This is a genomic window from Pseudomonas putida W15Oct28 (genome assembly GCF_000708715.2).
In the GTDB taxonomy this organism is placed as follows: domain Bacteria; phylum Pseudomonadota; class Gammaproteobacteria; order Pseudomonadales; family Pseudomonadaceae; genus Aquipseudomonas; species Aquipseudomonas putida_R.
The window spans coordinates 56,138-168,275 of sequence record NZ_JENB01000002.1 but is presented as its reverse complement, the minus strand read 5'-3'; the positions used below and the strand labels follow the sequence as shown (position 1 = coordinate 168,275).

The following is a 112,138-nucleotide window of genomic DNA, read 5'->3' as shown; positions in this document are numbered from 1 at the left end:
TAAAAAAGGCCGCTTCATGCCGCGGGTTCCGCTGAAGAAGTGATCCCGCCCCAGTACATAACCCCGCCCAATGGCGGGGTTTTTATTGCGCTTTGTTGATCCGCCTCATGGCATTGCCGGGTAGCGCTCGCCGGCTGGCTGAGGTTGTGGTTTTCTGTCGTGGCATTCCAGCAACGGAGGATTGAATGCTCATGCGAGTCAGGGAACAGACTTATTGGCAGTGGGCCGACGCCCAGTTGCACAGCCGCAGCCACGACGAAGCCCTCAGTGACGGCACCACGCTGGATGTGCAGGTGCGCTTGTCGCGTTTGGGGGCGACCCAGCTGTTTTTGGGGTTGTATGCCGGGGATGGGCGGGCATTGCTGGAGGAGTACTACCCTGCGCGGCCAGGGGAGACCATGACCCGCGCCCTGGTGTGGGGTGTCGACCGTGCCCGCGCGATGGCTACCGGTGCCTTGCCATTGCCGCAAACCCGCCGCCAGCGGCGCCAGGCATGAAAAAGCCCGGCCTATGCGGGCCGGGCTTGGTTAAGGGTGAGAACCCTCAGTTGAGCGGTTCGATCACCATGACTGCCTGCCGCTCACGGGCGGCGGGCCATTCTTGTTGCAGGGTCTGCAGGACGCGGCCAACGAACTCGGTGTCGGCGGCGGCCTTCTTGCCGACGTAGCCTTGGCCACGGCGGTAGACCTTGAAGCGGGCACGCATGCTGGGCAGGTGCTCTTCAAATTCATCTTCGATCGTGTTCGGTGGCAGGCGGTCGAGCCGCACCTCACCGGTTTGGCTGACCCACAGCAAGTGGTCGTCAAGGCTGTCCTTGCGTACGGCGAACAGCTGCGCCAGTTGATCGATAGTCGGATTGTTGTTCAAGTTCATCATAAAGCCCCCATTACCCATTCGTAGGTGATTTTCACAGTTGGCGCTAACACGGTGTAGCGCACTACCAACGCTGCTACAGCAGCATCGCAACAGGGGCTTTCTCACGCTGCCTTTTGGACAGTTCCCTCTCCACGGACGGCCTGCGTTACCGCGCAAGCCGTCTGGAACACCCTTGCCACCGCTCCCGATCAGGGAGACGGCTTCATCATGCACAAGGGCGATGAGCGGCGTCAATGATTTTGTAGTGAATATTTTTACGCACTACATTTCTGTCGTTTTGTTCGACAATCGCTGCTCGGACTACAGCCCGGACAGGATCTCGAAGGCTGCACGAACCCGCTCTTCGTTCGGGTAATTTCGATTCGCCAGCAACACCACTGCCAGCTTTTCACTGGGCACAAATGCGGCGTATGCACCAAAACCGTTGGTTGCACCGGTCTTGTTGTACCAGGCTGCCGGCAGCGGCGGCAGGGCCGGTTGCAAGCGCGTGGTTGCGTGCGGTTCACGGATCAGCCGCGCGCTGTTGCCATCTACCAGGGTGCCCAGCGTGACTGGGTAGGGATAACGTTCCCAGCCCAGGCCCTGGGTCATGCTGCCGACCTGGAAGTAGCCCTGCTGGGTAATGGCGGTTGCTTTTGCAAGTGCCGGTGGCAGGCCCTGCGGCTGCATGTGCAGCCGCACGTACTGCAGCAGGTCGCTGGCGCTGGTCTTGATGCCGTAGGCCTCGTCGGCGTACGGGCCGGGGCCGACGCGCACCGGTCTGTCGGCGGCGTCGTAACCTTGGGCATAAAGCCCCTGAGCACTGGCCGGGACGTGCAGGTAGGTATTTTTCAGGCCCATTTTCGCCAGCAGGCCTTCGGTCATCAGCGTAGCAAACGGTTGATGCTGCGCGCGGGCGGCCAGGTCACCGAACAGGCCCAGGCTGGGGTTCGAATAGCAGCGCTGAGTGCCGGGTTTGGCACGGGGTTGCCAGTGGCGGAAGAAATCGACGACTTGCTGCGGTGTCTGCACCGTATCGGGGAACTGCAAGGGTAGGCAGTCGGCACTGTAGGCGCCCAGTTCCAACACCGTCGCGTCGCCTAGGGGCGCCCCGGCAAGTGCCGGGTGATAGCGCTTGGCCGGGGCTTCAAGGTCCAGCTTGCCCTCGGCGCTGGCCAGCGCGACCAGGGTGGCGGTGTAGGTCTTGCTCAGCGAACCGATCTCGAACAGCGTGTCTCGGCTGACGGGCACATTCTCGGCCTTGCTGGCCACGCCATAGCTGAAATAGTGCGCGTGGTCGCGTGCGTAGATCGCCACGGCCATCCCGCTGATACCTTGCTCCTGCATCAACGGGCGGATGATCTGGTCGACCTTGGCCTGCAATTGGTCGTCGGCCTGGGCAGCGGTGTGGCCCAGAATGAGTGTGATGACGGCCGCAAGCGCGACCGGGCGGGAGAGGGGCATGAGTGGGTCCTTTTCCGGAGCGTGTCCGTTGGGCGATACCAGTGGGGGTTCCGGCGTTAGCGCCGAAAAGCCAAAGACCTTATCGTTTGCCCTTGCACAATGACAAGACGGACACTGTGATGAAGTATTTGCGAATGTTATTCGACAATTTCACCCTGGCCTTGCTCGGGGTGGTCCTGATCGCCACCGTGCTGCCTTGCTCGGGCGATGGTGCGGTCTATTTCGGCTGGCTGACCAACCTGGCCATCGGCCTGCTGTTCTTCCTGCATGGCGCCAAGCTGTCGCGCGAGGCGATCATTGCGGGTGCCGGGCACTGGCGCCTGCACCTGCTGGTGTTCTCTTGCACGTTCGTGATGTTCCCGCTGCTTGGCCTGGCGTTCAAGCCGTTGTTCCTGCCGCTGGTGGGCAACGAGTTGTACCTGGGCGTGCTCTATCTGTGTGCCTTGCCGGCCACGGTGCAGTCGGCCATCGCCTTCACCTCGCTGGCCCGCGGTAACGTGCCAGCAGCCATTTGCAGCGCGGCAGCGTCCAGCCTGCTGGGCATCTTCCTGACCCCCTTGCTGGTGATGATGTTGCTGGGCGCCAGTGGTGATACCGGGTCGGGCCTGGATGCCGTGCTGAAAATCACCCTGCAACTGCTTGTGCCGTTCGTTGCCGGGCAGATTGCGCGGCGCTGGATCGGCGCCTGGGTCAAGCGCAATGCGCGCTGGCTCAAAGTGGTGGACCAGGGTTCGATCCTGCTGGTGGTGTATACCGCCTTCAGCGAAGCCGTGGTCACGGGGTTGTGGCACACGGTATCGCCGCAGCACCTGGCCGGGTTGTTCGCCGTGTGCGGGATTCTGCTGGCGGTGGTGCTGTTTGGCACCCGTGTGCTTGGCAAGGCATTGGGCTTCGACCTTGAGGACCGCATCACCATCCTGTTTGCCGGCTCCAAGAAAAGCCTGGCTACCGGGGTGCCGATGGCGCAGGTGTTGTTCGTGGGCAGTGGTATTGGTGCGATGATCCTGCCGCTGATGCTGTTCCACCAGATCCAGTTGATGGTCTGCGCGGTGCTGGCGCAGCGGTATGCCAGCCGTGAGCAGGCGGCTGAAGAGGCTTCGGCGGCGTCCTGACAAGGCCCTATCGCCGGCAAGCCAGCTCCCACAGGTTTTGCACAGGTCTCAGGCTCGGCGCCGTCCCTGTGGGAGCTGGCTTGCCGGCGATGGGCTGCAAAGCAGCCCCATTCCTACCTGGCCTGCCCCGAAGCGCGTTCGCGCAATGCCTTGCCCACCTCGGCCTCGATCTTGTAGGCCGGCCCCTCCAGTTCGTCATAGTTGCGCGTATAGCGTCGGGCGAACTCCTCTACGCCCAGCTCCTGATATTGCTGCACATGCTTGAGCTCGTGCGCCCACAAGGCCACGTTGTCCTCGGCATCGCCGGCCCGGCGGAAGATGATCGTGTCGATCAGCGTCACGGCGTTTACGTCGGGGTTCTGCAGCAACGCGTTGGCCGCGCTCATCTGCTGTTCGTCACCCACCCGGAAGCGCGCCGCATCGAGCACGGCAAAGTCGTACCAGGGTTCGAGCTGCGCACGGATATGCAGCGGGATCGGTTCGACGCCGCTGGCGGTGGCCTCGTCCCTGGCCTGGCGCAAGGCGAATGTCAGGCTGGACGAGGCCATGACCTCCATGTCCTTGAGAATCTGGCCGGCCTGCCCAGGGTCGATCGGCGCACAAAAACAGCCCATCAGGCACACTTGGTATTGCCCGGGTGGGCAGGCTTGTTCGGCAAGCGCGGGCAGCGCCAGCGTCAGGCCCAGCAGCAGGCTAATCCGCTTCATGCAGGGCCTTTTCGACAAACTGGCGGCTTGCGTCCAGCACTTGCGACTGCACATGTTCAGTGGCCAGCATGCGCCCGACCATCAAGGCACCTACGCACTGGCTGATCAGCACCCAGGCCAGTTGATCATCCTCCAGTGTTGCGCTCCAGGCTTGGTGCAGTTCGACCAGCCAGTGCTCGGCCTCTTCGCGCACCGGCGCTGCGGCCCGGGCGATTTCCACACCCAGCGGCGGCAGCGGGCAGCCGCTTTCGGCGTTGTGCAGATGGGCCAGGCTCAGGTACTGCTGCAGGCAGCGGCCCAGGCGTTCGCGGCTCGCGCCCTGGTTGGCCAGGCGGGCCAGCGGGCTGTTGTGCAGCTCCTGGCGCACCACCTCGGTAAACAGGTCGTCCTTGGAGGGGAAGTGGTTGTAAAAAGCGCCGCCGGTCAGGCCGATTGCCTTCATCAGCCCGGCCACGCCGGTGCTGGAAAAGCCCCCGCGCTTGGCCAGCGCGCCGCTGCTGGTCAGCAACCGTTCGCGGGTCTGCTGCTTGTGTTCGTTGGAATAACGCATTCACTTGCCTCTGCAGGCGGGCTTGACGATGACGGTGATCATAACATAGCGTTCGTTTACTAAACGATCATTCACCAATGGAGGCAGGCATGTCAGAACAACAAAAAGTAGTGCTGGTGATCGGTGCGGGCGACGCCACCGGTGGCGAGATTGCCAAGCGCTTTGCCCGTGAGGGCTACATTGCCTGCGTCACACGGCGGCAGGCAGAAAAGCTGCAACCGCTGCTGGAGGAAATCCGCGCCGCTGGCGGCCAGGCCCACGGTTTTGGCTCGGATGCGCGCAAGGAGGAGGAGGTGGCAGCGCTGGTTGAGGCTATCGAGCGCGATATCGGTCCCATCGAGGCGTTTGTTTTCAATATCGGCGCCAATGTGCCCTGCAGCATCCTTGAGGAAACCCCACGCAAGTACTTCAAGATCTGGGAAATGGCCTGCTTTGCCGGCTTTCTCACCGCTCAGGCGGTTGCCCGGCGCATGGTCCAGCGTGAGCGCGGCACGATCCTGTTCACCGGCGCCACCGCTGGCACCCGTGGTGCGGCAGGTTTCGCGGCGTTCGCCGGGGCCAAGCACGGCTTGCGCGCCCTGGCCCAGAGCATGGCGCGCGAACTGGGGCCGCGGAACATCCATGTCGCGCATGTGGTGGTGGACGGGGCCATCGACACCGCCTTCATCCGCGACAGCTTCCCCGAGCGCTATGCCCTCAAGGACCAGGACGGCATCCTCGCCCCGGCGCACATTGCCGACAGCTACTGGTTTCTGCATGCCCAGCCCCGAGACGCCTGGACGTTCGAACTGGACCTGCGCCCCTGGATGGAACGCTGGTAAGCCCCTCTCACCAAGCAAGGACCGTAACCATGCACAAGACTGTCGATTTCTTTTTTGACCTGGGCAGCCCGGCCAGCTACCTGGCCTGGACCCAACTGCCAGGCCTGTGTGCCCGCCAGGGTGCCACGCTGCATTATCGGCCAATGCTGCTGGGCGGGGTTTTCCAGGCTACCGGCAACGCTTCGCCGGCCATGGTCCCGGCCAAGGGGCGCTACATGTTCACCGACCTGGCACGCTTTGCTCTGCGCTATGGGGTGCCGTTCGGGCTGCCGCCGGGGTTTCCGGTCAATACCTTGGCCTTGATGCGCGGGGTAATGGGCACCCAGTTGCGCTCGCCAGAGCGGTTGGAGGCGTTGTTGTCGCTGCTGTTCAAAGGGCTGTGGGTGCAGCGTCGCAACCTGAGCGATAGCGCCGTTCTGGACGAAACACTGAGCCAGGCAGGGTTCGACCCGCAGGTGTTTCACGCGCTGGCAGCTGACCCTGAAGTGAAAGCAGCGCTCAAGCAGGCGACCGAGGTGGCAGTCGAACGCGGCGTGTTTGGTGCGCCGACCTGCTTCGTCGGTGAGGCCATGTTCTTTGGGCAGGACCGTCTGGACTTTGTCGAGGAGGCGTTAAGTCAGGGTGCCAGCAGCTTCTCGAGCTGAGTGCGTTCCCACAGGCTGAGCAGGTCGACGGGGTTGGTGCCGTACCGTTGCCAGTCCTCGGTCCCAGCCTGCTGGCCGTCAGGGGAATGGCAACTGATGCAATGGGCCAGGCCTTCGGCATCAAGGGCCAGCGTCAATTGCCAGCCCTGGATGTCGACATCGACCAAACCGCCATCGCGGCGTGCACTCACCTCAAGGTGATGCACGCCAAGGGCCGCGTTGCGCAGGCTCTGGTAGATGGCCCGGGTGTTCAGCGTACCGCTGCGGGTCAAGATCAGAAATTCGCCGGCGTGTTTGCGCTGATGATCTCGGCCTCGTCCGGGCCGATGTTCTTGAAACTGTGTGGCAGGGTAGTGGGGATGTAGTAGCCATCGCCCGAGCTCAGCACGCTGACCTGGCCATCGACCCACAGTTCCACGGTGCCGCGGGTGACCAGGCCACATTCTTCGCCTTCGGCATGCACGATAGGCTCACCCGAATCCGCACCCGGTGCATACAGTTCGCGCAGCATGCGCATCTGCCGGCCCTCGACACTGGCGCCGACCAGCAGCATGCGCAGGCCGTTACGGCCCAGATCGGGCTGCTCGCCGCCCCGGAACACAAAGCGCTCTTCTCGCACCGGCTCGTCGAAGCTGAAGAACTCCGCCAGGCTCATGGGAATGCCTTCGAGCAGCTTTTTAAGGGAGCTGACCGACGGGCTGACGCGATTCTGCTCGATCTGCGAGATCGTCGAATTGGTCAGCCCGCTGCGGCGGGCCAGTTCCCGTTGGGAGAGGTTGTTGCGTTCACGCACCAGTTTGAGTCGCGTCCCCGTGTCCATAGCCGCCTTGTAATCAGAGGTGTAAAAAATAATGAGCGACGCGCATTAAAACACACTCTGCACGCTTGCGCGCTGTGCTTCTCAGGCACGCTGTTCGCGCGGCATCGGCCATAGCCCGACCAGCAGCAACAGCGCGGCCACGGCCAGGAATGGCAGGCGTGGGTCGAGGGCATACACCAGGGTGCCGGCCAGTGGCCCGATCACCGCGCCCATGCCCTGGGCGGCACCAATGGAACCGGCTGTGGCACCTTGCTCGGAGGCGTGCATGGCGTTGGCCGCCAGCGCTGAAAACGACGGGAAGACAAAGCCCATGCCCGCTGCCGCGACGAAGTAGCAGCCCCATAGCCAGGGTGCGGTGGTCGCGAGCGAGCCGCAGGCAAAGCCCAGGGCCGAAACCGTGGCGCCTACCCGGATCATTTTAAGTGGCGGCCATTCCAGTTTGCGCAGCAGTACCTGTGACAGCATCAGTGCCACGCCCACCGTGGTCAAAGCGATGCCGGCGGCCTGGGCAGCTTCTGCAGGGCCCAGGTGCAGCCGGTCGAGGGCGAAGAAGCCGACAATGATCTGCGACACGGTGACACTGAGCATGGCGCTGAACGCTACCAGCAAGGGCCGGCGCAGGCGGGGGTCGTTCAAACGCACTGGGCTCGGGGCATAGTTGTGGGGCAGCGCCTGCGGTTTGAGGGTGAACAGCAGCACCAGAAAGGCACTGGCCGGCAGCAGCGACATGATATGGAAGGGCAGGCTCAGGCTATGCCGCGCCAGCAGCGCCGCCAGCGCCGGCCCCACTACCAGGCCGACAGCGTTGGCCGCCCCCAGCGAAGCCATGGCCCGGGCACGCCGCTGCGGCTCGACATGGTCGGCGATCAGCGCGTTGCAGCCTACCGGGATAGCAGCATAGAAGGCGCCGATGCAGCCGCGTGCGACCATCAGGCCGATGAACGCAGCGGTCGCGCCCGGCAGCCAGCGCAGCGCGCCTTCGACAAACAGGCATAACAGCCAGTAAGCCAGGGTGAAGCCGGCGGTCCCCAGCAACAGGATGCGCCGACGGCCCAGGCGGTCTGCCGCACGGCCCCAGGGCCGGGCCAGCAGCACCCAGACCACGCCGGCCACCGTCACGGCGGCGCCGGCCTGCCAGGTGGCCATGCCGAGCTGGCGGGCAATCGGGCCGATCAGGGCGACGAAGGCCATCATCGACATGGTACAGGCCATGTTGGCCAGCAGCAGCGGACGCAAGTCCAGGGTGCTGGCAGGTTTAAGGGTTGCAGGATCCTTTGCGACGTTCATAGGGCAGTCCAGGGCAGTACGGCAAAAAGAAAGCCGATCTTATTAAGAATCATTATTGATTGTCGAATGCCCTGTGCTGCTGCAGGTCATTCGCTGCGGCGCAGGGGGCCAGGCCACATGCTACGCAACACGCCGTCGCGGCGCACCCATGCGTGCATCAAGGCTGCACCCACATGCACCAGCACCGTGGCGAACAGCAGGTAACCGGCCCAGCCGTGCGCCAGGCGCAACACGGCATACAGTTGCAGGTTGTGCGGGGCGATGGCGGGCAAGCCCAGCGGGCGAGGGTAGTCGCCGGCCGATAGCATGGCCCAGCCCAGTAGCGGCATGGCCAGCATCAGGCCGTAGAGCAGCAAGTGCGAGGCCCCGGCGGCCCAGCGCTGCAGGGGTGGCAGGTCTCGCGGCAAGGGTGGGTGAGGTACGGCCAGGCGCACGCCGATGCGCAGCACTACCAGCACCAGCAGTGCCAGGCCTGTGGCCTTGTGCAGCCCGATCAGCACCGGGTGTCGTAGCGACAGGTCGGTAACCATGGTCACACCAATGAACAGCATGGCCAGGATCATCACGGCCATCAGCCAGTGCAGCAGGCGGGCGAAAGGGTGGAAGGCTTCGGGTTTCATGGGCGGGCTCCGGTGCTGAGCGATTCACGGCTGCGGCGGTTGAACGATTCCGAGTAGGCAGCCGAACGGGCGGCGAGGATTGGGTCGGCAGATGCCTCCATGCCTCGGGGCAGGATCAACGGGTCGAAGTTGAGGTCGCCGCATGCCCCCTGTTCAGGGGCGTCAACCTGTTCCAGCACCAGGGTGCCGGCATCTACGCTGCGCCGCTCGGCAGGCCAGGGCCGGGCAGGGTCGTCCACCGCATCCCCGGGCTCGGCCAGCACCAGGCGAAGGGTCCAGCGCAACGGGCCTTGGGCCAGGCGTTGTTGCAGGTCGTGTTGGAGAAACTGTTTGTCATCGATCTGGGTAGGCAGCGCGGCAAATGCGGTTTGTGGCTCAAGCTGCCAGCGCACCGGGTGGCGCGCGCCGCCTGCGTCGATCAGGTGAAAGGCATTGATGCTGTGGTATTGCGTGCTGGCGAAGCTGTTGCTGGGCTTGTAGCCCGCCGCCCATTGGCGAAACGCCGCACTTTCCGGGTGGGCTGCGAAGAACGCCTGCATGCTGGCAGGGTTCGGTTTGCCGGTGGCCGGGTCTGGCGTGTTCGCCAGTACTTGCTCGTAGAAGCCTTGCGGCGTGCTGATTGCCAGCACCGGTGGGTTGTTCATGCCGGTGCGCCAGACCTGCCCGTCGTCGGTGCTCAGCTGAATGGCCAGGCTGCGCACGGGTATGCCGGTGTCCGGGGCGAACGGGTTGGCGCCGCCGATGGCGAAGCGGCCGATCACCGGCACGCGCGTCTGGCTGAAGACGCGCGCCGTGGACAGGTTGGCGGCTTGCCCGCTGGCCTGGAAGTAGCCGCTGACGCACAGGCCCTTGGCGTGGTTCTTCCGGTAGCCTGGGTAATGCCCGGCCTGGGCCTCGAAGGTGTCAATGATGCGTTGTGGCGTCAGCCGGGTTTCGCCGAGCCAGCCGGCGGCATAGGCAAAGCCGGCGCCTGCGGCCAGCATCACGGCGCCGATGGCGGCCAGGCGCAAGGCTTTGGCCGGGCCGTGCAAAGGTGAGTTCATGGTCATCGTCCGGTTTGGTGAATGTGCCAGTACGACGGGGCAGGGATAAATTTATTCCATCGGCGGGAATAGAATTTCCTGGCAGGCGTCTGCCTTTACAATGACTACTTCAAAGGCCGGGACTTTGCCATGCACGATCTGGACGACCACCAGTGGCGCGAGCTGCTGGCCCGCCTGCGCCGCTTTGCCGTGTGGCTGACCCGCGAACCGGGCAGCGCCGATGACCTGGTGCAGGCCACGGTCGAGCGAGCCCTGAGCCGACGCGACCAGCAACGCGACGCCGAGGCGCTGCGGGCCTGGCTGTTTACCATCCTCTATCGGCTGTTCCTTGATGGTAAGCGCCGCGATCGCCTGCATGCGCGCTGGCTGTCCTGGTTCGGCCGTGCCGAGCGGGAGGAGGAGCCGATCGGGGCCAACCTTGAGGCCATTGTCCTGGCCCAGGCCGACTTGAAGGCATTTGCCCGGCTGACGGCCGAACAGCGCGCCTTGTTGCTGCTGATCAGCATCGAAGGCTTGAGTTACAAGGAAGCCGCCCAGGCCTTGGGCATCCCCATCGGCACTGTGATGTCGCGCCTTTCGCGCGCCCGCAGTGCCTTGCGCGAACTGACCGAGGGCAACCCCCAGCCCCCGGCCTTGCGGAGACTGAAATGACGCGTCTGATCCCCAGCGAAGACGAATTGCACGCTTACGTCGATGAGCGCCTGGAGCCTGTGCGCCGGGCCGAGGTGCAGGCCTGGCTGGCGGCTAACCCGCAAGCTGCGGAACGTGTGGAGGGCTGGCGCGCCGATGCCCGGCGGCTGCGTACGGCGCTGGCCGGATTGGGCGAACTGCCCGGGGCGGCGCAGTTGGACCTTGGGCGGTTGCGTCGGCAATTACGCCAGCGTCGGCAGCGGCGCTGGGCCGCGGCGGCGGTGGTGATGCTGGCATTGGGTGTGGGAGGGCTGGGCGGCTGGCAGGTACGCGATGCGACCCTGGCACGGGCCGACCTGCCCATGGCCGATGCCGTCCAGGCGCACCGTTTGTTTGCCGGCAGCGAGGCGCTGGATATCCAGGCCAGCGACCCAAGGCAGTTGCGCGACTGGCTGGGGCGGCATTTCAGCCGTGTGGGCCAATTGCCGGACCTGGCGGGCTATGGCTTCAAACCGGTGGGGGCGCGCTTGCTCAGCAACGAGCAGGGGCCGGCGGCACTGCTGGTGTTTGAAGATGGCAGGGGTCAGCGCATCAGCCTGTTCCTGCGCTCACCGGGCGACCTTTATCGGCGCATGCCAAACGGGCAGCGGGTCGATGGCCAGCTGGAGGCGCGGTACTGGTCGCATGGGGCTTACAACTTTGCCCTGGTCAGCGCGGCGGACGATGTGCGTGGGGCAGGGGTGGGGGAGGCGTTGCGGTTGGGGTTGTGAGTGCGGAGGTCGAAAGCGGCACACACAGTCTGTGGGAGCGGCCTTGTGTCGCGATAGGGCCGCGCAGCGGCCCCAGGATTTTTGCGTCAACGTCTAGATTGCTGGGGCTGCGATGCAGCCCTATCGCGACACAAGGCCGCTCCCACAGGGACGGAGGTGGCTGTTGATGGGGCTATAGGGCCCCGGCAATCAGCTCAGTTCGAGCCAGATCGGCGCATGGTCCGACGGCTTTTCCATCCCACGCAGTTCATAGTCCACGCCCGCTGCCTTGATCCGCGGCACCAGGTGCTGCGAGGCCATGATCAGGTCGATGCGCAAGCCACGTTTGGGATCGTCCTCGAAACCACGGCTGCGGTAGTCGAACCAGCTGAAACGGTCGCTCACGTCCGGGTACAGGTGGCGGAAGCTGTCAACCAGGCCCCAGCCTTTCAAACGCTCCATCCACTCGCGCTCTTCCGGCAGGAAGCTGCACTTGCCGGTCTTCAGCCAGCGCTTGGCGTTCTCTGGGCCGATGCCGATATCGCAGTCCTGCGGCGAGATGTTCATGTCGCCCATCACCAGCAGTGGCTGGTCGTTGCGGAACTGGCCTTCCAGCAGTGCCTGCAGGTCACTGTAGAAGCGCTGCTTGGCCGGGAACTTGGTGGGGTGGTCGCGGCTTTCGCCCTGGGGGAAGTAGCCGTTCATGATGGTGATGGGGTTGCCATCGGCATCGGCGAAGGTGCCCCAGATGAAGCGGCGCTGGGCGTCTTCTTCGTCGGTGGCAAAGCCTTTGTGCAGGCTCAGCGGTGCCTGGCGCGACAGCAGGGCCACGCCGTAGTGGCCTTTCTGGCCGTGGTAGTGCACGTGGTAACCCAGCGCCTGCACGTCGGCGAGCGGGAACTGATCGTCGCTGACCTTGGTTTCCTGCAGGCCGATCACGTCCGGCTGGTGCTTTTCGATCAGCGCTGCCAGCTGGTGCGGGCGGGCTCGCAGGCCGTTGATGTTGAAACAGACGATCTTCATGGAAAGACAATCCCGGTAAAAGGCGGGATGCTAGCCGACATCGCCCCACATCACCAGCGTGGCGGCTTATGCAGCCTGCTGCTAACGTGCTGTAGGGGGTGAACGAAGCGCGGTGGAGCACCTCCAAGGCACTGTACGCCCATTCCAGGAGGTTTTCCCGCAATGCCCGAAACCACTGCCGCTCCCGCCCATGTCTGCCTGCTCGATGATGGCTACAGCCGCGAGGCGCGTTCGCTGCTGTACAACGCCTACCGCCACGAACCCACCTTTGCCTATATTTTCGAAGCCCAGCGTCCGGGGTATGAGCGACGCTTGCGGGTGATGGTGCGCGAATGGGTGCGCCAGCACTTCTACCTGCAATTACCTGCCATCGGCCTGCTGGTCGACGACCGCCTGATTGCCCTGGCCCTGATCGTGCCGCCGATGCGCCGGCTGGGCGTGGCCGACAGCTGGGCCTGGCGCCTGCGCATGATCTTGGGCACTGGCCCGCGCTGCACGCGGCGCTACATGGACTACCAGGCCGCCCTGGCCACCTGCCTGCCAACCGATCAGGTGCATGTGTTGCCATTGCTGGGGGTACACCCGCAATTTCAGGGCAAGCATTACGGTGAGCAATTGCTACAGGCCGTGCACGACTGGTGCGCGGACGACCCCGGCACCCAGGGCGTGGTGCTGGACACCGGCAACGAGCATTACCTGGCCTTCTACCAGCGGCAGGGTTATGAAGAAATCGGCGAGGTCGCCGTAGGGCCGATCCGGGAGCGGGTGTTCTTCCATCCCAATCCCGTCGCTTCAAACTCCACTTTTGCCTGAACATCCCGCCAGGCGGCTCCCTTGAGCGCCTGGCTCTGGTAGCATTCGCCGCATGACGTATTCAGGAAGATTGACCTGGGGCCTGGTTTTCTGGGCCGCCAGTTTCGCAGCATGGGGCCAGAGCGAGTTGCTGGTGAAGGTAAAACCAGCCAACAAAGCGCTCAAGGCCAATGTCGAAGGCTATATAGGCACCCTTGGTGACCGCGATGAAGAAGCATTGTTACGCTTCAGTCGCGGGGCAGAGGAGCAGGCGCGCAAAGCCGCGCAGGCACTTGGCTACTACCAGGCGCAGATCGATTCCGAGGTCAAGCCCCCCAAAGATGCAGACCATTCCCCGCAACTGATCCTCAGCATCAACCCGGGCGAGCCGATTCGCCTGCGCAACGTGACCGTGCGCATCGAAGGCCCGGCCAGCGAAATGAAGGCCTTTCGCGTGCCCGACAGCAAAGCGCTGCGCCCAGGCGAACAACTCAACCACGGCCATTACGAAGATGCCAAGCGGCTGATCCAGAACCAGGCGTCGCGCTACGGTTTTTTCAGTGGCCGCTTCAACCGTCAGCGCCTGGCGGTCGATCCGCAGGCCGGTGTGGCCGATATTGAACTGGTCTACCAGAGTGGCCCGCGCTATCACCTGGGCGCCGTCACCTTCGGCGGCGACACGCCGCTGGACGACGACCTGCTGCAGCGCATGGTGTCGTTCAAGCCGGGCACCCCCTACGACTCGGAACTGATTGCCGAACTCAACAATGACCTGCAATCGAGCGGTTATTTCGAAGGCGTGCGGGTGGATGCTGCGCCCACCGCCGCCGTGGGTGAAGAAATCCCGGTGGATGTCCGCCTGGAAACCCGCAAGCCACGCACAATGGGCCTGGGCCTGGGCTTCTCGACCGACGTCGGTCCGCGTGGCAAGGCCAACTGGACCCGCCATTGGGTCAACCCGCAGGGCCACAGTTATGGTTGGGAAACCGAGCTGTCGGCACCCCGGCAGAACGTTGGCCTGTGGTACGACATCCCCCTCGACCCGCCACTGACCGACAAATTGCGCTTTGCCGGCGGCTACCAGAACGAGGAGCTTGCCGGTACCGATACCCTCAGCAAACTGCTGACAGTCGGCCCCGAGTGGCACAGCAAGCTGCCCAGCGGCTGGCAGCGGGTCATTTCGCTCAAGTACCAGCGCGAGGAGTATCGCCTGGGTGACGATTCCGGGCTGAGCAACCTGCTGATGCCTGGCGTGAGCTATTCCTTCCTGCGCAGTGACAACCGCATCGACCCGCACAACGGCTACCGCCTGCAGTTCGATGTACAGGGGGCCAAGGAAGGGCTGGTTTCCGACACCAACCTGTTGCACGGCAACGTACTGCTCAAGGGCCTGACCACACTGGGCCAGAACCACCGCTTGCTGGGTCGCGTACAGTTTGGCGGCAGCGCGACCAATGGCTTCAAGAACAACATTCCGCCGTCGCTGCGCTTCTTCGCCGGTGGCGACCAGAGCGTGCGTGGCTACGACTACCAGACCCTGTCGCCGAAGAACAGCGATGGCGACCGCATCGGCGGGCGCTACATGGTGGCCGGCAGTGTCGAGTACCAGTATTCGCTAACCGAAAAGTGGCGGATCGCGACGTTTGTCGACCAGGGTAACTCGTTCAACAACCTTGAGTTGCCTAGCCTCAAGACCGGTGTCGGTTTTGGTGTGCGCTGGGTCTCGCCGGTCGGGCCGTTGCGCCTGGACCTGGCCAAGGCGCTGGATGACGAAGGGGGCATTCGCCTGCACTTTTCCATGGGGCCTGAGCTGTGAAACGCGTGATCAAATACATTCTGCTGGGCCTGCTCGGGCTAGTCGCGAGCCTGGGCCTGGCGCTGGGCCTGCTGCTGGGTACCGAGGCTGGCAGCCGCTGGGCGCTGGGCAAGGTGCCTGGGCTTGATGTGGCCGATTTCCAGGGCCGCCTGGCGGGCAGCTGGCAGGCCAGCATGCTGCGCTGGGCCGACGGTGGCAGCACGGTAGAGGTGCAGGCACCGCTACTGGCCTGGTCGCCCGCCTGCCTGATGCGCGGCACGTTGTGCATCGACCGGTTGCAGGCACAACGCATCGACATGGCCTTTGCGCCAAGTGCCGAGCCGGCTGACAGCGGCCCGCTGCAGTTGCCAGCGCTGCGCTTGCCGCTGGCCATCGAGCTGGGCGAGGTCAAGGTCGGCCAACTGCGGCTGGATGGCAGCGACCTGCTGGGTCACTTGCAACTGGCGGCGCACTGGACCGGCACCGGGATGCGCATCGACAGCCTGCACCTGCAGCGCGATGACCTGCAACTGAACCTGCAGGGCGACCTGCAGCCCGAAGGTGACTGGCCAGTGCAACTCCAGGCGCAGCTGCAACTGCCCGCCGTAGACGGCAAACCCTGGCAGCTGGCGCTGACCGCCACCGGCGAATTGCAAAAGACCCTGAAGCTTGCCGGCACCAGCAGCGGTTACCTCGACGCCACGCTGAGCGGGCAGTTGCAGGCGTTGGCCGAGCACCTGCCAGCGACCCTGCAGATTCGTTCAGCGGCGTTCAAACCGGCGGGCTCGCTGCCCGATACCTTGCAGTTGAATCAGCTCAAGCTGGATGCCAAGGGCGATCTGCTCAAGGGTTATCAACTATCAGGAACGGCAAGCCTGCCGGCTGAGCAGTCGCCGATCGCGTTGGCGTTGTCCGGGCTGGTCGACAGCAAAGGGGCCAGGCTCGATGCCCTTGACCTGGCCGCCAGCGACACCCAGCGCGTCAAGCTGCAAGCCACGGCCGACTGGCAGCAAGGCCTGACCGCCGATGCGCAGCTGGACTGGCAGGACTTCCCGTGGTTGCGCCTGTACCCGCTGGAGACGCCGCCCGAGGTCACCCTCAAGCGTTTCAATACCCAAGTGCATTATCGCGATGGCAATTACCAGGGCACCTTCAAAGGCGACCTCGACGGCCCGGCGGGGGCGTTCAGCCTGGCCAGCCCGTTCGAAGGTGACCTGACCCAGGTGAAACTGCCGCAACTGGCGCTGACCGCCGGGCAGGGCAAGGCCGCCGGCAGTGTTGCCGTGCGTTTTGCCGACACCCTGGCCTGGGATGTCGACTTGCAGCTTTCGGCGCTCGACCCGGCCTATTGGCTGGCGGAGCTGCCGGGCACTTTGGCGGGGCCACTGCGCAGCAAAGGCGAGATGAAAGGCGAGGTGCTCACCCTTGATGCCCAGCTTGATCTCAAAGGCCGCCTGCGCGGCCAGCCGGCAGTGTTCAAGGCCGAGGCCCAGGGAGCGGGGCAGAGCTGGACACTCGGCGCCCTGGCGATCCAGCTGGGTGACAACCGTATCAACGGCAGTGGCAGTTTGCAGCAGCGCCTGGCCGGGCGAATCGACCTTGACTTGCCGCGCCTGGGCCAGCTGTGGCCAAGGCTGCAGGGCCAGGTCAAGGGCCGGCTGGATGTTGCCGGCACCTTGCAGGCTCCGCAAGGCACGCTGACCTTGCAGGGCCAGCGCTTGGCCCAGGCCGAAAACCGGCTGCAACAGCTGGACCTGGATGCCCGCCTGGACAACGCCCAGCGCGGCGTGATCGAGCTCAAGGCCACTGGCATCCACCTGGGCGACACGGCATTGGGCACGTTGCAGGCCAACGGCAAAGGCGATATCCGTCAGCAAGCCTTGACCCTGGCGCTAGATGGCCCGCAACTCAAGCTGGACCTCGGCCTGGACGGCCAGTTGAACAAGGGTGACTGGCGTGGGCGCCTGGCGAGTGGGCGTATCCAGGCCGGTGGCCAGGACTGGCAGTTGCAAGCGCCGGCACGCCTGCAGCGCTTGGCCAGCGGCCAGCTGGACTTCGGTGCCCATTGCTGGCGCTCTGGCCAGGCCAGCCTGTGTGGTGACGACCAGCGCCTGGCGCCCGAGCCGCGCTTGCGCTACCACCTCAAGCAGTTCCCGCTCGACAGCCTTGCCCAGTGGTTGCCTAAGGACTTCGCCTGGCAGGGCCTGCTCAACGCGGATATCAATCTGGACATCCCGGCCAGCGGCCCCAAAGGCAACATCGTCATTGATGCCAGTGGCGGCACGCTGCGCGTGCGCGACAAAGGCCGTTGGGTCGATTTCCCTTACCAGGCCCTGCGTGTCGACAGCACGTTGGCACCACGGCGTATCGATACCCGCCTGGCGTTCCGTGGCGAGCGCCTGGGCGAGCTGAACGTCAACACGCGCCTCGACCCGCTGGGCAAGAACAAGCCGTTGTCAGGTGATTTCCGCCTGGCCGGGCTGGACCTGTCGGTGGCCCGGCCGTTCGTGCCGATGGTCGAACGCCTGGCCGGGCAGCTCAACGGCAGTGGCCAGCTTTCAGGCACCTTGCTGGCACCACAGGTCAACGGCAACCTGATGCTCAGCGGTGGTGAAGTCAGTGGCGCCGAGTTGCCGGCCAGCCTTGAGGACCTGTCGTTGCAGGCGCTGATCGCTGGCGAGCAGGTGCAACTCAATGGCAACTGGCGCAGCGGCGATGCCGGGCGCGGCCAGTTGAGTGGCAACCTCACGTGGGGGCAGGCGCTGGGCATGGACCTGCGGCTGCAAGGCCAGCAACTGCCGGTCACGGTCGAGCCCTATGCAACGCTGGAGGTCGCCCCGGACCTGACCTTGCGCCTGATCGACGACAAGCTGGCGGTTACCGGCAAGGTGCAAGTACCCAAAGGCAAGATCACCGTGCGTGAACTGCCGCCGTCCACCGTGAAGGTATCGGATGACACGGTAATCGTCGGTCATCAAACCGAAGAGGGCAAGCCGCCCATGGCGATGGCCATGGACATTGATGTCGAGGTGGGCCGCGACAAGCTGTCGTTCAGTGGCTTTGGCCTGACCGCCAACCTGCTCGGCCACGTGCACATCGGCGACAACCTCGACACCCGTGGCGAATTGAGCCTGGCCGACGGCCGCTACCGTGCCTACGGCCAGCGCCTGACCATCCGCCGTGCGCGCTTGCTGTTCGCCGGCCCGATCGACCAGCCGTACCTGGACATCGAAGCCATCCGCACGGTCGATGACGTGATTGCCGGTATCCGCCTGAGCGGCAGTGCCGAGCAACCCACAACCAAAGTGTTTTCGGAACCGGCCATGAGCCAGGAGCAGGCGCTGTCGTACCTCGTGCTGGGGCGGCCACTGGGCAACTCTGGCGAGGACAACAACATGCTTGCCGAGGCAGCGTTGGGCCTGGGGCTGGCAGGCAGCGCCGGCATCACCGGCAGCCTGGCATCGAGCCTGGGGATCGACGACTTCCAGCTGGACACCGAAGGCTCGGGCAACAGCACCAGCGTGGTCGCCAGCGGCAATATCACCGAGAAGCTGAGCCTGCGTTACGGCGTGGGTGTGTTCGAGCCTGCCAACACCATCGCGTTGCGTTACAAACTGAGCAAGAAGGTGTACCTGGAAGCCGCCAGCGGGCTGGCCAGCTCACTGGACATCTTCTACAAGCGCGATTTCTGAAGCGGTGCCGGGGCGGCCGTCAACGGACGGTGGCCGCCTCGATGAATTCATTGGTGTCGGGCGAGGGCAGCGGGCTGGGGGCGCGTACCGGGGTAATCAGGCTGGTGTATTCCTCGATTAGCCGGTTCAGGGCTTCCGGTGGCTCGCTGGCCTGGAACTGCATGCGGATCTGCACTTCGTCAGGGTCACGGCTTTCACCCTGACGGCCTTGGCCACCGATGGTGACCTTGAAGCTCGCAGCCTTGTTCTCGCTCGCGGTCAGCAGTGCCTGTTGCGCTTCGGTCCCTTTGACCCGTACCGACAGGTCGACCTGCATGCGCTCCAGGGCCAGGCCTTTGGGCGACACCAGTGCAAACAGGGGGACGCGCATGATGTGCTGCCCATCCATGGCCACTTCGACCATCTTGGCTTTCATGGGGGCACCCAAGGCGTCGCTGTCGCACTCGAAGAATTGGTCGAACAGGTTGATGTACTGCTGTGCAATCAGGCTGTTGGTGGCGCTGGCGGCTTCTTGCAGGCCACGGGTGATCTCTCGCAGGTCGATGGAGGTCATCGGGGCAGGGGGCTTGTTCATGGGCTCGACTCCTCAGGCAAAATGTTGCCCCCCGGTGCTGGCCAGGGGGCTGTTTTGCGGCGTACGGGTCGTCTCACGGGTTGTTGTTGCCTGCATCGGCAGCGGGGTCTTTCAAGGTATCGGCCTGGGAGATTTCGTCGGGGCTTTGCAGTTCGGCGGTTCTGATAACGGTTGGCTTGGTCGCCGCATCGGTCAGGAACTCGATCACCCTCATCATTGCTTCAGGTGGCTCCTGGCGCTTCATCGTCGTATTGAAGGCGTAGCGGGCGCGGGTGTCGGTCTTGCGTGTTTGGGCGGACTTGTGGCTGACGCTGCCCTTCACGTTCAGCTTGAATGGACCCCAGCCCAGTGAGCCGGCCATGTCTGCACCCATTTCCGTGCTGGAGGTGTCTTCCGACATCTGATTGATGATCAGCTCGAATTCGACATTACCTTCATCGATGGAGATGTTCGGGTGTGTGATGGCCGCCAGCAGCGGCACCTTCATGGTCTTGCTGACCACACCCTTGTATTCACCCTGCTCGTCGACAATGGTCTCGTCGTAGTCGAACTGAATGGCCACGGCCTTGCCGTCCTGCACGCACACCTGCATCAGGAAGTCGGCGTACGACTTGCTGGCGGTAACCTGTGCCTGGACCATGGCCTGCAGGGGGCCTGCGATCATGCGATCCATGGGCAAGGCGTTGATCACGGATCCGATGAAGCTGTTATCTATCGACATGTTTTGTTGCTCGTTTTATGAAGGGAAAAGGTGGCCACCCCTGGCGGCCCAGGTGCTGGCCGTCAGCGAGCGCAAGTCTCCTGGCGACGGATGTTGCCGATCTGGCGCAGGCTCAGGCCGTACTTGTCGGCCAACAGGCTGCGGGAAAGGCCATTGGCGCTTTCTTTCTGGATCTGCTGATTGCGCAGCTGGCGCAGGAAGTGGTCAGCCTTGGGGATCTCCAGGGCTACCCCGGCAAAGCGCTTGATCAGTGCGTCCAGCGCTTCGGGCGGCAGTACGTCGGCGAGCTTGGTACGCTCGCGGTACTTGGGGATGTACTTGGGCCTGCCGCCGTAGGCGCAGGTCAGCTGGTAGGCGTTGTCGATGCCGATACAGTCGACCAGGGCCTGCAGCGAGTGGGGCAGTTGGCTGATATCGATGAGGCTCAAGTCTGGTAATTCCATATGGCACTCCTTCGGGATGGGGAATGTGCGACCCGATCACCAACGGCGTTATGTCGACGGTGTGAGCAAATTCTGTGGGACAGCCACAGCGCGTCGCTAGGCGACATATGGGTTGCGGTTTGTAGCCTCGGTGAACAGGGATTGCAGGCAGCGATATCCTGCGCTGTAGGACATGTCTTCAAGGCATGGCTGTGGCGGTTGATTTCCCATATGGGCGCTCCGCTCGTCGAGTGATGGGGCGGGGTACCCTCAGTTGCAGGGGTAGCTGCTCAGCAAGCTGGCGCTGCGCAGGTAGGCCTGGGGGGCGTCGAGCATGCCTTGTGGCAGCGTCCGCCAGTCGACCAGCAGGCACAAGGCATGCAATGGCTGCCCGCCGCGCTGACCGATGACCGTGCCGGAAAAGCTGCGGCGGTAAAGCGCCTGGGTCTGGTGCAGCGCCTGCACCTGATCGGCTTGGGCCAACGTCTGCCGGGCCAGTTCGGGTAACTGGGACATGGGTGCGGTGAAATGCACCGGCGCACCGTTTGCCTGCAGGTAGCCGGCCTGGCGCACGCGCTGCCACAGTTGTTGCCATTGGCTGGCGCCGGCATGGCGCTCCAGGTCGCGGCCAAGCTCAAGCAGTTGCGCCGCCGGTACTTGACGAGTGTCCAGCGCGTGAAGGGTAAGCGGGGTCAGAATCAGGGACGCGAACAGCAGGGGTTTGTACATGATGCCTCCGGCATGGGTGCTTGGAGCCCCATGCTTTCAGGCAGTCGCCACCCTACCCAGCAGGAAATGCAGCGCCGGGCCCTATGGGCGTTGTATCATTGCCACGGCTCGTTGCGAGCCATTTGCCCCTGATGTTGCAAGGAACTTTCGATGACACACGTGCAGCGCCTCAAATACTCCCTTCTGATCATCCTGGTGGTACTGGGCCTGATGCTGGGCCTGTCCCACCTGCAGAAGCAGGGCACGATCAGTGAGCAGACCTTCCAGATGGCGGCCATCGCCATCGCCGTGGTGGTCGTGGTGATCAACGGCATTCTGCGGCGCAAGGTCAAGCCCTGACCCGTGCGGGCCGGCCAGGTGTGGCCGGCCATGCGCTCAGCGTGAAGATGCCTGTTCCAGTACGGCGCGCGCCTGGGGGTTGAGGGTGTAGCACTTGTCGTTGCCCAGCTCGATGACACCTTCGGTGCACAGCCGCTTGAGCACTTCACGCACGCTGAGGAATGACAACGGAATATCCAGCTGCTCCAGCTGTGCGTGCACGCCGCGTACGCCAATGCTGCGGCCATTGCGGTCGGCGGCGTGCAGGGCATCGATCACCTTGAGCCGGATCAGGCTGGTACGCAGGCCGAAAGTGCGCAGCAGCTCGCGGATCTGTTCATTGCCGATGCGTTCTTCAGAAAAAACGTCCTGTCCGTTGGGCGCTTTGCCTGGGACGCGCCCGGCTTGGGTCGAGGGTTGCGGGTTGTACATGTGAATGCTCCTTTTCGTGGACGAACCCGAAATGTGGTTGCCTCACTTACTAGGACGAATGAGAACGCAAAAACTGCAACCCACTCGTAAAAAAAATGCCTGCTCCTCTTCAAGACGTTCCATCGCCTTGTAATACGTAAAATTTTCACCTGGCCGTTCGTCTGATCGGGATAAGCCCCGAACCCGAGGAGTGCCCGTGTTTCCACTTTCCCGTCCCATGACTTGCGCAGGCCTGGCCGCTGCACTGGTGGCCTTCAGCGTTGCCGTGCAGGCGCAGCCCGCCGCCGATGCCAGTGCGCAGATTCGTCGAACCAGTTACGGGGTGCCGCATATCGTGGCCAAGGATGAGCGCGGCCTGGGCTATGGTGTCGGCTATGCCTACGCCCAGGACAACCTGTGCCTGCTGGCCAACGAGGTCCTGACCGTGAGCGGTGAGCGCTCACGCCATTTCGGTGCCAAGGGCAAGACCCTTGAGCAGCGTGACAACCTGGCCAGCGACCTGTTCTTCACCTGGCTCAACAGCCCAGCGGCGGTCGATGCGTATCTGCAGGCGCAACCGGCGCAGGTTCAGGCACTGCTGGCGGGTTATGCCAGCGGCTACAACCGGGCGCTGGCCGAGCGCCGCCGCGAAGGCTTGCCCGCCGAATGTGGCAACGGCGAGTGGCTGCGGCCGATCACCAGCCAGGACTTGGTCAAGCTGACCCGCAGGCTATTGGCCGAAGGCGGTGTTGGGCAGTTCGTCGAAGCACTGGCGGGTGCGCAACCACCTGCACAGAGCCCCCAGCAGGCGTCGGCGGGTTTCGCCAGCGCACTGGCACGGCAGGAGCGTTTTGCCACGGAGCGCGGCAGCAATGCGGTGGCCGTGGGAGGGCAGCGTTCGGCCAATGGCCGCGGCCTGTTGCTGGCCAACCCGCACTTCCCGTGGATGGGCGGCATGCGCTTCTATCAGATGCAGCTGACCATTCCCGGCCAGCTCGATGTAATGGGTGCGGCATTGCCGGGCCTGCCGGTGGTCAATATCGGTTTCAACAAGCACCTGGCCTGGACGCACACCGTCGACACCTCCAACCACTTCACCCTGTACCGGCTGCAGCTCGACCCCAAGGACCCGACCCGTTACCTGCTTGACGGCAAGTCGCTGCCATTGGCCCGGCAAACCATCAGCGTTGCGGTCAAGGCCGAAGATGGCAGCCTGAGCCAGGTAGAGCGGCAGGTCTACAGTTCGCAATTCGGCCCGGTGGTGCAATGGCCCGGGCGCCTGGATTGGGATGCGCACGCGGCCTACAGCTTGCGTGACGCCAACCTGGACAACACCCGGGTGTTGCAGCAGTGGTACCAGATCAACCGTGCCGACAGCCTGGCAGCGTTGAAAGGCTCGGTCGAGCAGCTGCAGGGCATTCCGTGGGTCAACACCTTGGCCGTGGACCAGGGCGGTGGGGCGTTGTACCTGAACCAGTCGGTGGTGCCGTATGTCGACCAGCAACTGCTGGGCGCCTGCAGCAACCCGCAAGGGCAAGGGCGCATGGTGGTGCTCGATGGCTCGCGCAGCGCGTGTGAGTGGAAGGTCGACGCGCAGGCTGCGCAGCCGGGTATCTTCCCGGCGCGAATGCTGCCGAGCCTTGAACGCCAGGATTTCGTGCAGAACTCCAACGACCCGGCCTGGATGGCCAACCCAGCGCAGCCGCTGACCGGTTATTCACCCCTGGTCAGCCGCAGTGACCAGCCGCTGGGCATGCGCAGCCGCTTTGCCCTGCAGCGCCTGCAGGGCACGGCAAGGCTGGGCGTTGATGACCTGCAGCGCATGGTGACCGACGACGAGGTCTACCTGGCCAGCCTGGTGCTGCCAGACCTGCTGCAATGGTGCAAGGGCGCAGGCGCGGATGTGCAGGCCGTGTGCAGCAGCCTGGCGGCCTGGAATGGCAAGGCCGACATCGACAGTGGCATTGGCCTGGTGCATTTCCAGAACCTGTTCAATGCCCTGGCCGCGCACCCGGAAAGCTGGCGCGTGGCCTTTGACCCGGCTGACCCGCAGCACACGCCGCGTGGTTTGGCGGTGGAGCAGGCGGCCGTGCGCAAGCTGGTACATGAAGCGGCACTGGCGTCGCTCAAGCAGGTGAGCGACAGCGGTGTAGCGGGGGAGGCGCGTTGGGGGCAGGTGCAGCAGGCGCTTGATGGCACGCCGGTACCGGGTGGCCCGCAGGCGCTGGGCGTGTACAACGCGATGTACAGCGTGCCGCACGGGCAGGGCAAGCGGCTGGTGGTCAGCGGTACCAGCTACCTGCAACTGGTCAGCTTCACCGACAAGGGGCCAGAGGCTCGTGGGTTGCTGGCGTTCTCCCAGTCGAGCGAAGCGGCATCGGCGCATGCCAGTGACCAGACCAAGGCCTTTGCGGCCAAGCAGCTGGCGGTGATGCCGTTTACCGAGGCACAGATCAAGGCAGACCCGGCGTATCGGGAAGTGGTGATCAGTGAGCGGGACACAGGGGCGGTGGCCCAGCAGTAAGGCATTCTGGCCCTATCGCCGGCAAGCCAGCTCCCACAGATCACCCACAAGCTTTGAATCCTGTGGAGTACTTGTGGGAGCTGGCTTGCCGGCGATAGGGCCAGTGCAGCCAGAAACTGGCTGTCAGGAAAACTCGAACGGCGCCAGCTGAAACCCTTGCTCATCTACCTGCAAGGCCCAGCCCCGGCGGTCCCAGTCCCCCAGCACGATGCGCCGTGCCGGCTCCCCATCAACTACCAGCTTGTGAATCGCCGGCCGGTGGGTATGGCCATGCACCAGTGTGCGCACGCCATGCGCCGCCATCACCTTGGGTACTTCCTCAGGCGTGACGTCGACAATCTCGGTGGACTTCATCCGCGTTTGCGTGCGGCTTTCGCTGCGCAGCTTGCGCGCCAGCTTGTAGCGGGCTGACAGCGGCAGGTGCCGCAAGATCCACAAACTCAGCGGGTTGCGCAGCAAACGGCGCATCTTCATGTAACCCAGGTCGCGGGTGCACAAAGTGTCGCCATGCATCAGCAAAACCTGCTCACCGCCCAGTTCGATCACGCTGGGGTCGTTCAACAACGTGCAGCCCGCAGCGTCGCAGAAAGCCTGGCCAATCAGGAAGTCGCGGTTGCCATGCATCAGGAAGATGGCCGTGCCGCTGTCGCTCAGTCGGCGCATGGCCTGGCAGATCGACTGCTGGAAGGGGGTCATGGCATCGTCGCCGATCCAGGCTTCGAAAAAGTCGCCCAGGATATACAACGCCTTGGCGTGGCGGGCACGGCCGTCGAGCAGATCAAGAAACGCCCGGGAAATGTCCGGGCGCTCTTCTTGCAAATGCAGATCGGAGATCAGCAGTATCACTCAATGATCTCGGCTTTCTCGATGATCACGTCTTCTTTTGGCACGTCCTGGTGGCCGGACTTGGAACCGGTGGCGACTTTCTCGATGGCATCAACCACTTCACGGCCTTCGATCACTTCGCCGAATACCGCGTAGCCCCAGCCCTGTACGTTCTTGCCGCTGTGGTTGAGGAAGTCGTTGTCCGAGGCGTTGATGAAGAACTGCGCCGAAGCAGAGTGCGGCTCCATGGTGCGGGCCATGGCGATGCTGTACTTGGTGTTTTTCAGGCCGTTGTCAGCTTCGTTCTGGATGCTGGCACGCTTGTCACGCTTTTCATTCATGCCTGGCTCGAAACCGCCGCCCTGAATCATGAAGCCCTTGATCACACGGTGGAACACGGTGTTCGAGTAGTGGCCGGCTTCAACGTAGGCCAGGAAGTTGGCAACGGTCAGCGGGGCTTTTTCGGCGTTCAGTTGCAGAACGATGTCGCCGTGGTTGGTGCTCAGTTTGACTTTGGACATGCTGAAATTCGCTCTTTCAAGGCATTTTGGAATCGGGTGCGCAGATGCGCGTATTGTCACCTGACGCTGGATCGGGCGACCGCGACACACATGCGCGGCGGCCATTTTGCCAGGCTTGGGCAAAAAGCCGTGATAAATCACGCCAGTTTGTCCGGGCCCGACTGTCAGCAGCTTGACTGCTTCGGCTATGATAGGCCCTTTGATTCAATCGGCCTACCCAGGCCGGACACGTGCATTCAAGGATCCTATGAGCAAGCCCACTGCCGACAACGCGCCCAACGCCGCTGCCAAAGGCGCCCCCGCTGTCCCTGCGAACTTCCTGCGGCCGATCATCCAGGCCGACCTGGACTCGGGCAAGCACAGCAGCATCGTCACCCGCTTCCCGCCGGAGCCTAACGGCTACCTGCACATCGGCCACGCCAAGTCGATCTGCGTCAACTTCGGCCTGGCCAAGGAATTCGGGGGCGTCTGCCACCTGCGTTTCGATGACACCAACCCGGCCAAGGAAGACCAGGAGTACATCGACGCCATTCAAAGCGACGTCAAATGGCTGGGCTTCGACTGGGCCGGCGACGTGCGTTATGCGTCCAGCTACTTCGACCAGTTGCACGACTGGGCGGTAGAACTGATCAAGCGTGGCAAGGCCTACGTCTGCGACCTGACCCCTGATCAAGCGAAAGAATACCGTGGCAACCTCAAGGAGCCGGGCAAGAACAGCCCGTTCCGCGAGCGTAGCGTGGAAGAAAACCTCGAGCTGTTCGCCCGCATGAAGGCCGGCGAGTTCAAGGACGGTGAGTGCGTACTGCGGGCCAAGATCGACATGGCCTCGCCGAACATGAACCTGCGCGATCCGATCCTGTACCGCATCCGCCATGCCCACCATCACCAGACCGGTGACAAATGGTGCATCTACCCCAACTACGACTTTACCCACGGCCAGTCGGACGCTATCGAGGGCATCACCCACTCGATCTGCACCCTCGAGTTCGAAGGGCATCGTCCGCTGTACGAATGGTTCCTCGACAACCTGCCGGTGCCGGCACACCCGCGCCAGTACGAGTTCAGCCGCCTGAACCTGAACTACACCATCACGTCCAAGCGCAAGCTCAAGCAGCTGGTTGACGAAAAGCACGTCGACGCCTGGGACGACCCGCGTATGTCGACCCTGTCCGGCTTCCGTCGCCGCGGCTACACCCCGGCTTCGATCCGCAACTTCTGCGAAATGATCGGCACCAACCGCTCCGACGGCGTGGTCGACATGTCGATGCTCGAGTTCAGCATCCGTGACGACCTGGACCGCACTGCACCGCGCGCCATGTGCGTGCTGCGCCCGCTGAAAGTGGTCATCACCAACTATCCGGAAGGCCAGGTGGAGCAGCTTGAGCTGCCGCGCCACCCGAAGGAAGACATGGGCGTGCGTGTGCTGCCGTTTGCGCGCGAGCTGTACATCGACCGCGACGACTTCATGGAAGAGCCGCCGAAGGGCTACAAGCGCCTGGAACCAGCCGGTGAAGTGCGCCTGCGTGGCAGCTACGTGATTCGCGCCGACGAAGCCATCAAGGACGCTGACGGCAATATCGTCGAGCTGCGTTGCTCGTACGACCCTGACACCCTGGGCAAGAACCCTGAAGGCCGCAAGGTCAAAGGCGTGATCCACTGGGTGCCGGCCGAGGGCAGCGTCGAGTGCGAAGTGCGCCTGTACGACCGCCTGTTCCGTTCGCCGAACCCGGAAAAGACCGAGGACGGCGGCAGCTTCCTGGACAACATCAATCCGGACTCGCTGCAAGTGCTCAGCGGTTGCCGTGCCGAGCCGTCGCTGGCCCAGGCGCAACCCGAGGACCGCTTCCAGTTCGAGCGCGAAGGCTACTTCTGCGCCGACCTGAAAGACAGCCAGCCGGGCCGCCCGGTGTTCAACCGCACTGTCACCCTGCGTGACTCCTGGGGCAGCTGAGGAAACGCCGTGCTTACCATCTACAACACCCTGAGCAAAGCGAAGGAAACCTTCAAGCCGCTGGATGGCAACAAGGTGCGCATGTATGTGTGCGGCATGACCGTGTACGACTACTGCCACCTGGGCCATGGCCGCAGCATGGTGGCCTTCGACCTGGTCACCCGTTGGCTGCGCAAGAGCGGCTACGAGCTGACCTACGTGCGCAACATCACCGACATCGATGACAAGATCATCAACCGGGCCAACGAGAACGGCGAAAGCTTCGAAGCGTTGACCGCCCGCATGATCGATGCGATGCACGAAGACGAGCGCCGCCTGAACATCCTGCCGCCAGACCAGGAGCCGCGTGCCACCGACCATATCGCCGGCATGCACGCGATGATCCAGACCCTGATCGACAAGGGTTACGCCTACGCCCCGGGCAATGGCGACGTGTACTACCGCGTCGGCAAGTTCGTCGGCTACGGCAAGCTGTCGCGCAAGAAGATCGAAGACCTGCGCATCGGTGCACGCATCGAGGTCGACGAAGCCAAGCAGGACCCGCTGGACTTCGTGCTGTGGAAGGGCGTCAAGCCGGGCGAGCCGAGCTGGGAATCGCCATGGGGCCCGGGCCGTCCGGGCTGGCACATCGAGTGCTCGGTGATGTCCACCTGCTGCCTGGGTGAGAGCTTCGACATTCACGGCGGCGGCAGCGACCTGGAGTTCCCGCACCACGAGAACGAGATTGCCCAGAGCGAAGCGGCCACTGGCAAGCAGTACGCCAACGCCTGGATGCACTGCGGCATGATCCGGATCAACGGCGAGAAGATGTCGAAGTCGTTGAACAACTTCTTCACCATCCGCGACGTGCTCGAGAAGTACCACCCGGAAGTGGTGCGTTACCTGCTGGTGGCCAGCCACTACCGCAGCGCGATCAACTACTCCGAAGACAGCCTGCGCGACGCCAAGGGCGCGCTGGAGCGCTTCTACCACGCTCTGCGCGGCTTGCCACGGGTGGCGGCCAAGGGCGGCGAAGCGTTTGTCGAGCGTTTCAGCGTGGCGATGAACGACGACTTCGGCACCCCCGAAGCCTGCGCCGTACTGTTCGACCTGGTGCGCGAGATCAACCGCCTGCGCGAAAGCGACCCGCAGGCGGCTGCTGGCCTTGCTGGCCGCCTGCGCGAGTTGGGTGAGGTGCTGGGTGTGCTGCAACTGGAAGCCGATGACTTCCTGCGTGCGGGTGCCGAAGGCAAGGTCGATGCTGCCGAGGTGGAAGGCCTGATTCAGGCGCGTCTGCAGGCACGTACCGACAAGAACTGGGCCGAGTCGGACCGTATTCGCGACCAGCTGACCGCGATGGGCGTGGTGTTGGAAGACAGTAAGGGCGCCACTACCTGGCGCTTGGCTGACTGATCGATGTCGCGAAGGGGCTGCCATGCAGCCCTTTCGCTTCACGCTAGTGAACAGCAGCCACCGGTTTTCTGCCCAGTACCGCCCGCCCTGGCTTCATGCCGACCACCAGCGCCGATAAAATCAGGGCAATACACAGCCACTCCCACCCGCTAGGCACCTCGTCCACAATCAAGGCTGAGCTGGCGATGCCGAATACCGGAATCAGCAGCGACAGCGGCGCTACCCTGGACACCGGGTATTCGCGCAACAGGTAGTTCCATCCCCAATAGCAGAAGTGCGTCGCGGCATACACCTGGAATACCAGGCAAAAGACCACGACGGCATTCGCCTGCGTGGCCAGTGCCACGAACGCGGCAGTGCCATGCAGCCACCAGGTCAGCGACAGCAAAGGTATTGGCGCAAACAGGCTGGCCCATATGACGAAGGCAAAGATTTCCTTCACCTTTGACAGCTTGATGATGATGTTGCCGATGCTCCAGGCCAGCGCGCTGATCAAGACCAGCAGCAAACCTGTGGTCGTGGTTTTGCCGGGGCTCACTGCCAGAATGCCAACCAACCCTGTTGCCGCCAGCGCGATCCCGACCAATTGCGGGCCGGTCAGGGGCTCGCGAAACAGTAAACAGCCCCACGCCAGGGTAAAAAATGCACTGAACTGGATCAGTAGCGAGGCGCTGCCGGCTGGCACCCCCATGGCGATCCCGAGATTGATCAGTGCCCACATGGCTACGCCAAAGATCAGGCCATAGGCACCTAGCCAATGGACGGCGACCTTCGGGCGCTTCACAAAAAACACCCACGGCAATGCGCACAGTGCGAAGCGTAAGCCTGTGAGCAGGAGTGGGTCTATGTGGGCCAAACCCAGTTTCGTGAGCGGGAAGTTGAGGCCCCATAGGGCTGTAACCAGGACGGCAAGGATCGTGTGTTTTCTGTGCATGGTTGGGCAATCTTCTGATGTCGCGGCAGTGCGCCTTGACGCATCAGCAAATATGCCGGGCAGCGCTTTGGCCCGCTTTCAATTGAAGGTCAAATCTGATTAAAATCAGGCCATGACATACGCTGAAGATACGCTGTACACCGACACGCTGTGTGAAGTGGTGGTAACAAGGAAGGCTTTTGCCGACGGCGAATTTTTCCCCGAACACCATCACGATCGAGGGCAGTTTGCCTTTGCCGCCTGCGGCGTGATCACAGTGACAACCGAAGCAGGCAACTGGGCCGTGCCGCCATTGCGGGCCATCTGGGTGCCTGCGCGACTGGCCCATGCAATGCAGATGCGCGGCCCGGTGATCATGCTCAATGCCTACATTTGCCCGCAGGCTGCCGAGCGGGTCGGCCTGCCTCGGCATTGCCAGGTCTTCGCCGTTTCCCCGTTGGTGCAGCAGCTGCTAGAGAAGGCGATCGGAGTGCCTGCCCAGTACCCCTTACAGGGGCGTGATGCCTGCTTGATGGGCTTGCTGCTGCATGAGATTGGCGACATGCCGGCGCTTTCGCTGAATGCGCCGATCCCCGAGGAACCGCGCCTTGCCCAGGCCTGCAAGGCCTTTCTGGCGGCACCCTCGCTGCAAACAGGTATCGATGGAATGGCGCAGTGGGCCTGCATGAGTCGGCGCACGTTCACACGCCAGTTTCGCTTGTACACCGGGATCAGTTTTATCGAATGGCGCCAGCAGGCATGCTTGCTGGATGCCGTGGTTCGGCTTGGCAAGGGTGAGCCCGTCACGCGCGTCGCGATGGCGCTTGGCTACAGCAGCCCGAGCGCCTTTGCGACGGTGTTCAAGCGCTTGCTGGGCGAGGCGCCCAGCCGCTACTTTGCTACCCCTATCAATGGGCACTGCAGTACCAGCCTGGCGCCGCCCAGCTCGCTGGCGCCTATCTCCAGCCCAAACCCATGAAGGTCAACGATCGCGGCAACGATCGACAGACCCAGCCCGAAACCGGCGTGGCGGTGACCTTCCTCGCTGCGATAGAACCGCTTCAGTACTGCAGTACGCTCTTCCTCCGGAATGCCCGGCCCGCTGTCCTCGATGGCCAGATGCACGCCGGCCTCGTCCTGTGTCGCGCAAATCCGCACTTGCCCACCCTCGGGCGTGAACTTGATGGCGTTGCCCACCAGGTTGGCCAGTGCCTCGAACAGCAGTTCGCGGTCACCGTGCAGGGCTGGCAGCTGCGCGGGCTGGTGCAATTCCAGATGGATGCCGCCATCCTCGGCCAAAGGCAGGTAGAAGTCGTGCAGTTCGACCAGCAGTTCATGCGGGTCAAGCTGGACGAAACCGGCCCGGCGCTGGCGATCTTCCAGTTCGCTGATGCGTAGCAACCCGCGAAAACGCGCCATCAGGGTGTCGGTTTCGCCGATGGCCTGGTCCAGCGCCTCGGCTTGCGCAGAGTCCACGTCGCTCTGCTGGCGAATGCGGTACAGCTGGGCGCGCAGGCGTGTAAGCGGGGTACGCAGGTCATGGGCAATGTTGTCGCACACGCCCTTGACCTCATGCATCAGCCGCTCGATGCGGTCGAGCATGGCGTTGACGATGGCGGCCAGCATGTCCAGCTCGTCGCGCCGGGCCGACAACGGCAGGCGGTGGGTCAGGTCGCCGGCGACGATAAGCTCGGCCTGGGCCTGGATTGCGCGGATACGCTTCAGCGGCCGGCGGCGCAACAAATACCAGCCGGCAAAGCCTGGGATCAGCGTCAAGGAGATACCCCAGAGCAGGGCATCGAGAATGATCCGGGTAACCACGAACAGTGAGCCGTTATCGCGGAACAGTACCAGCCAGCGGCCATCTTGCACTTTGATCGCCACCGCATCGCAGCTGTCGCGGGGCAGGTGTGGGTCGTCGGCATCCAGGCAGCGTTTCAACTCATGGATCTTGCCGTCCAGCCTGAGCTCCGGGGGCAGGGTACGCACACTGCCGCCAATCGGGTTGAGCTGAGTGTCGAACAGGCCATAGGCGTCGAAGCTTCGCTCCTCGAAGGCCTGGCTGGCGATCAGGGCGTCGTCCAGCTGCTTGCCGCTCATGTGTGCAAACAGGTGCTGGCGCTGCAGCATCGAATGGCGGGTGAGCTTGTTCAGGTAGCTGGACACCTCGAAGTACAGCACGCCCATGAGGATGCTGCTCCAGGCCACGAACAGAAAGCTGTACAGCGCCAGCAGGCGGCTGGTGGAGGAGCTCCAGCCTTTAGACGGGTTCAGCAATGGCATAGCCGGAGCCCCGTACCGTACGGATCAGCGGCGACTGGCCGGGGGAGTCGATTTTCTTGCGCAGGCGGCCGATGTGCACGTCGATCAGGTTGGTGCCCGGGTCGAAGTGGTAGCCCCAGACTTCTTCGAAAATCATCATCCGCGTGATCACCTGGCCGCTGTGGCGCATCAGGTACTCCAGCAGTTTGTATTCGGTGGGCAGCAGGTTGAGCGTATTGTCACCGCGGCGCGCCTCGTGGCTGATCAGGTCCAGTTGCAGGTCGGCGACCTGCAGGCGTGTCTGGGTCATGGGCACGCTGTTGCGGCGCAGCAAAACCTCGACCCGTGCGGCCATTTCGTCGGAGGCAAACGGCTTGGTCAGGTAGTCGTCACCGCCGGCACGCAGGCCGCGTACCCGTTCATCGACGTCGGAGAGGGCGCTGATCATCAGGATCGGCGTGGCGATCTTGAGGCTGCGCAGGGTGGTGACGATGGTCAGGCCATCGACCTCGGGCAGCATGCGGTCCAGGGTGATCAGGTCGTAGCCACCGGCAATGGCCTTGGCCAGGCCTTCACGGCCATTATCGGCCCAATCCACCTCCAGGCCGTGGCTGGTAAGTTCGGCGACGATTTCCTGGCCGGTGACGGCGTCGTCTTCGATGGTCAGTACGCGAGGCATGCTGGTTCCTGGGCATCTAATAGAGATTTGATTGTGCCAAAGAATAGACAACCGGCGATTTAAGAAAAATTCATCTAGCAACCTGGTCGCTTTGACACGGTCCCCTGTGGGATCAACTGTCTTGCCAAAATTCAGAAGCTCACGCGGTCACTGTGGGAGCGGGCATGCCCGCGAAGCAGGCTGCGCAATGGATGGCACCAGCTGCGCCGGTGTTCGCGGGCATGCCCGCTCCCACAGAGTATCGTGCAGCCTTGGATTGATGGTTCAGCGTGCGCCGATACCTTCAGCATGCATGATCTGCGCAATGATCGGCACCGGGGTCATCAGGTGCGAGCGCATCATGGCGCTGGCGCGCTTGGCGTCACGGGCGAGAATCACCTCCACCAGCGCCGCATGCTCCTGGCGCTTGAGCTCCAAGGCCTGTTCGGAGAACACCGTCTGCGTCAGCCACAGGTGGCGGTAGCGCTCGGCCTGGTCGAACAGGTAGGTGCGCGCCTGTAGCAGGTGCTTGGAGCCGCAGCCCGTGGCAATGGCGGTATGAAACGCCTTGTGCCGCTCGTCCCACACATCCAGGCGCTGCTCGCGGGTTTTCACTTCCACCACCTTGGCCAGGGTATGCGAGTGGGCCAGCACTGACGCCTCCCAGGTGTCGTCACCGCGCTCGATGGCCAGGGCGATGATCATCGCCTCCAGGTTGGCGCGGGCATCGTAGATGTCGTTCATCTCGGCCAGCGACATAGGCGCCACCCGGTAGCCTTTCTGGCTGATCGCGTTGACCAGGTGCTCGGCCACCAGTTGCGACAGGGCTTCGCGCAGCGGGCCCACGCCCAGGTCGTAGCGTTCCTTCAAGGCGCTCATCAACAGTTTTTCACCGGGCTTGAACACGCCACGGATGATGTCCTTCTTGAGCCTCTCATACCCGCTGATAGCTGAGTTTTGTCGGGGGGCGAGCGCGTCCAAGATCCTGTTCCTCAAAACGTTTTGCCGATCATACCGAAACCGCCTGCTGACGAAAAACAATACAATTGTCGCCTAAATATAAAAATGTAGACATTCCTATTTAGTGGCGATATTTTTACCTCGCCCGCACTGATCCAGGTCACCACCGGACGGCGCTCTCCACTTTTTCTGCCAGGACACTGCCATGAACGCTTTTACGCAGATCGACGAACTTGTGATGCCACTGCCGCTCGAGCCGCGTGGTTACGCCATCGCCCCTTCGAAACAGTCGCCGCGCCTGCTTGAACTGACCTTCGCCCGTGAAACCGTCGAAGCGTTCGTCCAGGCTGTTGCCGAGTGGCCGGTGCAGGCGCTGGAGTACAAGTCGTTCCTGCGCTTCCGGCTGGGTGAAATCCTTGACGAGCTGTGCCAGGGCACCCTGCGCCCGGTGCTGCTCAACAGCATCCTCGATCGCGCCACCGGCGGCATGCTGATTACCCCGCTGGGCCTGGATGACGTGAGCCAGGCCGAAGACATGGTCAAGTTCACGACCGCCTGCGCCCACCTGATCGGCCGCTCCAACTACGACGCCATGAGCGGCCAGTTCTATGCGCGCTTCGTGGTGGTCAACTCCGACAACTCCGACAGCTACCTGCGTCAGCCCCACCGGGTGATGGAGCTGCACAACGACGGCACTTTCGTGAACCAGATCACCGATTACGTGCTGATGCTGAAGATCGACGAAAAGAACATGGAAGGCGGCAACTCGCTGCTGCTGCACCTTGACGACTGGGAGCAGTGCGAGGAATTCTTCCGCCACCCGATGGCCCGCCGCGAAATGCGCTGGACCGCACCGCCAAGCAAGAAGGTCGCCGAAGATGTGTTCCACTCCGTTTTCGACACCGATGGCGAAGGCCGCCCGACCATGCGCTACATTGACCAGTTCGTGCAGCCGGAAAACTACGAGGAAGGCATCTGGCTGAACGCCTTGTCCGATTCGCTGGAAGGCAGCGAGAAGAAGGTGTCGGTACCGGTGGGTGTGGGTAGCTTCCTGCTGATCAACAACCTGTTCTGGCTGCATGGTCGCGACCGCTTCACCCCGCACGAGGGCCTGCGCCGTGAACTGATGCGCCAGCGTGGTTACGTCGCTTTCCCCAAACCGCTGTACCAGCGCGGGCAATAATGACAGGGCGCAGGGCGGGCGCCCGCCCATGCGTCGTTGCACAACATGATGCCACCAGGGCCCGAGCGGGCCTTGGTGAGCGAGCCAGGCAATGCCTGCGTGTGAGGTAAGGCTGTGTACGATTTCATCATTATTGGCGGTGGCATTGTGGGCATGTCCACGGCCATGCACCTGATCAAGGTCTACCCGGACGCGAAGATTCTCCTGCTGGAGAAGGAATCCGGCCCGGCCCGCCACCAGACCGGTCACAACAGCGGCGTGATCCACGCTGGCGTGTACTACACCCCCGGCAGCCTCAAGGCGCGCTTCTGCCTGGAAGGCAACAAGGCCACCAAGGCCTTCTGCACCCAGCACGGCATCCCCTTCGATGAGTGCGGCAAGCTGCTGGTGGCCACCAACGAGCTGGAAATGCAGCGCATGAAGGCCCTGTGGGAGCGTACCGCGGCCAACGGCCTGGAGCGCCACTGGCTGTCGGCCGACGAACTGCGCGAACGCGAGCCCAATATCGTGGGGATGGGTGGCATCTTCGTGCCGTCCAGCGGCATCGTCAATTACGCCCAGGTGACCGCTGCGATGGGCGCTGAGTTCCAGCGTGCCGGCGGCGAAATCCGCTATGGGGCAGAGGTGGTCGGCCTGCAGGAGCAAGCCAGCGAAGTGATCGTGCGCACTCAGCGCGACGAGTTCCGTAGCCGTTTCCTGGTGACCTGCTCGGGCCTGATGGCCGACCGCGTGGTCAGCATGCTGGGCCTGCGCACCGAGTTTGTCATCTGCCCGTTCCGGGGCGAGTACTACTTGCTGCCCAAGCAGCACAACCAGATCGTCAACCACCTGATCTACCCGATTCCCGACCCGTCGATGCCGTTTTTGGGCGTGCACCTGACCCGCATGATCGACGGCACCGTCACGGTTGGCCCCAACGCCGTACTGGCGATGAAGCGCGAGGGCTACCGCAAGACCGACGTCAGCCCCGGCGACCTGTTCCAGACCCTGACCACGCCCGGCATTCTCAAGGTGCTGGCGAAGAACTTCCGCCCGGGCCTGATCGAGATGAAAAACTCGCTGTTCAAGGGCGGCTATCTCAAGCAGGTGCAGAAGTACTGCCCGAGCATCACCAAGGCGGACCTCACGCCTTACCCGGCCGGCGTGCGCGCCCAGGCGGTGTCGCGCGACGGCAAGCTGATCGACGACTTCCTGTTCGTCAACACCGCGCGCAGCGTCAACGTGTGCAACGCACCGTCGCCGGCCGCCACTTCGGCCATCCCGATTGGCGCCTACATCGTCGAGAAGGTGTGTGAGCAGGTCACCCTCGCAGGTGGCAAAGTCCCCAAGGCGAGGCTGCCGATCAACAGCGTAGAGCAGGGCGTCTGATCAGCCTGGGCTGAAGACAGACGAGCAAGTCGCCCCCGGCTGTGAGAGGATGTCGACCATCACAGCCAGGACCCCGAACACAGCCTGATGAAGACACCTAAAAGAATCGAACCCCTTATCGAAGACGGCCTGGTCGACGAAGTACTGCGGCCGTTGATGAGTGGCAAGGAGGCCGCCGTGTACGTGGTGCGCTGCGGTAGCCAGGTGCGCTGCGCCAAGGTCTATAAAGAAGCCAACAAGCGCAGTTTCCGCCAGGCCGCCGAATACCAGGAAGGCCGTAAGGTGCGCAACAGCCGCCAGGCCCGGGCCATGGCCAAGGGCAGCAAGTTCGGCCGTAAAGAAGCCGAAGATGCCTGGCAGAACGCCGAGGTTGCGGCATTGTTCCGCCTGGCCAGTGCAGGAGTGAGGGTGCCCAAGCCCTACGACTTCCAGGACGGCGTGCTGTTGATGGAACTGGTGACGGATGCCGATGGCGACGCTGCCCCACGCCTGAACGACGTGCACCTGGAAGCCGAGGATGCCCGCACGTTCCACGCCTTTGTCATTCGCCAGATCGTACTGATGCTATGTGCGGGGCTGGTGCATGGCGACCTGTCCGAGTTCAACGTGCTGCTCGGCCCGGATGGGCCGGTGATCATCGACTTGCCGCAGGCAGTGGATGCAGCGGCCAACAACCACGCCTTCAGCATGCTGCAGCGCGATGTGGACAACATGGCCCATTATTTCGGGCGCTTTGCCCCGGAGCTGAAAAGCACCCGGTATGCGCAGGAGATGTGGGCGCTGTTCGAGGCCGGTGACTTGCTGCCCGACAGCCCGTTGACCGGAGTGTTCGCGGATGACGAACATGAAGCTGACGTGTCCGGGGTGATGCGCGAGATCGACGCAGCCCGGATCGATGACGCCCGCCGTCGTGCAGCGCGTGACGAGGCCGAGCATGGGCCGGCGAAGGCAGAAGAGCCCACGCCGCCCTGGTTGCAGTGAGGCGTTGCAGGCGCTTTAGCCTGTGCCGGCTCCTTCGCGGGCTTGCCCGCTCCCACACAGATCGCGCAGCTCTCAAGGCAGGCGCGATACCTGTGGGAGCGGGCAAGCCCGCGAAGGGGCCAGCACAGGCAAAACCTGGCCATTGCCATTGACGCAAGACACAATCTCGTCATTTAGCCTTTTCACTGGCGCGCGACAGGCATAAGGTATACGCCGTTCAAAATGCCCTGGAGCTGTCATGTCCAACCAATTCCCGTCCGTTCGTCCACGCCGCCTGCGCCAGAACGAGTCCCTGCGCACGATCTTCCAGGAAACCGAATTCCGCCTGGAAGACCTGATCCTGCCGATCTTCGTCGAAGAGGGCATCGATGACTTCGTGCCGATCTCCAGCATGCCTGGGGTCAACCGCATCCCCGAGAAGCTGCTGGCCCAGGAAATCGAGCGTTATGCCCGTGCCGGTATCAAGTCGGTGATGACCTTTGGCGTATCGCACAACCTTGACGCCACCGGCAGCGACACCTGGAACGAAAACGGCCTGGTCGCGCGCATGTCGCGCATCTGCAAGGACACCGTGCCGGAAATGGTGGTGATGTCCGATACCTGCTTCTGCGAATACACCAGCCACGGCCACTGCGGCGTGCTGCATGACCATGGCGTGGACAACGACGCCACCCTGGCCAACCTGGGCAAGCAGGCTGTCATTGCCGCCGCTGCCGGTGCCGACTTCATCGCCCCGTCGGCGGCAATGGACGGCCAGGTACAGGCCATCCGTAGCGCGCTGGATGGTGCCGGTTTCCACGACACCGCGATCATGGCCTACTCCACCAAGTTCGCCTCGTCGCTGTATGGCCCGTTCCGTGAAGCCGGCGGCACCACGCTGAAAGGCGACCGCAAGAGCTACCAGATGAACCCGATGAACCGTCGCGAAGCCGTGCGCGAGTCGCTGCTGGACGAGCAGGAGGGGGCGGATGTGCTGATGGTCAAGCCGGCCGGCGCCTACCTTGACGTGATTGCCGACATCCGCGCCGCCTCGCGCCTGCCGTTGGCGGCGTACCAGGTGAGTGGCGAGTACGCGATGATCAAGTTCGGCGGCCTGGCCGGCGCAATCGATGAAGGCCGGGTGGTGCGTGAAAGCATTGGCGCAATCAAGCGCGCCGGTGCCGACCTGATCCTGACCTACTTCGCCATGGACCTGGCCCGCGAAGGTATCTGAGCCAAAGCCATCGGGTACATGAAAGCCGCTGCAATTGCAGCGGCTTTTTTTGTCCATCGCGAGAGCGCGGATTTCGGCTGGCCAGCCCGCCAGCAGCCTTGCCCACGCACAAAAAATCATTAAGCGCTGAATTATTTAGTGTCCCGTTGTATCTGAACCCTTAGAGCATTCATCGACAGGGACAACGGCATGAAACCTCGCAAGAAACGCGTCCAGCCAATCGGCCTGAAGGACATCACCATCGTCGACGACGCCAAGATGAAAAAGGCGATCACTGCCGCCGCGCTGGGCAATGCCATGGAGTGGTTCGACTTTGGCGTATACGGCTTTGTGGCTTATGCATTGGGCAAGGTGTTTTTCCCCAACGCCGACCCCAGCGTGCAGATGATCGCGGCGCTGGCCACTTTCTCGGTGCCGTTCCTGATTCGCCCACTGGGCGGGCTGTTTTTTGGCGCCTTGGGCGACAAGTTCGGGCGGCAAAAAATCCTCGCGGCGACCATCGTCATCATGTCGCTCAGCACCTTCGCCATCGGCCTGATTCCATCCTATGCCAGCATTGGCATCTGGGCACCGATCCTGTTGTTGCTGGCCAAGATGGCCCAGGGCTTTTCGGTGGGCGGCGAATACACCGGCGCCTCGATCTTCGTCGCCGAATACGCCCCCGACCGCAAACGCGGTTTTCTCGGTAGCTGGCTGGACTTCGGCTCGATTGCCGGCTTTGTGCTAGGCGCGGGGGTGGTGGTGCTGATTTCCACCATTCTGGGTGAAGAAAAGTTCCTTGAGTGGGGTTGGCGCCTGCCGTTCTTCCTGGCCCTGCCGCTGGGCATCATCGGCCTCTACCTGCGCCATGCGCTGGAAGAAACACCCGCGTTCCAGCAGCATGTCGACAAGCTGGAACAGGGCGACCGCGAGGGCCTGGCCTCCGGGCCCAAGGTGTCGTTCAAGGAAGTGGCCACCCAGCACTGGCGCAGCCTGGTGACTTGCGTTGGCGTAGTGATCGCCACTAACGTCACTTACTACATGCTGCTCACCTACATGCCCAGCTACCTTTCGCACAACCTGCATTACAGCGAAGACCATGGCGTGCTGATCATCATTGCGATCATGGTCGGCATGCTGTTCGTGCAGCCGGTGATCGGCCTGCTCAGCGACAAGTTTGGCCGCCGGCCGTTCATCATCGTCGGCAGTGTCGGCCTGTTCGCCCTGGCCATTCCGGCGTTCATGCTGATCACCAGCGGCGTACTGGGGCTGATTTTCGCAGGGCTGCTGATCATTGCCGTGCTGCTGAACTTCTTTATCGGTGTGATGGCCTCGACGCTGCCCGCGATGTTCCCTACGCACATCCGCTACAGCGCTTTGGCGGCCGCTTTCAACATTTCGGTGCTGATCGCCGGGCTTACCCCGACCCTCACTGCCTGGCTGGTCGAAACCACCGGCGACCTGTACATGCCGGCCTACTACCTGATGGTGATCGCCGCTGTTGGCCTGCTGACCGGGTTGACCATGAAGGAAACCGCCAACAAGCCGCTGCGCGGTGCGGCACCGGCGGCATCGGACATCGAGGAAGCGCGTGAGCTGTTGCAGGAGCACCACGACAACATCGAGCAGAAGATCGAGGACATCGATGCGCAGATCGCCGAGCTGGAAGCCAAGCGCGAGACACTGGCACAGCAGCACCCGCGCATCGATTGATCAGCGCGGCATGTAGCCACGCTGCCAGCCGCGCGGGATGAACCACGACACCAGGGCCAGCACACAGGCCAGCGCGCAGCTGCCAGCCAGTGCCTGCAGGCCCAGGTGCTGTTGCAGCCAGGCGCCCAACGCGGCCCCCAGCAGCATGCCGGCCCAGGGCACCAGCTGCACCCGCCAGCCGTTGCGCCGCTCGCCCATCAGCCAACGCCCCAGGCCACGGCCAAAGCGGGACAGGGCGCCGGTGACGTAAGTAAGGCCGATGGGCAGGCCGTTCACCTGTTCAACCACGGCATTGATCATGCCCATGGCCAGCGTGGCGGCTAACAATGCCGGGAAGGTGGCCGCCAACGGCCACGCTGCCGCGAACGCCAGCAGTACGGCGACCATCAGCAGCACGGGCCAGGCCTGGCGGCGCAAGCCACGCGCCAGCAGCACGCCCAGCGCATTGCCAGCGACGAAGCCCAGTATCGCGCCACTCAGGCGCAGCACCAGGGCAAGGTCTGCTTCACTGATGGCCACGGCCAGGCGTGTAGTGTTGCCACTCATGAACGACACGAAGTCGCCCAGCGCCAGCAGGCCGATGGCATCGGTCATGCCGGCCAGCACCGACAAGCCAGCGACCAGGCCAAGGCCGACACGCCCACGTAAAACTCGCAGGCGTAGACGCCTGGCCGTGCGCGCGGGGAGGGCGTTCGGCAGCATCGGCAGGCCTCAGGGCAGCAGTTTTTCGCGGGCCAGGGTGCCTTTGATGGTGCGCTCCACCACATCGACCAGCACCATGGTCTGGTGATCGACCTCGATATTCAGCCGTTCGCCGGCCTTGTAGTTGGCAAAAGTGGTCTGGCGCAGGGTTTCCGGGATCAGGTTGATGGTGATGACGTTGTCGTCGACATCGGCGACGGTCAGGCTGCAGCCATTGACCCCGATGAAACCGCGTGGGAACACGTACTTGCCCCATTCCGGCGGCATGCGGAACTTGATGAAGGCGCCGGTTTCCTTGATCGACAGTTCGACGATTTCGGCGGTGGTGGCGATGTGGCCGGCCATCAGGTGGCCACCGACTTCGGCGTTCATTTTCGCCGAACGCTCGATGTTGACCCCCTGGCCCGCCTTGAAGGCGCATAGGTTGGTGCGTTCGAGGGTGGCGGTCATGGCGTCGAACTTGACCTGGGTGCCGGCGATTTCGGTAACCGACAGGCAGGTGCCTTCGACACTGACGCTGGCGCCGATCTTCAGTTCGTCGAGCAGTTCCGGGGTGAGGTCGATAGTGAACTGGTTGTGGCCCGGGTAGGTGGTCACATCAAGCAGAGGGCGAACGGCCTGGACGATGCCGGTGTACATGGAGTTGCTCCTGGGCACGGAAAAGAAAACACCCGAACGCTATGCTTCTGAAGCCTCAAAAGCAAGGTGACAGTACCGGCCTCTTCGCGGCTAAAGCCGCTCCCACAGGTAATGCACAGTATTTGAAACCTGTGCAGTCCCTGTGGGAGCGGCTTTAGCCGCGAAGAGGCCGGTACAGGCAGCCAGGATTTAAAACTTCAACTGCCACTGCCCAACCACCGCATGGTTACGGCTGTTGCTACCCAGTTCCCCGCTGTACCCCAGGCCAATGCTCTGCCGCGCACTCAGCCCCAGATCCAGCCCGGCTTCGACCAGCAAGCTGTCCCGATCGATTGCGCTGCCCTCGACACTGAACGCATCACCGCCACCGATAAACGCCTGCCGCGTACGGGTATCGATGCTGCCGTAGGTGTGCCGCCAGCCCAGTGTTGCCCGGGGCGTCAGGCTCATACCGTTGTCCAGTTGCCCCAGGTGCGCCAGGCGCACGCCGAAGGTGCTGCTGAAGTTGTCCTGGGTATCGGCATCCACCGCCAGCGCCGCGTCGCCACCTTGTTCGCGGTAGCTGTCACGGTGATAGCGCTGGTAGCCGAGGTTGGCGAACGGTTCGGCGCTCAGGCGGCCGCGGCCCATGGCGTAGCCCAGTTCGACGAAGGCCTGCTGGCTGTCTGCATCGTAGTCACCCTTGAGGCGTTCGTTGAAGCCGGCGAAAGCCACCTCGCGCTTGCTGTCGCCATCATGGCCGCTGTAGGCCGCGCCCAGGCGCAGGGCCAGCGGGCCGCTCTGGTGCTGGGCATATACCCCGGCGTGCCAGCTGCGCACGGTGCCATCCAGGCCGCTGCTGTCCAGGCGCGTGCGCGAGTAGCCACCCAGCACGCCCAGGCGCCATTCACCGCCCACTGCCCAGTCAACGCCCAGCACGCCACCACCGGTGCGCTGCTCCAGCGCGCTGGCACCGTGGCTGCCCTCGACCTTGCCGTAGCTGCCCAGCGCCTGTGCCCAGACACGCCCCTGGGCGTTCGGGTCGTTGAGGTTGCGCGCTTCACGCGGCACGCCCGTGGCGGCCAGGGCAGGGCCGTCGCTGTCGTTCAGGCCCACTTGCAGGCTGCCTGCGCTGGTCATCGCCTGCATGGCACCGAGCATGGTGCTGCCGACCTGCGACGTGCCAGCCAGGGTGGCAGCCGCCAGGTTGGCGGTGTTGCTGGCCGACAGTTGCTCGATGGCATTGCCGGCGCCAGTCGTGGTGGTGCCGAGCACGGCGTTGTAAAGGTTGCTGTTCTGCCCCAGGCCGGCCAGGCTGCGCGCGGCACCCGCGGCGTTACCTGATTGTGCGTATTGCTCGAAGGCAACATCGTTGCGGTCGTAGGCCAGGCCCACCGAGTTGCGGGTGTAACTCAGGGTGGGGGTGAGGAAGGCATAGTCGCTGGTTACCTGGGCGAATGTGCCGTTGACTGCACCGGCCGTCAGCACGGTGTACTGGCTCTGCCACGGATACTCGCCGGGGGTAGGCTGCACGCGCAGGGTGGCGTTATTGAGGTTGGCCGTGCCATTGACGTTGATCGGTGCGCTGCTGCCATCGGCGTTCACGCCATACACCAGGCTTGAACCCTGGCTGAAGCTCAGGTCGCCAGCGACCGTAGCCACACCCAGGCCAGTGTTGGTCAGCAGGGTGCCTCCTACTTGCAGCCCGCCGACCGAGCCGCCACCGGCATAGGTGGCGCCTTGCTCGATCAGCATCTGGCCGAGAATGCTGCCCTGGTTGATCAACGTGGCACCCGAAGTCACCACGCCGCCCAGGCTGAAGTCGTCGATGCTGCTCAGGGTCCAGCTGCCGCCGCTGACCTTGAGGGTTTCAAAGTGGGTGCTGTTGCCGAAGCTGCCGGTGCCGTCCAGGGTGACGTTATCAGCGCCGTCACCGCCATCGACCAGGCCGTTGAATACGCCGCCGGTCAATACCGTCAGGTTGTCATTGCCGGCGCCCATGCTCAGTGCCTGGCCGTTGCCGCCACTGATGGTGCCACTGTTGACTAGCGTGTCGTCGTAGTCGCCGATCAGCTTGATGCCAAAGCCACCGTCGCCTTCGATGCGCCCGGCATTGCTGATGGTGGTGGCGGCCACTCCGGGTCCTTCTGCGCCGTCATCCACCAGAATGCCGTTGTCGACGCTGCGAATTACCCCGGTGGCAGTGTTGACGATGCTGCCGCCGCCCATGGCAATGCCTTCGCTGCCGTTCGGTCGGCCGCCACTGTCGACGCCCTTGGCGCCCAGGCCCTGGATGGTGCCGGCGTTGTACACATGGCCGATGTTGTCGATATCGACGCCGTCGCCATCGCCATTGATCTTGCCGTCGGCGATAGCACCGGTGATGGTGCCCCAGTTGTACACCGTGCCGCTGCCATCGGAACCGAAGCCCGAACCGTTGCGCCCGGTAACGCTGGCGCCTTCGTAGTTGTAGAGCGTGGCATCGGTCTTCAGGTCGACGCCATGGCGGTCGGCGCTGATGGTGCCGTGGTTGTACACGGTGACGCCGGTGGAGGTGCCGATCTTGATGCCGTCGTACTTCTGGTCCAGGCCGTTCTTGTCCTGCGGCGCGGTGTCGGTATGGATCAGCCCGTAGTTGGTGACCGTGGCGTTGGAGCCGGTCTTGATCGCGTCGTTGCCAACGGCATGGATCACCCCCGTGGCCTGGTTGACCAAGGTGGTAGTGAAGGCCGGGTTGTTCAGGGTTTCCAGGTCGATGGCCTGGCCTTCGACCGTGGACTCGATGGTGCCGGCGTTGACGATATTCAGGCTGCCGCCCGCCGTGGGGTTGGTCTGGAAGCGCAAGCCGTCGTTGGTGCCCTGAATCAGCGCCCCGGCCTGGTTGGTGATTACGTAGTGGCTGGGGTCTTCGCCACCGTCCTTGGTGTCGATGCCGCGGCCGTCGGTGGAGCGGATGATGCCGGCGTTATCGACGCTCACGGAAGCGCCGCTGGTGTGCTTGGGCAGAATCACGCCGTCGTCGTCACTGGCCACGATGCTACCGGTCGATGTCACCTTCAAGGTGTCGGATTTCTTCAGCTCCAGGGTATCGGTGCTGGCATTGTTGATCAGGTAATCCTTGGCGAAGGCAGCGGGGGCGAAGGCGGCGCCGGCCAGGGCGATGCACAGGGCCAGGCGGTTGGGCGTGAAAGGCATTGGGCGACCACGGGTTATTGTCCAGGGGCGCCCAATATGGCCATTCGATATTACGATTTGATTGATCGTGCAGGTGTTTTCATTGCCAATTACACGTGTGCACTGCTGTTGACGATCCGCAGGCACAGGGCCTCGTAAGGGTCCAGATTCACCAGCAATCGCCCATCCTCGGTCAGATCGCCTTCGACCGTTTCATTGATCATGTCCACGACCGTCCCGGGCGTGAACCCGGTCAGCTGCAGCTCCTCGGCAATCGCTGCCTGGCCAAAGTTCAGTGCGCTGATCTGGATACCGCGCCCGGCGGGCAGTTCGTGCACCATCACCAGCAAGCCTGGGCTGCTGACCTCAGGCACCAGCACCTGGCGGCTGGTAGCAATGCCGTAAGCCTGCCGCACGGCCAGCAGCTTCTTCACCTTGGAAGCAAATGAATCACCACTTTCCAGCTGGCTGTCGAGGCTGCCATACAGTGCTCGGGCCCGCGGCATGCCACGTACCGATACCTCGGCCTGTGGGTCGAGCCCGGCCAGGTCGTAACCGCCCCGGTGAATCCAGCGGGTATCGCCATCCAGCATCCGCTGCGCGACCGCTTCGGCGGGCAAGGGCAGGGCGCCGACGAGGTCCCAGCCAGACAACGCGACCACCCCTGGCTGCATGGCGTTGTACATGACCAGCAGCAGGTGCACTTTCTGGATCAGCTCGATGTCCGCTGCACCGATCTGCTCAAGGTCGCGGATGCCCAGCGCTGCGGTGATCAGGCTGGCCGTGGTACAGGCGATGCCGTTGGTCACGAAGCGCAGGTTGTAGGGCGCGTGCTCGCCCGAGAGCCGTTCGTAGATCTCTTCGCGGACATGTTCACGCAGGATGCTGCCGGGCAAGGTCTGGCCCTTGTACAGGTACATGTCGTGGGCGTGCAGGGTCCAGAAGTGCACCAGTTCCACGGTCAGCTCGTCGTGGTTTTGAAGGGCATGGATCAACGAGGCCGGGTCGATGCCGAAGGCGTGCATTTCCTTGAGCATCAGGCGCAGGAACTCGGTGTCACCGGTCAGCAGCGCATGCTGATAGGCCGGCCGGGTGATGAAGTCGTAGGACAGGTCGGCCCCGCCCTTGGACATCTGCGCGATGTCGTCCAGGGTCAGGTTCAGTTCCTGGAAGCTGAAGCCGCCCGCCTTGCGGATCATGCCGCCGATCAACTGGTTGCCGACGATCGACAGGGGGTGGCTTTCCGACCAGGCGGTGCCGCTGGCCCGTGTTTCCACGCCCAGGAAGCCGTTGGCGTCCAGGCGCAGGCCGCGTGCGCCCAGGCAGTCCAGAGCGTGCAGGGCATCGCCAATAATCATTTGCTGGGCGGCGAAGGTTGGGTCCAGCCAGTTCAGCGAGGGTTGGCCGTCCTTGAAGTAGTGCAGGTATACCCAGCGACGGGTTTTGCCATCGACACCGGTAACGGGCGGCGTGACGCTCCAGTCGGTTTCCTTTACACCGGGCTCGAAGAAGATCACCCGTTGCAACTGGCCGACGATGTAATGGCGGGCTTTGAGCTCGTCGCACTGGGCCGGCAGCAGGTTGACCGAATCGCGGCCGTTGGGCACCTCAGGCAGTACGGGCCAGTCTTCTTCGCGGATTTCCACCATGTGGTACAGCCCCGGGTAAGGCCCGTGGGCCATCTCGGCCAAGCGGAAGTCGGCGCCTTTGCCGGTGTGCGAGGGGATCAGGTCGTCAATGGTCACGGCATTGTGTGCGGCGGCCATGCGGCTCATCTGCACCAGCTCCTGTTCGCTGCCGTACAGCGGGTCGATGTCGAAGCTGATGCGGTCGAAGTTACCGTCCACGCTGGGGGTGAGCTCGCGGCCACGGATGCCGCCGGACAACTTGATCGGGCCAGTGTGCAGGCCCTGGATGCCGATCTCCGACAGGCGCTTCCACAGCGCTTCGTGGGCCAGCGCGCCGAGCACGGAGCAGTCTTGCGGTGCGATGATGGCGTCGGGGTAGACGGTCAACCAGACCGAGGCGATTTCGGTCGCGCGGCGGGGCTGGGCTTCGGCGTAGGGCTGCTGCCACAGGCGCGACTGGCCTGAATACAGGCTTGCGCGCTCCTGGGAAGCCTTGAGCATGGCGCGGTCTTCGAGCCATTTGACGTATGACGGGTCGGGCTGGGTCATTTCGCGTCCTCTTTGCGTGTCGGCACCGGCTCAGGTTATGACGGCATTGCAGCCTGATCGTTCGGCTTGGGCCTGTGATGGCCTCTTCGCGGGTAAACCCGCTCCCACAGGTACTGCACTGGCCAATGGTGCGGCGCGATCCCTGTGGGAGCAATTGTCTTGCCCAAACTTTGAAAACCTCTGCGGTTCACTGTGGGAGCGGGCGTGCCCGCGAACACCGGCGCAGCCGGTGCCATCCACCGCGCTGGATTCTTCGCGGGCATGCCCGCTCCCACAGGTACTGTGCAGGCTTCAGGCTTATGCGATACCTGTGGGAGCGGGTTCACCCGCGAAGGGGCCGGGCCTGCCAAGACACAATCAACGCCGGGCAGACAGCTGCTGCGGCGCCAGAAACGCATCATGGAAGTAATTACGCACGGCCTGCATCGCCGGGCTGAACGCCCGCTCACGGTGCCAGGCCAGCCCTACGCTCATGGGTGTCACCGGGTCGCTGATGGTCACCGTCTCGATGCGTTTGCCCTCCAGCGACCAGGGCCTGTGCACCAGGTCTGACAGGATCGCCACGCCACTGCCATTGGCGACCATGCTGCGCACGGCTTCCACCGAACTGGTCCGCACCCGCACGCTCGGGCGCTGCCTGGCCTGCTCCCAATAACGCATGGCGCTTTGCTCGGCCTCGTCTACGGTCAGCAGGATGAACGGTTCGCAGGCCACATCGGCCAGGCTCACTGCCGAACGCTCGCACAGCGGGTGGTGGCCGGGCAGCCACAGCCGGCGCTCGGAGTTGAACAGTGTTTCCGAGACGATGTCGGGGTGGGTGAGGTTGGCCGTAAGCACAACCGCCATGTCGAAACGCCCCTCCAGCAAGCCTTGCTCGATGGCGCTGCGCTCCTGCTCGTACAGCTCCAGGGTCACATCCGGGTGCCAGTGTTCCAGGCGTTGCAGGTGGTGTGGCAGGAAGTAGCCGATCACCGTATAGCTTGCCGCCAGGCGCAGCAGGCCGCTGGCGCGCACGTTCGGCAGCGGGCTGTTGAGCGCATCGTCGACACTGCGCAGGATCACGTAGGCGCGGTTGAGGAAGTGCCGGCCGGCCTCGGTCAGGCTCATGCCCTGGGCCGAGCGCTGGAACAGCAGCACGCCAAGCATGGCTTCCAGTTCCTTGATTGCCGTGGTCACCGCCGATTGGGAGATGTTCAGGTGGATGGCTGCCTGGGAAATCTGGCCGATCTCTGCGGTGGCAACGAAGTAGCGGACCTGGCGCAGGGTCAGTGACACGGTTGGCTCCTGGGGTATCTGATTTTCCGAAGACACCCTATCTGTTTATAGATCTTCCCAAGGGGTTAGGGAGAATCTAACGTGGCTGGCATGCAGTCACAAGCACCAGGAGAGACAGTCATGCAGGTGGTGGATTTCAATTCGGACATGGGTGAGGGCTTTGGTCCGTGGACCATTGGCGACGGCGTCGACAACGAGCTGATGGGCTACATAAGCACGGCCAACATCGCCACGGGCTTTCATGCCGGCGACCCCGGCACCATGCGCCGCACCGTCGAGCGGGCCAAGGCCCTGGGCGTAGCGGTGGGTGCGCACCCGGGTTTTCGTGACCTTGTCGGTTTTGGCCGCCGGCATATCAACGCACCAGCCCAGGAACTGGTCGACGACATGCTCTACCAGCTGGGTGCACTGCGTGAAATTGCCCGTGCCCAAGGGGTACGCTTGCAGCACATCAAGCCGCACGGTGCGCTGTACATGCACCTGGCGCGTGACGAAGAAGCTGCCCGCCTGCTGGTGGAAAACCTGCGGGTAATCGAGCCGGAGTTGCTGCTGTACTGCATGCCGGGCTCGGTGATCTGTCGTATTGCCCAGGACCTTGGCCAGCCGGTGGTTCGCGAGTTCTACGCCGACCGTGAGTACGACCTGAGCGGCTCGATCGTGTTCACCCGCAATGTGCGGGGCCATGAGCCCAACGCGGTCGCCGAGCGCGTGTTGCGGGCATGCCAGCAGGGCCTGGTGCGCACGGTCGAGGGGCAGGACCTGGCCATCGAATTCGATTCCATCTGCCTGCACAGTGACACCCCCGGCGCGCTTGACCTGGTCGAGGCCACGCGCAGGGCGCTGGACGCGGCCGGTATTGTGGTGCGTGCGCCACGCTGAGCCCGTGAGGCATCCGGCTGGCACAAGCCGGAGCCCGTGTATTTTGTTTTCGCCTGCCTTTCTATAAAGATTCCAAGAAAAGGAACAGTCATGGCCGAACCGCTTGCTATAACCCCGATCCGCTACAGCTTCGGCGCCGACGAGCACCTGTTTGCCGAAGTCAGCGACAGCATGTCGCTGGAAGCCTTCTTCAAGGGCATGGCCGTCACCCGTGCGGTGGAGCGGCTGGCGCTGGATGGCGTGCTGGACGTGTGCCTGGCCAATGCCTCGTTCCAGATCCGCTTTGACCCCGACCGCATCGCGCCGCAGGCGCTGCTTGAAGCGGTGCAAGGTGCCGAGGCCGAGGCTGTGGCCGAGCGCTCGTTGCAGACGCGGATCATCGAGATCCCGGTGCTGTACAACGACCCCTGGACCCATGAAACCCTGATGCGTTTCCGTGACCGCCACCAGGACCCGGCCAGCACCGACCTGGAATATGCGGCGCGCATCAACGGGCTGGCCGACGTCGACGCCTTCATCGCCGCCCACAGTGGTGCGCCCTGGTTCGTGTCGATGGTCGGTTTCGTGGCCGGCCTGCCGTTCATGTTCCAGATGGTCGAGCGCCAGCGACAGTTGCAGGTGCCTAAATACCTGCGACCGCGTACCGACACGCCCAAGCTCACCCTGGGTCATGGCGGTTGCTTCGGTTGCATCTACTCGGTGCGCGGGGCAGGGGGCTACCAGATGTTCGGCGTCACCCCGGCACCGATCTACGACCCTCAGCAAACGCTGAACTACCTGAAGGCGCACATGGTGTTCTTCCGCCCGGGTGACATCGTGCAGTTCAAGCCCATTGATCGCAGGGCTTACGACCAGGCAGTGGCAGATGTAGAGGAGGGCCGCTTCGACCTGCGTATTCGCCCGGTCGAGTTCTCCCTGGACGCCTTCCTTGCCGACCCGGTCGGTTACCCCAAGTCGCTGCAGGAGGTGCTGGCATGATCAAGGTACTCAAACCCGGCCTGGCCACCTCGGTGCAGGACCTGGGCCGTGAAGGCTACTACCACCTGGGCATTCCGCCGTCCGGTGCACTCGACCAGTACGCCCTGCGCGCGGCCAACCACCTGGTGGGCAACCCGGCCGGCGCAGCAGCCCTTGAGTGTGCGCTGGTGGGGCCGGAACTGGAGTTCCAGCAGGATGTGCTGGTGGCGGTCTGCGGTGCACAGATGCCCGCTTTGCTGGATGGCCGCGAGCAGCGCCCGGACACGGCATTTGCCGTGCGTGCCGGGCAGGTGTTGCGCTTCGGCTTCCCCACGGCGGGCGCCCGTGCGTACCTGGCCGTGGCCGGCGGCATTGATGTACCTGAGGTGCTCGGCAGCCGCTCCACCTACGCGCTGGGGGCATTGGGCGGGTTCCAGGGGCGCAAGTTGATGGCTGGCGACTTGCTGCCGGTCGGTGTACCCAGCGGCAAGACCCGCGCCGGCGCAAGCCTGCCCATGGCCCTGCGCCAGGCCTTGGGTGGCGAGGTGGTGGTGCGGGTGGTGCCGGGGCTGTACTTCCATCGCCTGACCGAAGCCGCAGCGCAAAGCTTCTTCACCCAGGCCTGGACAGTCGGCTCCGAAGCGGACCGTATCGGTTACCGCTACAAAGGCGGCAGCGCCTTGAGCTTCCAGCCGCGGGAGCAACCGTTCGGTGCCGGCTCGGACCCGTCGAACATCGTCGACAGCTGCTATCCGATCGGTTCGATCCAGGTGCCGGCGGGGCTGGAGCCGATCATCCTGCACCGTGATGCGGTGTCGGGCGGCGGCTACGCCATGATCGGCACGGTGATCAGCGCCGACCTCGACCTGATCGGCCAGATGCAGCCCAACCAGCAGGCAAGGTTCCTGGCGGTGAGCCTGGAGCAGGCGCTGGAGGCGCGGCGGTCGTACAAGAAGAAACTGGCCTGCCTGGCCAGGCTCTTTGGCTGAGCGCCACGCGCTTCTGGATGGGTTGTGCGATCCCTGCAGGAGCGGGTAAACCCGCTTCTACAGGGCGCTATCCTTTAGCAAGATGTTGCCAGGGAAATGTTTGGAAACTTGAAGTAGAGAAGGATCCTACAAGCATTTGGGAAGCCCCAGACTCCTTGGAGAATTGATTCCCCGATAGTGTTCATGTCTTCAGTTTGCTCGAAGACAAGGACCACTTCATGCCCGGCCCATCCCATCTGCCTCCGGTAAAACCCGACGGCGCTGTCGATGCCCATGACGTTTCAGAACGCAGCGTCTACGCGATGCTCGAAGTGCCGGAGGGTACCGATTCACCCTATCCGGCTGACCAGGGGCAGCGAGCAGGTGACCCGGATTTAGAAGGTTACCCCGCCGACCCGGAGTTCCAGCTGCGTGGCGGCTTCGGATGGAAGGTGGCTGGGCTTCGACCTACCTGATCGACCAGTCCAAGACCCGTCTGGAGCGCCTGGGCTTCTTCAAGGAAGTCAACGTCGAGACCCCGCCGGTGCCAGGTACTGACGACCAGGTCGACGTCAACTACAGCGTCGAAGAGCAAGCCTCCGGCTCGATCACCGCCAGCGTCGGTTTCGCCCAGAGCGCCGGCCTGATCCTCGGTGGTTCGATCAGCCAGAGCAACTTCCTGGGTACCGGTAACAAGGTGTCCATCGGGCTGACCCGCAGCGAATACCAGACCAAGTACAACTTCGGCTTCGTGGACCCCTACTTCACCGCCGATGGCGTCAGCCTGGGCTACAACCTGTTCTACAACACCACCGACTACAGCGACTACTACGACGATGGCGTTTCGTACTATGCGATCAACAGCTACGGCGCCGGGGTCAGCTTTGGCTACCCGATCAACGAAACCTCACGCCTGACCTACGGCCTGACCCTACAGCACGACGACATTTCGCCGGGTACCTACAGCGCCGACGAGATCTACGACTTCATCTCCCGTGAGGGCAAGAGTTTCAACAACCTCAAGGCCTCGATCGGCTGGTCGGAATCCACCCTCAACAAAGGCGTGCTGGCCACCCGAGGCCACTCGCAAAGCCTGACCCTGATGGCCACAACCCCTGGCAGCGACCTGTCGTTCTACAAACTGGACTACAACGGCCAGGCCTTCCTGCCGGTGACCAACAACACCTCGCTGCGCCTGCACACCAGCCTGGGCTACGGCAACGGCTACGGGTCCACCGACGGCTTGCCGTTCTATGAAAGCTACACCGCAGGTGGCCAGGGCTCGGTACGCGGGTTCAAGGACGGCACCCTCGGCCCGCGCAATACCCCGGCCACCGGTACCTACGCCAGCGCCGGCCAGGCTTATTACTCCGACCGCGACACTGATGTGCTGGGGGGCAACATTCTGGTGACCGGCGGTGCCGAATACATTTTCCCGTTGCCGTTCGTGAAGGACCAGAGCCAGCTGCGCAGTTCGTTGTTCGTGGACGCCGGCAACGTATATGCCGACACCTGCTACCTCTCGACCACCCAGGGCTGCGGCAGCGTCGACCTGGCGCAGTTGGCCGTGTCGCTGGGGGTTGGCGTGACCTGGTACAGCCCGATGGGGCCACTGAGCTTCAGCCTGGCAGCGCCGTTGAAAAAGCCGGACAACGCCGAGACCCAGATCTTCCAGTTCTCGCTGGGGCAAACCTTCTGATACCCGCAACGCACCAGCCATGCACGGCCCTTGTAGGAGCGGCCTTGTGTCGCGATGGGCTGCGCAGCAGCCCCAGGATTTCAGCATCACGGCAACAACTTACGGGGCTGCTGCGCAGCCCATCGCGACACAAGGCCGCTCCTACAGGGACCGCGTAGGGCCTGTTTGAGTATTACCCGCTTTTACCCCCGCTTAACCCAAGTTGACAGTCACCTTGCCTAAGCTGGCCAACACTCGAACCCGCCCCGCAGGACACACCCATGCCTCCCTTCACCCCTTGTTTCCCCACCACACTGCGCCACGATGAAGTACCGGTCGCGCTGCTCGACCTGGTCCAGCAGCGCCTGGCAAACCTGCTCGGCCCACGCTTCACCGTGGTGCTGGGCGGCAGTGGCAATGGCGCCGGGGTCAGTCACTACCACCTGGCAATCCAGCACAACCAGAGCGGTGTTTCGCTTGAGGACTACGGCGACGTCGGCGCCGGTTTCATCGAGCGCCTGCTGCGCATGGGTACCCAGGTCAGGGACATGCTCGACTCAGCCACGTTCAACCGGATGGCCGGCGACGACCCGGGCCGACCACTGGTATGGCTCAGCGAGCTGGTCAGCCCCGGGGAAAGCATTACAATGCGCGCCCCAATCTGAAATATGTTTTTCCCATGAAATCACTGCTTTACGCCATAACCTTAGTGTTTTCCTTCACCCTCCCTGCCTTCGCCAACCCGCCAGCGACGTTCACCGAGGCCAAGGTGGTGGCCAAGCAGAAGGTGTACCTGGACCAGGCCAACAGTGCCGTGGGTGACCTGTACTGCGGCTGCAAGTGGACCTGGGTGGGCAAGTCCGGCGGGCGCATCGATGCCGCTTCTTGCGGCTACCAGACGCGCAAACAACAGAACCGCGCCGAGCGCACCGAGTGGGAACACATCGTGCCCGCCTACACCTTCGGCAACCAGCGCCAGTGCTGGAAGAACGGCGGCCGCGAGCATTGCGTGGACAACGACCCGGTGTTCCGCGCCATGGAAGCCGACCTGTTCAACCTCTACCCGGCCGTGGGCGAGGTCAACGGTGACCGCAGCAACTTCAACTACGGCATGGTCGCTGGCAATGCCGGCGAGTATGGCCAGTGCACCACCAAGGTCGATTTCGCCCAGCGCGCCGCCGAACCGCGCGATGAAGTCAAAGGCCTGGTGGCCCGCACCACGTTCTACATGTTCGACCGTTACCAGCTGAGCATGTCGCGCCAGCAGCAACAGCTGCTGATGGCCTGGGACAAACAGCACCCGGTGTCGGCCTGGGAGAAAGAGCGTGACCGGCGCATTGCCGCGATCATGGGGCACGCCAACCCGTTCGTAAGCGGGGAACGCAAGTGGACGGCCGACTACAAGCCGGTTGGCAGTGGCGTTGTTCAGGCAGTGCCAGCGAAAGCCGCCAAGGCAGAGGCAAAGCCGAGCCTGGCCAGTGCCGCGTCAGTCGGGGCCGTGCTTGGCAACCGCAACAGCCACGTCTATCACCTGTCAGTTGGCTGCCCGGGCTACAACCAGGTTGCAGCGAAGAACCAGGTGAGTTTTGCTACCGAAGGTGAAGCGCAGGCAGCGGGCTATCGCAAGGCAGGTAACTGCCGTTAACCTTTTTCAAAGGCTGTGCCGCCCCTGTGGGAGCGGGTTCACCCGCGAACACCGGCACAGCCGGTGCCATCCACCGTGTCGCCTGTTTCGCGGGTGAACCCGCTCCCACACTTTGGACGGGCGTCAGCCGTTGACCAGGTTCACCGGCCGCTCGCCGGCCAGCGCGCTGAGCAGGTTCTCGACCGCGCAACGCGCCATGGCCTGGCGAGTTTCCTCGGTCGCCGAGCCGATATGCGGGGTCGCTACCACGTTATCGAGCTGCAACAGCGGCGAGTCTACTGGTAGCGGCTCCTGCACAAACACATCCAGCCCCGCGCCACGTATGCGCCTGGCCCGCAGCGCTTCGACCAGCGCCTGCTCATCCACCACGCGCCCGCGTGAGATGTTCACCAGGATCGCCTCAGGCCTCATCAGTGCCAGTTCCCGTTCACCGATCAGGCCTTCGGTGCTGGCGCTCAGCGGCACGGTCAGGCAAACGAAATCCGCCTGCTGCACCAACTCCTCCAGGCTGCACTGGCGTGCCCCATGGCGCGCCTCCACCTCGGGCTTGGCGCGCTGGCTGTGGTACAGCACGCGCATACCAAAGCCGGCTGCCGCGCGCCGGGCCAAGGCCTCACCGATGCGGCCCATGCCAACGATGCCTAACGTCTTGCCATGCACATCACAGCCAAAATGCGCCGGCCCCAGGTTGGCCTGCCAATGGCCGTCACGCACCCAGTTCGCCAGCTCCACCACCCGCCTGGCGGTAGCCAGAATCAAGGCAAAGCCGGTGTCGGCCGTGGTTTCGGTGAGCACGTCTGGCGTGTTGGTGAGCATCACGCCACGCCGGCTGAGTTCGGCAATATCGTAGTTGTCCACGCCTACCGAAACGCTGGACACCACTTCCAGCTGCGGCGCCAGGTCGAGCAGGCTGGCATCCAGGCGCAGGCTGGCCCCCAGCAACCCATGCGCCCCCGGCAACGCATCGCGCAGGCGGGCAAGGCCGTCGGGCTGGGTGGTATCAACCCAGGTCACTTCAACGCGCTCTTGCAGGCGTGCCATCAATTCGTCGGACAGGCGTTTGTACAGGACGATTCGCTTCTTCATTGCAGGTTTCCTAAGGGTTCATGGCCAGCCGCGAGCTATCGCGCTTGGCCCGGCCAGACGTCTGGGATGTATTGAGTGCGGCGGTAAGTGCCACTGCGGTCAGCAGCGCGCCGCACATGAACAGGTAAGAGGCCCCGGGCCCGCCCGTAGCGCCATTCAGGTAGCCCACCAGCCACGAGCCGCCGAACGAACCCAGTGCGCCCATGCTGTTGATCATCGCCATGGCCCCGCCAGCGACGTTGGCCGGCAGGATCTCGGGCACGATCGCGAAGAACGGGCCATAGGGTGCGTACATGCAGGCGCCGGCGAGCACCAGCAACGCGTACGACAGCCAGAAATGCTCAGTGCCCAGGGCGTACGAGCCGTAGAACGCCACAGCGGCAATCAACAGTGGCGGCCAGACGAAGCGCTTGCGCTTTTGCAGGCAGTCGGACGCCCAGGACACACCCACCATCGCCAGCACTGCCGCCAGGTAAGGCACCGAGGCCAGCCAGCCGGCCTGCACGATATCGACATTCGCGGCCTGCTTGAGAATCGACGGCAGCCACAGCACGAAGCCATACACGCCAATGCTCCAGCAGAAGTACTGCAGCGCCAGGATGATCACCTGCGGCGAGCGGAATGCCTCGCGATAGTTCTTCACGGGCTTGATACCCTGTTGCTCGGCGGCCAGCGCGTGTGCCAGGGCGGCCTTTTCCTGATCGCTCAGCCACTTCACCTGGGCCGGGCGATCATCCACCAGGCGCCACCAGAAGAACGCCCAGATCACGGCAGGCAGGCCTTCGATGATGAACATCCAGCGCCAGTCGTAATGCTTGATCAGGTACCCCGACACCACCGACATCCACAGGATGGTCACCGGGTTGCCGAGCATCAGGAAGGTATTGGCGCGTGAGCGCTCGGCACGGGTGAACCAATGGCACAGGTACACCAGCATGGCCGGCATCACCGCAGCCTCCACCACCCCGAGCAGGAAGCGGATACCGATCAGCATATAGACATTGCTGACCATGCCTGTGAGCGTGGCAAGGCCGCCCCAGAGGATCAGGCAAACGAAGATCAGCTTCTTCACGCTGCGCTTTTCGGCGTAGATGGCGCCGGGCACCTGGAAGAAGAAGTAACCGAGGAAGAACAGCGCGCCCAACAGCGAAGACAGCGCGGGGGTGATGTGCAGGTCTTCGGCCATGCCGGAGGCGGCGGCGAAGCCGTAATTGGCGCGGTCCAGGTACGCCAGGCTGTAGGTGACGAACACAATCGGGATGATGTACCACCAGCGGCGAGGTGCCAGGCTTTGGCTTTGCATGGTTTGGTTCTCCTGAGCTTGTTGTTTTTTTTGCAACAGGTGATTCGGGGTTGGCTGGCTCACGCGCTTCTGCGCAGGTCGTAGGCCTCCAGCTCGTGGCGCAACGGCAGCCCTTCCATGTCGCCGCGCGACTGCACGGCGCGGCTGCCGCACCAGTTGCCACGCGTCACTGCCTCAGGCACGGCGCGGCCCTCCAGCAACGCGCTGAGCACGCCGACGGCAAAGGCATCACCCGCACCGACGGTGTCCACCACTCGGCTGACCGGCACGGGGGCTACCTGCCCTTCGCCCTTGGCGCTGCGGAAGTAGGCGCCGGCACCGCCCAGCTTGATCACCACCAGCTCCACCCCTTGATCGAGGTAGAACGCGGCGATGTCCGCCGGGGTATGCTGGCCGGTCAGCAACCGCCCCTCTTCCAGGCCCGGTAAAACCCAGTCGGCCTTGGCCGCCAGGGCATTGATTTCGCGCACCATGCTGTTGTTATCAGGCCATAACGAGGGGCGCAGGTTGGGGTCGAACGATATGCTGCGCCCGGCTGCGCGCATGGCGTCTACCAACGCGTGGGACAGCGCACGGCAGCTGTCGGACAGCGCCAGCGGGATGCCGGTGGCGTGCAGGTGGCGAGCCTGCAGGCAGGCAGGGTTCAGCAGTGCGGGCGACAGCCTGCTGGCTGCCGAACCGCGGCGAAAGTATTCCACTGCCGGGTCGCTGCCATCATCGCAACGCGCCTTGAGCTGAAAACCCGTCGGGTAACTGGTATCCACCTCGACACCGGAACAGTCCAGGCCTTCGCGGCCCAAGCTGTCGAGCACGAAACGGCCCAGCGAATCGTCGCCTACCCGGCTCAGCCAGCGCACCTTGAAGCCCAGGCGTGCCAAGCCGATGGCCACGTTGCTGTCCGCACCGGCGATGCGTTTGCCGAACAGGCCGACACTGGCCAGGTCACCTGTTTGCTCGGCGACGAACATGGCCATGGTCTCGCCGAAGCACAGCACGTCATGCTCATGCATGGGCCACCTCCTCCCCCGCGCCCAATGCCGACAGGCTACGCACCTGGGCACGGGTCAGCGCCAGCAGATCATTGCCAACCAAGGGGTATTCGACGGCGCGCACCACGCCGGGCGCGAACTCGGCCATCAGCGCTGCCCACGCCTGCAGGTCCGCCGTTTGGGGCGGTATGGCAACCAGGCGGCCATCGGCCCGACGCTGCACAGCCTTGCAATGCACATAGCGCACCCAGCGGCCCAGTTGCCGTGCGGCTTGCCGCGCCGGTTCGCCCTGCCACTGCCAGTTGCCGATGTCGAAGGTCATGCCCAGGCGCAGCCCAAGCGTGTCGGCACGCTGGAAGAACTGCAGCAGCGGTTCGATCCTGCCACCTTGTGCGGTCTGGTCGTTTTCCACCAGCAGCAGCGGCCCATGTGCAGGCAGCAGCGCCGCCAGGGCCGTCACATCGCAGTGCGCATCGAAGTGCCCCAGGGAAACCTTCAGCGCCACCGCGCCAAGCGCGCGGGCGGTTTCCAGCTTCTGGACCAGTTGTGGATCGGGCACGCCTTGCGCGGTCCACAGTTCAAGGGGTGTCGAGTACAAGCACTCCAGGCGCAGTGCGGCAATGACCGCACCGAGTGCAGCCGCGTCCGGGGCGCTGGCGAACAATTCTTCGCGCAATTCCACTCGGCTGACGCCAGCGGCTGCCAGCATGTCCAGGAACTGCTCCTGGCCGCGTTGCCGCACAAAGTCGGCGCCGTAGCTTGAGAGGCTGATGGAAACGGGGTTCGGGTGCATTGTTTTTATCCTTATGAAACCGGTTTCATTTTTAATCGGCAGCAGCAGGCGCAGGCCTGCCGTTGCTTACTGGGGTTGGGTTGAACCGCGGATGATCAGGTTGGCCTTGAAGTCGATGCGCCGGGCGGCCCCGTTGTCGCCGCGCAGGCGACCGAGCAGGCTTTCGAATGCCGCCACACCGATACGCTCCGTGGGTTGGGCCAGTGCAGTGATGCCTTTGCCGACCAAGGGGTACCAGTCGAGGTCGTCGAGGGCGATCAGCCCAACGTCGGTGAACAGGTTGCACCCGGCCTCGTGCAGGGCCCGGGTCACCGCCAGGGTGGCAACGCCGTTGAAGGTGAAGATGGCTTGCGGGCCATGGCCACTGCGGGCAAGAAACGTAGCCAGCTGGCCCTGCAGCCCGGCGCTGATTTCCAGCACCTGCTGGCGCATGCCGGGGCGACGGCTGACCGACGCGCCGAATGCCTGCACCCGTTCCAGGCGTGAGCTGGTGCCATCAAGGGGTTCGCTGACCGCCAGGATGTCGCGGTAGCCCTGAGCCTGCAGGTGGTCAAGGGCCTGCTCGACTGCGTCGGTATTGTCCAGGCCGACAAGGTCGACATTCAGCTCGGGCAATTGGCGGTCGACCAGCACCATGGGGATGTCACGCTGCAGGTTCAGCAGTTCGCCAGGGTGATGGCCGAGCGTGTTCACGATCAACCCTTCGACGTTGTAGCTCTGCAGGGCCACCAGGTGGTGACGCTCCTGCTCATCGTCGCGGTTGGTGTTGCACACCACCAGGCTGTAACCGTGCTGACGGCAGGCGGTTTCCACGCCATGCATCACGGCCACTGAATAGGGGTTGAGAATATCGGCCACCAGCATGCCGATCAGTCGCGTCTGGCCGCGCTTGAGGCCGCGGGCCATCTGGTTGGGGCGGTAGCCGAGGCGTTCGATGACCTCTGCCAGGCGCTTGGCCGTGGCTTCGGCCAGCAATTGGCGATCGCCACCGATGAAACGGGAGACGGTGGCTTTGGAAACGCCAGCGACACGCGCTACTTCGCTGATGGTGACCCGTTCGCGGGCATGGGCAGGCGCGTCGGTCATGGGCTGTCCTTATGATTATTGTGATAGCGATGAAACCGGTTTCAATACAGCAAAACTGCGAGCATCCGTCAACATGCCGTTGGTCAGGATCAACTGAATAAATCTAAGTAATTACCTGAATAATATCTAATAGGTTACTGATTAATTTGAATTAAAGGCTAGCCCTGTGGGAGCGGGCATGCCCGCGAAAAAGCCACCGAAGTGGATGGCACCGGCTACGCCGGTGTTCGCGGGCTAGCCCGCTCCCACAGAGTCCCTGCTAGAGCAATCAGTATTTTTACAGCTAAGGAAGCCGCAGTCAGCGCAGCGACTTCACATCACTGGCAGAGACCTCACTGCCCTGGTTGCCCCAACTGCTCCTGATGAAGTTCACCACCTCGGCAACCTCCTGGTCACTCAGGCGCCAGCCGAATGCCGGCATGGTGAAGTTCGACGGCGCGGCGTGCGTCGCCGGCACCGTGCCCCCTGCCAGCACCACGTGGATCAGCGACGTGGCATCTGCGGTCTGTACCACCGGGTTGCCAGCCAGGGCCGGGAACACGCGGGTGTAGCCCTGGCCATCGGTACGGTGGCAGGCCGCGCAATTGTCGATGTACACCGCCGCCCCGGGCTTGCTGTCATCACCCTTCCACAGTGCATCCGCCACCTGCTTGTCGTAGACGTGAGGCTGGTCATTCGGGTTGCTCGGCGGCAGGGTCTTCAGGTAACGGGCGATAGCGGTGAGGTCGGCATCGCTCATGTGCTGCATGCTGTGCTCCACCACATCGCTCATGCCACCGAACACGGCGCTGCGATCGCTACGCCCGGTCTTCAAAAACTGCACCAGCTGTGCTTCGCTCCAGCTGCCCAGGCCGTCCTTGTAGTCGCCACGCAGGTTTTTCGCAATCCAGCCTTCCAGCGGTGCGCTGCCGGCAAGGAACTGCTCGCCCTCTGCAGGGCTCAGGGCCTTTTCCTGCATGGTCAGCGCCCGCGGCGTATGGCAAGCGCCACAGTGCCCAAGGCCCTCGACCAGGTACGCGCCACGGTTCACCACCGGGTCGGCTACCGCCGATGCCTGCCAGGGCTTGGCCTCTGGCGCAAACAGACCACGCCAGATTGCCAGCGGCCAACGCATGCTCAGCGGCCAGGGAATGTCAGTGGCCTTGTCCGCCTGCTCGACCGGCGCCACGCCTTTCATGAAGTAGGCGTACAGCGCCTGCATGTCCTGCTCGCTGACCCGCGCATACGACGGGTATGGCATGGCCGGGTACAAGGTGCTCCCATCCTTGCCAATGCCCTTGCGCACCGCCTGGTCGAAGTCTTCGAAGCTGTAATTGCCGATGCCGCTGGCCGCCGGGGTGATGTTGGTGGAGTACACCGTGCCGATTGGCGTTTCCATCGGCAGGCCGCCGGCAAAGGGCTTGCCGCCCTTGGCGGTATGGCAGGCCACACAGTCACCGGCGCGGGCCAGGTACTCGCCCTGGCGCACCTGCGCATCCTCATTTGCTACGGCCTGTGTGGCCGCGGTGGCACCCAGCAGCAGGGTTGCGATCAACATTGTCTTCATGCTCATCGCTCCTCAGGCCTGAACCAGCGGGCCAGGGTTTTTCAGGTACTGCTCGCGAATGGCGCGTGCCGACCAATAGGTCAGCGCGGCCAGCAGCCCGGTCGGGTTGTAACCCAGCCCCTGCGGGAACGCCGAAGCCCCCGGCACGAACACGTTATGGACGTCCCAGCTTTGCAGGTAGCGGTTCAGTGCACTGGTCTTGGGGTCGGTGCCCATGATCGCACCGCCATTCAGGTGGGTGGTCTGGTAGCTGGCGGTGTTGAAGTGATCCTTGACCTGCTTGCCCAGCACGGCAATGGCCTTGGGGTTCATCGCCTGAGCGATCTTGCTCAGCTTGTCGACCATGAACTGGTTCATCTTGATGTCGTTTTCCTGCCAGTCGAAGGTCATGCGCAACAGCGGCTGGCCGTAGGCGTCACGGTAGGTGGGGTCCAGGTCCAGGTAATTGGCACGGTAGGACTGGTGGGCGCCGTGGGCGTCCATCGACACCTGGTGGGTGTAGTAGTCGGCCGTGGCTTTCTTCCAGGCACTGCCCCAGGCCGGCGTACCCGGCGGGTTGGAAGTGCCGGCAATCGGCCGGCTGCCGGCCTGGTTCACCCACATCGGCGAGCCGCCAACAAAGCCGTGGGGGCCATGGTCGAAGTTGTCGGCATTGAAATCGTCGATGGCAATGCCGTTGCCACCCGCGCCGATGAAGTTGTTGGTGTAGGTGTTTTTGTCGAAGAACGCCTTGACCGTGCCCATGTTCTGGTAGGCAAAGTTACGCCCGACCACACCTTCGTTCTTCACTGGGTCGTAAGGCTTGCCGATGCCGGAAAGCAGCATCAGGCGCACGTTGTTGAACTGGAACGCCGCCAGGATCACCAGCTCCGCCGGTTGCTCCACCTCGCGCCCCTGGGCATCGATGTAGGTCACGCCGGTGGCCTTGCGCTTGCTGTCGTCCAGGTTCACCCGCAGCACATGGGCATTGGGCCGCAACTCGAAGTTGGGCACCTGGCGCAGTGCCGGCAGAATGTTCACGTTGGGCGAGGCCTTGGAGTACATGTAGCACACGTAGCCGCTGCAGAAACCACAGAAGTTGCACGGCCCCATCTGCGCCCCGTACGGGTTGGTGTAAGGCCCGGAGGTATTTGCCGAAGGCAGGTTGTAGGGTTTGTAGCCCAGGCTGGTGGCCGCTTTTTCGAACAGCCTGGCCGACACCACGTTCTTCTGCGCGGGCAGCGGGAACGGGTTGGATCGGTCCGGCGAGTAGGGGTTGCCGCCCTTCCCTTCACCCACCACCTGGCCGTTGACGGTCCACGCCTGACCTGAGGTGCCAAAAACCTTTTCGGCAAAGTCGAAATACGGTTCCAGCTCATCGTAACTGACGCCGAAGTCCTGGATGGTCATGCCTTCAGGGATGAACTTGCGCCCGTAGCGCTCTTCGTAGTGGCTGCGCAGGCGCAACTCGACCGGGTCGACCCGGAAGTGCACGCCCGACCAGTGCAGGCCCGCGCCGCCCACACCCTTGCCCGGCAGGAAGGCACCGAGCTGGCGATTGGGCAGTGCCACGTCGTTCACGCTGTGGCGTACAGTGACGGTTTCTTTCGACACGTCGACGAACAGCTTTTTGCGCACGCTGTAGGTCAGCTCATCGATCACTTGCGGGTAGCTGCCTTCCGGGTAGGTATCCTGCATCGGCCCCCGCTCCAGGGCCACCACGTGCAGCCCGGCCTCGGTCAGTTCCTTGGCCATGATCGCGCCGGCCCAGCCGAAGCCGACGATAACCGCATCCACTTTGTTCAACACAGTCGCCATGCCTCAGGCCCTCTCGCCGCGGATCGATACAGCCGGGAACGGGTAAGGCTCGTTGCGCTCGACCCAGTCCATGAAGTCGGCGCGGGCGCCGGGGAAGCCAATCTGGGTCCAGCCAACCATGCCTTTGTTGCCGCCATGAATCGGGTCGCAGAAGAACCCTTCACGGGTGTTCTGCACCAGCAGGCTGAAGAACACCTTCGCCGGAACGGCGTCGAACACCAGCTCGCCTGCCTCGACCTTGCTGAGAATACGGTCTCGGGTAGCGCTATCTTGCGCAGCAAAAACCTGCCCGCCGTTGGCTTTGCACCAGCCGTCCACGGCAGCGATGCCCAGGCGATAGATTTGTTGCGGGCTGAGCTGCAACTGGTAGCCCAGCTCGGGCGCGGCGTCGGCGTTGAACGGGCCTTGCATGTACCACTGCGCGCCCGTCGCGTACGGGGTGTTCATCTGGCGGTCAATGAATTCGGCAGCGCCGGCTTCGAGTGCGCCGGGGCCAAGTTCATCAGCCGGGATGATGCGCGACACCGCCGCTTGTACAAACGCCCACTCTTCGGCGCTGAAGAACGTCGGTTGATAGTCGCCCGCAGGTGGCGTGGCTGGCACTTTCGGTGGCTGATGCGGTTGCGGGGCCGCAAGCAGCTGGCTGGCGCCCACGCCAAGCCCTGTGCTGGCCACGGTAACGACCGGGATAAGGGTCAAGGTCTTGCGCAGAAAATCCCTGCGCGGGTTGTCTGGGGCATGCTCAGGCATTGCGAATCCTCATCGGCTGTGCGGCGGCCTTGATAAGCGCCATCTGATTTTCTGTGGGAGGTGATCTTGATAGGCCATCAAGAAGACAGCCGAATAATCTAGCGCGTTCAGAAATGTTTTGAAACCGGTTTCATACTTGACTTCTCACTGGCTGACAGCTGTCGGGCCAAGGCTTTTTTCACATCTGCCTCACTCTTCAGCGACATCCCGCTACCTAAAGTGCCGACGCTCTTGTGTGGAGCGAGCTGACTGGAGTGGCAAACATGCTGCAAGGCGTAATCGACAAATCACCCGCCTCACGGCTTGCCCAGGTATCCCGATTGCCTTGGGGCACGGCGCTGTTGGCAGTCTTGTGCCTGCTGTTGATTATGGGCGCAGCGGCAGCCTGGGCACATGCCCGCACGGCCATCCCCAACCTGGGCAATCCCCATCACCTGCAACACAGCGGGCTCGAGGCCGCCTGGGCGAAAGGCTCGGTGATTGTGGTGCTGCGCCATGCCGAACGTTGCGACCGCTCCAGCGGTGCCTGCTTGGGTGACCCCAGCGGAATCACGGTCGCGGGCAGCCATGTGGCCGCCAATGTAGGCAACGGCCTGCAACACCTTGGCCTGGGCTCAGCCGACGTGTGGGCCAGCCCGGAAGTGCGTACCCGGCAGACCGCACACGCCATGTTTGGTAAGACCATTGCCACGCAAGGCTGGCTTAATCAGTGTGATGGCCACTTCGCCGAAAACGCCCTGGCCCTCAAGCGAAACGGCCACAACCTCGTGCTGGTCAGCCACAGCGGCTGCATGGAACAGCTGGAGCAGGCACTCGAAGTGCCTGCCAGCGCGACGTCGAACAGCTATGCCAGCGCCCTGTTCATCACCCAGCGCAGCGATGGCAAGGCGAAGCTGCTGGGCCAGATAGCGGCCAGTGAATGGCGCAAACTCGTTGATGCCCAGGAACGCTGAACATGCCCTCTCGCACCACCTTCTACCGCAATAACTTGCTGCTGCCGCTGTTGCTGGCTGCCATCGTGTTTATTGCATTCGACCTCACCGAACTCGATCGCTGGATCAGCAACCTGCTGCTCGACCCGGCCACCGGCCAGTTCCCGTTGCTGCACAACCAGTGGTTCGAGAAAGCCACCCACAAATGGCCTCGCATCCTGCCGGACTGGACCGGCGAGCTGGCAGTCATCGGCAGCCTGCTGTCGTTCATCTGGCCGCGCCTGGCCAACCGCCCTCAACTGGGCCTGACCCGGATGCTGGAAAAGGCCCGTATCGCACCGGTGCTGCGCTTTACCACCCAACACCGCCGCGACCTGCTCTTCGTGGTGGTGGCGTTCGCACTGAGCACCACCGTGATTCATTACCTGAAAAGCCATACCAGCGTGTATTGCCCTGTGGAAACCACGCTATATGGCGGCCCCCAGGCCCGGGTCGAATGGTTCGAAAACTTCTCCTTGTGGAACAAGGCCGGCGATGGCCGCTGCTGGCCGGGTGGCCACGCCTCCAGCGGGTTTACCTTGTTGGCCCTGTATTTCGTGGCCCTGCGCCACCGCTGGGCACATGCGCGCAAGTTGCTGGTGGCCATTCTGCTGATCGGGTTCGTGTACGGTACTACCCGGGTACTGCAGGGCTGGCACTATATGTCCCATACGTTCTGGGCAGGGATATTTGTCTGGTTTACAACCTGGGCAACTGCATTGTTCTTCTATGGGCGCATCGCGTTGCAGGCGCCGGAAAGCTGCCCTGCCATACGTGACTCTGCTGTACCACAGCCCTCGTAATAGAGCCACTGGCAGTAACAAAAGTTACAGCAATTCAGACAAAACCATCGAGCCCCTGCTCGTTAATAATAATTTAAGAATAACTTGAGGCGAAACTTCCTACAGATCATTAGGAAGTTTCAATCTCCCATAGACATTGATTCCTCGTTAGTCTTCAGGCTTTCGCAAAATGCTTGCGCCCGATCATATGGGAAGTCCGCAGCCATTGTGTGAGTTGACCTTCTAACTAGACGAGGATTAAGGATGTCCAAAGAGTCCGATGGCACTGAAACACGGGTGCCGGCCAAGAAAAAGCCAATCCTGCTTGAGGATATCAACGGTACCCAACAGCCTCGTACCGGTGCTGGCCCTCAACTCGCAACGGATCTATCCGGCTACCCCGCCGACCCGGAATTCCAGCTGCGCGGCGGCTTCCAAAACCTGATGCTCGACGCGGCAAGCCCGCTGTTCGGCCTGGTCATTCGCCTGCGTACCCTGGATGACCTGCCCAACATCGCCGACGTGCACAAGACCGTGCAAAACCAGGTCAGCAACATTCGCGAAGAAATCCAGCAGCACGGCTACCCCATCGCGCAGCAGGAGGTCTATTCCTATGCCCTGTGCCTGTACCTGGACGAGGCCGTGATGAGCCGCCCGTGGGGCAACAACTCGTGCTGGAGCCACGCGCCGCTGCTCAGCATCTTCCACGACGAAACCCAGGGCGGCGAGAAGATCTTCGTGCTGCTCGAACGGGTCATGCAGGCGCCCAAGGAATTCCAGGATGTGTTGGAGTTCATGTACTACTGCTTTTGCCTGGGCCTCAGGGGCAAGCACGCCCTGGACCCCAGGTGCGAAGACATCATCAACGCCCTGATTTCGCGCATGCACACGGTCATCCGCGAACTGCGTGGCCCCACGCCGGAAGAGCTGTGCGACCCCTACACCAACGTCGTTCATTGCCCCCACCGGCCGCGACGCTGGGAATGGCCCTGGTGGAGCCCGCTGGTGATCTCGGCCGTGGTACCCTGGATGACCTGCCCAACATCGCCGACGTGCACAAGACCGTGCAAAACCAGGTCAGCAACATTCGCGAAGAAATCCAGCAGCACGGCTACCCCCTCGCGCAGCAGGAAGTCTATTCCTATGCCCTGTGCCTGTACCTGGACGAGGCCGTGATGAGCCGCCCGTGGGGCAACAACTCGTGCTGGAGCCACGCGCCCCTGCTCAGCATCTTCCACGACGAAACTCAGGGCGGCGAGAAGATCTTCGTGCTGCTCGAACGGGTCATGCAGGCGCCCAAGGAATTCCAGGATGTGTTGGAGTTCCTGTACTACTGCTTTTGCCTGGGCCTCAGGGGCAAGCACGCCCTGGACCCCAAGTGCGAAGACATCATCAACGCCTTGATCTCGCGCATGCACACGGTCATCCGCGAACTGCGTGGCCCCACGCCGGAAGAGCTGTGCGACCCCTACACCAACGTCGTCCATCGCCCCCACCGCCCGCGACGCTGGGAGTGGCCCTGGTGGAGCCCGCTGGTGATCTCGGCCGTCGCCATGGTCTGCGCCTACAGCTACTACAGCTACCGCCTCGACCTGATCACCGCCGAAGTCGTGGAATCGCTCAACGCGATTCTGCAGCAGTAGCGGGGGGCGCCACATGCCTAGCCAATCCGATTTGCGCTTTACCTTCCAGCCGCTGGTTGGCCGGAGTGAATTCGAAGTGGTGTCGTTCGAGCTGGACGAAGCCATCAGCTCAACGTTCCAGCTGAAGCTGGAGCTGATCAGTTTCGAAGACGATGTCGACTTCGGCCAGCTACTCGACAAGCCGGTGCTGTTCACGATCTGGCGCGGCGAGCGCCCGCTGCGCTACGTGCACGGCCTGGTCAGCACCTTCAGCCAGGGTGAGACGGGCTTCCATCGCACCCGTTACCGCGCCCTGGTCGAACCCGTGCTGGCCCGCGCCGGGCTGCGCTCGAACTGGCGCATCTTCCAGCAGAAAACCGTGCCGCAGATTCTCGAGATCATGCTCAAGCGCCAGGGCATCACCGGCTATGAGCTGAGAAGCATCGACAAGCATGAGGTGCGAGAATTCTGCGTGCAGGCCGGTGAAACCGACCTCGACTTCATCGCCCGCCTGGCCGCCGAAGAGGGCTTCGTCTACCGCTTCGCGCACACACCGAAACTGCACAAGCTGCTCATCACCGACCGGTTGCTGGGGCTGGGGCAGATCAGCCAGGGCGCCATCAAGGTCGACGACGAGGATGAAGGCTTCTTCGAACAGGACGACATCGACCCCAACCAGGTGCTGTACCACACCAACAGCGGCGGCGACCAGGCCAGGCCGTGCCTGCGCCACCTGCGTTACAGCGAACAGGTACGTACCGCGCGCCAGGTGCAGCGCGACTACACCTTCACCCACCCGGCCTACCGCCAGGAGCAACGTGCCGACGGCAGCGACCTGAAGCACCAGTCCACCACCTACGAGCGCTTCGACTACCCCGGCCGCTACAAGCGCGGGGCGGTCGGTGCACCCTTCACCGCCACCCGCATCACCGCCTGGCGCCATGACGCCCGTATGGCCGAGGTGGAAGGCGACGATGTACGCCTGCAGCCGGGGCTGAGCTTCAGCCTGATCGAGCACCCGCGCGAAGACCTGAACATCCACTGGCGGGTAACCCGCGTGCACCACGAAGGCACCCAGTTCACCAGCCTGCAGGAAGAGGCCGCCGGGGCGCAGCACGGCACCCACTACAAGCAGGACGCCGTGCTGGTGCCCGGCAGAACCGAATGGCGCCCGGCACCGTTATCCAAGCCGCGCATCGACGGCCCGCAGATGGCGACGGTGGTGGGGCCCAAGGGCGAGGAAATCTACTGCGACCAATGGGGCCGGGTGAAGGTCAGCTTCCCCTGGGACCGGGAAAGCCAGGACAACGAGTTCAGCTCCTGCTGGGTACGTGTGTCACAAGGCTGGGCCGGCGGCAGCTGGGGCTCGATGGCCATTCCGCGCATCGGCCAGGACGTGATCATCCAGTACGTCGACGCCGACCCGGACCAGCCGATGATCACCGGGCGCACCTACTGTGGCAATCAGCTGCCGCCGTATGACCTGCCCAAGCACAAGACGCGCATGACCATCAAGAGCCAGACCCACAAGGGCAAAGGCTTCAACGAGCTGCGTTTCGAGGATGAACTGGGCCAACAAGAGGTCTTCATTCACGCAGAAAAAGACCAGAACAACGTTGTAAAGCACAACGAAACCACGCAAATCGGTAACGACCGCACTGAACGTGTCGAAAGGGACGAAACCCTTTCGATCGGTCAGGACCGCCGGGAGGATGTCGCCCGGGACGAGGCCCTCACCATAGGTCAGAACCGAGCTCACGAAATCGGCAACGATGACAGCCTGAGCATTGGTCGCACCCACACCATCACGACGGGCAAGGACCGAATCGAACAAGTAGGAAACCACCGCCAGGACACCACCAAAGCCAACCACACAGTAGAAATCGGCGGCCACCTCGAACAGGTCGTGGGCGGTCACAACACCTTGCAAACCGGCGAAGCCATCCGGCACACCACCAAGGTCTATGACATCCAGGTAAGCGAAAGCCTGACCATCAAGAGCCCGGCGGGTCTGCTGCGAATCGATGGCGCCGGTATCACGCTGGACGGCCTTGCATTGTCCTTCAAAGGGCCGGTGAACCAGCAGGCTACGGGTAGCAATCGCATCACTTCAACTGCTGGCGTACCTGAACCCGGCGAACCCATTTGCCTCAGTTGCCTGCTGAAAGCAATCGCCGACGGCCACAACATGATTCGCATGGAAGGAGCAAGCTGATGCCCAGCCCATTTGTCAGAGCAATGGTCGAGGTGCTGCGGGCTTCCGAGCGTTATCGCCTGAGCGCCATCGTGGAAATGGCAAATCTGACCCCCGAGGTGCAGGAACAGCTGACCGGGTACTACGCGGACCGCTGCTGGCCGCTGCTGCAGCAAGCCCAGTTCAGCAACCTGCGAACAGCAGGCCCCTGGTTGTTTGGTTCGCGGCCCGGGTCGGATGTCTCGGCCCAGTATGATTTTCAATGGCAACTTGAACAAGGTGCAGCGGGCGCAGTATGCGGCTGGATAGTCAGCGCCCTTCCCCCTGTCCGGCTTGCCCGGCATTTGAGCCACGCCAACATCGTCACAGGTGCTGACGGCCATTCGTACCTTTTGCGCTTCCACACCGCTGCAGCGTTGCAAGTACTGGATACGCACCGTGAACTGACAGGGGTAAGCGAATGGCTGGCGCCCATCCATCACTGGTGGTCGCCCGTTGCCCACCCGAACAAGCGTTTGTGGCAGCAGATATCCGGCGGTGACCAGCCTCAATCCTCGCACCTCCCGCCAATCACGTTAAACAACGCGTGTTGGGCCGAACTGGCGGGTGACCCACTGAGCTATCAGCTTGCCGAGTTGCTCAAGGACCAGCCGTCCTGCCCGGCCTTGCCTGCTGCTTGCCACGGCACGCGGGTTGGCTTGATCCAGCACTATCTGGATCAGGCCCGCGAGCAAGGCCTGGACCGTGAGGACGACCTGATCAGCTATGTGCTCATGCTGGCCCGCAGTGGCGAACAACTCAGCAACTCACCGACCTGGCAAGAGGCGATTGCCGCCACCCGCGAGCAGCAGTCATCCCTGATGGACAACGTGCAGCGATGCCTGCGCACCAAGGATTGAGGCAAACAACCATGGACTCACTCAGCGAAACCCTCGAGCTGTGCAGGCGCATCACCACCGGCTATCGCCCCGCCCTGCGCAACAGCCCCGTCGCCAACTGCACCCGCCGCTTCGAACTGCATCGTTGCGATCAACAAGGACGAAGAAGCGCCGATCTTCCAGGTAGCCGACTACGGCCTGGTGGCTGACCTGTTCGAAGCGGTTCCGGAGCTGGAAAATCTGGCCTGATCCCCCTGCTGCGTTATTGAAAAAGCCCGGCCCTCTTACAAAGGGCCGGGCTTTTTATGGAACATGTGCACACTAGCGGTCATGCAAATGCTTCTTCAAAAAGGCCCGGGTACGGTCCTGCACCGGGTTCTTGAGGATTTCGCCCGGCGCCCCTTGTTCCACAACAACACCGCCATCCATGAATACAATCTGGTCAGCAACCTCGCCGGCAAAGCGCATCTCATGCGTGACGATCAACATGGTCATGTGTTCGGCCGCCAGTTGTTTCATTACCAGGTTCACTTCTTCGACAAGCTCCGGGTCCAGCGCTGAGGTTGCTTCATCGAACAACATGACCTTGGGTTGCATGGCCAATGCCCGGGCAATGGCGACGCGCTGCTTCTGCCCGCCAGACAAGCGCGACGGATATTCGTCGATCTTGTTCTCCAACCCCACCTTTTGCAGGTACTCCAGGGCGAGCTCTCTTGCCGCGCTTTTCGAGTAGCCCTTGAGCTTCACAGGCCCTATCGCGATGTTTTCGCAAACGGTGAGGTGCGGGAACAGATTGAAGTGTTGAAACACCATGCCCATCTGCTGGCGCACCCGGTTGATATGCTGCTCGAAGGCGCGGCCTTTCAAGGGGCGGTTGACCTGATCGCCATCCAGCCAGATTTCACCGCCATTGAGCACTTCGAGATGGTTGATCGACCGCAGCAGGGTACTTTTGCCAGAGCCACTCGGGCCGATGATGGCGAAGATCTGCCCACGGGACACCGACAGATCGATGCCCTTGAGCACCTCAAGTGTGCCGTAGGCTTTGCGAGCGCCCTTCACCTCTACCATAGCGTTGTTGTTCATCGTGACATCTCGACCTTTGCTTCAATAAGATGCAACCCAGCCTCGAGCACCAGGTTGGCCACGTAGTAGATCACTGCGACGGCAATATAGAACTCGAAGGGGCTATACGTTTCGCTGACAGCCAATTGGGCGCTGTAGACAAGTTCGGCAATTCCGATGATCGAGACCAGCGAAGTGTCCTTCAGCAACACGATGAGGTTGTTCCCCAGCGGCGCAGTGGTTTTTCTGAGCGCCTGCGGAACAATGATGTAGCGTTGGGTCATTGCTTTGCTCAGGCCAATCGAGCGCGCGCCCTCTATCTGGCCCGGGTCAACCGCCTCGATCCCGGACTTGATCACGTCGGCGTTGTACACCGCAAAATGCAGGCTCAGGCCGATAATACCCGCGGCCAACGCAGGGATATCGATACCCACCTGAACCAGCCCGTAATAGATCAGATAAAGTTGCAACAACAAAGGCGTGCCCATCAACAGCCAGGTCACGAAACGCACGGGCAAGGCCATGGCTTTCGGCGCATACAGGTCGATCAGGGCAAATAGCACACCCACTGCCAGGCTGATGACACTGGAGCAGAGAAACATGACAACCGTCCACCACAGGCCGGTCGCCAGCATTTCATAGTAAGGCGTGATGACACTCAGGTTGAATCCTTCCACTGGCACTCCTCACTTGGTCGCGTAGCGCCGGTCCAGCACTTCCACCAGGTACTTGACCGAGTAGACCATGACGATATAAAGCAGCGCCGATACCATGAATATCTCGAACGGTTTGTAGGTTGAACTGATGAAGCGCTGGGCGGTGTAAGTCAGTTCAACCACGGAAATGGCCGACACCAGGGCAGACCCCTTGATCAGGCCGATGGCATTGACACCAAGCGGTCTGATCATCAGCTTCATTGCCTGGGGAACGATGATGAACAACAGCGTCTGCCTGCGGCTGAAGCCAATCGACCGCGCGCCCTCCGCCTGGCCAGGGTCGACGTTATCGATAGCACCCCGAATGGACTCTGACATATACGCCGCGATATTCATGCCTAAACCGATCACTGCAGCAGAAAACGGTTCAAGCTCGATGCCTATTTGTGGCCCACCAAAGTAGATAATGAATAACTGCACCAGGCAGGGTGTGCCGCGAAATACGCTGACGTAGATCTTGGCTGCCCATCGCAAGATTATGAATGGCGATAATCTGAACGCCACCAGCACGATGGCCAGGCATAAGCCCAATAGCAGTGAAAGCAACGAGATCTGCACAGTTACCCAAGCGGCTTCCATGAAAAACGGGTAGGTGCGTTGGATCAATGACAGGTCCATAAAAACCACTCACAAAATTCAGCCAACCCGGCCCAGCCTGTCGGCCGGGCCACTTCAGGTGTGCATCAACGAATGTCGCTACCCACCCATTTCATGGAGATGTCTTTATAGGTGCCATCGGCCAGGATCTCGTCCAGGGCCTTTTGCAACTGGGCCTTGAGTTCAGGGTTGTTTCTGCGAATGGCAATGCCCAGGCCTTCACGGCCACCCTGCTCGTCCGGCAGGCTGATGATCCGCACTTTCTGCCCGGTCTCCTTTACCGCAACCATGACCGGAATACTGTCCATCACTACCGCGTCGATACGCCCGGCTTCCAGGTCCACCAGCATTTCCGGCAAGCCTTTATAGGTGCGCACTTTAAGATTGCCGCGAGCACGCGCCCATTTATCGTGCGAATCGCCCAGCGTAACGCCAACAGTGACATCCTTGAGATCATCAAGCCCCTTGATCGGAGAGTCTTCCTTTACGCCGATGGTACGGCCCGCATGGTAATAAGGGCCTACGAAGTCAACGGCTTTCAGCCGCTCGGGCGTAATGGTCATTGATGCGATGACCGCGTCATACTTTTTGGCTAGCAGCCCGGCGATAATGCCGTCAAACGGTGTGGTGATGATTTTTATATCCGCACCCAAACGCTGGGCGAGTGCTTCACCAATGGAGGCGTCGAAACCGACAATTTCATTTTTTTCATTGGCAAAACTGAAGGGGGCGTATTGGCCGCTCATTGCCACGCGCAGTACTTTTGAACTTTGAACGGCCTGCAAATCATCGGCGTGCACCATGCCGTGAGAGAACAACGCAGCCGCCGCAACAGCGGTGGAAGCCAGTAGCATCCTGGTTTTTCTTGCCAGCATCGTTTCACTCCTTGGAAGTTTCTATTTCTTATTGTTCTGGGCGCTGAGGTCCCAAGCTTCGTTTAGAGCTTTGCACACTAAAACCGTGAAATCACCCTGCAATGTGCGTGTTCGGGTGGCACATTGCCGGAATCGGCCGGCACAGTGTCGGCGCTACTTCGGGCGTTGGATTAACTGGGGTAGTGTCTGGCAACGCACTAAAAACAAGCAAGTATTCGGCTGGTTTGCCCCCCTGCACTTTACCGGGGCAGCCGGTCATTTACCGGTGATCAGGCGGGAGTGTCAGCATTGCGCGAGTTAGATTCCAAAGATCGGGAAATCCTGGAGATACTTTCCAAGGAAGCACGTGTGGCACTCAAAGCGCTGGCTGCAAGGGTTGGCCTGTCAAGGAGTGCCACCAGCGAGCGGGTTTTGCAACTGGAGCGTAGCGGGGTCATCCGCGGATACCGTGCCGACATTGGTGAAATCGATGCCAATGTCATACGGGCAATCATTCTGGTAGCGCTGAAACGTACGCCGGCACTTGGGCTGTTGGACCTGCTGGCTCAGAACGCCCAGGTGAAACGGGTTTCATCGGTCAGCGGGCAGCTTGACTTGATAGTGGAGGTCGAAGCAAGGACCATTGATGACTTGAACCGCGTACGAGACGCCGTGGCGTGCCACGACTCTGTAGACGACATCACCACGGCAGTCGTGTTGCGGCGTGACATAGACCGGCAGAAGGCTTGAACCTTGCGGGATCAGGGGCCGCGTTGCGCCCCATCGCAGGCAAGCCAGCTCCCACAGGTACAGCGCAAATGCCGAAGATTGCGCAATTCCTGTGGGAGCTGGCTTGCCTGCGATGGGCTGCGCAGCAGCCCTGCTCGCTCTGCTGTACTACTTCAGTGCTGCGGTAAAGCTGTCTTTCAGCACCTCGAGGAGGAAGTCGGCATTGGCCCGGCTGAAAATCATCGATGGGCGCATTTTCAGCACGTTGTCATGGGGGCCTTCGGTGCCGATCAACACGCCGCGCTCCCTGGCGCCATCAGCCACCTTTCTGGCCAGGGCCGTGGCCGGCGCCTTCGACTTGCGGTCTGTGACCAGCACGATGCCGAGGAAGAGCCCAAGCCCGCGCACATCACCAATCACGTCAAATTGCTGCTGAAGCTTGCGGAAGCCCTCCAGCAGGTAATTGCCGACGTTCAAGGCGTTTTCTTTCAACTGGTCGCGCTCGATTGCGTTGAGCACCGCCAGGCCTACCGCGCACGACACGGGGTTGCCGGCGAAGGTATTGAAATACTCCATGCCGTTGTTGAAGGCATCGGCAACCTCACGCGTGGTCACAACCGCCGACATTGGGTGGCCGTTACCAATCGGTTTGCCCATGGTGACGGCATCCGGCACCACGCCCTGGGTCTCGAATGCCCACCAGTGGCTACCGACGCGGCCAAACCCGACCTGCACCTCATCGGCCAGGCACAGACCACCCTCGGCGCGAACCATGGCGTAGACCTCCTTGAGGTAGTGCTCAGGCAGGAACACCTGCCCCGCGACACTCGGAATAGACTCTGCAAGGAAGAACCCGGGGCCCTTGCCGGCCTTGCGCATGGCATCCAGTTGCTCTGCTACCGACTCGGCAAAACGCTTGCCGTGCTCCTGCACTGGCCAGTCCTCGGGGGCATAGTAGCTGTCTGGCACCACCGCCTCGTAAACATGCGCCGCCCTGCCCTTGCCGGCCTTGCGCTTGTACTTGTAAGGGCTCAGGTCGATGAGTTCTTGCGTGGTGCCGTGGTAGGCCCAGTCCAGCACGATTGCCTGGTCACTGCCTGTGTAGTTGCGCGCCATGCGCAGCATCAGGCTGTTGGCTTCACTGCCCGAACAACCAAATGAGGCTACGCAAAGGCCCTCTGGCAGCGTACCGGTCAGGCGTTCGGCGTATTCCACGATGTTGTCGTGCAGGTAGCGGGTATTGGTGTTGAGTAGCGCAGCCTGGCGCGTCAAGGCCTCGACCACGTCCGGGTGGCTATGGCCAAGGTGGCACACGTTGTTGAAGCAGTCCAGGTAGGCGCGCCCGAAGTTGTCGATCAGCCATACGCCATCGCCGCGCACGAACTTGATCGGGTCGCTGTACGAAATCGACAGGTTCGGTAGCAGCAGCTCCTTGCGCTTGGCAATGATCTGGGCCTTGGTCATTCCCTGCTGGCTGTAGGTCTCTGGCGGGATACCGGCCAGGGTCGAGGCATCAGGGAACAGGTCAGCCCACACTTCGCGGTACTCTGGCTCACCCACGCCAATGACCTCGCTTGCGCTCAGCTGGGTATCGGTGGTCATCTGCAGGTGCAGGTGGGGGATCCAGCCGCCGTTTTCATGATCGGCGCCCATGTAACCGACCAGGTCGCCCGCTTCGAGCTTGTCACCGGCTTTCAAGCGGCTGAGCGCCTCATGGGCCATGTGCCCCCACAGGGTCAGGAATGGCGGGCAACCGGGTGGCGTGTGCTCGATCATCACCAGGCCGCCATACCCCAGCGGGTCTGGTTCTACCTCGACGCTTCTGACGGTGCCGGCGACCGGTGCGTACAAAGGCGTACCCGCTGGCATCACCAGGTCGACCCCGACATGCAGTGTGCGCCGTTGCCCCTTGATGAAGCGGGACTCGAACGCGCTGTCGGTGTAGATGGTGCGCAACTCGCCCCAAGGCCCGATGGCCAGCGGCACCTGGTGAGCAGCAGAGAACTCATCCCACCAACGGGTTGCATCTGCAGGGCGTTGCTCAGCCGAGGCGATGGTCATCTCGTGGGTGGCATCGCCAAACGGGGCAATCACCTTGTTCAGGATGGCGGCAGACGGGCGCACCAGGTCGGCGAAGGACTTTTGATTGTGCGCAATCCAGCGGCGGACTTCGCCTGCACCGTCGATGGCATCAAACCCACAGGCCTTGCGCAGGATGCCGGTGGCCAGCCGTGGGTTCATCGAATCAAGCTGTTCCAGCAGGCGCCAGGCAGGCGCTTCACTGATCGCCAGGTAGGGGTTTTCGTCTGTCTGGTCCTGCCGGGAAGCGGAGAACGTGACGCTGATGACCAGGCGCATGGCGATCAGGTTGAACAACACATCAAGCTCTTGCGCTTGCAACGGGTACTTTTCATGGAAACCGGCCACCAGCGCAGCAGCGGCGCCGATCGGGTCGTCCATGTCGAGAATGGCGTAAGCGCTGGCAATCGCGACTTCGGCAATCAGCACCGTATGCACGGCATCGCCAAAGTCGATGAAGCCGGTCACCTTGCTGGTGGTTTCCGCGTCGACCAGGATGTTCCAGTCGTTGGCGTCGTTGTGAATCACCTGTGCCCGCAGTGAAGCCAGCTTGGGCTGTACAGTCTCTTCAAACCGGGCAATGAAACGCTCGGCAATAGCCCGGCGCTCGGGGCTCTTGATGTAGTGCAGCCGCGAACGGGAACGCGCCGCATGGCGCAAATCCCAGTCAAGGTCCCGCACGGCACCCGGGTGCATGAAGCCCTGCAGGGCGCGGTCAAGCTCACCCAGTGCCTGGCCAAAGTGCCTCATCAGCTCGAATGAACGCTTGGCCTCGGCCAGCGGCGTGCCAGACAACCAGCTGACCAGGCGCACCGCATGCTGCTCACCTGTGGCACTGGCCACACACGGCAAAAAGTCGCCCGCCACACTGGCCCGCAGGTGAGGCACGCCCAGGTGGGCGCCATGAACGGCCAGGTGCCCGAGCAGCGCGGTTTGAAACTCGCTTTCTACCCTGGGCTCGCTGGCGTTGACGATTTTCAGAATCCAGCCTGCATCAACGCCGGTGTTCAACCGGTAGTTGCGATCACGCTCCCCGTCCAGGGGCGTTGCCGTGCCGGTGACATTGAAGAATTCTTTTGCGAGGCCCTCGGCATCGCTTGCCGAAAACCGAGGTGCCGGGTGGGAAAGGTCTGTCATATCATCACGTTCCGAGCGAGCAAATAGTTTTTTCAATAGCTTGTCATGCACCGTCGAAACGGACACCCTGCATACGGTCGGGATAGACAAGCATAATGCCGGTTCGGACCGGCATAAAGACGGCGGGTTAATCAGGTGGTGCAATGCGTGAGCTGGACGCAAAAGATCGTGAGATTCTTGAAGTACTTTCGAAGGACGCGCGTATTGCCCTGAAAGCATTGGCAGCCCGGATAGGCCTTTCCAGAAGTGCCACGACCGAGCGCGTAGCCAACCTTGAACGCAGCGGGATCATTCGAGGTTATCGGGCTGACATCGGCGAAATAGACGCCAATGTCATACGTGCGATCTTGCTGGTGACGCTGCAGCGCACGCCAGCCATGGGGCTGCTCGACCAACTGGCAACAGACGCACGCGTGCGCCGCGTTTCTTCTGTGAGTGGGCAACTCGACCTGGTGGTCGAAGTCGAGACCAGAACAATCGACGACCTGAACCAGGTACGCGACAACGTGGCACGTCACGAATCAGTGGATGACATTACCACGTCGGTAGTCCTGCGCCGCGATATCGACCGCCAGGGTGCCTGACAACCCGCTTTCGGGCTTTGGAAACAACTGTCTAGCTCAAAATCTGAAAGCCCCCGAGATCACTGTGGGAGCGGGCATGCCCGCGAACACCGGCGAAGCCGGTGCCATCCACCGCGCTGGATTCTTCGCGGGCATGCCCGCTCCCACAGAGTACGCGCAGCACCCACGAGCTCAGCTATAGCCATGCCATGCGAATCAGCCTTCGCGTATGTGCCGTTCCTTGCGCTCCTGCCGCTCCTTGGCCTCGATGCTCAGCGTCGTCGTTGGGCGTAGCAGCAGGCGCTTGAGACCAATGGGTTCGCCGGTGTCCTTGCACCACCCGTACTCCCCCCGTGCAATGCGCTCCAGGGCTACGTCTATCTTGTCCAGCAGCTTCTTTTCCCGCTCGAGCAGGCGCAGCTGCCAGTGGCGTTGCTCCTCCACAGTGCCCAGGTCAGAAGGGTCGCTGCTTGGCTCAAATTCACGCATGAGCTCGAACTCGCCGGAGATTCGCGCTTGAAGCTCTGCACGCTGTGCCAACAGCAGGTCGCGAAAGAATGCCTGCTGTGAGGCATCCATATAGGCCTTTTCGGGCATACAAAGCAGTTCCTGTTCGGTCATTGCAATCACTCTTGCTCAGTATTCGAAGGGTTAGCGCCGCTGTGCATTGAACGCCAGTGGTAAACCCTGACAGTGCGCGTTCAGCTTTTGGTCATGCCAGGCCAGTTGGCCGGAGACGATCGTGGTGGTCACACGATGACGCAGCCGATGGTGCTGGAATGGCGTCCACTGGCAGTGGGCAAGTACCGGGTCCAGGCTGACCGGCCGCGGCTCGGCGAGGCGCTCGATGAGTGCCAGGTCCGCCCAGTAGCCTTCACGCAGGTAGCCACGCTCGCGGATCGCGAACAGGTCGGCGACCGCATGGCTGGTTTTACGGACCAGCTGAGTGATGGGCAGCACGCCCTCCTCGACCAGTTCGAACAACGCCGGCAGCGCATGCTGCACCAGGGGCAAACCGGAAGGTGCCGACGCGTAGGGCCTGTTTTTTTCTGCGAGGGTATGCGGCGCATGGTCTGTGCCGATCACATCGAGGCGGTCGCACAGCAGCGCCTGGCGCAAAGCGTCGCGGTCTGCGCGGGTCTTGATGGCCGGGTTGCATTTGATGAGGTTGCCAAGGCGCACATAGTCGCTGTCATCAAACAGCAGGTGGTGGGCACAGACCTCGGCCGTGATCAGCTTGCTGGCCAAGGGACCAGGCTGGAACAGTTCCAGCTCCTTGGCCGTGGTCAGGTGCAACACATGCAGGCGCGTGCCAAACCTGTTCGCCAGCGCCACGGCCAGGCTGGACGAGCGCCAGCAGGCTTGCGCATCACGTATGAGCGGGTGCATCGCCGGCGGGATGAAATCACCGAACTGTTCACGGTAACGCGCCTCGTTGTCGAGGATGGATGGCGTGTGTTCGCAATGCGCCAGCAAAACCGTCGGCACACACGCGAAAAGGCGTTCGAGCACGACGGGGTCGTCAACCAGCATGTCGCCGGTAGAGGCCCCCATGAACACTTTTACCCCGGCAACCTGCTGCGGGTCGAGCCTGGCAACGGTTTCAAGGTTGTCCTTGCTCACACCAAAGTGAAAGCCATAGTTGGCGGCAGACGACGCGGCTGCGCGGGCCTTCTTGTCGTCCAGGGCGGCCTGGGTCAAAGTCGCCGGGTTGGTATTGGGCATGTCCATGAAGCTGGTAATGCCACCGGCGACAGCGGCCCGCGACTCGCTGGCCATGCTGCCCTTGTGCGCAGCACCCGGTTCGCGGAAGTGCACCTGGTCGTCGATCATGCCAGGCACCAGCCAGCGCCCTTGCGCATCAATTTCGACGGGGCTATTCAGGCCATCGATGCTGCCAGCGATTTTCTCGATTCGCCCATAGGCAACAAGGACGTCCGCATCGAACACCTTACCTTCATTCACCAGGCGGGCATTCCTGATAAGGATACGGCTCATGCACGAGCCCCCTTGGGTTTACTGCTCGCCACGACCTGTTCGCGCTTGAGAAGCATGATCTGAAACCTGTCCCGATAATGTTATGTTATAACACATTGCCGCACGACAGCATGCTCGTGCCACTCATCCCTCGTGAATCTCAGGTAAGCATCCATGAGCGCATCCCCCGGCTCCCCCGTAAACACTGAACCCGGCTGGTCTGTGACATCCAGGTGTTCAAGAAGCGCGTCAGCCGCAAGCTGGGCACCGTGGTTGTGGGCGGGCTCTACACCTTTGTCTACCGCGACAGCGGTGAGCAGCGCGTGGTACCGGCCAGGTTTCTGTTCACCTTTGAACGTATCGATGAGCAGTGGCTGATCACGGGGCATCACTCATCCATCGAGGCATGAGCCGATCGCTGTTGCAAATCAATCTCAACCAGGACTAGGATGTTACGGTATAACATTTACCTAGGTGTTCAAGATGAAACCAGGCATTCACCCCGACTACCGCCCCGTTCTGTTTCACGATGTGGCTGCCAACGCCTTCTGGCTGATCAGATCGACCATTGATACCGACAGGACCCACGTGCATACCGATGGTGTCAGCTACCCCTACGTCACACTCGACGTTTCCAGCGCGTCGCACCCGGTCTACACCGGGCAGGAACGCAAAGCCAAGGCCGAGGGCCGGGTGGCTGGCTTCAACAAGCGGTTTGCGGGTTTTACTGCGAGGTGAGCAGGTAGTTGCGTCCGTAGCCATGGGCGCAGTTCCTGTAGGAGCAGCCTTGTGCTGCGAAGAGGCCCGTAAGGCTAAAGACTATCTGCGGCTGCAATGGCCTCTTCGCAGCGCAAGGCTGCTCCTACAGGGCTTGTGTTTGCCTTTGGGTGCAAGTGTGGGGGCGCCCTCACTGCATTCGAAGCACCCGATCAATCTCGCCAACCAACTGCCGCACGGCGGCCTCGACAGTCCCCTCATTACGGCACAGCACCCAGCCGTGCTCCGCAACCGCGCGCTCGAACGCCTCGGTACAGGCCACCTGCTCACCCAGGTTGTGGATCACCGTACTGCCCAGCCCACGCGTGCGTGCCGCCGCCCTCGCCCATGAAGTTTCGGGGGCTGTGACAACGCCTACATGCAAATCGGGCACTTGCACATTTCGTTCGAGGTTCAAGCGCAAGATCTGGTCAAACGGCACCGTACGGCGAAACGCGGCGTCAGAGGGGTACCAGCGATCAATCAGGATGATGCTGTCAGCTGGCTGCCTGGGCAGTACATGTAGGGAAATCCAGGCGCGGCTCTCAGCGAAACGCTCGCATACCCTGAGCTCGAGATCCCGGCACGGGCTTCTGGCGAGCTGGTTGACCAAGGCCATGGTTTCGCCCCGGTAGGGGTCGCTCTTTTTTTCGCAAAGGCGGATCACTTTTTTCCCGTCCACCCGCAGGGCCTGGGTAACGGCCTCCAGCAGCGTGGTCTTGCCGGTGCCCTTGGGCCCATCGAGGGAAACAAACAGCGGGCGGTTCATCGTTCATTACCTGTTGGTTCAGGCGCGGGATAAGACCATTGATCGCGGTTTGCCTTCAAGCAATTCCCGGTAGGAGTACAGATGTACTCCATAGCTGAAAGGCGGCACTTGCCGCCTTTCAGCTATACCTGTGGGAGCGGGTTAACCCACTTCCACATCGACCAGGCTGGTCTCTGAATCAACCTTGAGCCTTCCAACCCGTCCGTTCAAGGGCCGCCAGCAAGCGCGCCCCCTCGAGGCCTGGCACCTCTCGCCCGTCTTCTGCCTGCATGGGCTTGCCTGCCAGGATCGCGTTGACAATGGCTTCCTCTACCGCCTCGGCCGCCGCCGCGAACAGCGGCGAGATATGGTCGTTGTTGACCATCGCCACGTGCGCGGTCACCGGCAGATCGCGGCGGTTGTAGTCGGCAGGCGCCAACCCTGTGTTGCCTGTCGAGAACGCCAGGAAGATATCGCCACTGGAGTCGTCGGTACCGCCCCCCGTGCGGGCAATCCCCAGCGCCGCACGTTGTGCCAGGCGTTGGCACTGATGCGGCAGCAGCGGTGCGTCGGTGGCCAATACCACCACGATCGAGCCCATGCCAGGGGTGTCCTGCTGGTCGAATGGTGAGGGCAAATCGAGCAACACCCGGCCTACGGGATAGCCATCCACCCGCAGTTCGCGACGCTGGCCATGGTTGGCCTGGACAAAGGCACCCACCGTCCACCCCCCCTGCTCTGCCGGCAATACCCGCGACGCAGTACCAATCCCGCCTTTGAGTTCATGGCAGATCATGCCGGTACCACCGCCTACCGCACCTTCGGTAACCGGCCCGCCACGGGCCGCGCCCAGCGCTTGCTGAACCAGGTCCGCATTCACATGCTGGCCCCAGATGTCGTTCAGCACCCCGTCGTAGGTCTCCATCACCACCGGCATGCACCAGTAGGTCGATGCGTCCGCCAAGGTCGCATGCTCATGGGCGATCAGTGCATCGCGTACCACACCGACGCTGTGCGTATTGGTCGTAGCAATGGCTGTAGTCAACAAGCCCGCTTCACGAATCCACTCCAGGCCCGTAGCGTCGCCATTGCCGTTCAGTACATGACAGCCGGCAAAGCACGGTTGATAGCGCGCCGGGCCTTCGCGGGGCTCGATGACACTGACACCGGTGCGCACAGGCTTGCCGTTGTGGGTCTTGTTCAGGGTGGCGTGGCCAACCCGTACACCCGGCACATCGGTAATGGCGTTGTAAGGGCCAGGCCGGCCAAGGCCCAGCGTGATACCGAAATCGCGTGCTCGCATCATGTCTCTCGCTCAAAGTTTCTGGAAGGCCGGGCTCAACTTGCCATACGTGCCGTACAGCAACACGGAGGTCAGCAGAATGCCAAGAATGATGAAAATGTCCCGGGCTGAAGCCTCGCTCAACAGGGTCGTCAACAGGTACCCGGCACCTGTCACCGCAACCAATGCCGGCAGTGGCCACAACGGCATCCGGTAAGGGTGCGCTCGGTCGCGGCGCAGTACCCGGCTGAACAGTGCGCACAAGCCGACCACCAGGTACACGCACAGGATCAGCAGAACCGTGAAGGACGTGAGTTCCGACAGGTTGGAACTGAACGTCAAGGCAGCGGAAGGCACGGCGAGGAACAGCGTGGCCAGCCAGGGCGATTCCCACTTGGGGTGAATGCGGATGAAGGCGCGGTTCAGGGTTGGCATCCACAACGCATCCCGCCCGCTGCTGTAGATCACCCGCCCACTCTGGATCACCAAGGCAATGATGACGTTGAACACCGAAAGGAAAATCCCGGCGCTGACCAGGCGCGACAGCGTTTCGTTGCCATGGGCCGTCAGCAGGTAACCGATGGGGTCCGGGCTGGCCAGCATCGCTTCAAGCGAGGGTGCACCCACCAGCAGCGCAACCAGCGGGATCACTTCGATGGCCACCACCAGCACCAGTGACCACAGCACTGCCTTGGGGATACCACGCCCGCCACATTTCATGTCCTCGGCCAGCAACACTGCGCCGCCATAACCGTTGAAAGAGAACAGCGCCGTGCCCACTGCGCCAATCACCAGCGCCCAGGGCGCCGCGTGCAGTATCCCGTTATCGAGTACCAGTGGGCTGATAAGGCTGCTGACCGGCTGCTGGGCATGGCCAAAGCCCAGTACCACGATCACCATCAGCGCCGCCACCTCAAGGAACAGGCAGGTGCCGGTTACCCACGCGTTGAGCTTGATGTTGAGGATGCCAAGCAGATAGCCCAGGGCCACAATCACCAAGGCCACCGTCTGCCCGTCAAGCTGAGTCCCGAGCGCTGCATTCAGGTAAGTGGCAGCCCCCGTGGCCAAAACCGGTGGAATGAACACCAGCATCGCCAGCACGGTAAGAAAGGTGGCGTAACCGGCCATGCCGCCAAATACCCGCTTGGCAAACACGTACTCACCCCCAGCAGCACTGTGCGCGCGGCCCAGCTCGGCATAGCAAAGCGCAAACATCAGCGCCAGCACACCACCCAGCATGAAGGCCCAGATCACACCTGTACCTGCCTGGGCGATAGCAAAGGGCGCAATGACGAATACGGAACTTGCGGGGGTCACCGAAGACACGGTGATGGCGACTACATCAGCGACGCCCAGCGTCGGTTTGAGGTCTGGGGCGGGTGCACTACAGGACGTCATTTGTTCATCCTCACGTTGTTGTTGGTGTCAGAGGCAGAACCAGGAAGCGAAACGTGGCGAGCTCGACGGCCCGCTTGATGGGTATGGAATCTATGCGGCGGCACCCGGCAGGACAATTCCCACTAAGGGGTACCCCCGGTTGACAGCTGCGGCAAACCGGGCGCCAATGCCCTACCCCTTTCAAGGACGCCGTCGTGGACATTCTCTTTCATGAAGTTGCCGGCCACACCGCCCTGGCCAGGGCAATAGAGCACATCGGCACCCCGCGTTTCTGGCGCCAACTGATCCTGGTGTTAAGGCAGTGGGTGCCGTTCGACAATGCGCTGGCGATGCACTTCCCTCCCCAGGGCGCCCCACACGTGCTGGAGGAATACGATGCAGCGCCAGCGCCCGCTGCGGGTGAGTTGTACCTGGACGGGTTGTATCTGCTCGACCCCTTCTACCAGGCCGCGCGCGAAGGCTTGGCCAGTGGTTGCTACCACCTCGAAGAAGTCGCCCCGGACCATTTCTGGCAAACGGACTATTACCAGAACTACTTCCAGGACCACGTGCTGGTGGACGAAGTCCAGTTTCTGCTGCAGTTGCCTGACGGGGTGTTGTCACTGTCGCTGGGCATGCGCCGCGCGTTCGACGCACCAGAGCTGGGCAAGCTCAACCTGGTCAGCGCCTGGGTGCTGGCCCTGCTTCAGCAGCACTGGGCACGTAGCGGCATCTCGGTGCCCGTACAGCCACCGGTTGGCGATGCCTTGGCCAGGTTTGCCCAAGGCCTGTTGTCCGAGCGAGAGCTGGAAATTGCCCGCCTGATCCTGCGCGGCTACTCGTCCAAGGCGATGGCGCAACGGCTGGGGATCTCGCCAGAGACCATCAAGGTGCACCGGCGCCACCTGTACGCGAAACTGAACATCTCGTCCCACCCGGAGCTGTTCTCGATGTTCATCCGTGAGCTGGGGTTCACCGATGAGCGCACCGAGAACCCATCAACTTGAACCAGCCCAGCTGGGCCTGAAGAAACAGCGAAAGCAACTCTGATTGCGACTTGATCCCAAGCTTGCTGTACAGGTGCTTGCGATGCACTTTTACGGCGCTGCGAGACGAATTGTCCCGTTTGGGAACGCCATGACCTTACCTCGCCGTACCTGCCGCTTGAAGATGTAGCCTCACCACCAAGGAGAGGTTGCCGTGAACACACCCATAGGTTCGTTGTTGCTGATCACCTCACTCGACAAGTTCGCCGCCAGTGCGCTGTATGGCCAGGCGCGAGCGCTGGTCATCGAGCGTCAGCAAGAGGTCAGTGCCTTTATCGATGACCCTGCCACGCGAACGTTGATCAGCGGCCTGCAAGGAAGGCTGCAGGATCACGCCAGCGAGTACCTGGATGATCTGCTACCCGCGTCCATTGCCTGCATCTGCGACGTGGAAGCCACCGGCCTGATGATCAGCACATTGCGCGAGTCCAGGCACATGGTCGGCACTGCCGATCAGACCGTTGCCGCGCAGCAATTCTACCAGTTGATCAAATCCGATATTGCTCGCGCCCAGCAGAACATCCAGGCGCTGTGCACCCACGCGGCTCAATGGCTGGAGGCATCTAACAAGGTCACCAACCGCTTGCAGGCCAGTATCGACACGCTAACGGTCGAGCTTGCCGGGGATAACGGCAAGATTGCCACCACTCAGGCGGCCATCGAAAAAACCAGCCGGGAAATGGGCCAGGCCGTCAGCAGGATGCTGCTTGCTTCACAGTCCATAGGGGGCAACACCAAAGCTGTCGCCACTTGGATGTTTTCGCTGTTCGGGGCCAAGGATGAACCCAAGAGCACCCCGCCCCTCACCAAAACCAAGCCGTCGACGGACCCGGACGCCGAGCCAGGGGAAACCGAGAAGCGGGCGCCATTCCCGGTCGAGACCCTTGGCGAGATCGCCAGTGGTGCCACTGAAGTGGTGGACGCCATCAACAGCTTCAGCAAGTTCACAGATGCCCTGCAGGATCAGTACCAGCAGCTCTACCGCCAGAAAGCCGCACTGTCGGTCGCCATCGTGATCAAGCAACAAGGGCTGGACCACCGCGAGGCCATCGAGCGCTTCAGCCTGGCCGCGTCGGACCTGAATGACGCCTGGACCCAGCTCGACAACAGTTGGCAGCAAACAGCCGCAAACGGCAGCACCCTGGATGATCATCTGCTTGATGCCGGCTGGGACCGCATGCCCGACCGGCTGGACCGCATCAAGCGCTCTCTGACCGGTACCGGGGGCCAGGTCCCTCGCCTGCAACGCAAGGCTGCGCTCGTCGTTTTAACCCAAGGAGCAACACAATGAACGACATGACCAACACCGCCCAGGATGAAGACTTCGGCCAGACCCGCATCGCACTCAGGGGCCAATCCTCTGCGGCCATGCTGGTGCAAGCCCACTGCATGGGGGTGCAAGCCCAGCCGTTTGTGGACTTCGGCAGCCACGAACGGCTCAAACCTCTGCAGAACGACATCAACAATGGCTTGACCAAGGCCAAACAGAATGCCGCGTATTACCTCGATGACCTGCAACCAAGAATCATCACCACGCTAACCAACATCGAGGCGTTCTTCGAGTTGCACAACGTGCTCCCTCAAGTGTTGCAGCCCAGCACCAGCACTGCCGATGCCATTGCCTTGCTGCAGGAAATGGAAAGCAATGTCGAGGTCTACCGCCGCCAGGCCTCCATTATCCAGACCGACTTGTCCAGTCTGCGCACCACATTTGCCGCTGACAAGGCATTTTTCGTCGACAACACCACCAAGCTCAATGCCCTGGTCAATGGCGACAACGGCGTACTGGCAAGCATCAACGACGAGCTATCCGGTATCAATGGCAAGATCGCCGGGGCGGCTACCGGCATCGCCCTTGGCGGGCTGGCCGCCATCGGCGGCGTCGTGATGATCCTGGTCGGGGCTGTGGGGTCCGTGGTTACCGGAGGGGCTGCCACAGCATTGTGCGTCGGCGGCAGCGTGCTGCTGGTGGGTGGTGTCGCCGGGGCCGTGGGGTCTTCCATCGCGCTAGCGGGCCTGCTGAATCTCAAAGCGGACTTGATCACGCGTCGCGAGCGGCTAAACGCCGAGGTCGCAGTTGCCAACGGCCTGGCTGCCGGCTTCGGCGAGCTGGGTGCCAGTGCAGGCCAGGCACAGGAAGGCGCGCAGCTGATGGCGAACGCCTGGGGCTTCATGGGCAGCCATCTGGAAACACTGCGCGACCAACTCAAGCGCGGGCAGATCGACAGCCCGATGCTGCGTCAACTCATTATCCGGGCAAGCCAGGGCAGCGTGCGCCTGATTCAGGTTGATGTGGACACCATCAAGCGGCAAATGACCACCCCCGGCAGCACGATTGACACCAACAAACGCATCGCGGACATGGTCAGCGAGAAAGCCGAATCACTGGAAGAAGCGGCCTGAAGAATCGGGACAAGGAGTTCATCATGTGGCAGGAAATTACCGCTCACATCAACGACGTGGTATGCGAAACCCGCACACTGTCATCTCCGCCCGGCCAACTGGGCGAAGTCAAGGCACACATTGATCAGTTGCCCATGGCCATGCGCCAGGTGGATGCCGTTCAACAGCGCGTCATACAACACGTTGATCGCTCCACCGAGCTGATCAATACGGCGTTGCTGCACATTACCCAAAGTACCACCGACAGCAACGATGCCCTACTCACCTACACCTCCCAGGTGGGTAGCGAAATTGGCCAGATCAGCACCGAACTGCAAAGCCTGTCGCAGACAATCGGCCACTTCCGCAACCTGCTTGGCCAGGACTCCGGGGTCTTGAAGAGTGAGGCCATGCAGGCCCGCGCGCGAATAAAGGCGCTGGAGGATCGTCAGCGGGAGCTGGCCAGGAAGGCCCAGGAGCTTCGTAATCGTTCGACCTGGACGTGGGTGTTCCTTCCGGCCAAAGCGATTGATGAGTTGATCAGCCTGGGCCAGCACGGCAAGTCTACCGAGGCAGCGCTGGAGGATGCGATCCGCGAGCTGGGAGACAAGCGCCGCGAAGCCAGCCACATGATCCGTATCAGCGATGTGTGCGAGCAACTGCTGAGCCTGCTCAACGCCTTGGCCGAGGGCCTGCAGGGGGTTATCAACCAGCAAGCGATGCTCAAGAGTTACCTGAGCAACGAGGGCCGGTTTGCGTCATTGACCACGCCTGATAACGCACGTTTGTACCTGAACACCGTACTGGGCATTTTGCGCTTGATGAGAGAGCAAGCCAACTGATCGGGAAAAGGAGTTTCATCATGATGCTGTTCTTCGGTAAAGCCAAAGTTCGTGCTGACGAGAGCGACGAAAACGCCTCCCGGGCAGGCCGACTGCAAGCACTTCGAAAGCATTTCTACGACTGGAAGAAGTGGCAGGAATTCGCACCGCAGGTGCCATTCCAGCCCCACGCTATCCAGCAGATGCTCAATGCACTTGACGACACGCCGACCAAGCAATTGCGCGACTACAAAGGCGACCCCTCGATACTGGTGCTCAACGCCCATGGCAATGATACGGTGTTCAACGGCTATAGCGGCCAACAGGTTGCGAATATGCTCGTAAGCTTGGGCATTGAAGCAGCCGGCACCCGGGAAATCTGGGTGGCTGCATGCAGTGTGGCACTGCAAGAGCAGCAGCCTGGGTCGGCCACCATCTTTCGCTTCGTCAACGACCTGCGCTATCACTTGCTGCAGGCAGGGCTGGACATCAACGTCTACGGGCCTCGCAACATCCTTTGGTATAGCGGCGGTCTGGTGCCTGTAGGTGATCAGCACAAGTATGAGTACGACGAGGTTTACATTGCGCCTGAAGACGACGTGATTGCGCAAGGCAAAGACCGCAAGTACGCCTTCAACGAAGGTTGGTTGCTCGCCCATCCTTGACGTGGGCGTTGGGCAGGCCGCCGGTTTCGTGCCGGCGGCCTGCTCAAGTATCTGCAAGCTCGCGCAGCGCCTTCAGGCGCTCATCGATGCGCGCCTCGCGGTAACGGCCTGCGGACATGCCAAAAAACTTGCTGAAGCAGCGATTGAATGTCCTGACCTCCTCAAAGCCGCAACGATAGGCAACGGTTTCGATCGGAAGGCTGTAAGGCGGTACGGCCAACATTTCGCAGGCCCGCAGCAAGCGCAGCATGCGAATGGTTTCGGCAACGGTCTGGCGGCGCTGGGCAAAGGCGCGGTACACCGTGGTGCGGGAGCAACTGACCAAACGCGCGACGGCACACACATTCAGTGACGTGTCGGCAAGATGCTGTTCAATGACCTTGCAAGCAGCCTGGTAAATCCACTCATGTGCTGGCTTACCGCATGTCGTTGCAATCAGTGAAACCGGTCGGGGCCTGAAACGTCCCCAGAAACAACCACCCAGCTGTTCGCTGCTGCCCCATACACACTGCAACCCTCGCGCGTCAGCCTTGACTTCGCTCTCCATAGTCTTCCCCTGTGCAGCTTCGTGCTCGTGCCGCAGCACTGACAAGTGGCATCGCCAATCAGTCAAGGAAGATAGCAGCGGCTTTGGGGTACCTCTGGTTGCCTCTCGCCATGGCGCCAACTGTGCCGCCCTTGCGCCTTCCATGCCCAAGCCCGGCAATGCCTGCTAGTCTGACGGACGATGGCGGCCCTGCTGGCGGCCTCCCCTTTACCCACAGGCACGGGCCAATGACCTCCGACCCACAAGTAAACCTGACCAACTGCGACCGTGAGCCCATCCAGATCCCTGGCAGCATCCAGCCCCACGGCTGCCTGCTGGCCTGCGATGCATCGGCAACCGTGGTCCTGCGCCATTCGGTCAACGCCCCGCACTTGCTGGGCCTGGCAGGCGATATCAACGGCCAGAAGCTGCACACGGTGCTAGGGGACGAAGTAGCCCATACCCTGCGTAACGCGTTGGCCCGTACCCGCGAAGGCTCGCGCCCTGCCCTCAGCTTCAGCGTGATGCTGCCCAACGGCCAGGCCTTCGATATCGCCGCGCACCTGTTCAAAGGCACGGCAATCCTGGAGTTTGAACCGGCCGGCGCCAGCATCGCCGAGCCCATCGAGCTGGCCCGTACCCTGATTGCCCAGCTGCGCGAAATCGACCAGACCACCAAGTTGTTCCGCGACGCCGCCCGGTTTGTCCGGGCCGTGCTCGGCTACCACCGGGTGATGATCTACCAGCTGGGTGCCGATGGTGCCGGCAAGGTGGTTGCCGAGGCCAAGCGCAGCGACCTCGAAAGTTTCATGGGCCAGTACTTCCCCGCCTCGGACATTCCCCAGCAGGCCCGCGCGCTTTACCTGCGCAATCCTATCCGGGTCATTGCCGATGCAGGGTACGAAACGGTGGCCATCGAGCCTGTCCTCGACCCGTCTGGCGAACCACTCGACCTGTCCTACGCGCACCTGCGCAGCGTATCGCCGATTCATTGCGAGTACCTGAGCAACATGGGTGTGGGCGCCTCGATGTCGATCTCGGTCATTGTCAACGGCGAACTGTGGGGGCTGATCGCCTGCCACCACTACGCACCGCAAACGCTGGCCATGGGTCAACGGGTAGCCGCCGAGATGTTCGGCGAGTTCTTCTCCTTGCATATCGAGACCCTGCGCAGCCGGCAAAAACTCGAAGCCGCCGTGCATGTTCACAAAGCACTGGACAGCATGCTGCGCGATGCCAACCAGGCAGCCGACATGGATGCGTTCTTCCATTCACGCCTGCCGCGGCTCATGTCGCTGATCCCGAGCGATGGCATCGGTATGTCACTGCAAGGCCGCTGGTCATCAGCCGGCCTGGCGCCACCCAAAGCTGCCGTGCCCGACCTGCTGCGCCTGGCAGATATGGTGTCCGATGGCCGTACCTGGGCGTCCAACCGCCTGTCGATGGTGCACCCTTCGGCCCAGGCGTACTTCACCGATGTGTCTGGCGTGCTGATCATCCCGATGTCGCAGCAGCCGAGGGATTACCTGATCTTCTTCCGCAAGGAGCTCATCGAAACGCTCGACTGGGCCGGGGACCCGAACAAGACCTACGACAGCGGCGCGCTGGGCGATCGCCTGACGCCACGCAAGAGCTTCTCCATCTGGAAAGAAACCGTTCACCAGCAGTCGTTACCCTGGACCGAACAGGATCGCCAGTTTGGCGATGCCATCCGCACCGCCATCGTCGAAGTGGTGCTGCACAACAGCGAGCTGCTCGCCAGCGAGCGCTCGAAGGCTGAAGTGCGCCAGCGCATCCTCAACGAAGAGCTCAACCACAGGGTCAAGAACATCCTGTCGCTGATTGGTGCGCTGGTTGCCCACCCGACCTCTGAGAGCCAGACACTGCAAGACTATGTAGCAACGCTGAAGGGGCGTATCCAGGCATTGTCGCTGGCCCACGACCAGGTGGTGCGCGGTGATGGTGGCGGGCGCCTGGAGATGCTGCTGGAGGCCGAGCTTTCGCCCTATCGCACGGCTGCCGGGGTGATCGAGCTGCAGGGCCCGAACGTCATCCTCGATGCGCGCGCCTACTCGGTCATGGCCCTGGTGCTGCACGAACTGGCCACCAACGCGGCCAAGTATGGTGCGCTGTCGCGGGCTAGCGGCAAACTTTCGGTGAACTGGGTAATCGATGCCGCCAACGCCTGCACCATCAGCTGGCGTGAGCGTGGCGGGCCAACGGTGCGCCCGCCGAGCCGCAGAGGCTTCGGCTCGGTACTGATCGACCGCAGCATCCCGTTCGACCTGGGCGGCACCAGCACGGTGGAATACTACCCCGAAGGCCTGCAAGGCTTTTTCAGGATCCCTGCCAAGCACCTTACCGTCGCCGAAACGTTCGAACCAGCCATCCCGGCCTCGGCTATGGCCCGTGTAGACGATACCTTTGCAACGCGCACGGGCTTGTGCGTGCTGATCCTCGAGGACCAGCTGGTGATTGCAGTCGGCTTGGAGCAGATTCTCAACGATGCTCAGATCAAGGACGTGATCACCGCCAATTCAGAGGATGAGGCAATGCAACTGCTCGCCAGTCGTACACCGGATGCCGCGATACTGGATGTAAACCTGGGTACCGGCACATCCATTTCCGTGGCCGATGAACTGGTGCGGCGTCAGGTACCATTCCTGTTTGCCACGGGCTATGGCGACGGCATCAGCATTCCCGAGCATTTGAAGGGTGCCCCCGTAACGCGTAAGCCTTACGACGCCAACAGCATCCTGGCCAGCCTGCAGAGCCTGTTGGGTCACTGAAACCCGATACCAGGCCGCTCCTCAGGGAAAGGCGCCAGCCTTGCGCTGGCGCCGTACCTCAGGGCTTACACCGCCAGCGCGCGCTCACGCAGCTCGCTGTTGAGGATGCGGTCGTTCTCGCTGTAATCGACCGGGCAGTCAATCACGTGCACGCCTGGGGTCTTGATGCAGTGCTCCAGCAGCGGCAGCAGGCCTTCGGCGCTTTCCACACGGTGGCCGTTGGCACCGTAGGCTTCGGCGTATTTGACGAAGTCCGGGTTGCCGTAGTCCAGGCCAAAATCGGTGAAGCCCATGTTGGCCTGCTTCCAGCGGATCATGCCGTAGCCGTCGTCACGCAGGATCACCACGGTGATGTGCATGCCCAGGCGCACTGCCGTTTCCAGCTCCTGGCTGTTCATCATGAAGCCGCCGTCGCCGCATACCGAGATCACCGGGCGGTCCGGGTGTACCAGGTGCGCAGCCATGGCCGATGGCAGGCCGGCGCCCATGGTCGCCAGGGCGTTGTCCAGCAGCACGGTGTTCGGTTTGTGCGCCTTGTAGTTACGGGCGAACCAGATCTTGTAGATACCGTTGTCCAGGGCAACGATGCCTTCGGACGGCAGTACGCGACGGATGTCGGCAACCAGGCGCTGCGGGTAGACCGGGAAGCGGTTGTCGTCACCACCTTCGGCGATCTGTGCTTCGTTGGCTTCACGGATGGCCATCAGGCGGGTGAAGTCCCAGTGCGACGTGTCGTTCAGCGCTTCGCTGATCTGCCACACGGCGTTGGCGATGTCGCCGATCACTTCAACCTGCGGGAAGTACACGGCATCGACTTCGGCGGAGCGGAAGTTGATGTGGATGACTTCGGTGCCGCCGCGGACCATGAAGAACGGCGGCTTCTCGATCACGTCGTGGCCGATGTTGATGATCAGGTCGGCCGCTTCGACGGCGCGGTGCACAAAGTCACCCGACGACAGTGCGGCGTTGCCCAGGAAACGCGGGTGACGCTCATCGACCACACCTTTACCCATCTGGGTGGTGATGAACGGGATGCCGGTCTTGTCGATCAGCTGCTTGAGGACCTTGGCGGTCATCTTGCGGTTGGCGCCAGCGCCGATTACCAGAATCGGGTTACGGGCGGTCTTCAGCTTCTCGACGGCAGCTTCGATGGCCACGTGTTCGGCCAGCGGGCGGCGGTGCAGGCTACGTGGGATTGGCAGTGCGTCGGTCTGCTCGGCGGCGATGTCTTCCGGCAGCTCCAGGTGTACTGCCAGGCGGAAGGCTTCGCGCATGCGCGACGGGATGTTGTCGGCCGAGGCGAACTGGTGGGTGTACTTGGTGATGGGGTCCATCATGCCGCACACGTCAATGATCTGGAAGCGGCCCTGCTTGGACTTCTTGATCGGCTTCTGCCCGGTGATCATCATCATCGGCATGCCGCCCAGGTAGGCGTAGGCGCTGGCGGTGACCAGGTTGGTGGCACCAGGGCCGAGGGTCGACAGGCTGACGCCGGTCTTGCCGGTAAGGCGGCCGTAGGTGGCAGCCATGAAGCCTGCAGACTGCTCATGACGGGTCAGTACCAGCTTGATCTTCGACTTGCGCAGGGATTCGAGCAGGTCGAGGTTTTCCTCACCAGGAATGCCGAATACATACTCGACACCTTCGTTTTCCAGGCATTGCACAACGACATCGGCGGCCTTGGCCATTTGGGGTACTACCTCAAAATCTTTGTGGGATTGCAGCATTATTACGCTGCGTGACTGAGATGTTGCAGGATGTCTCAGTGGCGCGCATCGTAGGCCCTCTGGTTAATAATAATAAATATATTGTTATGATGCTTAGCATCACAGTTCGTTATGAATGGTAGAACGCCTCAATGAACCTCAAGGCATTGCGCTGCTGCGTCGAGATTGTCCGCCAAGGCAGCTTCACCAAGGCTGCGCAGCATTTGCACATCGCCCAGCCAGCGCTGAGCATGGCCGTAACCCGGCTGGAAGAAGAACTGGGCGTGAGCCTGTTCAACCGCACCACGCGCAAAGTCATCCTCACCGCCGAGGGCGAACAGTTCCTGCCTCGCATTGCCTCGGCGCTGCGCGAGATGGATGTTGCCCGGCAAGAGCTGCGTGACATGGCCGACCTGAAGCGCGGCGAAGTGCGCCTGGGCATCCCGCCCATGTTCGGCCTGCACTATGTACCCGGGTTGATGAACGCCTTCCGCCGGCTGTTTCCTGGCATTGCCATGACCGTGTTCGAAGGCAGTGCCGAGGACATAGGCCATCGCCTGGAACAACGGGAAATCGACCTGGCCCTGCTGGAGTCCAGGCGCGTGCCGCCCGACAAGGAATCGATCCTGCTGGGCAGTGACGAGATGCTCGCGTGCATGCACCCCGACCACCCTTATGCCGGCAAAGCCTTCCTCACGGCGGAAGACCTGCGCAATACCGACATGGTGGTGTTCGACCGCACGTTCGTTCAACGTCACCTGCTGGACGCGTTCTTCGCCGAACACGGCATTACTTACCAGGTGGCGTTGCAAAGCAACTTTGTCTCGCTGGTGGTGCAGGCCGCGCTGGACAACATGGGCGTGGCGACCCTGCTGCGCTCGGTGCAACAGCGCACGCCGGGCATCGTCGGTGTGCCGTTCCGGCCGGCGCAGCTGATGAGCTTCCGCTTGTGCTGGCGTTCGGGGGAATACCTGTCGCTGGCCAGCAAGCGGTTCATCGACTTTGCAGCGCAGACCCATTACCTGGAGCGTTGAGGCTGGCCTGTTCCGGCCCTTTCGCGGCTGAAGCCCCGACTACAAGGCAAACACAAGCCCTGTAGGAGCAGCCTTGTGCTGCGAAGAGTCCATTACGGCCGAAGAAAATCTTTAGCATCACCGGCCTCTTCGCAGCACAAGGCTGCTCCTACAGGGTGATGCGCCAGGCTGAGTGATGGCGCATCACCCCGCGGTTTTCAATGCCAGATGGGCGATCACCTGCTCTGCCGCCCGCCCCAGGCAGCCCTTGAAAAAGTGGTTGGCACCTGCATAAACCGACACCGCCCGTTGCCCCGGGCCAGCCCATTGCAACAGGTTGGCCAGCGGCGCCATTTCATCCTGTTCGCCATGCAGCAGCAGGCAATCCGCAGGCACCGGCAGTGCCTCGTAATATCGCCCGCCTGGTACTTCACCCACCGGCAGCCCCAGCAACGCCACTGCCTGCAACTGCCCTTCCAGCGCACAGGCCACACGGGCGAACACATAGGCACCAAAAGAAAAACCTACCAACGCTACCGGCAGATCAGGCAACTCCCGTCTGAAGTGACGGATGACCGCGATGCAGTCTTGCGCTTCGCCGATGCCCTCGTCGTGCGCACCTTGTGTCTGCCCTACCCCACGGAAACTCGGCCGCACCACCTGCCAACCGGCTGCGCACAGCTGCCGCGCCAGGGTCAGCGGTACGATATGGCGCGGGCTGCCGCCCAGCAACGGTTGTGGGTGGCTGACCAGCACCACCCCCTTGGGCGGCCCGGCCGGGTGGTCGATCAGCAGCTCGATCTGGCCGGCCGGCCCATCGATAAACAACGGGTTACGTGGTGCATCCGACATCGTTTTCGTCCTTGCTAGCCAAATGAGTGGCGCCTGATCACGCCGTTTGCCGCGGGAGGCTGCGCATCACCAGCAACACCAGCACGACACTGGTCAATGCCAGCGCCGACAGCGTTGCCAGCACCCCCATCGCGCCGAAGTGCTGGAACAGGTAGCCGCCCACCAAGGGCGTCAGCGCCTGGCCAACCAGCGATGGGCGCGACATCTTGCCCATCAGCGCAACATACTGGGCTGGCGGCATCAGGGCCAGCGGCAGCAGCCCCCTGACAATGGCGCGCAGGCCATTGCCGGAGCCATACAGCAGCAGGCCCAGCGCGGTCACGCCCGGCGCCACGGCCACCAGCGTCAGGCCGACGGCGACCAGCACCGATGACACCAGTGCAGTCCAGATCGGGTGGCGCTTGCCGGCGATGATCTGCAGTACCCGCGACGCCACCTGGCTTGGCCCGAGCAAGGCACTCAGGCCAATGGCAGCCGCCAGTGAATGGCCCTGGCCCTGCAGTACCGACACCAGTTGCACCGAAACGGCAGTCATGATGATCGCGCCAATGGCGAAGATCGCGGTCAGCAGCCAGTACAGGCGGCGGTCCACAGGCAGATCGCTCGTCGCCATCATGCCCTGGGCCTTGCGCTGCGGCTGGCCTGCCGGCAACACCCAGAGGTACAGCGGCGCCACCGCAACGATCAGCACCAGCGCATAGGCCGTACAGGCCGAGCGCCAGCCCAGATGTTCGATGGCCAGGGCCACGATCGGCCAGGTCACAGTGGTGGCAAACCCGGAAATCAGGGTAATACCGGTAATCGCCCGGCCCGCCCGTTCCGCATACAAGGCACCGAGGGTGGCAAACAGCGCTTCATACAGCCCCATTGCCATGCCCGCGCCGATGATCACCCAGGCCAGCAGGAACACTTGCAGGCTGTGGCAGTTGGCAACCACCAGCAATCCCAGCCCCACCAGCATGCCGCTGGCAGCCAGTTGAGGGCGCCCGCCATAACGCGCCACCAGGCGGCTGGACAGCGGCGCCAGCAACGCCGAAACCATCAAGCCCAGCGACAGCGCCCCGTACACCCAGCCGCTGTGCCAACCGGTCTCGCGCAGGATCGGTTTGCCCATCACTGCCAGCAGGAAGAACGAACCACCCCACACCAGGATTTGCAGCAGGCCTAGCCAGAAAATGCCCAAGGGCCCAGGAAAACGTACGCCAGCATTCACGCAGACAACCTTATCGACCAAGCGGGCCGGATGTCGGCACACGCAGGCGGCAGTCTAAAAGAGCAGGCATACAGGCTGCCATAGAATCCCGGCATTTCAGCTATGTGCAGGGTAAACAGCGCTGAACCCGTCAGGAGTACATTTGTACTCAATCCTTTGACACGGTAACAATCAGGGCGCTACTGGGCTGCTGAGCAGCGCCGACTAGTCCTGCTTGATGCTCAAATCCTGGGGGCGCTTCGCACCCCTGTCGCGACACAAGGCCGCTCCTACCAGGGCCGGCATTACCGATTTGGCCAAGATGGCTGTAAGCAGCTTGCTAGAGCGGTTATTTCATTTTCATTAGGCAGCTAATCAAGCTATTCTCGCCCGCGCCAGAACAACATCAAGGAGCCGGCATGAAGATTGAAATCGTACGCAACGAGCAGGACGCAGGCTGCAAAGTGATCATCGACGGGCACCCCGTGTCGTTTGCTGACATGCACCACGCCCAGGCCTACGTTGACCAGTTGCAGGCCCGACTTCAAGCCGCTCCCGAGGCCTTTGCCAGCCCGCTGGCAGAACCCGCCTGACGCCGACAGTCGTGCGAGGAAGCCGGTCAGCTTCCTCGACGTTGCCGTCAAAGATTGACTATGATCCCGCCTTGAACGTTTCAGCATGTTTCAATAGGGATACAGATGTCAGTCCAGGAACTACCCCCTCTCCCCAGTAAAAGCACCGTCGCGAAGATGGAAGCCGCCATGGCGCTGGGCAGCTTTGCCATCGGCACCGGCGAATTCGCCATCATGGGGCTGATGCCCGACATCGCCAGCAACCTGCAATTGAGCGAGCCCCAGGTGGGCCATGCCATCAGCGCCTACGCGCTGGGGGTAATGGTTGGCGCCCCGACACTGGCTATTCTCGGTGCCCGGCTGTTGCGCAAGCACATGCTGTTGCTGCTGATGGCACTGTATGCCCTGGGCAACCTGGCGACCGCTTTCGCCCCCTCGTTCGGTGGCTTGGTTGCCTTCCGCTTCATCAGCGGCCTGCCCCACGGCGCCTACTTCGGTATTGCCGCTGTGGTCGCATCGAGCATGGTGGCCAAAGACCAGCGTGCAGGTGCCGTTGCCCGGGTGATGATGGGCCTGACCCTGGCCATGTTGCTCGGCAACCCGGTGGCGACCTACCTGGGCCAGTTCTTCGGCTGGCGCTCGGCGTTCGTGCTGGTTGGCGCGATCGCGTTGTGCACCATCGCCCTGGTGTGGCGCTTCGTGCCCCAGCCCCAGGACGAAGTGCGCAGCGACCCACGCAAGGAGCTGCAAGCCTTCACCCTCCCGCAGGTATGGATGGCGCTGGCCATCGCCTCGATCGGCTTTGCCGGCATGTTCACGGTCTTCAGCTACCTGGCGCCGACCATGCTGCAGGTGACCCAGGTGTCGCCCCAGTGGATTCCGTTCGGCCTCGCGGCGTTCGGGGTGGGCGGCATCGTTGGCAACATCGCCGGCGGCAAACTGTTCGACCGCCTGCAGTTCCGCGCCGTGGGGCTGGTGCTGGTGTGGTCGATCGCCGTGCTGCTGTTCTTCACCTTCGCCGCCCAGGCGCTGTGGAGCCTGCTGTTGGGCATCGGCCTGGTGGGGACCATGATTGCCCTGGCAGCGCCGCTGCAGATCCGCTTGATGGACATTGCCCATGAAGCGCCGAGCCTGGCGGCGGCGTCGAACCATGCCGCGTTCAACCTGGCCAATGCACTGGGGCCGTGGCTGGGTGGCATGGCGATTACCGCCGGTATGGGCTGGACCAGCACCGGGTATATCGGCGCGGCGACTGCGCTGGTTGGCCTGGGCATCTATCTGGTGGCGCGACGGATGAAAGGCGGCCACTGATTGATGCACAGCGCTCCAGGGAGCGTCATTCGTATGCCCTGTGAGCGCAAGTTTCAGATCCAGGCCTGCTGGCGCGCCAGCACCGAGCCGGCCGATTCACCCAGCAGGTCGGCGTAGACGCCTGGGGCGGTGGCGCCTTCGGTGCTGATGAAGAGGACACGGGCATCGCCGTTCAGGCCCAGGTCGGTGGCTACACGGGCGCTCTTGACCAGTTGGATCAGCCCGGCCAGGCCTGCGACGCTGGACTCACCCGCCACCAACGGAATATCGCGGGCACTGCCGGCCGCCAGGCGGCGCATGGCGGCGACCGCCTGGTCGTCGCTGATGGTCATGAAGTAATCCACGCTCGATTCAAGGAAGCGCCAGGCCAGTGGTGATGTTTCGCCACAGGCAAGGCCCGCCATTATCGAATCCACCGAGCCCGTCGCCCTGGCCGGTTTGCCCAGCAAGGCACTCTGGTACAGGCAGTCCGCCTGTTCGGGCTCGACCATGACGAACAGCGGACGTTGCTCGGCAAAGTGCTCCCACAGGTAGCTGACGATGCCGGCTGCAAGGCCACCTACCCCGCCTTGCAGGAACACATGCGTGAACGGCGGCTGCCCGGCCGCGGCTTCGATGATTTCCGCCGCGATGGTGCCGTAGCCCTGCATCACATCACGCGGGATCACCTCATAGCCTTCATAGGAAGTATCGGAAACCACCGTCCAGCCATGGCTGGCCGCCAGCTCGGCGGCGTGCACGACCGACTCGTCGTAGTTGCCGGCAATGCGCACGATCTTTGCGCCATAGGCGGCAATCGCCTGCGCGCGCTCGATGCTGACATTGGCATGCAGCACGATCACGCAGCGGCAGCCGATACTCTGCGCGGCAGCCGCCAGGCCCTTGCCGTGGTTGCCGTCGGTGGCGCTGACAACGGTGAAGTGGGCCAACAGGTCTGCATGGCGGCCCTCCAGCAAGCCACGCGGGTCGAACGGCTGTTCGGGGAAGGTGCGCAGAATCAGGCGAACCAGGGCAATCGGCGCACCGAGGGCCTTGAAGCTACCCAGCTCGGAACGTACCGACTCGTCCTTGACCGACACCTGGGCCACGCCCAGTTCCGCGGCCAGGTCAGGCAAGGCATACAACGGCGTGGCACCGGCGGTCAGACGGGACCAGCCGGCGAGCCACTGGCGGCTTTCCTCGGCCTTGGCGATGCTCATCACTGCTTGCAGCGCTTGGGGGTATGGCTGCCGACCAGCCTTGGGGTTGGAAACAAACATGCGGTACTCCTTTCTACAGGCAACAGGAAGCCCACGCCGCTGCAGCCAGGCTTCAGCGGGCGGGAAATTTCAGTGGAAATCAGGCGTGCAACAGGCGACGGTTCACCACATCCAGCAGCACCTGTGCCCCCTGGATCAGCTGCTCATTATCGGTATGCTCGCGCGGGTTGTGGCTGATACCGCCCTGGCTGGGCACAAAGATCATCGCGGCCGGGGCGATGCGGGCGATCATTTGCGCATCGTGGCCGGCGCCAGAGGTCATGCGCCGGTGGCTGAAGCCAAAACGCTGCGCCGAGGCTTCGATCGCATCGGCCAGATCCGCATCGAAGCTGACCGGCTCGAAGCGCACCAGCCGCTCGGTGCTGATGCTGACCCCTTCGCGCTCGGCAAGCGCCTGCAGGTAGTGGCTCAGGCGGTTTTCAGCGTGTGCCAGGCAGGTTTCGTCCGGGTCGCGCAGGTCGACGGTGAACGTGGCCTTGCGTGGAATGACGTTTATTACATTCGGCTCGAACTGCATACAGCCAACCGTAGCCAAGGTGGTGCCGGAGTCCACGGCCATGGCGCGCAGTTCGGTGACGATGGCACTGGCCACGAAGCCTGCGTCATGGCGCAGGTGGGTGGGTGTGGTGCCGGCATGGTTGGCATGGCCCTTCACCTCCACCTGCTGCCAGGAAATGCCCTGCAGGTTCTCGACCACACCAATCAGGGTGTTCTCGGCTTCGAGGATCGGCCCCTGCTCGATGTGCAGCTCGAGGTATTCGTGCGGCACGATGGCCCCAGGCTCCAGTGCGCCGGCATAGCCGATGCGCGCCAGTTCATCACCAAGCCGCGTACCGTCGGTGCCCAGGGTATCCAGCGCCTGCTGCAGCGGCAGGCCGCCGGCGTACACCAGCGAGCCCATCATGTCGGGTTGGTAGCGCACGCCCTCCTCGTTGGTAAAGGCGCCAACCGTGAGTGAACGCTCGGGCAAGCGCCCGGCATCGCGGTAGGCGCGGATCACCGCCAGCCCGGCCAGCACGCCGTAGCAGCCATCCAGGGCACCGGCGTTGGTCACGGTGTCGATGTGCGACCCCATCATCAATGGGCGTTGCTCACCGTGGTCATCGGCTGCGCGCAAGGTGCCGAAGATATTGCCGATACGGTCGACCTGCACATCAAGGTCAAGCTCGCGCATCCAGCCGACCAGCAGGTCGCGGCCGGCCTTTTCGGCATCAGTCAGCGCAATGCGGGTGCGCCCACCGTGGGTGGCATCGGCGCCTACCTGCCCGAGTAAACGAATCTGCTGCAGCAGCAAAGGGCCGTTCAGTTGCAGTGAGATGCTTGCATTCATCAACCGTTTCTCCCTGGATGCAGTGCCATGGCGAAGCACCACTGCTTTGTTCGTGGGAGAATTCTATTTGCTTTGGACGTACGAAAAACTTGATTTTCGGCCGCTACATGCAATTTCATTACGTTTTTCCGGCCTTCAGCAGTGTTTATCAACGGAGTTACGTTCATGCCCCTCGATCACTTCGACCTGGCCCTGCTCGATGCGGTGCAGCGCGACGCCAGTAGTTCCCAGCTCGACCTGGGTGCGCAGGTCAACCTGTCATCGGCGGCGGTCAACCGGCGGTTGAAGAAGATGTCGGCCGACGGCGTGATTCGCGGCACGGTGGCGCAGGTGAACGCCGAGCAGCTGGGTTACACCCTGACCGTGATCACCGAGGTTGAAGTGGAGAACGAGCGGCTGGACCTGCTGGACGAGATGAAGCGCACCTTCCTCGCCTGCCCTCAGGTGCAGCAGTGCTACTACGTGGCCGGGGGGTGCGATTTCGTGCTGATCATGCTGGTGCGGCACATGGAGCAGTACACCCAGCTGACCCGCGAGCTGTTCTTCGAAAACAACAACGCCAAACGCTTCAAGACGCTGGTGTCGATGAGCAATGTGAAGACCGGAATGTTCGTGCCCACCCTCACAAGTTAAAGCCCTATCGCGGCCCCCTGGCCGCAGAAAGCGCTACCCTACCCCTTTCTGCACCCATCACTGCCGAGCCACTCATGTTCGATTGGGAAGACCTGCGCCATTTCTCTGCCTTCACCTCGGCCGGATCGTTGTCCGCCGCCGCCAAGGCCCTGGGCGTCGACCACGCCACCGTGGCCCGGCGCATCGCTTCGCTCGAAGCCTCGCTCAAGCTCAAGCTGGTCGACCGGCGCCCCCGCGCCTATGCGCTCACCGACGAAGGCCGACGCGTTGCCGAACTTGCCGAGCAGATGGCCCTGTCCTCCTTCGCGCTGGAGCATTTCGCCAGTGCCGGCCAGCAGGCGGTGGAAGGCGAAGTGGTGCTGTCGGCACCACCAGCATTGCTAGGCAGCATCGTCGCCCGGCGTCTCGGCGAGTTGTACCAGCGCCATCCGCAGTTGCGCCTGAAGCTGGTAGGCAGCAAATCAAAAGCTTCCTTGGCCCGCCGCGAAGCCGACATCAGCATCGCCCTGGCCAGGCCGACAGAGCCGACCTTGGTGGTCAGCCTGCTGGGGCACCTGGACTACCGGCTGTACGCCTCGGCCAGCTACCTGGCCAGTGCGACGGCCTGGCGCTACATCGGCTACGACGAGTCCCAGGCCAGTTCCCCACAACAGCAATGGCTGAACCGCCAGGCGGGCCAGCAGCCCTTCGCGCTACACAGTAATGACTTGCGCATCCAGGCCCAGGCCTGCGCCGGCGGCATCGGTATCGCCTGCCTGCCCGCGTTCATGGCGCAGGAGCACGGCTTGAAGGAAGCTGGCCGCGCCGAGCAGACCATGAGCATCGAAATCTGGCTGGCAGTGCATGAGGACGTGCGGGCCACACCACGGATCAAGGCAGTTACCGACTTCCTCCAGCAACAGGTGCGGCCGTTACTGCGCTTGTGAATTTTTGCGGATTGGACCTGCATCAATACGGAATTTTCGCGCAAGGCTGCCAGCGTTAGGCTAACGCCCACACTAACGCCCTTGAAGGAGACGACGATGCAATACGTAAAGCTGGGTAGCACCGGGCTGGACATTTCCAGGCTGTGCCTGGGCTGCATGACCTTCGGCGAACCCGACGCCGGCACTCACCCCTGGACCTTGGGCGAAGACGCCAGCCGGCCCATCATTCGCCATGCCGTCGAGCAAGGCATCAATTTCTTCGACACCGCCAACAGCTATTCCGCGGGTACTTCGGAAATCATCCTCGGCAAACTGCTGAAAGAATTCACCCGCCGGGAAGAAACCGTGATCGCCACCAAGGTGTTCTTCCCGGCCAACATGTGGGAAGGCGCCAGCCGGCCCAATGAGCAAGGTTTGTCGCGCAAGGCGATCATGGCCAACATCGACGCCAGCCTCACCCGCCTGGGCACCGACTACGTCGACCTTTACCAGATCCACCGCTGGGACTACCACACCCCCATCGAGGAGACCATGGAGGCCCTGCACGACGTGGTCAAGGCCGGCAAGGCCCGCTACATCGGTGCATCGTCGATGTACGCCTGGCAGTTCGCCAAGGCACAGCAGGTAGCGGCCAGCAACGGTTGGAGCCGTTTCGTGTCGATGCAGAACTACCTCAACCTGATCTACCGCGAGGAAGAACGCGAGATGATCCCGCTGTGCCTGGACCAGGGCGTCGGCCTGATGCCCTGGAGCCCGATGGCCCGCGGGCGCCTGACCCGGCCGCACGGGCAGCAGACCGCACGCACGCGCAGCGATGTATCCGGCCAGTCGTTCTATGAAAAGACCGAGGTGGAAGACGGCCGGGTGATCGACGTGGTCGAGCAGATCGCCGGCGAACGGGGCGTGCCGATGGCCCAGGTGGCATTGGCATGGGTACTGGGTAAAACCGGCGTTAGCGCCCCGATCGTCGGCGCCTCGAAGCCTGCGCATCTGGACGATGCACTGGGCGCGTTGTCACTGCAACTGAGCGAGGACGAGGTGGCACGCTTGCAGACCCCTTACGTCCCCCACGCGGTGACCGGTTTCAAATAGCGCTGGCTTGCGGCAGCTCGATGCGCACCCGCAGCCCGCCGCTGGCTGCGGCCTGCGCGGTGATGCTGCCGCCATGCAGGGTAATGGCGCGCTGGGCAATCGCCAGGCCCAGGCCAAAACCATCGTCGCTGCTGTCGGTACCTCGGTCAAACGGCTCGAAGATGCGCTTCAGCCGCGCCGGGTCTACGCCCGGACCGTGATCACTGACACAGACCTGGAACCATTGCCCGCCCGGCGCCAGCGCGGCCTCCACCAACACCTCTGTGCCGGCTGCGGTGTAGCGCACGGCGTTGCGGATGATGTTCTCGAACGCCCGGTACAGCAGCTCTTCATGCCCATGGATGAGAAACGCGCCCTGGGCTTGCAAGGACACCTGGCACTGCTTCATGCCCGCCTCGAAACGGGCGTCTTCGACGATCTGCGCCAGCAGCTCTACCACATCGACAGTGGCAAAGTCGCTGTCACCCTGCCGAGCCTGGGCGCGGGCCAGGGTCAGTAGCTGCTCGATCAGGTCGTCCATGCGCCGTGACTCGCGCTCCACCCGCTCCAGCATGTCGTGCCGGTCGGGCTGTTGACGCATCAGGCCGATGGCAGCATGCATGCGGGTCAGCGGTGAGCGCAGTTCGTGGGAAATATCGTGCAGCAGGTTCTGCTGCGCCTGCACCAGGGCCTTGAGCTGGCCGGCCATGCGGTCGCAGTCCTCGGCCAGCTCGACGATCTCGTCGCGGCGCTTGCCCAACCTGGGTTTCACGCGCACATCGAACCGGCCCTGGGCCACCTGGCCCATGGCTTCGCGTAGCCAGGCCAACGGGCGAGTCAGGTACAGGCTGCACAGGAAGGCAAACAGCGCACTCATCAGCGTGCCGGTAAACAGCGGGCCCATGCCGCGCGGGCGCGGCGGTTCGCCAAGCACCGTGGCCACCGAAGCACGCAGCACCAGCGGGCGACCTTCGCTGTCGTTCAATGCCTGCTCGAAACGCGCGACCGGCACCGCCTTGCCTGCCAGCAACTGGCCCTGGCTGTCGTAAAGGCCCACTTGTACATCCGGCGGCTGCGGCGACACCTCCAGCAACTGCCGGCCGGCCTGCTCACCATAACGCTGCAGTACCTGCAGTTCGGTGGCCAACAGCGAACGCAGCGCCGGGGTATCGCCACGCCAGTCATTGAGCATGAAGGCGCCGGCACCCACCAGGAAAGTCAGGCAGTTGGCCAGCCAGAACGCCAGGAACAGCTTCCAGAACAGGCGCCGGCGCATCATTCGACAATCAGCATGTAGCCCATGCCACGCACGCTCTGGATCCAGCTGCTGCCGTCGGCACGCGGGCCGAGCTTTTGCCGGATGCTGCTCACGTGCACGTCGATGCGCCGGTCGTAACGGGTTAACGGCCGGCCCAAGGCATTGAGTGACAGGTCCTGCTTGCTGACCAACTGGCCAGCCTGGCGGGCCAACGCTTCGAGCAGGCTGAACTCCGAACCGGTCAGCTCCAGCGTGGCTTCGCCCCAGTGCGCCTCACGACGGCCCGGCCACATTTTCAATGCACCCGTGCGCACGTGCTCGGGCGCACTGGCCTCGCCCGTCGGTTGCGGCTGCACCCGGCGCAGTATCGCCCGCAGGCGTGCTACCAGTTCACCCGGGGAGCTGGGCTTGGGCACATAGTCATCGGCCCCCAGCTCAAGGCCGGCAATACGGTCGATATTGTCGCCACGGGCGGTCAGCAGCAGCACCGGCACTTGGCTGCGTGCACGCACCCGCCGCAACACCTCGATGCCAGAGATACCCGGCAGCATCACGTCCAGCACCACCACCTGGAAGTTACCGGACAACGCCTGGGTCTCGCCCTCTTCACCGGTGTCCACCGCCGTGGCCTGGAAGCCTTCGCGCGCCAGGTACAAAGAGAGCATTTCAGTCAGTTCGCGGTCGTCGTCGACCAGCAGCACAGGGATCATCGGGGCCAGATATCGCAATTGCAGGGGCGGTAATGATCGCCCCGCAGGCCGGCACTGTCACCGCCGGCCGGTCGGACTTTACACATCTTTACCCTCGGCTAACCGCGCCGTACACAGCCCGCCCGTATCCTCATCGCCCGCTGCTAGCGGGTTGCCCGCGCTTGCTCCCCTCCGAATCCGCTTGTCTGGAACCCCCGATGAACTACCCGCGCCTGTTGCTCTCCATCCTGTTGCTTAAAGCCTCGCTGGTTCAGGCCTCCCCCTTCAGGATCGCCGACATCCGCGTCAACGGCCTGCAGCGGGTTTCCGCTGGCAGTGTCTTCGGTGCCTTGCCGCTGAACGTCGGCGATCAGGCCGATGACCGCCGCCTGGTGGACTCGACCCGTCGCCCCCGCCGTACTCAATGCGGCCAACGAAGTGGCGGTCGAGGCATTTCTTGAGCGGCGTATCCGCTTCCCGGAGATCGCGGGTATGATCGAACAGGTGCTCGATCAGGAGCCCGTCGTGCCGCTGCCGTCGCTGGACGCGGTGTTCGCCGCCGACCAGCGTGCCCGGGAGCTTTCCCGTGAGTGGCTGAGGCGTCACGGTCGCTGATGCAAGCCCGCCCAGGTTCGTGAGGGGGTTGGCATGATGCCGGCCCGCTGAACATCATTCGGAGATGGACATGACAGCGCTCTACATGATTATCGGCACCCTCGTCGCTTTGGGTGTGCTGGTCACTTTCCATGAATTCGGCCACTTCTGGGTGGCACGCCGCTGCGGCGTCAAGGTGCTGCGCTTCTCGGTGGGCTTCGGCACGCCGCTGCTGCGTTGGCATGACCGCCATGGCACCGAATTTGTGGTCGCAGCAATTCCGCTGGGCGGCTACGTGAAGATGCTCGACGAGCGCGAGGGCGATGTACCGCCTGCGCTGGCTGATCAGTCGTTCAACCGCAAGTCCGTGGGCCAGCGTATCGCGATTGTCGCGGCGGGCCCGATTGCCAACTTCCTGCTGGCCATCCTGTTCTTCTGGGTGCTGGCGATGCTGGGTACCCAGCAGGTCCGTCCCGTGATCGGTACGGTCGATGCTGGCAGCCTGGCAGCATCGGCCGGGCTGACCGCAGGTCAGGAAATCGTTTCTATCGACGGTAAGTCGACCAACGGTTGGTCGGCGGTCAATCTGCAGCTGGTTCGTCGCCTGGGCGAGAGCGGCACGTTGCAGGTTGGCGTGCGCGACGAAGGCGCCACGGCCGAGCGCCAGCTGCAGGTCAAGCTGGACAGCTGGCTCAAGGGCGCTGACGAGCCGGACCCTATCCAGTCCTTGGGGCTGCACCCTTGGCGCCCGGCGATGGTGCCGGTGCTCGCCGAGATTGATCCGAAGGGGCCGGCTGCCGCAGCGGGCCTCAAGACAGGCGACAAGCTGCTGAGCGTCGATGGCGTGCCGGTGACGGAATGGCAGCAGGTCGTCGACAGCGTGCGTGCCCGCCCGGATGCCAATGTGGTCGTGCGTGTGGAGCGCGACGGCGCTGCCCTGGATGTGCCGGTGACCCTGGCACGCAAGGGTGAGGGCAAGGCTGCCGGTGGCTATCTTGGCGCCGGGGTAAAAGGTGGCGAATGGCCTGCCAGCATGCTCCGCGAAATCAGCTACGGCCCACTCGAGGCGGTGGGTGAGGGCTTGTCCCGCACCTGGAACATGAGCGTGCTGACCCTTGAATCGCTGAAGAAAATGCTGTTCGGGGAGCTCTCGGTAAAAAACTTGAGTGGACCGATAACCATTGCTAAAGTGGCGGGCGCTTCAGCCCAGTCCGGCGTGGGGGATTTCCTGAATTTCCTGGCCTACCTGAGCATAAGCCTGGGGGTTCTTAACTTGCTGCCCATCCCGGTACTGGATGGGGGGCATTTGCTGTTTTACCTGGTCGAGTTGGCGCGCGGTCGTCCGCTGTCAGATCGGGTGCAAGGTTGGGGGGTCCAGATCGGTATCAGTTTGGTCATAGGGGTGATGTTGCTCGCCCTGATCAACGATCTGGGTCGACTATAAAGCTTCGCTCAATTGCGAACCTGCCGCGTTGTCGCGGCAGGTTGTTTATTGCCAGTTGGAATAAAAGGACTTCATGAAACGTCTGCTGCTAACTGCGGTCATGTCCGCACTGATGATCGCTGAAGTTCACGCCGAGTCCTTCACCATCTCCGATATCCGCGTCAACGGCCTGCAGCGGGTTTCCGCTGGCAGTGTCTTCGGTGCCTTGCCGCTGAACGTCGGCGATCAGGCCGATGACCGCCGCCTGGTGGATTCGACCCGCTCCCTGTTCAAGACCGGGTTCTTCCAGGACATCCAGCTGAACCGCGATGGCAATGTGCTGATCATCAACGTGGTCGAGCGCCCGTCGGTGTCGAGCATCGAGATCGAAGGCAACAAGGCGATCAGCACCGAAGACCTGATGAAGGGCCTGAAGCAATCGGGCCTGGCCGAAGGCGAGATCTTCCAGCGTGCCACCCTCGAAGGTGTGCGTAACGAGCTGCAGCGCCAGTACGTGGCCCAGGGCCGCTATTCGGCCGAGGTCGACGCCGAAGTGGTGCCGCAGCCGCGCAACCGCGTGGCGCTGAAGATCAAGATCAACGAAGGCACCGTCGCTGCCATCCAGCACATCAACATCGTTGGCAACAACGTGTTCGATGATGACACCCTGGGCCAGCTGTTCGAGCTGAAGACCACCAACTGGCTGTCGTTCTTCAAGAACGACGACAAGTACGCCCGCGAAAAACTGTCCGGTGACCTGGAGCGCCTGCGTTCCTACTACCTGGACCGCGGCTACATCAACATGGACATCGCCTCCACCCAGGTGTCCATCACGCCAGACAAGAAACACGTCTACATCACCGTCAACATCAACGAAGGCGAGAAGTACACCGTTCGCGACGTGAAGCTGTCCGGTGACCTGAAAGTGCCGGAAGACCAGGTCAAGTCGCTGCTGCTGGTGCAGTCGGGCCAGGTATTCTCGCGCAAGGTGATGACTACTACTTCCGAGCTGATCACCCGTCGGCTGGGCAACGAAGGCTACACCTTCGCCAACGTCAACGGCGTGCCTATGGTCTGGCCCGCCTTCGTCATCGTCGGCACCGGGCACTGGCTCAGCCTGTTGCTGTGCTGGCGACCGCGCTGGCCGAAAGTAATCCGCGAGGCCGGCATGCCGGGCAAACCCGTGCCGCCTGTAACCACCCTCGGCGACTACCCACCCGCAATCCAGGAGCGCCTGCTCGCCAACGCCGATCGCTGGCAGCTCAAACCCGGCAAGCGGCCTGAGAAAAAACTGCGCAAACCGCGGACGCCCAAAAAACCTAAGGAAATCGATTGATGCGATACATCATCCTTACAGATGGAACGTACTCATGGATTCTTTGAGCGAAACCCTCGAGCTGTGCAGGCGCATCACCACCGGCTATCGCCCCGCCCTGCGCAACAGCCCCGTCGCCAACTGCACCCGCCGCTTCGAATTGTAGCTACGCCATCCGCCCCCTGCGCGAAGGCTTTCTCTACCTGCTGATCAAGCGCCATAGCGCACCGGCCTACGAGTGGCACAGCCAGTACCGCGTAGCACCCAACGGCTCACTGCTGTACATCAGCGCCGATGCCCCCTGGGAGCCCGCCCCCCTCAACGGTCGACATCATGTTCGTGGTCGACCCGGGCAAGCGTGCCTACGTCAACCGCATCAACTACCGCGGCAACACCAAGACCGAAGACGAAGTGCTGCGTCGCGAAATGCGTCATGCCCCTGCGCTACGCCGCCATCGGCGGCAACCCGGCACAACGCGCCCGTCTGCCCAAACTGCCAAGCTATCTCAGCCCGTTCCAGGACGTCGGCGAGATGACGCATTCCAGCTACGCCATCCGCCCCCTGCGCGAAGGCTTTCTCTACCTGCTGATCAAGCGCCATAGCGCACCGGCCTACGAGTGGCACAGCCAGTACCGCGTAGCCCCCAATGGCTCACTGCTGTACATCAGCGCCGATGCCCCCTGGGAGCCCGCCCCCATCGCTGGCAACCTGGACGAGATCATCCGCAGCGATGGAAGGTGGCTGGGCTTCGACCTACCTGATCGACCAGTCCAAGACCCGTCTGGAGCGCCTGGGCTTCTTCAAGGAAGTCAACGTCGAGACCCCGCAGGTAGCCGGCACTGACGACCAGGTCGACGTCAACTACAGCGTCGAAGAGCAAGCCTCCGGCTCGATCACCGCCAGCGTCGGTTTCGCCCAGAGCGCCGGCCTGATCCTCGGTGGTTCGATCAGCCAGAGCAACTTCCTCGGTACCGGTAACAAGGTGTCCATCGGCCTGACCCGTTCGGAATACCAGACCCGCTACAACTTCGGTTTCGTTGACCCCTACTTCACTGCCGATGGCGTCAGCCTGGGCTACAACGCCTTCTACCGTAGCACCGACTACGACGACCTCGATGTCGACGTGGCCAGCTATGCGGTAGACAGCTACGGTGCCGGCGTGAGCCTGGGCTACCCGATCAGCGAAACCTCGCGCCTTACCTACGGCCTGAGCGTGCAGCAGGACAAGATCAAGACCGGCAAATACACCGTCGACGAGATCTTCGACTTCCTCGAACAGGAAGGCGACAACTTCCTGAACTTCAAGGCCTCGATCGGCTGGTCCGAGTCGACCCTGAACAAAGGCGTACTGGCCACCCGTGGTCACTCGCAAAGCCTGACCCTGGAATCCACCATTCCGGGTAGCGACCTGTCGTTCTTCAAGCTCGACTACCGTGGCCAGCTGTTCCAGCCGATCAACAACGACTACACCCTGCGCCTGCACACCGAGCTGGGCTATGGTGATGGTTACGGCAGCACCTCTGGCCTGCCGTTCTACGAGAACTACTTCGCGGGTGGTTTCAACTCCGTCCGCGGCTTCAAGGACAGCAGCCTGGGCCCACGCAGTACCCCGAGCCGCGGTGAGGCTGCTGGTGGCAAGCCAGGCACCATCGCCGACCCGGACCAGGATCCGTTGCCGTTCGGCGGTAACGTGCTGGTGCAGGGCGGTGTCGAGCTGCTGTTCCCGCTGCCGTTCGTCAAAGACCAGCGTTCGCTGCGCACCTCCGTGTTCTGGGACGTGGGTAACGTGTTCGATACCAATTGCGGCAGCAAGCCTGACTGCGCGAAGGTCGGATTCTCGGACATGGCCAGTTCGGTCGGCCTGGGCGTAACCTGGATCACCGCGCTGGGCCCGTTGAGCTTCAGCCTGGCGATGCCAATCAAGAAGCCGGACGACGCCGATACCCAGGTGTTCCAATTCTCTCTGGGCCAGACCTTCTAAGGTCGGCCCCTGCTTAACGACAACGGTTTATCCAGGAGTGCATCGTGCGTAAATTGGCTCAACTGGCCGTAGTGGCCGCGGCGCTGGTCGCCACCCCGGCATTCGCCGAAATGAAGGTTGCCGTGCTGAACTATCAGATGGCCCTGCTCGAATCGGATGCCGCCAAGAAATACGCGGTTGATGCCGAGAAGAAGTTCGGTCCGCAACTGACCAAGCTGAAAAGCCTGGAAAGCAGCGCCAAGGGCATCCAGGACCGCCTGATCAAGGGTGGCGACAAGATGCAGCAGCAGGAGCGTGAGCGCCTGGAGCTCGAGTTCAAGCAAAAGGCTCGTGACTTCCAGTTCCAGTCCAAGGAACTCAACGAAGCCAAAGCCGTTGCTGACCGCGACATGCTCAAGCAACTGAAGCCGAAGCTGGATGGCGCTGTCGAGGAAGTGATCAAGAAGGGCGGTTTCGACCTGGTCCTCGAGCGTGGTGCGGTCATCGATGTCAAACCTCAGTACGACATCACCCGCCAGGTCATCGAGCGCATGAACCAAGCCCGTTGATATGAGTGTGACCATGACGCTAGGCCAGCTGGCCGAGGCCCTCGGTGCCACCCTCAAGGGGCCCGAGGCTTTGCAGATTACCGGGCTGGCCACCTTGCAGGAGGCAGGCCCCGGTCAATTGAGCTTCCTCGCCAACCCGCAGTACCGCAAGTACCTGGATAACTGCCAGGCGGGTGCGGTATTGCTCAAGGCTGCGGATGCCGAAAGTTTCGCTGGCAATGCCCTGATCGTGGCCGACCCGTACCAGGCGTATGCGCGTATTT

At 62.7% G+C, this 112,138-nt stretch carries 102 protein-coding genes and 10 pseudogenes (2 of these 112 cut by a window edge); 59 read left to right on the top strand and 53 right to left on the bottom strand.

The genetic code is table 11. The features are described from left to right. Together AK81_RS02020 and AK81_RS02015 are read left to right on the top strand one after the other, a co-directional pair. On the top strand, positions 1-43 hold the 3' portion of the coding sequence (locus AK81_RS02020) for a hypothetical protein (protein WP_003253897.1). Its footprint begins 146 nt before the window's first position; the window shows 43 of its 189 coding nt (coding positions 147-189); the start codon falls outside the window, past its left edge; it ends in the stop codon at positions 41-43. A 142-nt stretch (positions 44-185) separates the two neighbouring features. Continuing rightward, positions 186-497 carry a hypothetical protein gene (locus AK81_RS02015; RefSeq protein ID WP_043196394.1) on the top strand — a complete coding sequence of 104 codons (312 nt, stop codon included), beginning with the start codon at positions 186-188 and terminating at the stop codon, positions 495-497. Positions 498-543: 46 nt separating this feature from the next. On the opposite strand, the gene AK81_RS02010 is transcribed toward AK81_RS02015, so the two are convergent. Both AK81_RS02010 and ampC read right to left on the bottom strand, forming a co-directional pair. Then, positions 544-876 carry a hypothetical protein gene (locus AK81_RS02010; RefSeq protein WP_043196393.1) on the bottom strand — a complete coding sequence of 111 codons (333 nt, stop codon included), beginning with the start codon at positions 874-876 and terminating at the stop codon, positions 544-546. Between the two features lie 300 nt (positions 877-1,176). Next, entirely contained in the window at positions 1,177-2,319 is a 1,143-nt protein-coding gene (gene ampC, locus AK81_RS02005; protein ID WP_043196392.1) for a class C beta-lactamase, read from the bottom strand. A 119-nt stretch (positions 2,320-2,438) separates the two neighbouring features. Here ampC and AK81_RS02000 point away from each other — a divergent pair, with 119 nt between their 5' ends. Continuing rightward, entirely contained in the window at positions 2,439-3,431 is a 993-nt protein-coding gene (locus AK81_RS02000; protein WP_043196389.1) for a bile acid:sodium symporter family protein, read from the top strand. Between the two features lie 113 nt (positions 3,432-3,544). Here AK81_RS02000 and AK81_RS01995 read toward each other — a convergent pair whose 3' ends face one another. Together AK81_RS01995 and AK81_RS01990 are read right to left on the bottom strand one after the other, a co-directional pair. Then, positions 3,545-4,138, bottom strand: a complete 594-nt coding sequence (locus tag AK81_RS01995) for a DUF4157 domain-containing protein (RefSeq protein WP_043196387.1) — start codon at positions 4,136-4,138, stop codon at positions 3,545-3,547. Further along, the gene (locus AK81_RS01990; protein WP_043196384.1) at positions 4,125-4,688 is read right to left on the bottom strand and encodes a TetR/AcrR family transcriptional regulator; all 564 of its coding nucleotides are present in this window, start codon (positions 4,686-4,688) and stop codon (positions 4,125-4,127) included. The genes AK81_RS01995 and AK81_RS01990 overlap by 14 nt, the downstream gene beginning before the upstream one ends. Positions 4,689-4,777: 89 nt before the next feature. Here AK81_RS01990 and AK81_RS01985 point away from each other — a divergent pair, with 89 nt between their 5' ends. Further along, complete coding sequence (locus AK81_RS01985) at positions 4,778-5,509, top strand: SDR family oxidoreductase (protein WP_043196382.1); 732 nt, start codon at positions 4,778-4,780, stop codon at positions 5,507-5,509. A 29-nt stretch (positions 5,510-5,538) separates the two neighbouring features. Beyond that, on the top strand, positions 5,539-6,153 hold the full coding sequence (locus AK81_RS01980) for a 2-hydroxychromene-2-carboxylate isomerase (protein WP_043196379.1): 615 nt from the start codon (positions 5,539-5,541) through the stop codon (positions 6,151-6,153). On the opposite strand, the gene AK81_RS01975 is transcribed toward AK81_RS01980, so the two are convergent. The 5 genes from AK81_RS01975 to AK81_RS01955 all read right to left on the bottom strand — a co-directional run bounded on the left by AK81_RS01975 (position 6,126) and on the right by AK81_RS01955 (position 9,929). Continuing rightward, entirely contained in the window at positions 6,126-6,425 is a 300-nt protein-coding gene (locus tag AK81_RS01975) for a DUF7693 family protein (RefSeq protein ID WP_241496047.1), read from the bottom strand. The two genes, AK81_RS01980 and AK81_RS01975, sit on opposite strands and share 28 nt — an antisense overlap. 2 nt (positions 6,426-6,427) lie before the next feature. Then, complete coding sequence (locus AK81_RS01970) at positions 6,428-6,973, bottom strand: cupin domain-containing protein (RefSeq protein WP_016500000.1); 546 nt, start codon at positions 6,971-6,973, stop codon at positions 6,428-6,430. Positions 6,974-7,054: 81 nt separating this feature from the next. Next, positions 7,055-8,260, bottom strand: coding sequence for an MFS transporter (locus AK81_RS01965; protein WP_043196377.1), 1,206 nt, complete (start codon positions 8,258-8,260; stop codon positions 7,055-7,057). An 86-nt stretch (positions 8,261-8,346) separates the two neighbouring features. After that, a complete protein-coding gene (locus AK81_RS01960) occupies positions 8,347-8,880 on the bottom strand; it encodes a cytochrome b (RefSeq protein ID WP_043196376.1) in 534 nt (177 codons plus the stop codon). Continuing rightward, positions 8,877-9,929 (bottom strand): catalase family peroxidase, encoded by a 1,053-nt coding sequence (locus AK81_RS01955; RefSeq protein WP_043196375.1) that lies wholly within the window; start codon positions 9,927-9,929, stop codon positions 8,877-8,879. The genes AK81_RS01960 and AK81_RS01955 overlap by 4 nt, the downstream gene beginning before the upstream one ends. A 123-nt stretch (positions 9,930-10,052) precedes the next feature. Between AK81_RS01955 and AK81_RS01950 the strand changes: the two genes are divergently transcribed. After that, positions 10,053-10,574: a sigma-70 family RNA polymerase sigma factor gene (locus AK81_RS01950; RefSeq protein ID WP_043196373.1), complete on the top strand. Its 522-nt coding sequence runs from the start codon at positions 10,053-10,055 to the stop codon at positions 10,572-10,574. Next, the gene (locus tag AK81_RS01945; RefSeq protein ID WP_043196372.1) at positions 10,571-11,323 is read left to right on the top strand and encodes an anti-sigma factor family protein; all 753 of its coding nucleotides are present in this window, start codon (positions 10,571-10,573) and stop codon (positions 11,321-11,323) included. Before AK81_RS01950 ends, AK81_RS01945 begins: the two co-directional genes overlap by 4 nt. A 189-nt stretch (positions 11,324-11,512) precedes the next feature. Here the strand turns inward: AK81_RS01945 and xthA are convergent, their stop codons facing one another. Next, positions 11,513-12,325: an exodeoxyribonuclease III gene (gene xthA, locus AK81_RS01940; protein ID WP_043196371.1), complete on the bottom strand. Its 813-nt coding sequence runs from the start codon at positions 12,323-12,325 to the stop codon at positions 11,513-11,515. A gap of 162 nt (positions 12,326-12,487) precedes the next feature. On the opposite strand from xthA, the gene AK81_RS01935 reads away from it, so the two are divergent. From AK81_RS01935 to AK81_RS01925, 3 genes are read left to right on the top strand one after another with little or no spacing between them, the layout of a single operon-like run. Continuing rightward, positions 12,488-13,138 (top strand): GNAT family N-acetyltransferase, encoded by a 651-nt coding sequence (locus AK81_RS01935; RefSeq protein ID WP_043196370.1) that lies wholly within the window; start codon positions 12,488-12,490, stop codon positions 13,136-13,138. A 52-nt stretch (positions 13,139-13,190) separates the two neighbouring features. Continuing rightward, positions 13,191-14,933: an autotransporter assembly complex protein TamA gene (locus AK81_RS01930; protein ID WP_043196369.1), complete on the top strand. Its 1,743-nt coding sequence runs from the start codon at positions 13,191-13,193 to the stop codon at positions 14,931-14,933. Beyond that, positions 14,930-18,604 carry a translocation/assembly module TamB domain-containing protein gene (locus AK81_RS01925; protein ID WP_043196367.1) on the top strand — a complete coding sequence of 1,225 codons (3,675 nt, stop codon included), beginning with the start codon at positions 14,930-14,932 and terminating at the stop codon, positions 18,602-18,604. Before AK81_RS01930 ends, AK81_RS01925 begins: the two co-directional genes overlap by 4 nt. A gap of 19 nt (positions 18,605-18,623) precedes the next feature. Here the strand turns inward: AK81_RS01925 and AK81_RS01920 are convergent, their stop codons facing one another. The 4 genes from AK81_RS01920 to AK81_RS01905 all read right to left on the bottom strand — a co-directional run bounded on the left by AK81_RS01920 (position 18,624) and on the right by AK81_RS01905 (position 21,050). Continuing rightward, a complete protein-coding gene (locus AK81_RS01920; protein WP_043196366.1) occupies positions 18,624-19,178 on the bottom strand; it encodes a DUF2589 domain-containing protein in 555 nt (184 codons plus the stop codon). Positions 19,179-19,251: 73 nt separating this feature from the next. Next, positions 19,252-19,899, bottom strand: coding sequence for a DUF2589 domain-containing protein (locus AK81_RS01915; RefSeq protein ID WP_043196364.1), 648 nt, complete (start codon positions 19,897-19,899; stop codon positions 19,252-19,254). A 62-nt stretch (positions 19,900-19,961) separates the two neighbouring features. After that, on the bottom strand, positions 19,962-20,342 hold the full coding sequence (locus AK81_RS01910) for a Mor transcription activator family protein (protein WP_043196362.1): 381 nt from the start codon (positions 20,340-20,342) through the stop codon (positions 19,962-19,964). 249 nt (positions 20,343-20,591) lie between these two features. Beyond that, the gene (locus AK81_RS01905; RefSeq protein WP_043196360.1) at positions 20,592-21,050 is read right to left on the bottom strand and encodes a hypothetical protein; all 459 of its coding nucleotides are present in this window, start codon (positions 21,048-21,050) and stop codon (positions 20,592-20,594) included. A gap of 150 nt (positions 21,051-21,200) precedes the next feature. Between AK81_RS01905 and AK81_RS01900 the strand changes: the two genes are divergently transcribed. After that, the gene (locus tag AK81_RS01900; protein WP_016499986.1) at positions 21,201-21,389 is read left to right on the top strand and encodes a hypothetical protein; all 189 of its coding nucleotides are present in this window, start codon (positions 21,201-21,203) and stop codon (positions 21,387-21,389) included. Positions 21,390-21,425: 36 nt separating this feature from the next. On the opposite strand, the gene AK81_RS01895 is transcribed toward AK81_RS01900, so the two are convergent. Further along, on the bottom strand, positions 21,426-21,800 hold the full coding sequence (locus AK81_RS01895; RefSeq protein ID WP_043196358.1) for a fe2+ zn2+ uptake regulation protein: 375 nt from the start codon (positions 21,798-21,800) through the stop codon (positions 21,426-21,428). Positions 21,801-21,996: 196 nt separating this feature from the next. On the opposite strand from AK81_RS01895, the gene AK81_RS01890 reads away from it, so the two are divergent. Then, positions 21,997-24,303 (top strand): acylase, encoded by a 2,307-nt coding sequence (locus AK81_RS01890; protein ID WP_043196356.1) that lies wholly within the window; start codon positions 21,997-21,999, stop codon positions 24,301-24,303. A gap of 123 nt (positions 24,304-24,426) precedes the next feature. Here the strand turns inward: AK81_RS01890 and AK81_RS01885 are convergent, their stop codons facing one another. Then, positions 24,427-25,149, bottom strand: a complete 723-nt coding sequence (locus AK81_RS01885) for a UDP-2,3-diacylglucosamine diphosphatase (RefSeq protein ID WP_043196355.1) — start codon at positions 25,147-25,149, stop codon at positions 24,427-24,429. Then, entirely contained in the window at positions 25,146-25,649 is a 504-nt protein-coding gene (locus AK81_RS01880) for a peptidylprolyl isomerase (protein ID WP_043196352.1), read from the bottom strand. The genes AK81_RS01885 and AK81_RS01880 overlap by 4 nt, the downstream gene beginning before the upstream one ends. 247 nt (positions 25,650-25,896) lie before the next feature. On the opposite strand from AK81_RS01880, the gene AK81_RS01875 reads away from it, so the two are divergent. Then, positions 25,897-27,600 (top strand): glutamine--tRNA ligase/YqeY domain fusion protein, encoded by a 1,704-nt coding sequence (locus tag AK81_RS01875; protein WP_043196351.1) that lies wholly within the window; start codon positions 25,897-25,899, stop codon positions 27,598-27,600. 9 nt (positions 27,601-27,609) lie between these two features. Next, on the top strand, positions 27,610-28,992 hold the full coding sequence (cysS, locus tag AK81_RS01870; protein WP_043196350.1) for a cysteine--tRNA ligase: 1,383 nt from the start codon (positions 27,610-27,612) through the stop codon (positions 28,990-28,992). 43 nt (positions 28,993-29,035) lie between these two features. Here the strand turns inward: cysS and AK81_RS01865 are convergent, their stop codons facing one another. Then, the gene (locus tag AK81_RS01865) at positions 29,036-29,926 is read right to left on the bottom strand and encodes an EamA family transporter (RefSeq protein ID WP_043196349.1); all 891 of its coding nucleotides are present in this window, start codon (positions 29,924-29,926) and stop codon (positions 29,036-29,038) included. 112 nt (positions 29,927-30,038) lie between these two features. Between AK81_RS01865 and AK81_RS01860 the strand changes: the two genes are divergently transcribed. Beyond that, complete coding sequence (locus tag AK81_RS01860) at positions 30,039-30,884, top strand: AraC family transcriptional regulator (RefSeq protein ID WP_043196346.1); 846 nt, start codon at positions 30,039-30,041, stop codon at positions 30,882-30,884. Here AK81_RS01860 and AK81_RS01855 read toward each other — a convergent pair. The 3 genes from AK81_RS01855 to csiR all read right to left on the bottom strand — a co-directional run bounded on the left by AK81_RS01855 (position 30,797) and on the right by csiR (position 33,806). Continuing rightward, positions 30,797-32,188: a sensor histidine kinase gene (locus AK81_RS01855; protein ID WP_043196345.1), complete on the bottom strand. Its 1,392-nt coding sequence runs from the start codon at positions 32,186-32,188 to the stop codon at positions 30,797-30,799. The genes AK81_RS01860 and AK81_RS01855 overlap by 88 nt on opposite strands. Next, positions 32,166-32,846, bottom strand: a complete 681-nt coding sequence (locus AK81_RS01850) for a response regulator transcription factor (protein WP_012272507.1) — start codon at positions 32,844-32,846, stop codon at positions 32,166-32,168. Before AK81_RS01850 ends, AK81_RS01855 begins: the two co-directional genes overlap by 23 nt. Before the next feature lie 264 nt (positions 32,847-33,110). Beyond that, positions 33,111-33,806, bottom strand: coding sequence for a DNA-binding transcriptional regulator CsiR (gene csiR, locus AK81_RS01845; RefSeq protein ID WP_043196344.1), 696 nt, complete (start codon positions 33,804-33,806; stop codon positions 33,111-33,113). Positions 33,807-33,990: 184 nt separating this feature from the next. Here csiR and glaH point away from each other — a divergent pair, with 184 nt between their 5' ends. The 5 genes from glaH (at position 33,991) to proP (ending at position 40,222) form a co-directional block, all read left to right on the top strand. Further along, the gene (gene glaH / locus AK81_RS01840) at positions 33,991-34,968 is read left to right on the top strand and encodes a glutarate dioxygenase GlaH (protein WP_050491826.1); all 978 of its coding nucleotides are present in this window, start codon (positions 33,991-33,993) and stop codon (positions 34,966-34,968) included. Between the two features lie 114 nt (positions 34,969-35,082). Then, a complete protein-coding gene (gene lhgO / locus AK81_RS01835; RefSeq protein WP_043196342.1) occupies positions 35,083-36,336 on the top strand; it encodes an L-2-hydroxyglutarate oxidase in 1,254 nt (417 codons plus the stop codon). Between the two features lie 87 nt (positions 36,337-36,423). Further along, positions 36,424-37,317 (top strand): PA4780 family RIO1-like protein kinase, encoded by an 894-nt coding sequence (locus AK81_RS01830; protein WP_043196339.1) that lies wholly within the window; start codon positions 36,424-36,426, stop codon positions 37,315-37,317. Between the two features lie 238 nt (positions 37,318-37,555). Further along, positions 37,556-38,530, top strand: coding sequence for a porphobilinogen synthase (hemB, locus tag AK81_RS01825; protein WP_028613032.1), 975 nt, complete (start codon positions 37,556-37,558; stop codon positions 38,528-38,530). A 189-nt stretch (positions 38,531-38,719) separates the two neighbouring features. Next, complete coding sequence (proP, locus tag AK81_RS01820; protein ID WP_043196338.1) at positions 38,720-40,222, top strand: glycine betaine/L-proline transporter ProP; 1,503 nt, start codon at positions 38,720-38,722, stop codon at positions 40,220-40,222. On the opposite strand, the gene AK81_RS01815 is transcribed toward proP, so the two are convergent. The 5 genes from AK81_RS01815 to AK81_RS01795 all read right to left on the bottom strand — a co-directional run bounded on the left by AK81_RS01815 (position 40,223) and on the right by AK81_RS01795 (position 48,168). Further along, positions 40,223-40,924 carry a YoaK family protein gene (locus AK81_RS01815; protein WP_043196337.1) on the bottom strand — a complete coding sequence of 234 codons (702 nt, stop codon included), beginning with the start codon at positions 40,922-40,924 and terminating at the stop codon, positions 40,223-40,225. Between the two features lie 9 nt (positions 40,925-40,933). Then, the gene (locus AK81_RS01810; RefSeq protein WP_043196336.1) at positions 40,934-41,563 is read right to left on the bottom strand and encodes a riboflavin synthase; all 630 of its coding nucleotides are present in this window, start codon (positions 41,561-41,563) and stop codon (positions 40,934-40,936) included. Positions 41,564-41,752: 189 nt separating this feature from the next. Next, a complete protein-coding gene (locus AK81_RS01805) occupies positions 41,753-44,737 on the bottom strand; it encodes an autotransporter outer membrane beta-barrel domain-containing protein (protein WP_043196335.1) in 2,985 nt (994 codons plus the stop codon). 89 nt (positions 44,738-44,826) lie between these two features. Next, complete coding sequence (gene treS, locus AK81_RS01800) at positions 44,827-46,893, bottom strand: maltose alpha-D-glucosyltransferase (RefSeq protein ID WP_043196332.1); 2,067 nt, start codon at positions 46,891-46,893, stop codon at positions 44,827-44,829. 357 nt (positions 46,894-47,250) lie between these two features. Then, on the bottom strand, positions 47,251-48,168 hold the full coding sequence (locus AK81_RS01795; protein WP_043196330.1) for a LysR family transcriptional regulator: 918 nt from the start codon (positions 48,166-48,168) through the stop codon (positions 47,251-47,253). Between the two features lie 120 nt (positions 48,169-48,288). Between AK81_RS01795 and AK81_RS01790 the strand changes: the two genes are divergently transcribed. From AK81_RS01790 to AK81_RS01760, 7 genes and pseudogenes are all read left to right on the top strand, one after another. Then, positions 48,289-49,047, top strand: a complete 759-nt coding sequence (locus tag AK81_RS01790) for a 5-oxoprolinase subunit PxpA (RefSeq protein WP_043196327.1) — start codon at positions 48,289-48,291, stop codon at positions 49,045-49,047. Between the two features lie 90 nt (positions 49,048-49,137). After that, positions 49,138-50,025, top strand: coding sequence for a 5-oxoprolinase subunit B family protein (locus tag AK81_RS01785; RefSeq protein ID WP_043196326.1), 888 nt, complete (start codon positions 49,138-49,140; stop codon positions 50,023-50,025). Next, positions 50,022-50,993 carry a biotin-dependent carboxyltransferase family protein gene (locus AK81_RS01780; RefSeq protein WP_043196323.1) on the top strand — a complete coding sequence of 324 codons (972 nt, stop codon included), beginning with the start codon at positions 50,022-50,024 and terminating at the stop codon, positions 50,991-50,993. The genes AK81_RS01785 and AK81_RS01780 overlap by 4 nt, the downstream gene beginning before the upstream one ends. A 218-nt stretch (positions 50,994-51,211) precedes the next feature. Next, positions 51,212-51,448: a hypothetical protein gene (locus AK81_RS29020; protein WP_193393741.1), complete on the top strand. Its 237-nt coding sequence runs from the start codon at positions 51,212-51,214 to the stop codon at positions 51,446-51,448. Next, positions 51,415-52,671 (top strand): annotated as a pseudogene (gene bamA, locus AK81_RS01770) (outer membrane protein assembly factor BamA); the annotation flags it as partial. The gene AK81_RS29020 and the pseudogene bamA (AK81_RS01770), both read left to right, overlap by 34 nt. Before the next feature lie 260 nt (positions 52,672-52,931). Beyond that, the gene (locus AK81_RS01765) at positions 52,932-53,315 is read left to right on the top strand and encodes a hypothetical protein (RefSeq protein WP_043196319.1); all 384 of its coding nucleotides are present in this window, start codon (positions 52,932-52,934) and stop codon (positions 53,313-53,315) included. Positions 53,316-53,329: 14 nt separating this feature from the next. Continuing rightward, a complete protein-coding gene (locus tag AK81_RS01760; protein WP_043196317.1) occupies positions 53,330-54,295 on the top strand; it encodes an endonuclease in 966 nt (321 codons plus the stop codon). A gap of 123 nt (positions 54,296-54,418) precedes the next feature. Here AK81_RS01760 and AK81_RS01755 read toward each other — a convergent pair whose 3' ends face one another. The 8 genes from AK81_RS01755 to AK81_RS01720 form a co-directional block, all read right to left on the bottom strand. Further along, positions 54,419-55,381 carry a 2-hydroxyacid dehydrogenase gene (locus AK81_RS01755; protein ID WP_043196315.1) on the bottom strand — a complete coding sequence of 321 codons (963 nt, stop codon included), beginning with the start codon at positions 55,379-55,381 and terminating at the stop codon, positions 54,419-54,421. 10 nt (positions 55,382-55,391) lie between these two features. Next, complete coding sequence (locus AK81_RS01750) at positions 55,392-56,684, bottom strand: MFS transporter (protein ID WP_043196313.1); 1,293 nt, start codon at positions 56,682-56,684, stop codon at positions 55,392-55,394. Between the two features lie 59 nt (positions 56,685-56,743). Then, positions 56,744-57,694, bottom strand: coding sequence for a sugar kinase (locus AK81_RS01745; protein WP_043196311.1), 951 nt, complete (start codon positions 57,692-57,694; stop codon positions 56,744-56,746). Continuing rightward, positions 57,687-58,466, bottom strand: a complete 780-nt coding sequence (locus AK81_RS01740; RefSeq protein WP_043196309.1) for a sugar phosphate isomerase/epimerase family protein — start codon at positions 58,464-58,466, stop codon at positions 57,687-57,689. Before AK81_RS01740 ends, AK81_RS01745 begins: the two co-directional genes overlap by 8 nt. Positions 58,467-58,532: 66 nt before the next feature. After that, positions 58,533-59,552 (bottom strand): transcriptional regulator PtxS, encoded by a 1,020-nt coding sequence (ptxS, locus tag AK81_RS01735; protein WP_043196307.1) that lies wholly within the window; start codon positions 59,550-59,552, stop codon positions 58,533-58,535. A 298-nt stretch (positions 59,553-59,850) separates the two neighbouring features. Further along, positions 59,851-61,098: a cytochrome c gene (locus tag AK81_RS01730; protein WP_043196304.1), complete on the bottom strand. Its 1,248-nt coding sequence runs from the start codon at positions 61,096-61,098 to the stop codon at positions 59,851-59,853. Positions 61,099-61,110: 12 nt separating this feature from the next. Continuing rightward, entirely contained in the window at positions 61,111-62,895 is a 1,785-nt protein-coding gene (locus AK81_RS01725; protein ID WP_043196301.1) for a GMC family oxidoreductase, read from the bottom strand. A gap of 3 nt (positions 62,896-62,898) precedes the next feature. Then, on the bottom strand, positions 62,899-63,645 hold the full coding sequence (locus AK81_RS01720) for a gluconate 2-dehydrogenase subunit 3 family protein (RefSeq protein WP_043196298.1): 747 nt from the start codon (positions 63,643-63,645) through the stop codon (positions 62,899-62,901). A gap of 263 nt (positions 63,646-63,908) precedes the next feature. On the opposite strand from AK81_RS01720, the gene AK81_RS01715 reads away from it, so the two are divergent. The 7 genes and pseudogenes from AK81_RS01715 to AK81_RS27795 form a co-directional block, all read left to right on the top strand. Then, complete coding sequence (locus tag AK81_RS01715; protein WP_043196297.1) at positions 63,909-64,598, top strand: histidine phosphatase family protein; 690 nt, start codon at positions 63,909-63,911, stop codon at positions 64,596-64,598. 2 nt (positions 64,599-64,600) lie between these two features. Next, positions 64,601-65,419 (top strand): phosphatase PAP2 family protein, encoded by an 819-nt coding sequence (locus tag AK81_RS01710; protein ID WP_043196296.1) that lies wholly within the window; start codon positions 64,601-64,603, stop codon positions 65,417-65,419. Positions 65,420-65,662: 243 nt separating this feature from the next. After that, a complete protein-coding gene (icmH, locus tag AK81_RS27800; RefSeq protein WP_241496046.1) occupies positions 65,663-66,574 on the top strand; it encodes a type IVB secretion system protein IcmH/DotU in 912 nt (303 codons plus the stop codon). Continuing rightward, the gene (gene icmH / locus AK81_RS01700; protein ID WP_241496045.1) at positions 66,463-67,041 is read left to right on the top strand and encodes a type IVB secretion system protein IcmH/DotU; all 579 of its coding nucleotides are present in this window, start codon (positions 66,463-66,465) and stop codon (positions 67,039-67,041) included. The genes icmH (AK81_RS27800) and icmH (AK81_RS01700) overlap by 112 nt, the downstream gene beginning before the upstream one ends. A 13-nt stretch (positions 67,042-67,054) precedes the next feature. Continuing rightward, positions 67,055-69,235, top strand: coding sequence for a type VI secretion system Vgr family protein (locus AK81_RS01695; protein ID WP_043196295.1), 2,181 nt, complete (start codon positions 67,055-67,057; stop codon positions 69,233-69,235). Beyond that, positions 69,235-70,113: a DUF4123 domain-containing protein gene (locus tag AK81_RS01690; protein ID WP_043196294.1), complete on the top strand. Its 879-nt coding sequence runs from the start codon at positions 69,235-69,237 to the stop codon at positions 70,111-70,113. Before AK81_RS01695 ends, AK81_RS01690 begins: the two co-directional genes overlap by 1 nt. Before the next feature lie 111 nt (positions 70,114-70,224). Then, a pseudogene (locus AK81_RS27795) lies at positions 70,225-70,341 on the top strand (electron transfer flavoprotein subunit alpha/FixB family protein); the annotation flags it as partial. A 72-nt stretch (positions 70,342-70,413) separates the two neighbouring features. Here AK81_RS27795 and AK81_RS01685 read toward each other — a convergent pair. The 4 genes from AK81_RS01685 to AK81_RS01670 all read right to left on the bottom strand — a co-directional run bounded on the left by AK81_RS01685 (position 70,414) and on the right by AK81_RS01670 (position 73,345). Next, positions 70,414-71,163 (bottom strand): amino acid ABC transporter ATP-binding protein, encoded by a 750-nt coding sequence (locus AK81_RS01685; protein ID WP_081042000.1) that lies wholly within the window; start codon positions 71,161-71,163, stop codon positions 70,414-70,416. A gap of 11 nt (positions 71,164-71,174) precedes the next feature. After that, on the bottom strand, positions 71,175-71,834 hold the full coding sequence (locus AK81_RS01680; protein WP_043196291.1) for an amino acid ABC transporter permease: 660 nt from the start codon (positions 71,832-71,834) through the stop codon (positions 71,175-71,177). A 9-nt stretch (positions 71,835-71,843) separates the two neighbouring features. Continuing rightward, positions 71,844-72,491 carry an amino acid ABC transporter permease gene (locus AK81_RS01675; protein WP_043196289.1) on the bottom strand — a complete coding sequence of 216 codons (648 nt, stop codon included), beginning with the start codon at positions 72,489-72,491 and terminating at the stop codon, positions 71,844-71,846. A 65-nt stretch (positions 72,492-72,556) separates the two neighbouring features. Next, a complete protein-coding gene (locus AK81_RS01670) occupies positions 72,557-73,345 on the bottom strand; it encodes an ABC transporter substrate-binding protein (protein WP_043196288.1) in 789 nt (262 codons plus the stop codon). A 288-nt stretch (positions 73,346-73,633) separates the two neighbouring features. On the opposite strand from AK81_RS01670, the gene AK81_RS01665 reads away from it, so the two are divergent. Next, entirely contained in the window at positions 73,634-74,074 is a 441-nt protein-coding gene (locus AK81_RS01665; protein ID WP_043196286.1) for an Lrp/AsnC family transcriptional regulator, read from the top strand. Between the two features lie 147 nt (positions 74,075-74,221). On the opposite strand, the gene AK81_RS01660 is transcribed toward AK81_RS01665, so the two are convergent. Then, complete coding sequence (locus AK81_RS01660; RefSeq protein ID WP_043196283.1) at positions 74,222-77,269, bottom strand: aminotransferase class III-fold pyridoxal phosphate-dependent enzyme; 3,048 nt, start codon at positions 77,267-77,269, stop codon at positions 74,222-74,224. A gap of 143 nt (positions 77,270-77,412) precedes the next feature. On the opposite strand from AK81_RS01660, the gene AK81_RS01655 reads away from it, so the two are divergent. Next, entirely contained in the window at positions 77,413-77,853 is a 441-nt protein-coding gene (locus AK81_RS01655) for an Lrp/AsnC family transcriptional regulator (protein WP_043196280.1), read from the top strand. 195 nt (positions 77,854-78,048) lie between these two features. On the opposite strand, the gene dksA is transcribed toward AK81_RS01655, so the two are convergent. Beyond that, a complete protein-coding gene (dksA, locus tag AK81_RS01650; protein WP_043196278.1) occupies positions 78,049-78,453 on the bottom strand; it encodes an RNA polymerase-binding protein DksA in 405 nt (134 codons plus the stop codon). Between the two features lie 30 nt (positions 78,454-78,483). Beyond that, positions 78,484-79,830: a dihydroorotase gene (locus tag AK81_RS01645; RefSeq protein ID WP_043196277.1), complete on the bottom strand. Its 1,347-nt coding sequence runs from the start codon at positions 79,828-79,830 to the stop codon at positions 78,484-78,486. Between the two features lie 194 nt (positions 79,831-80,024). Between AK81_RS01645 and AK81_RS01640 the strand changes: the two are divergent. After that, positions 80,025-80,219: pseudogene (locus AK81_RS01640) on the top strand (DUF4440 domain-containing protein); the annotation flags it as partial. Positions 80,220-80,292: 73 nt separating this feature from the next. After that, positions 80,293-80,547, top strand: coding sequence for a type B 50S ribosomal protein L31 (locus AK81_RS01635; protein WP_043196544.1), 255 nt, complete (start codon positions 80,293-80,295; stop codon positions 80,545-80,547). Positions 80,548-80,716: 169 nt separating this feature from the next. On the opposite strand, the gene AK81_RS01630 is transcribed toward AK81_RS01635, so the two are convergent. The 3 genes from AK81_RS01630 to AK81_RS01620 all read right to left on the bottom strand — a co-directional run bounded on the left by AK81_RS01630 (position 80,717) and on the right by AK81_RS01620 (position 83,993). Further along, the gene (locus AK81_RS01630) at positions 80,717-81,334 is read right to left on the bottom strand and encodes a dTMP kinase (RefSeq protein WP_043196276.1); all 618 of its coding nucleotides are present in this window, start codon (positions 81,332-81,334) and stop codon (positions 80,717-80,719) included. A 178-nt stretch (positions 81,335-81,512) separates the two neighbouring features. Next, positions 81,513-82,616, bottom strand: a complete 1,104-nt coding sequence (locus tag AK81_RS01625; RefSeq protein WP_043196543.1) for a P1 family peptidase — start codon at positions 82,614-82,616, stop codon at positions 81,513-81,515. A gap of 12 nt (positions 82,617-82,628) precedes the next feature. After that, the gene (locus AK81_RS01620) at positions 82,629-83,993 is read right to left on the bottom strand and encodes an APC family permease (RefSeq protein WP_043196274.1); all 1,365 of its coding nucleotides are present in this window, start codon (positions 83,991-83,993) and stop codon (positions 82,629-82,631) included. Positions 83,994-84,187: 194 nt separating this feature from the next. On the opposite strand from AK81_RS01620, the gene AK81_RS01615 reads away from it, so the two are divergent. Continuing rightward, positions 84,188-84,979, top strand: coding sequence for a helix-turn-helix transcriptional regulator (locus tag AK81_RS01615; RefSeq protein ID WP_043196273.1), 792 nt, complete (start codon positions 84,188-84,190; stop codon positions 84,977-84,979). Here AK81_RS01615 and AK81_RS30350 read toward each other — a convergent pair. Next, positions 84,945-85,085 (bottom strand): annotated as a pseudogene (locus AK81_RS30350) (hypothetical protein); the annotation flags it as partial. The gene AK81_RS01615 and the pseudogene AK81_RS30350 sit on opposite strands and share 35 nt — an antisense overlap. 87 nt (positions 85,086-85,172) lie before the next feature. On the opposite strand from AK81_RS30350, the gene AK81_RS01610 reads away from it, so the two are divergent. Genes AK81_RS01610 through AK81_RS01595 form a run of 4 tightly spaced genes read left to right on the top strand, consistent with a single transcriptional unit; the run spans position 85,173 to position 88,886 of the window. Next, complete coding sequence (locus AK81_RS01610) at positions 85,173-86,309, top strand: hypothetical protein (protein WP_154100718.1); 1,137 nt, start codon at positions 85,173-85,175, stop codon at positions 86,307-86,309. After that, positions 86,306-87,421 carry an HBL/NHE enterotoxin family protein gene (locus AK81_RS01605; protein ID WP_043196271.1) on the top strand — a complete coding sequence of 372 codons (1,116 nt, stop codon included), beginning with the start codon at positions 86,306-86,308 and terminating at the stop codon, positions 87,419-87,421. The genes AK81_RS01610 and AK81_RS01605 overlap by 4 nt, the downstream gene beginning before the upstream one ends. Before the next feature lie 23 nt (positions 87,422-87,444). Next, the gene (locus AK81_RS01600; protein WP_043196270.1) at positions 87,445-88,242 is read left to right on the top strand and encodes a hypothetical protein; all 798 of its coding nucleotides are present in this window, start codon (positions 87,445-87,447) and stop codon (positions 88,240-88,242) included. A 20-nt stretch (positions 88,243-88,262) separates the two neighbouring features. After that, on the top strand, positions 88,263-88,886 hold the full coding sequence (locus AK81_RS01595; RefSeq protein WP_043196269.1) for a hypothetical protein: 624 nt from the start codon (positions 88,263-88,265) through the stop codon (positions 88,884-88,886). A gap of 43 nt (positions 88,887-88,929) precedes the next feature. Here the strand turns inward: AK81_RS01595 and AK81_RS27790 are convergent, their stop codons facing one another. Next, the gene (locus AK81_RS27790; protein ID WP_160325556.1) at positions 88,930-89,433 is read right to left on the bottom strand and encodes a helix-turn-helix domain-containing protein; all 504 of its coding nucleotides are present in this window, start codon (positions 89,431-89,433) and stop codon (positions 88,930-88,932) included. 227 nt (positions 89,434-89,660) lie between these two features. On the opposite strand from AK81_RS27790, the gene AK81_RS01585 reads away from it, so the two are divergent. Further along, a complete protein-coding gene (locus AK81_RS01585) occupies positions 89,661-92,201 on the top strand; it encodes an HWE histidine kinase domain-containing protein (RefSeq protein ID WP_043196265.1) in 2,541 nt (846 codons plus the stop codon). 65 nt (positions 92,202-92,266) lie between these two features. Here AK81_RS01585 and AK81_RS01580 read toward each other — a convergent pair whose 3' ends face one another. Then, entirely contained in the window at positions 92,267-93,889 is a 1,623-nt protein-coding gene (locus AK81_RS01580; RefSeq protein WP_043196263.1) for an acetolactate synthase large subunit, read from the bottom strand. A 170-nt stretch (positions 93,890-94,059) separates the two neighbouring features. On the opposite strand from AK81_RS01580, the gene AK81_RS01575 reads away from it, so the two are divergent. Next, complete coding sequence (locus AK81_RS01575; protein WP_043196262.1) at positions 94,060-94,941, top strand: LysR family transcriptional regulator; 882 nt, start codon at positions 94,060-94,062, stop codon at positions 94,939-94,941. Positions 94,942-95,124: 183 nt separating this feature from the next. On the opposite strand, the gene AK81_RS01570 is transcribed toward AK81_RS01575, so the two are convergent. Both AK81_RS01570 and AK81_RS01565 read right to left on the bottom strand, forming a co-directional pair. Beyond that, positions 95,125-95,772, bottom strand: coding sequence for an alpha/beta hydrolase (locus AK81_RS01570; RefSeq protein WP_043196261.1), 648 nt, complete (start codon positions 95,770-95,772; stop codon positions 95,125-95,127). 37 nt (positions 95,773-95,809) lie between these two features. Further along, entirely contained in the window at positions 95,810-96,934 is a 1,125-nt protein-coding gene (locus AK81_RS01565; protein WP_043196542.1) for an MFS transporter, read from the bottom strand. A 449-nt stretch (positions 96,935-97,383) separates the two neighbouring features. On the opposite strand from AK81_RS01565, the gene AK81_RS30120 reads away from it, so the two are divergent. Both AK81_RS30120 and AK81_RS01560 read left to right on the top strand, forming a co-directional pair. Beyond that, entirely contained in the window at positions 97,384-97,557 is a 174-nt protein-coding gene (locus tag AK81_RS30120) for a hypothetical protein (RefSeq protein WP_160325555.1), read from the top strand. Between the two features lie 105 nt (positions 97,558-97,662). Then, entirely contained in the window at positions 97,663-98,847 is a 1,185-nt protein-coding gene (locus AK81_RS01560; RefSeq protein WP_043196260.1) for an MFS transporter, read from the top strand. Positions 98,848-98,900: 53 nt separating this feature from the next. Here the strand turns inward: AK81_RS01560 and AK81_RS01555 are convergent, their stop codons facing one another. Both AK81_RS01555 and AK81_RS01550 read right to left on the bottom strand, forming a co-directional pair. Beyond that, entirely contained in the window at positions 98,901-100,106 is a 1,206-nt protein-coding gene (locus AK81_RS01555) for a diaminopropionate ammonia-lyase (RefSeq protein ID WP_043196259.1), read from the bottom strand. Between the two features lie 79 nt (positions 100,107-100,185). Next, entirely contained in the window at positions 100,186-101,436 is a 1,251-nt protein-coding gene (locus tag AK81_RS01550) for a Zn-dependent hydrolase (RefSeq protein WP_043196258.1), read from the bottom strand. Positions 101,437-101,601: 165 nt separating this feature from the next. On the opposite strand from AK81_RS01550, the gene AK81_RS01545 reads away from it, so the two are divergent. From AK81_RS01545 to AK81_RS01535, 3 genes are all read left to right on the top strand, one after another. Continuing rightward, positions 101,602-102,069: an Lrp/AsnC family transcriptional regulator gene (locus AK81_RS01545; protein WP_043196257.1), complete on the top strand. Its 468-nt coding sequence runs from the start codon at positions 101,602-101,604 to the stop codon at positions 102,067-102,069. Positions 102,070-102,143: 74 nt separating this feature from the next. Beyond that, on the top strand, positions 102,144-102,995 hold the full coding sequence (locus tag AK81_RS01540) for a LysR family transcriptional regulator (RefSeq protein WP_043196256.1): 852 nt from the start codon (positions 102,144-102,146) through the stop codon (positions 102,993-102,995). A 96-nt stretch (positions 102,996-103,091) separates the two neighbouring features. Further along, on the top strand, positions 103,092-104,087 hold the full coding sequence (locus AK81_RS01535; RefSeq protein ID WP_043196254.1) for an aldo/keto reductase: 996 nt from the start codon (positions 103,092-103,094) through the stop codon (positions 104,085-104,087). Here the strand turns inward: AK81_RS01535 and AK81_RS01530 are convergent. Further along, positions 104,080-105,345: a HAMP domain-containing sensor histidine kinase gene (locus AK81_RS01530; RefSeq protein ID WP_043196252.1), complete on the bottom strand. Its 1,266-nt coding sequence runs from the start codon at positions 105,343-105,345 to the stop codon at positions 104,080-104,082. The two genes, AK81_RS01535 and AK81_RS01530, sit on opposite strands and share 8 nt — an antisense overlap. Next, on the bottom strand, positions 105,342-106,034 hold the full coding sequence (locus AK81_RS01525; protein WP_043196250.1) for a response regulator transcription factor: 693 nt from the start codon (positions 106,032-106,034) through the stop codon (positions 105,342-105,344). The genes AK81_RS01530 and AK81_RS01525 overlap by 4 nt, the downstream gene beginning before the upstream one ends. A gap of 197 nt (positions 106,035-106,231) precedes the next feature. Between AK81_RS01525 and AK81_RS01520 the strand changes: the two are divergent. From AK81_RS01520 to lpxD, 9 genes and pseudogenes are all read left to right on the top strand, one after another. Beyond that, positions 106,232-106,420 (top strand): annotated as a pseudogene (locus AK81_RS01520) (hypothetical protein); the annotation flags it as partial. A 1-nt stretch (position 106,421) separates the two neighbouring features. Continuing rightward, positions 106,422-106,628 (top strand): annotated as a pseudogene (locus AK81_RS27785) (1-deoxy-D-xylulose-5-phosphate reductoisomerase); the annotation flags it as partial. 70 nt (positions 106,629-106,698) lie between these two features. Further along, a complete protein-coding gene (gene rseP / locus AK81_RS01515) occupies positions 106,699-108,051 on the top strand; it encodes an RIP metalloprotease RseP (protein ID WP_043196538.1) in 1,353 nt (450 codons plus the stop codon). Between the two features lie 73 nt (positions 108,052-108,124). Then, positions 108,125-109,099: pseudogene (bamA, locus tag AK81_RS01510) on the top strand (outer membrane protein assembly factor BamA); the annotation flags it as partial. 414 nt (positions 109,100-109,513) lie between these two features. Continuing rightward, positions 109,514-109,777, top strand: a pseudogene (locus tag AK81_RS30700) (hypothetical protein); the annotation flags it as partial. Next, positions 109,704-110,129, top strand: a pseudogene (locus AK81_RS27775) (toxin VasX); the annotation flags it as partial. The pseudogenes AK81_RS30700 and AK81_RS27775, both read left to right, overlap by 74 nt. Beyond that, a pseudogene (gene bamA / locus AK81_RS01505) lies at positions 110,077-111,327 on the top strand (outer membrane protein assembly factor BamA); the annotation flags it as partial. The pseudogenes AK81_RS27775 and bamA (AK81_RS01505), both read left to right, overlap by 53 nt. 44 nt (positions 111,328-111,371) lie before the next feature. Then, entirely contained in the window at positions 111,372-111,875 is a 504-nt protein-coding gene (locus AK81_RS01500) for an OmpH family outer membrane protein (RefSeq protein WP_012270843.1), read from the top strand. Between the two features lies 1 nt (position 111,876). Then, positions 111,877-112,138: the beginning of a UDP-3-O-(3-hydroxymyristoyl)glucosamine N-acyltransferase gene (lpxD, locus tag AK81_RS01495; protein ID WP_043196244.1), read on the top strand. 794 nt of this gene lie beyond the right edge of the window; only the first 262 of its 1,056 coding nucleotides appear in the window; its start codon is at positions 111,877-111,879; the stop codon falls past the right edge of the window.

What these genes read in the sequence shown, in the direction of transcription:
- AK81_RS02015 (WP_043196394.1), top strand. Translation starts at nt 186, where the DNA reads ATGCTCATGCGAGTCAGGGAACAGACTTATTGGCAGTGGGCCGACGCC.
- AK81_RS02010 (WP_043196393.1), bottom strand. Translation starts at nt 876, where the DNA reads ATGATGAACTTGAACAACAATCCGACTATCGATCAACTGGCGCAGCTG.
- ampC (WP_043196392.1), bottom strand. Translation starts at nt 2,319, where the DNA reads ATGCCCCTCTCCCGCCCGGTCGCGCTTGCGGCCGTCATCACACTCATT.
- AK81_RS02000 (WP_043196389.1), top strand. Translation starts at nt 2,439, where the DNA reads ATGAAGTATTTGCGAATGTTATTCGACAATTTCACCCTGGCCTTGCTC.
- AK81_RS01995 (WP_043196387.1), bottom strand. Translation starts at nt 4,138, where the DNA reads ATGAAGCGGATTAGCCTGCTGCTGGGCCTGACGCTGGCGCTGCCCGCG.
- AK81_RS01990 (WP_043196384.1), bottom strand. Translation starts at nt 4,688, where the DNA reads ATGCGTTATTCCAACGAACACAAGCAGCAGACCCGCGAACGGTTGCTG.
- AK81_RS01985 (WP_043196382.1), top strand. Translation starts at nt 4,778, where the DNA reads ATGTCAGAACAACAAAAAGTAGTGCTGGTGATCGGTGCGGGCGACGCC.
- AK81_RS01980 (WP_043196379.1), top strand. Translation starts at nt 5,539, where the DNA reads ATGCACAAGACTGTCGATTTCTTTTTTGACCTGGGCAGCCCGGCCAGC.
- AK81_RS01970 (WP_016500000.1), bottom strand. Translation starts at nt 6,973, where the DNA reads ATGGACACGGGGACGCGACTCAAACTGGTGCGTGAACGCAACAACCTC.
- AK81_RS01965 (WP_043196377.1), bottom strand. Translation starts at nt 8,260, where the DNA reads ATGAACGTCGCAAAGGATCCTGCAACCCTTAAACCTGCCAGCACCCTG.
- AK81_RS01960 (WP_043196376.1), bottom strand. Translation starts at nt 8,880, where the DNA reads ATGAAACCCGAAGCCTTCCACCCTTTCGCCCGCCTGCTGCACTGGCTG.
- AK81_RS01955 (WP_043196375.1), bottom strand. Translation starts at nt 9,929, where the DNA reads ATGACCATGAACTCACCTTTGCACGGCCCGGCCAAAGCCTTGCGCCTG.
- AK81_RS01950 (WP_043196373.1), top strand. Translation starts at nt 10,053, where the DNA reads ATGCACGATCTGGACGACCACCAGTGGCGCGAGCTGCTGGCCCGCCTG.
- AK81_RS01945 (WP_043196372.1), top strand. Translation starts at nt 10,571, where the DNA reads ATGACGCGTCTGATCCCCAGCGAAGACGAATTGCACGCTTACGTCGAT.
- xthA (WP_043196371.1), bottom strand. Translation starts at nt 12,325, where the DNA reads ATGAAGATCGTCTGTTTCAACATCAACGGCCTGCGAGCCCGCCCGCAC.
- AK81_RS01935 (WP_043196370.1), top strand. Translation starts at nt 12,488, where the DNA reads ATGCCCGAAACCACTGCCGCTCCCGCCCATGTCTGCCTGCTCGATGAT.
- AK81_RS01930 (WP_043196369.1), top strand. Translation starts at nt 13,191, where the DNA reads ATGACGTATTCAGGAAGATTGACCTGGGGCCTGGTTTTCTGGGCCGCC.
- AK81_RS01920 (WP_043196366.1), bottom strand. Translation starts at nt 19,178, where the DNA reads ATGAACAAGCCCCCTGCCCCGATGACCTCCATCGACCTGCGAGAGATC.
- AK81_RS01915 (WP_043196364.1), bottom strand. Translation starts at nt 19,899, where the DNA reads ATGTCGATAGATAACAGCTTCATCGGATCCGTGATCAACGCCTTGCCC.
- AK81_RS01910 (WP_043196362.1), bottom strand. Translation starts at nt 20,342, where the DNA reads ATGGAATTACCAGACTTGAGCCTCATCGATATCAGCCAACTGCCCCAC.
- AK81_RS01905 (WP_043196360.1), bottom strand. Translation starts at nt 21,050, where the DNA reads ATGTACAAACCCCTGCTGTTCGCGTCCCTGATTCTGACCCCGCTTACC.
- AK81_RS01900 (WP_016499986.1), top strand. Translation starts at nt 21,201, where the DNA reads ATGACACACGTGCAGCGCCTCAAATACTCCCTTCTGATCATCCTGGTG.
- AK81_RS01895 (WP_043196358.1), bottom strand. Translation starts at nt 21,800, where the DNA reads ATGTACAACCCGCAACCCTCGACCCAAGCCGGGCGCGTCCCAGGCAAA.
- AK81_RS01880 (WP_043196352.1), bottom strand. Translation starts at nt 25,649, where the DNA reads ATGTCCAAAGTCAAACTGAGCACCAACCACGGCGACATCGTTCTGCAA.
- AK81_RS01875 (WP_043196351.1), top strand. Translation starts at nt 25,897, where the DNA reads ATGAGCAAGCCCACTGCCGACAACGCGCCCAACGCCGCTGCCAAAGGC.
- AK81_RS01865 (WP_043196349.1), bottom strand. Translation starts at nt 29,926, where the DNA reads ATGCACAGAAAACACACGATCCTTGCCGTCCTGGTTACAGCCCTATGG.
- AK81_RS01860 (WP_043196346.1), top strand. Translation starts at nt 30,039, where the DNA reads ATGACATACGCTGAAGATACGCTGTACACCGACACGCTGTGTGAAGTG.
- AK81_RS01855 (WP_043196345.1), bottom strand. Translation starts at nt 32,188, where the DNA reads ATGCCATTGCTGAACCCGTCTAAAGGCTGGAGCTCCTCCACCAGCCGC.
- AK81_RS01850 (WP_012272507.1), bottom strand. Translation starts at nt 32,846, where the DNA reads ATGCCTCGCGTACTGACCATCGAAGACGACGCCGTCACCGGCCAGGAA.
- glaH (WP_050491826.1), top strand. Translation starts at nt 33,991, where the DNA reads ATGAACGCTTTTACGCAGATCGACGAACTTGTGATGCCACTGCCGCTC.
- AK81_RS01830 (WP_043196339.1), top strand. Translation starts at nt 36,424, where the DNA reads ATGAAGACACCTAAAAGAATCGAACCCCTTATCGAAGACGGCCTGGTC.
- hemB (WP_028613032.1), top strand. Translation starts at nt 37,556, where the DNA reads ATGTCCAACCAATTCCCGTCCGTTCGTCCACGCCGCCTGCGCCAGAAC.
- proP (WP_043196338.1), top strand. Translation starts at nt 38,720, where the DNA reads ATGAAACCTCGCAAGAAACGCGTCCAGCCAATCGGCCTGAAGGACATC.
- AK81_RS01815 (WP_043196337.1), bottom strand. Translation starts at nt 40,924, where the DNA reads ATGCTGCCGAACGCCCTCCCCGCGCGCACGGCCAGGCGTCTACGCCTG.
- AK81_RS01810 (WP_043196336.1), bottom strand. Translation starts at nt 41,563, where the DNA reads ATGTACACCGGCATCGTCCAGGCCGTTCGCCCTCTGCTTGATGTGACC.
- AK81_RS01805 (WP_043196335.1), bottom strand. Translation starts at nt 44,737, where the DNA reads ATGCCTTTCACGCCCAACCGCCTGGCCCTGTGCATCGCCCTGGCCGGC.
- treS (WP_043196332.1), bottom strand. Translation starts at nt 46,893, where the DNA reads ATGACCCAGCCCGACCCGTCATACGTCAAATGGCTCGAAGACCGCGCC.
- AK81_RS01790 (WP_043196327.1), top strand. Translation starts at nt 48,289, where the DNA reads ATGCAGGTGGTGGATTTCAATTCGGACATGGGTGAGGGCTTTGGTCCG.
- AK81_RS01785 (WP_043196326.1), top strand. Translation starts at nt 49,138, where the DNA reads ATGGCCGAACCGCTTGCTATAACCCCGATCCGCTACAGCTTCGGCGCC.
- AK81_RS01780 (WP_043196323.1), top strand. Translation starts at nt 50,022, where the DNA reads ATGATCAAGGTACTCAAACCCGGCCTGGCCACCTCGGTGCAGGACCTG.
- AK81_RS29020 (WP_193393741.1), top strand. Translation starts at nt 51,212, where the DNA reads ATGCCCGGCCCATCCCATCTGCCTCCGGTAAAACCCGACGGCGCTGTC.
- AK81_RS01765 (WP_043196319.1), top strand. Translation starts at nt 52,932, where the DNA reads ATGCCTCCCTTCACCCCTTGTTTCCCCACCACACTGCGCCACGATGAA.
- AK81_RS01760 (WP_043196317.1), top strand. Translation starts at nt 53,330, where the DNA reads ATGAAATCACTGCTTTACGCCATAACCTTAGTGTTTTCCTTCACCCTC.
- AK81_RS01755 (WP_043196315.1), bottom strand. Translation starts at nt 55,381, where the DNA reads ATGAAGAAGCGAATCGTCCTGTACAAACGCCTGTCCGACGAATTGATG.
- AK81_RS01750 (WP_043196313.1), bottom strand. Translation starts at nt 56,684, where the DNA reads ATGCAAAGCCAAAGCCTGGCACCTCGCCGCTGGTGGTACATCATCCCG.
- AK81_RS01745 (WP_043196311.1), bottom strand. Translation starts at nt 57,694, where the DNA reads ATGCATGAGCATGACGTGCTGTGCTTCGGCGAGACCATGGCCATGTTC.
- AK81_RS01740 (WP_043196309.1), bottom strand. Translation starts at nt 58,466, where the DNA reads ATGCACCCGAACCCCGTTTCCATCAGCCTCTCAAGCTACGGCGCCGAC.
- ptxS (WP_043196307.1), bottom strand. Translation starts at nt 59,552, where the DNA reads ATGACCGACGCGCCTGCCCATGCCCGCGAACGGGTCACCATCAGCGAA.
- AK81_RS01730 (WP_043196304.1), bottom strand. Translation starts at nt 61,098, where the DNA reads ATGAAGACAATGTTGATCGCAACCCTGCTGCTGGGTGCCACCGCGGCC.
- AK81_RS01725 (WP_043196301.1), bottom strand. Translation starts at nt 62,895, where the DNA reads ATGGCGACTGTGTTGAACAAAGTGGATGCGGTTATCGTCGGCTTCGGC.
- AK81_RS01720 (WP_043196298.1), bottom strand. Translation starts at nt 63,645, where the DNA reads ATGCCTGAGCATGCCCCAGACAACCCGCGCAGGGATTTTCTGCGCAAG.
- AK81_RS01715 (WP_043196297.1), top strand. Translation starts at nt 63,909, where the DNA reads ATGCTGCAAGGCGTAATCGACAAATCACCCGCCTCACGGCTTGCCCAG.
- AK81_RS01710 (WP_043196296.1), top strand. Translation starts at nt 64,601, where the DNA reads ATGCCCTCTCGCACCACCTTCTACCGCAATAACTTGCTGCTGCCGCTG.
- icmH (WP_241496046.1), top strand. Translation starts at nt 65,663, where the DNA reads ATGTCCAAAGAGTCCGATGGCACTGAAACACGGGTGCCGGCCAAGAAA.
- AK81_RS01695 (WP_043196295.1), top strand. Translation starts at nt 67,055, where the DNA reads ATGCCTAGCCAATCCGATTTGCGCTTTACCTTCCAGCCGCTGGTTGGC.
- AK81_RS01690 (WP_043196294.1), top strand. Translation starts at nt 69,235, where the DNA reads ATGCCCAGCCCATTTGTCAGAGCAATGGTCGAGGTGCTGCGGGCTTCC.
- AK81_RS01685 (WP_081042000.1), bottom strand. Translation starts at nt 71,163, where the DNA reads ATGGTAGAGGTGAAGGGCGCTCGCAAAGCCTACGGCACACTTGAGGTG.
- AK81_RS01675 (WP_043196289.1), bottom strand. Translation starts at nt 72,491, where the DNA reads ATGGACCTGTCATTGATCCAACGCACCTACCCGTTTTTCATGGAAGCC.
- AK81_RS01670 (WP_043196288.1), bottom strand. Translation starts at nt 73,345, where the DNA reads ATGCTGGCAAGAAAAACCAGGATGCTACTGGCTTCCACCGCTGTTGCG.
- AK81_RS01660 (WP_043196283.1), bottom strand. Translation starts at nt 77,269, where the DNA reads ATGACAGACCTTTCCCACCCGGCACCTCGGTTTTCGGCAAGCGATGCC.
- AK81_RS01655 (WP_043196280.1), top strand. Translation starts at nt 77,413, where the DNA reads ATGCGTGAGCTGGACGCAAAAGATCGTGAGATTCTTGAAGTACTTTCG.
- dksA (WP_043196278.1), bottom strand. Translation starts at nt 78,453, where the DNA reads ATGACCGAACAGGAACTGCTTTGTATGCCCGAAAAGGCCTATATGGAT.
- AK81_RS01645 (WP_043196277.1), bottom strand. Translation starts at nt 79,830, where the DNA reads ATGAGCCGTATCCTTATCAGGAATGCCCGCCTGGTGAATGAAGGTAAG.
- AK81_RS01635 (WP_043196544.1), top strand. Translation starts at nt 80,293, where the DNA reads ATGAAACCAGGCATTCACCCCGACTACCGCCCCGTTCTGTTTCACGAT.
- AK81_RS01630 (WP_043196276.1), bottom strand. Translation starts at nt 81,334, where the DNA reads ATGAACCGCCCGCTGTTTGTTTCCCTCGATGGGCCCAAGGGCACCGGC.
- AK81_RS01625 (WP_043196543.1), bottom strand. Translation starts at nt 82,616, where the DNA reads ATGCGAGCACGCGATTTCGGTATCACGCTGGGCCTTGGCCGGCCTGGC.
- AK81_RS01620 (WP_043196274.1), bottom strand. Translation starts at nt 83,993, where the DNA reads ATGACGTCCTGTAGTGCACCCGCCCCAGACCTCAAACCGACGCTGGGC.
- AK81_RS01605 (WP_043196271.1), top strand. Translation starts at nt 86,306, where the DNA reads ATGAACGACATGACCAACACCGCCCAGGATGAAGACTTCGGCCAGACC.
- AK81_RS01600 (WP_043196270.1), top strand. Translation starts at nt 87,445, where the DNA reads ATGTGGCAGGAAATTACCGCTCACATCAACGACGTGGTATGCGAAACC.
- AK81_RS01595 (WP_043196269.1), top strand. Translation starts at nt 88,263, where the DNA reads ATGATGCTGTTCTTCGGTAAAGCCAAAGTTCGTGCTGACGAGAGCGAC.
- AK81_RS27790 (WP_160325556.1), bottom strand. Translation starts at nt 89,433, where the DNA reads ATGGAGAGCGAAGTCAAGGCTGACGCGCGAGGGTTGCAGTGTGTATGG.
- AK81_RS01585 (WP_043196265.1), top strand. Translation starts at nt 89,661, where the DNA reads ATGACCTCCGACCCACAAGTAAACCTGACCAACTGCGACCGTGAGCCC.
- AK81_RS01580 (WP_043196263.1), bottom strand. Translation starts at nt 93,889, where the DNA reads ATGGCCAAGGCCGCCGATGTCGTTGTGCAATGCCTGGAAAACGAAGGT.
- AK81_RS01575 (WP_043196262.1), top strand. Translation starts at nt 94,060, where the DNA reads ATGAACCTCAAGGCATTGCGCTGCTGCGTCGAGATTGTCCGCCAAGGC.
- AK81_RS01570 (WP_043196261.1), bottom strand. Translation starts at nt 95,772, where the DNA reads ATGTCGGATGCACCACGTAACCCGTTGTTTATCGATGGGCCGGCCGGC.
- AK81_RS30120 (WP_160325555.1), top strand. Translation starts at nt 97,384, where the DNA reads ATGAAGATTGAAATCGTACGCAACGAGCAGGACGCAGGCTGCAAAGTG.
- AK81_RS01560 (WP_043196260.1), top strand. Translation starts at nt 97,663, where the DNA reads ATGTCAGTCCAGGAACTACCCCCTCTCCCCAGTAAAAGCACCGTCGCG.
- AK81_RS01555 (WP_043196259.1), bottom strand. Translation starts at nt 100,106, where the DNA reads ATGTTTGTTTCCAACCCCAAGGCTGGTCGGCAGCCATACCCCCAAGCG.
- AK81_RS01550 (WP_043196258.1), bottom strand. Translation starts at nt 101,436, where the DNA reads ATGAATGCAAGCATCTCACTGCAACTGAACGGCCCTTTGCTGCTGCAG.
- AK81_RS01545 (WP_043196257.1), top strand. Translation starts at nt 101,602, where the DNA reads ATGCCCCTCGATCACTTCGACCTGGCCCTGCTCGATGCGGTGCAGCGC.
- AK81_RS01540 (WP_043196256.1), top strand. Translation starts at nt 102,144, where the DNA reads ATGTTCGATTGGGAAGACCTGCGCCATTTCTCTGCCTTCACCTCGGCC.
- AK81_RS01535 (WP_043196254.1), top strand. Translation starts at nt 103,092, where the DNA reads ATGCAATACGTAAAGCTGGGTAGCACCGGGCTGGACATTTCCAGGCTG.
- AK81_RS01530 (WP_043196252.1), bottom strand. Translation starts at nt 105,345, where the DNA reads ATGATGCGCCGGCGCCTGTTCTGGAAGCTGTTCCTGGCGTTCTGGCTG.
- AK81_RS01525 (WP_043196250.1), bottom strand. Translation starts at nt 106,034, where the DNA reads ATGATCCCTGTGCTGCTGGTCGACGACGACCGCGAACTGACTGAAATG.
- rseP (WP_043196538.1), top strand. Translation starts at nt 106,699, where the DNA reads ATGACAGCGCTCTACATGATTATCGGCACCCTCGTCGCTTTGGGTGTG.